Origin of the sequence: Bradyrhizobium sp. SZCCHNGR1005, from assembly GCF_032489995.1 — a bacterium.
Classification (GTDB): Bacteria; Pseudomonadota; Alphaproteobacteria; order Rhizobiales; family Xanthobacteraceae; genus Bradyrhizobium.
On the sequence record NZ_JAUEZC010000009.1, the window covers coordinates 57,672 to 167,689 of the forward strand.

Annotated in this window: 119 protein-coding genes and 3 pseudogenes (1 of these 122 only partly in view); 59 read left to right on the forward strand and 63 right to left on the reverse strand. The window is 63.2% G+C overall.

Features of this window, described 5'->3' with window-relative positions:
• Positions 1-26 precede the first annotated feature (26 nt).
• A complete protein-coding gene (locus tag QXZ85_RS28695; protein WP_315703654.1) occupies positions 27-728 on the reverse strand; it encodes a YafY family protein in 702 nt (233 codons plus the stop codon).
• A gap of 73 nt (positions 729-801) precedes the next feature.
• Here QXZ85_RS28695 and QXZ85_RS28700 point away from each other — a divergent pair, with 73 nt between their 5' ends.
• A complete protein-coding gene (locus QXZ85_RS28700) occupies positions 802-1,170 on the forward strand; it encodes a VOC family protein (protein WP_315704268.1) in 369 nt (122 codons plus the stop codon).
• A gap of 268 nt (positions 1,171-1,438) precedes the next feature.
• On the opposite strand, the gene QXZ85_RS28705 is transcribed toward QXZ85_RS28700, so the two are convergent.
• Positions 1,439-2,371, reverse strand: a complete 933-nt coding sequence (locus QXZ85_RS28705; protein WP_315703653.1) for a hypothetical protein — start codon at positions 2,369-2,371, stop codon at positions 1,439-1,441.
• Between the two features lie 533 nt (positions 2,372-2,904).
• On the opposite strand from QXZ85_RS28705, the gene QXZ85_RS33880 reads away from it, so the two are divergent.
• Both QXZ85_RS33880 and QXZ85_RS28710 read left to right on the forward strand, forming a co-directional pair.
• Positions 2,905-3,072: a type II toxin-antitoxin system RelE/ParE family toxin gene (locus tag QXZ85_RS33880; RefSeq protein WP_409977512.1), complete on the forward strand. Its 168-nt coding sequence runs from the start codon at positions 2,905-2,907 to the stop codon at positions 3,070-3,072.
• A gap of 8 nt (positions 3,073-3,080) precedes the next feature.
• The gene (locus QXZ85_RS28710; RefSeq protein WP_315729189.1) at positions 3,081-3,590 is read left to right on the forward strand and encodes a hypothetical protein; all 510 of its coding nucleotides are present in this window, start codon (positions 3,081-3,083) and stop codon (positions 3,588-3,590) included.
• Between the two features lie 70 nt (positions 3,591-3,660).
• On the opposite strand, the gene QXZ85_RS28715 is transcribed toward QXZ85_RS28710, so the two are convergent.
• The 4 genes from QXZ85_RS28715 to QXZ85_RS28730 form a co-directional block, all read right to left on the reverse strand.
• Positions 3,661-3,822 (reverse strand): hypothetical protein, encoded by a 162-nt coding sequence (locus QXZ85_RS28715; RefSeq protein ID WP_315703651.1) that lies wholly within the window; start codon positions 3,820-3,822, stop codon positions 3,661-3,663.
• 609 nt (positions 3,823-4,431) lie between these two features.
• On the reverse strand, positions 4,432-5,634 hold the full coding sequence (gene tcuB / locus QXZ85_RS28720; RefSeq protein ID WP_315729188.1) for a tricarballylate utilization 4Fe-4S protein TcuB: 1,203 nt from the start codon (positions 5,632-5,634) through the stop codon (positions 4,432-4,434).
• Entirely contained in the window at positions 5,618-7,057 is a 1,440-nt protein-coding gene (gene tcuA / locus QXZ85_RS28725; RefSeq protein WP_315703649.1) for an FAD-dependent tricarballylate dehydrogenase TcuA, read from the reverse strand. The genes tcuB and tcuA overlap by 17 nt, the downstream gene beginning before the upstream one ends.
• Positions 7,057-7,677, reverse strand: a complete 621-nt coding sequence (locus QXZ85_RS28730; protein ID WP_315743417.1) for a hypothetical protein — start codon at positions 7,675-7,677, stop codon at positions 7,057-7,059. The genes tcuA and QXZ85_RS28730 overlap by 1 nt, the downstream gene beginning before the upstream one ends.
• Before the next feature lie 41 nt (positions 7,678-7,718).
• On the opposite strand from QXZ85_RS28730, the gene QXZ85_RS28735 reads away from it, so the two are divergent.
• Genes QXZ85_RS28735 through QXZ85_RS28745 form a run of 3 tightly spaced genes read left to right on the forward strand, consistent with a single transcriptional unit; the run spans position 7,719 to position 9,929 of the window.
• Positions 7,719-9,086, forward strand: coding sequence for a S41 family peptidase (locus QXZ85_RS28735; RefSeq protein WP_316228794.1), 1,368 nt, complete (start codon positions 7,719-7,721; stop codon positions 9,084-9,086).
• Between the two features lie 32 nt (positions 9,087-9,118).
• Positions 9,119-9,334 (forward strand): DUF2945 domain-containing protein, encoded by a 216-nt coding sequence (locus QXZ85_RS28740; RefSeq protein WP_315729185.1) that lies wholly within the window; start codon positions 9,119-9,121, stop codon positions 9,332-9,334.
• A gap of 13 nt (positions 9,335-9,347) precedes the next feature.
• The gene (locus QXZ85_RS28745; protein ID WP_315703645.1) at positions 9,348-9,929 is read left to right on the forward strand and encodes a DUF488 domain-containing protein; all 582 of its coding nucleotides are present in this window, start codon (positions 9,348-9,350) and stop codon (positions 9,927-9,929) included.
• A gap of 199 nt (positions 9,930-10,128) precedes the next feature.
• Here QXZ85_RS28745 and QXZ85_RS28750 read toward each other — a convergent pair whose 3' ends face one another.
• The 5 genes from QXZ85_RS28750 to QXZ85_RS28770 all read right to left on the reverse strand — a co-directional run bounded on the left by QXZ85_RS28750 (position 10,129) and on the right by QXZ85_RS28770 (position 15,620).
• A complete protein-coding gene (locus tag QXZ85_RS28750; protein WP_315743415.1) occupies positions 10,129-10,890 on the reverse strand; it encodes an alpha/beta hydrolase in 762 nt (253 codons plus the stop codon).
• Positions 10,891-10,951: 61 nt separating this feature from the next.
• A complete protein-coding gene (locus QXZ85_RS28755; protein ID WP_315730923.1) occupies positions 10,952-11,914 on the reverse strand; it encodes an ABC transporter permease in 963 nt (320 codons plus the stop codon).
• Positions 11,915-11,925: 11 nt separating this feature from the next.
• Positions 11,926-12,855 carry an ABC transporter permease gene (locus tag QXZ85_RS28760; protein WP_315703642.1) on the reverse strand — a complete coding sequence of 310 codons (930 nt, stop codon included), beginning with the start codon at positions 12,853-12,855 and terminating at the stop codon, positions 11,926-11,928.
• Positions 12,848-14,335 (reverse strand): sugar ABC transporter ATP-binding protein, encoded by a 1,488-nt coding sequence (locus QXZ85_RS28765; RefSeq protein ID WP_315765599.1) that lies wholly within the window; start codon positions 14,333-14,335, stop codon positions 12,848-12,850. The genes QXZ85_RS28760 and QXZ85_RS28765 overlap by 8 nt, the downstream gene beginning before the upstream one ends.
• Positions 14,336-14,462: 127 nt before the next feature.
• Positions 14,463-15,620 (reverse strand): ABC transporter substrate-binding protein, encoded by a 1,158-nt coding sequence (locus QXZ85_RS28770; protein ID WP_315703640.1) that lies wholly within the window; start codon positions 15,618-15,620, stop codon positions 14,463-14,465.
• A gap of 123 nt (positions 15,621-15,743) precedes the next feature.
• Between QXZ85_RS28770 and QXZ85_RS28775 the strand changes: the two genes are divergently transcribed.
• The 5 genes from QXZ85_RS28775 (at position 15,744) to QXZ85_RS28795 (ending at position 19,435) form a co-directional block, all read left to right on the forward strand.
• On the forward strand, positions 15,744-16,058 hold the full coding sequence (locus QXZ85_RS28775) for a hypothetical protein (protein ID WP_315768887.1): 315 nt from the start codon (positions 15,744-15,746) through the stop codon (positions 16,056-16,058).
• A gap of 869 nt (positions 16,059-16,927) precedes the next feature.
• On the forward strand, positions 16,928-17,890 hold the full coding sequence (locus tag QXZ85_RS28780; protein ID WP_315766112.1) for a DMT family transporter: 963 nt from the start codon (positions 16,928-16,930) through the stop codon (positions 17,888-17,890).
• A gap of 8 nt (positions 17,891-17,898) precedes the next feature.
• Positions 17,899-18,708 (forward strand): transglycosylase SLT domain-containing protein, encoded by an 810-nt coding sequence (locus tag QXZ85_RS28785; protein WP_315703637.1) that lies wholly within the window; start codon positions 17,899-17,901, stop codon positions 18,706-18,708.
• Between the two features lie 104 nt (positions 18,709-18,812).
• Positions 18,813-19,082: a DUF2312 domain-containing protein gene (locus QXZ85_RS28790; RefSeq protein ID WP_315703636.1), complete on the forward strand. Its 270-nt coding sequence runs from the start codon at positions 18,813-18,815 to the stop codon at positions 19,080-19,082.
• 155 nt (positions 19,083-19,237) lie between these two features.
• A complete protein-coding gene (locus tag QXZ85_RS28795) occupies positions 19,238-19,435 on the forward strand; it encodes a hypothetical protein (RefSeq protein WP_315703635.1) in 198 nt (65 codons plus the stop codon).
• A 51-nt stretch (positions 19,436-19,486) separates the two neighbouring features.
• Here QXZ85_RS28795 and QXZ85_RS28800 read toward each other — a convergent pair whose 3' ends face one another.
• Positions 19,487-19,807: a hypothetical protein gene (locus QXZ85_RS28800; RefSeq protein WP_315703634.1), complete on the reverse strand. Its 321-nt coding sequence runs from the start codon at positions 19,805-19,807 to the stop codon at positions 19,487-19,489.
• 87 nt (positions 19,808-19,894) lie between these two features.
• A pseudogene (locus QXZ85_RS28805) lies at positions 19,895-20,130 on the reverse strand (DUF2171 domain-containing protein).
• On the opposite strand from QXZ85_RS28805, the gene QXZ85_RS28810 reads away from it, so the two are divergent.
• The 3 genes from QXZ85_RS28810 to QXZ85_RS28820 are packed head-to-tail and all read left to right on the forward strand — an operon-like array spanning position 20,108 to position 21,047.
• Positions 20,108-20,437, forward strand: coding sequence for a hypothetical protein (locus QXZ85_RS28810; protein ID WP_316175364.1), 330 nt, complete (start codon positions 20,108-20,110; stop codon positions 20,435-20,437). The pseudogene QXZ85_RS28805 and the gene QXZ85_RS28810 overlap by 23 nt on opposite strands.
• Positions 20,438-20,490: 53 nt before the next feature.
• Positions 20,491-20,838: a zinc ribbon domain-containing protein YjdM gene (locus QXZ85_RS28815; protein WP_315703631.1), complete on the forward strand. Its 348-nt coding sequence runs from the start codon at positions 20,491-20,493 to the stop codon at positions 20,836-20,838.
• Positions 20,839-20,873: 35 nt separating this feature from the next.
• Positions 20,874-21,047: a hypothetical protein gene (locus QXZ85_RS28820; protein WP_315703630.1), complete on the forward strand. Its 174-nt coding sequence runs from the start codon at positions 20,874-20,876 to the stop codon at positions 21,045-21,047.
• A 96-nt stretch (positions 21,048-21,143) separates the two neighbouring features.
• On the opposite strand, the gene QXZ85_RS28825 is transcribed toward QXZ85_RS28820, so the two are convergent.
• The gene (locus QXZ85_RS28825) at positions 21,144-21,383 is read right to left on the reverse strand and encodes a hypothetical protein (RefSeq protein WP_315703629.1); all 240 of its coding nucleotides are present in this window, start codon (positions 21,381-21,383) and stop codon (positions 21,144-21,146) included.
• Between the two features lie 414 nt (positions 21,384-21,797).
• Between QXZ85_RS28825 and QXZ85_RS28830 the strand changes: the two genes are divergently transcribed.
• Both QXZ85_RS28830 and QXZ85_RS28835 read left to right on the forward strand, forming a co-directional pair.
• A complete protein-coding gene (locus tag QXZ85_RS28830) occupies positions 21,798-22,013 on the forward strand; it encodes a hypothetical protein (RefSeq protein WP_315703628.1) in 216 nt (71 codons plus the stop codon).
• A 171-nt stretch (positions 22,014-22,184) separates the two neighbouring features.
• A complete protein-coding gene (locus QXZ85_RS28835; RefSeq protein ID WP_315703627.1) occupies positions 22,185-22,412 on the forward strand; it encodes a zinc ribbon domain-containing protein in 228 nt (75 codons plus the stop codon).
• A 37-nt stretch (positions 22,413-22,449) separates the two neighbouring features.
• Here QXZ85_RS28835 and QXZ85_RS28840 read toward each other — a convergent pair whose 3' ends face one another.
• The 6 genes from QXZ85_RS28840 to QXZ85_RS28865 form a co-directional block, all read right to left on the reverse strand.
• The gene (locus tag QXZ85_RS28840; RefSeq protein ID WP_315768883.1) at positions 22,450-23,172 is read right to left on the reverse strand and encodes a DUF3750 domain-containing protein; all 723 of its coding nucleotides are present in this window, start codon (positions 23,170-23,172) and stop codon (positions 22,450-22,452) included.
• Between the two features lie 148 nt (positions 23,173-23,320).
• Positions 23,321-24,184, reverse strand: a complete 864-nt coding sequence (locus QXZ85_RS28845; RefSeq protein WP_316175361.1) for an SH3 domain-containing protein — start codon at positions 24,182-24,184, stop codon at positions 23,321-23,323.
• 102 nt (positions 24,185-24,286) lie between these two features.
• Entirely contained in the window at positions 24,287-25,144 is an 858-nt protein-coding gene (locus QXZ85_RS28850) for a DUF2066 domain-containing protein (protein ID WP_315703624.1), read from the reverse strand.
• Between the two features lie 74 nt (positions 25,145-25,218).
• The gene (locus tag QXZ85_RS28855; protein WP_315765594.1) at positions 25,219-25,518 is read right to left on the reverse strand and encodes a copper-binding protein; all 300 of its coding nucleotides are present in this window, start codon (positions 25,516-25,518) and stop codon (positions 25,219-25,221) included.
• Between the two features lie 820 nt (positions 25,519-26,338).
• Positions 26,339-27,190 (reverse strand): 3-hydroxybutyryl-CoA dehydrogenase, encoded by an 852-nt coding sequence (locus QXZ85_RS28860; protein WP_316175359.1) that lies wholly within the window; start codon positions 27,188-27,190, stop codon positions 26,339-26,341.
• 141 nt (positions 27,191-27,331) lie between these two features.
• Positions 27,332-28,231, reverse strand: coding sequence for a LysR family transcriptional regulator (locus tag QXZ85_RS28865; RefSeq protein ID WP_315729180.1), 900 nt, complete (start codon positions 28,229-28,231; stop codon positions 27,332-27,334).
• A gap of 330 nt (positions 28,232-28,561) precedes the next feature.
• On the opposite strand from QXZ85_RS28865, the pseudogene QXZ85_RS28870 reads away from it, so the two are divergent.
• Positions 28,562-29,299: pseudogene (locus tag QXZ85_RS28870) on the forward strand (MFS transporter); the annotation flags it as partial.
• 333 nt (positions 29,300-29,632) lie between these two features.
• Here QXZ85_RS28870 and QXZ85_RS28875 read toward each other — a convergent pair.
• Positions 29,633-29,728, reverse strand: a pseudogene (locus QXZ85_RS28875) (DUF6496 domain-containing protein); the annotation flags it as partial.
• Positions 29,729-29,958: 230 nt separating this feature from the next.
• Here QXZ85_RS28875 and QXZ85_RS28880 point away from each other — a divergent pair.
• The 6 genes from QXZ85_RS28880 to QXZ85_RS28905 all read left to right on the forward strand — a co-directional run bounded on the left by QXZ85_RS28880 (position 29,959) and on the right by QXZ85_RS28905 (position 34,149).
• On the forward strand, positions 29,959-30,174 hold the full coding sequence (locus tag QXZ85_RS28880; RefSeq protein WP_315703614.1) for a hypothetical protein: 216 nt from the start codon (positions 29,959-29,961) through the stop codon (positions 30,172-30,174).
• Positions 30,175-30,260: 86 nt separating this feature from the next.
• Positions 30,261-31,022 carry a DUF72 domain-containing protein gene (locus QXZ85_RS28885; protein WP_315729178.1) on the forward strand — a complete coding sequence of 254 codons (762 nt, stop codon included), beginning with the start codon at positions 30,261-30,263 and terminating at the stop codon, positions 31,020-31,022.
• 451 nt (positions 31,023-31,473) lie between these two features.
• Positions 31,474-32,421: a hypothetical protein gene (locus QXZ85_RS28890; RefSeq protein WP_316175357.1), complete on the forward strand. Its 948-nt coding sequence runs from the start codon at positions 31,474-31,476 to the stop codon at positions 32,419-32,421.
• 208 nt (positions 32,422-32,629) lie between these two features.
• Positions 32,630-32,836, forward strand: a complete 207-nt coding sequence (locus tag QXZ85_RS28895; RefSeq protein WP_315703611.1) for a hypothetical protein — start codon at positions 32,630-32,632, stop codon at positions 32,834-32,836.
• 113 nt (positions 32,837-32,949) lie between these two features.
• Positions 32,950-33,330 (forward strand): hypothetical protein, encoded by a 381-nt coding sequence (locus tag QXZ85_RS28900; protein ID WP_315703610.1) that lies wholly within the window; start codon positions 32,950-32,952, stop codon positions 33,328-33,330.
• Between the two features lie 144 nt (positions 33,331-33,474).
• The gene (locus QXZ85_RS28905) at positions 33,475-34,149 is read left to right on the forward strand and encodes an HAD family hydrolase (RefSeq protein WP_315703609.1); all 675 of its coding nucleotides are present in this window, start codon (positions 33,475-33,477) and stop codon (positions 34,147-34,149) included.
• 39 nt (positions 34,150-34,188) lie between these two features.
• Here QXZ85_RS28905 and QXZ85_RS28910 read toward each other — a convergent pair whose 3' ends face one another.
• The 3 genes from QXZ85_RS28910 to QXZ85_RS28920 all read right to left on the reverse strand — a co-directional run bounded on the left by QXZ85_RS28910 (position 34,189) and on the right by QXZ85_RS28920 (position 36,672).
• Positions 34,189-35,025 carry an HD domain-containing protein gene (locus tag QXZ85_RS28910; RefSeq protein ID WP_315703608.1) on the reverse strand — a complete coding sequence of 279 codons (837 nt, stop codon included), beginning with the start codon at positions 35,023-35,025 and terminating at the stop codon, positions 34,189-34,191.
• Positions 35,026-35,368: 343 nt separating this feature from the next.
• Positions 35,369-36,253, reverse strand: coding sequence for a hypothetical protein (locus QXZ85_RS28915; protein WP_315703607.1), 885 nt, complete (start codon positions 36,251-36,253; stop codon positions 35,369-35,371).
• A 233-nt stretch (positions 36,254-36,486) separates the two neighbouring features.
• A complete protein-coding gene (locus QXZ85_RS28920; protein WP_315703606.1) occupies positions 36,487-36,672 on the reverse strand; it encodes a hypothetical protein in 186 nt (61 codons plus the stop codon).
• Positions 36,673-36,888: 216 nt separating this feature from the next.
• On the opposite strand from QXZ85_RS28920, the gene QXZ85_RS28925 reads away from it, so the two are divergent.
• The 3 genes from QXZ85_RS28925 to QXZ85_RS28935 all read left to right on the forward strand — a co-directional run bounded on the left by QXZ85_RS28925 (position 36,889) and on the right by QXZ85_RS28935 (position 37,784).
• Positions 36,889-37,122 (forward strand): DUF6894 family protein, encoded by a 234-nt coding sequence (locus tag QXZ85_RS28925; RefSeq protein ID WP_315703605.1) that lies wholly within the window; start codon positions 36,889-36,891, stop codon positions 37,120-37,122.
• A gap of 7 nt (positions 37,123-37,129) precedes the next feature.
• The gene (locus QXZ85_RS28930) at positions 37,130-37,297 is read left to right on the forward strand and encodes a hypothetical protein (RefSeq protein ID WP_315703604.1); all 168 of its coding nucleotides are present in this window, start codon (positions 37,130-37,132) and stop codon (positions 37,295-37,297) included.
• Between the two features lie 94 nt (positions 37,298-37,391).
• Entirely contained in the window at positions 37,392-37,784 is a 393-nt protein-coding gene (locus tag QXZ85_RS28935; protein ID WP_409977703.1) for a hypothetical protein, read from the forward strand.
• A 51-nt stretch (positions 37,785-37,835) separates the two neighbouring features.
• Here QXZ85_RS28935 and QXZ85_RS28940 read toward each other — a convergent pair whose 3' ends face one another.
• The 3 genes from QXZ85_RS28940 to QXZ85_RS28950 form a co-directional block, all read right to left on the reverse strand.
• Positions 37,836-38,762, reverse strand: a complete 927-nt coding sequence (locus QXZ85_RS28940) for a glyoxylate/hydroxypyruvate reductase A (RefSeq protein ID WP_315703603.1) — start codon at positions 38,760-38,762, stop codon at positions 37,836-37,838.
• Entirely contained in the window at positions 38,759-40,084 is a 1,326-nt protein-coding gene (locus QXZ85_RS28945; RefSeq protein ID WP_315729174.1) for an ArgE/DapE family deacylase, read from the reverse strand. Before QXZ85_RS28945 ends, QXZ85_RS28940 begins: the two co-directional genes overlap by 4 nt.
• A 300-nt stretch (positions 40,085-40,384) precedes the next feature.
• Positions 40,385-41,272 carry a LysR substrate-binding domain-containing protein gene (locus tag QXZ85_RS28950; protein WP_315703601.1) on the reverse strand — a complete coding sequence of 296 codons (888 nt, stop codon included), beginning with the start codon at positions 41,270-41,272 and terminating at the stop codon, positions 40,385-40,387.
• A 273-nt stretch (positions 41,273-41,545) separates the two neighbouring features.
• Between QXZ85_RS28950 and QXZ85_RS28955 the strand changes: the two genes are divergently transcribed.
• Entirely contained in the window at positions 41,546-41,788 is a 243-nt protein-coding gene (locus QXZ85_RS28955; RefSeq protein ID WP_315703600.1) for a hypothetical protein, read from the forward strand.
• Between the two features lie 10 nt (positions 41,789-41,798).
• On the opposite strand, the gene QXZ85_RS28960 is transcribed toward QXZ85_RS28955, so the two are convergent.
• The 3 genes from QXZ85_RS28960 to QXZ85_RS28970 form a co-directional block, all read right to left on the reverse strand.
• Positions 41,799-42,536 (reverse strand): alpha/beta hydrolase, encoded by a 738-nt coding sequence (locus QXZ85_RS28960; protein WP_315703599.1) that lies wholly within the window; start codon positions 42,534-42,536, stop codon positions 41,799-41,801.
• A gap of 134 nt (positions 42,537-42,670) precedes the next feature.
• Positions 42,671-43,261 carry an NAD(P)H-dependent oxidoreductase gene (locus tag QXZ85_RS28965; RefSeq protein ID WP_315703598.1) on the reverse strand — a complete coding sequence of 197 codons (591 nt, stop codon included), beginning with the start codon at positions 43,259-43,261 and terminating at the stop codon, positions 42,671-42,673.
• A 170-nt stretch (positions 43,262-43,431) separates the two neighbouring features.
• Positions 43,432-43,680, reverse strand: a complete 249-nt coding sequence (locus QXZ85_RS28970; protein WP_315703597.1) for a hypothetical protein — start codon at positions 43,678-43,680, stop codon at positions 43,432-43,434.
• 349 nt (positions 43,681-44,029) lie between these two features.
• Between QXZ85_RS28970 and QXZ85_RS28975 the strand changes: the two genes are divergently transcribed.
• Positions 44,030-44,482: a hypothetical protein gene (locus QXZ85_RS28975; protein ID WP_315729171.1), complete on the forward strand. Its 453-nt coding sequence runs from the start codon at positions 44,030-44,032 to the stop codon at positions 44,480-44,482.
• A 16-nt stretch (positions 44,483-44,498) separates the two neighbouring features.
• Here the strand turns inward: QXZ85_RS28975 and QXZ85_RS28980 are convergent, their stop codons facing one another.
• From QXZ85_RS28980 to QXZ85_RS29015, 8 genes are all read right to left on the reverse strand, one after another.
• Positions 44,499-45,695: an acyl-CoA dehydrogenase family protein gene (locus QXZ85_RS28980; protein WP_315730931.1), complete on the reverse strand. Its 1,197-nt coding sequence runs from the start codon at positions 45,693-45,695 to the stop codon at positions 44,499-44,501.
• Positions 45,696-45,720: 25 nt separating this feature from the next.
• Complete coding sequence (locus tag QXZ85_RS28985; protein WP_316166659.1) at positions 45,721-46,497, reverse strand: ABC transporter ATP-binding protein; 777 nt, start codon at positions 46,495-46,497, stop codon at positions 45,721-45,723.
• 60 nt (positions 46,498-46,557) lie between these two features.
• The gene (locus QXZ85_RS28990; RefSeq protein ID WP_315703593.1) at positions 46,558-47,889 is read right to left on the reverse strand and encodes an ABC transporter substrate-binding protein; all 1,332 of its coding nucleotides are present in this window, start codon (positions 47,887-47,889) and stop codon (positions 46,558-46,560) included.
• Between the two features lie 39 nt (positions 47,890-47,928).
• Entirely contained in the window at positions 47,929-48,984 is a 1,056-nt protein-coding gene (locus QXZ85_RS28995) for a branched-chain amino acid ABC transporter permease (RefSeq protein ID WP_315704266.1), read from the reverse strand.
• Positions 48,985-48,992: 8 nt separating this feature from the next.
• Positions 48,993-49,883: a branched-chain amino acid ABC transporter permease gene (locus QXZ85_RS29000; protein WP_315730935.1), complete on the reverse strand. Its 891-nt coding sequence runs from the start codon at positions 49,881-49,883 to the stop codon at positions 48,993-48,995.
• A complete protein-coding gene (locus QXZ85_RS29005) occupies positions 49,883-50,773 on the reverse strand; it encodes an ABC transporter ATP-binding protein (protein ID WP_315703591.1) in 891 nt (296 codons plus the stop codon). Before QXZ85_RS29005 ends, QXZ85_RS29000 begins: the two co-directional genes overlap by 1 nt.
• Positions 50,774-50,810: 37 nt before the next feature.
• On the reverse strand, positions 50,811-51,923 hold the full coding sequence (gene sfnG / locus QXZ85_RS29010; protein ID WP_315703590.1) for a dimethylsulfone monooxygenase SfnG: 1,113 nt from the start codon (positions 51,921-51,923) through the stop codon (positions 50,811-50,813).
• A 601-nt stretch (positions 51,924-52,524) separates the two neighbouring features.
• A complete protein-coding gene (locus tag QXZ85_RS29015) occupies positions 52,525-53,727 on the reverse strand; it encodes an alpha/beta hydrolase (protein ID WP_315768871.1) in 1,203 nt (400 codons plus the stop codon).
• A gap of 259 nt (positions 53,728-53,986) precedes the next feature.
• Between QXZ85_RS29015 and QXZ85_RS29020 the strand changes: the two genes are divergently transcribed.
• The 3 genes from QXZ85_RS29020 (at position 53,987) to QXZ85_RS29030 (ending at position 55,707) form a co-directional block, all read left to right on the forward strand.
• Positions 53,987-54,565, forward strand: coding sequence for a TetR/AcrR family transcriptional regulator (locus QXZ85_RS29020; protein WP_315703588.1), 579 nt, complete (start codon positions 53,987-53,989; stop codon positions 54,563-54,565).
• Positions 54,566-54,701: 136 nt separating this feature from the next.
• Complete coding sequence (locus QXZ85_RS29025; RefSeq protein ID WP_316175354.1) at positions 54,702-55,043, forward strand: hypothetical protein; 342 nt, start codon at positions 54,702-54,704, stop codon at positions 55,041-55,043.
• A 223-nt stretch (positions 55,044-55,266) separates the two neighbouring features.
• A complete protein-coding gene (locus tag QXZ85_RS29030; protein WP_315703586.1) occupies positions 55,267-55,707 on the forward strand; it encodes an ester cyclase in 441 nt (146 codons plus the stop codon).
• Between the two features lie 1,320 nt (positions 55,708-57,027).
• Here the strand turns inward: QXZ85_RS29030 and QXZ85_RS29035 are convergent.
• Both QXZ85_RS29035 and QXZ85_RS29040 read right to left on the reverse strand, forming a co-directional pair.
• Positions 57,028-57,285 carry a hypothetical protein gene (locus QXZ85_RS29035; RefSeq protein ID WP_315703585.1) on the reverse strand — a complete coding sequence of 86 codons (258 nt, stop codon included), beginning with the start codon at positions 57,283-57,285 and terminating at the stop codon, positions 57,028-57,030.
• A gap of 66 nt (positions 57,286-57,351) precedes the next feature.
• Entirely contained in the window at positions 57,352-58,389 is a 1,038-nt protein-coding gene (locus QXZ85_RS29040) for a DUF2778 domain-containing protein (RefSeq protein WP_315703584.1), read from the reverse strand.
• Positions 58,390-58,608: 219 nt separating this feature from the next.
• On the opposite strand from QXZ85_RS29040, the gene QXZ85_RS29045 reads away from it, so the two are divergent.
• From QXZ85_RS29045 to QXZ85_RS29055, 3 genes are all read left to right on the forward strand, one after another.
• The gene (locus QXZ85_RS29045; protein ID WP_315703583.1) at positions 58,609-59,043 is read left to right on the forward strand and encodes a DUF1810 domain-containing protein; all 435 of its coding nucleotides are present in this window, start codon (positions 58,609-58,611) and stop codon (positions 59,041-59,043) included.
• Between the two features lie 151 nt (positions 59,044-59,194).
• Positions 59,195-61,276 carry a methyl-accepting chemotaxis protein gene (locus QXZ85_RS29050; protein ID WP_315768867.1) on the forward strand — a complete coding sequence of 694 codons (2,082 nt, stop codon included), beginning with the start codon at positions 59,195-59,197 and terminating at the stop codon, positions 61,274-61,276.
• 191 nt (positions 61,277-61,467) lie between these two features.
• Entirely contained in the window at positions 61,468-61,713 is a 246-nt protein-coding gene (locus QXZ85_RS29055; protein WP_315703581.1) for a hypothetical protein, read from the forward strand.
• Positions 61,714-61,809: 96 nt separating this feature from the next.
• Here the strand turns inward: QXZ85_RS29055 and QXZ85_RS29060 are convergent, their stop codons facing one another.
• From QXZ85_RS29060 to QXZ85_RS29075, 4 genes are all read right to left on the reverse strand, one after another.
• A complete protein-coding gene (locus QXZ85_RS29060) occupies positions 61,810-63,432 on the reverse strand; it encodes an ABC-F family ATP-binding cassette domain-containing protein (protein ID WP_315703580.1) in 1,623 nt (540 codons plus the stop codon).
• A 162-nt stretch (positions 63,433-63,594) separates the two neighbouring features.
• On the reverse strand, positions 63,595-64,299 hold the full coding sequence (locus QXZ85_RS29065; RefSeq protein ID WP_315729506.1) for a hypothetical protein: 705 nt from the start codon (positions 64,297-64,299) through the stop codon (positions 63,595-63,597).
• The gene (locus tag QXZ85_RS29070) at positions 64,242-65,072 is read right to left on the reverse strand and encodes a tetratricopeptide repeat protein (RefSeq protein WP_315704265.1); all 831 of its coding nucleotides are present in this window, start codon (positions 65,070-65,072) and stop codon (positions 64,242-64,244) included. The genes QXZ85_RS29065 and QXZ85_RS29070 overlap by 58 nt, the downstream gene beginning before the upstream one ends.
• A gap of 174 nt (positions 65,073-65,246) precedes the next feature.
• The gene (locus tag QXZ85_RS29075; protein ID WP_315703577.1) at positions 65,247-66,281 is read right to left on the reverse strand and encodes a glutamine synthetase beta-grasp domain-containing protein; all 1,035 of its coding nucleotides are present in this window, start codon (positions 66,279-66,281) and stop codon (positions 65,247-65,249) included.
• A gap of 541 nt (positions 66,282-66,822) precedes the next feature.
• On the opposite strand from QXZ85_RS29075, the gene QXZ85_RS29080 reads away from it, so the two are divergent.
• Positions 66,823-67,050 carry a DUF2735 domain-containing protein gene (locus QXZ85_RS29080; RefSeq protein WP_315743391.1) on the forward strand — a complete coding sequence of 76 codons (228 nt, stop codon included), beginning with the start codon at positions 66,823-66,825 and terminating at the stop codon, positions 67,048-67,050.
• Positions 67,051-67,241: 191 nt separating this feature from the next.
• On the opposite strand, the gene QXZ85_RS29085 is transcribed toward QXZ85_RS29080, so the two are convergent.
• Complete coding sequence (locus QXZ85_RS29085) at positions 67,242-67,460, reverse strand: hypothetical protein (RefSeq protein WP_315703575.1); 219 nt, start codon at positions 67,458-67,460, stop codon at positions 67,242-67,244.
• A gap of 91 nt (positions 67,461-67,551) precedes the next feature.
• Positions 67,552-68,250: an SGNH/GDSL hydrolase family protein gene (locus QXZ85_RS29090; RefSeq protein ID WP_315743390.1), complete on the reverse strand. Its 699-nt coding sequence runs from the start codon at positions 68,248-68,250 to the stop codon at positions 67,552-67,554.
• A 147-nt stretch (positions 68,251-68,397) separates the two neighbouring features.
• Between QXZ85_RS29090 and QXZ85_RS29095 the strand changes: the two genes are divergently transcribed.
• The 3 genes from QXZ85_RS29095 (at position 68,398) to QXZ85_RS29105 (ending at position 70,315) form a co-directional block, all read left to right on the forward strand.
• A complete protein-coding gene (locus tag QXZ85_RS29095) occupies positions 68,398-69,078 on the forward strand; it encodes an SDR family oxidoreductase (protein WP_315703573.1) in 681 nt (226 codons plus the stop codon).
• Between the two features lie 155 nt (positions 69,079-69,233).
• The gene (locus QXZ85_RS29100; protein ID WP_315743389.1) at positions 69,234-69,932 is read left to right on the forward strand and encodes a DUF2161 domain-containing phosphodiesterase; all 699 of its coding nucleotides are present in this window, start codon (positions 69,234-69,236) and stop codon (positions 69,930-69,932) included.
• Positions 69,933-70,009: 77 nt separating this feature from the next.
• Positions 70,010-70,315: a hypothetical protein gene (locus QXZ85_RS29105; RefSeq protein WP_315703571.1), complete on the forward strand. Its 306-nt coding sequence runs from the start codon at positions 70,010-70,012 to the stop codon at positions 70,313-70,315.
• Between the two features lie 138 nt (positions 70,316-70,453).
• Here QXZ85_RS29105 and QXZ85_RS29110 read toward each other — a convergent pair whose 3' ends face one another.
• The 3 genes from QXZ85_RS29110 to QXZ85_RS29120 form a co-directional block, all read right to left on the reverse strand.
• The gene (locus QXZ85_RS29110) at positions 70,454-71,098 is read right to left on the reverse strand and encodes an N-acetyltransferase family protein (RefSeq protein WP_410051380.1); all 645 of its coding nucleotides are present in this window, start codon (positions 71,096-71,098) and stop codon (positions 70,454-70,456) included.
• 135 nt (positions 71,099-71,233) lie between these two features.
• Positions 71,234-71,632, reverse strand: coding sequence for a PaaI family thioesterase (locus QXZ85_RS29115; protein WP_315703570.1), 399 nt, complete (start codon positions 71,630-71,632; stop codon positions 71,234-71,236).
• A gap of 120 nt (positions 71,633-71,752) precedes the next feature.
• Entirely contained in the window at positions 71,753-73,036 is a 1,284-nt protein-coding gene (locus QXZ85_RS29120; protein ID WP_315703569.1) for an ArgE/DapE family deacylase, read from the reverse strand.
• A gap of 252 nt (positions 73,037-73,288) precedes the next feature.
• Between QXZ85_RS29120 and QXZ85_RS29125 the strand changes: the two genes are divergently transcribed.
• A complete protein-coding gene (locus QXZ85_RS29125) occupies positions 73,289-73,561 on the forward strand; it encodes a DUF6719 family protein (protein WP_315729504.1) in 273 nt (90 codons plus the stop codon).
• A gap of 42 nt (positions 73,562-73,603) precedes the next feature.
• Here the strand turns inward: QXZ85_RS29125 and QXZ85_RS29130 are convergent, their stop codons facing one another.
• On the reverse strand, positions 73,604-73,963 hold the full coding sequence (locus QXZ85_RS29130; protein ID WP_315703567.1) for a hypothetical protein: 360 nt from the start codon (positions 73,961-73,963) through the stop codon (positions 73,604-73,606).
• Between the two features lie 319 nt (positions 73,964-74,282).
• A complete protein-coding gene (locus QXZ85_RS29135; protein WP_315703566.1) occupies positions 74,283-74,834 on the reverse strand; it encodes a CreA family protein in 552 nt (183 codons plus the stop codon).
• Between the two features lie 235 nt (positions 74,835-75,069).
• Between QXZ85_RS29135 and QXZ85_RS29140 the strand changes: the two genes are divergently transcribed.
• From QXZ85_RS29140 to QXZ85_RS29155, 4 genes are all read left to right on the forward strand, one after another.
• Positions 75,070-76,854, forward strand: coding sequence for a L,D-transpeptidase family protein (locus QXZ85_RS29140; protein WP_315768865.1), 1,785 nt, complete (start codon positions 75,070-75,072; stop codon positions 76,852-76,854).
• A 48-nt stretch (positions 76,855-76,902) separates the two neighbouring features.
• Positions 76,903-78,543 (forward strand): hypothetical protein, encoded by a 1,641-nt coding sequence (locus QXZ85_RS29145; protein ID WP_315765579.1) that lies wholly within the window; start codon positions 76,903-76,905, stop codon positions 78,541-78,543.
• Between the two features lie 207 nt (positions 78,544-78,750).
• Positions 78,751-79,698, forward strand: coding sequence for a polysaccharide deacetylase family protein (locus QXZ85_RS29150; RefSeq protein ID WP_315703563.1), 948 nt, complete (start codon positions 78,751-78,753; stop codon positions 79,696-79,698).
• 21 nt (positions 79,699-79,719) lie between these two features.
• Entirely contained in the window at positions 79,720-80,280 is a 561-nt protein-coding gene (locus QXZ85_RS29155) for a dihydrofolate reductase family protein (protein ID WP_315747810.1), read from the forward strand.
• A 37-nt stretch (positions 80,281-80,317) separates the two neighbouring features.
• Here the strand turns inward: QXZ85_RS29155 and QXZ85_RS29160 are convergent, their stop codons facing one another.
• Both QXZ85_RS29160 and QXZ85_RS29165 read right to left on the reverse strand, forming a co-directional pair.
• Positions 80,318-80,773 carry a DoxX family protein gene (locus tag QXZ85_RS29160; protein WP_315703561.1) on the reverse strand — a complete coding sequence of 152 codons (456 nt, stop codon included), beginning with the start codon at positions 80,771-80,773 and terminating at the stop codon, positions 80,318-80,320.
• Positions 80,774-80,906: 133 nt separating this feature from the next.
• Positions 80,907-83,216, reverse strand: coding sequence for an NADP-dependent malic enzyme (locus QXZ85_RS29165; protein WP_315703560.1), 2,310 nt, complete (start codon positions 83,214-83,216; stop codon positions 80,907-80,909).
• A 248-nt stretch (positions 83,217-83,464) separates the two neighbouring features.
• Here QXZ85_RS29165 and QXZ85_RS29170 point away from each other — a divergent pair, with 248 nt between their 5' ends.
• The gene (locus QXZ85_RS29170; RefSeq protein WP_315703559.1) at positions 83,465-85,450 is read left to right on the forward strand and encodes a hypothetical protein; all 1,986 of its coding nucleotides are present in this window, start codon (positions 83,465-83,467) and stop codon (positions 85,448-85,450) included.
• 688 nt (positions 85,451-86,138) lie between these two features.
• Complete coding sequence (locus tag QXZ85_RS29175) at positions 86,139-86,831, forward strand: sterol desaturase family protein (RefSeq protein WP_315703558.1); 693 nt, start codon at positions 86,139-86,141, stop codon at positions 86,829-86,831.
• A gap of 14 nt (positions 86,832-86,845) precedes the next feature.
• Here the strand turns inward: QXZ85_RS29175 and QXZ85_RS29180 are convergent, their stop codons facing one another.
• Entirely contained in the window at positions 86,846-87,628 is a 783-nt protein-coding gene (locus QXZ85_RS29180) for a flavin reductase family protein (RefSeq protein ID WP_315703557.1), read from the reverse strand.
• Between the two features lie 150 nt (positions 87,629-87,778).
• Here QXZ85_RS29180 and QXZ85_RS29185 point away from each other — a divergent pair, with 150 nt between their 5' ends.
• From QXZ85_RS29185 to QXZ85_RS29205, 5 genes are all read left to right on the forward strand, one after another.
• A complete protein-coding gene (locus tag QXZ85_RS29185; RefSeq protein ID WP_315703556.1) occupies positions 87,779-88,132 on the forward strand; it encodes a cupin domain-containing protein in 354 nt (117 codons plus the stop codon).
• A gap of 223 nt (positions 88,133-88,355) precedes the next feature.
• Positions 88,356-88,958 carry a cytochrome b gene (locus tag QXZ85_RS29190; protein ID WP_315703555.1) on the forward strand — a complete coding sequence of 201 codons (603 nt, stop codon included), beginning with the start codon at positions 88,356-88,358 and terminating at the stop codon, positions 88,956-88,958.
• Positions 88,959-89,202: 244 nt separating this feature from the next.
• Complete coding sequence (locus QXZ85_RS29195) at positions 89,203-90,603, forward strand: pilus assembly protein TadG-related protein (protein WP_315704262.1); 1,401 nt, start codon at positions 89,203-89,205, stop codon at positions 90,601-90,603.
• 9 nt (positions 90,604-90,612) lie between these two features.
• Positions 90,613-91,170: a TadE/TadG family type IV pilus assembly protein gene (locus tag QXZ85_RS29200; protein WP_316175350.1), complete on the forward strand. Its 558-nt coding sequence runs from the start codon at positions 90,613-90,615 to the stop codon at positions 91,168-91,170.
• Between the two features lie 10 nt (positions 91,171-91,180).
• Positions 91,181-91,834 carry a TadE/TadG family type IV pilus assembly protein gene (locus QXZ85_RS29205; protein ID WP_315703553.1) on the forward strand — a complete coding sequence of 218 codons (654 nt, stop codon included), beginning with the start codon at positions 91,181-91,183 and terminating at the stop codon, positions 91,832-91,834.
• Between the two features lie 24 nt (positions 91,835-91,858).
• On the opposite strand, the gene QXZ85_RS29210 is transcribed toward QXZ85_RS29205, so the two are convergent.
• The 3 genes from QXZ85_RS29210 to aspS form a co-directional block, all read right to left on the reverse strand.
• Positions 91,859-93,355 (reverse strand): MBOAT family protein, encoded by a 1,497-nt coding sequence (locus QXZ85_RS29210; protein WP_316175348.1) that lies wholly within the window; start codon positions 93,353-93,355, stop codon positions 91,859-91,861.
• Positions 93,356-93,359: 4 nt separating this feature from the next.
• Positions 93,360-94,259, reverse strand: a complete 900-nt coding sequence (locus QXZ85_RS29215) for a hypothetical protein (RefSeq protein ID WP_316175346.1) — start codon at positions 94,257-94,259, stop codon at positions 93,360-93,362.
• 243 nt (positions 94,260-94,502) lie between these two features.
• Positions 94,503-96,275 (reverse strand): aspartate--tRNA ligase, encoded by a 1,773-nt coding sequence (gene aspS / locus QXZ85_RS29220; protein ID WP_315703550.1) that lies wholly within the window; start codon positions 96,273-96,275, stop codon positions 94,503-94,505.
• A gap of 265 nt (positions 96,276-96,540) precedes the next feature.
• Here aspS and QXZ85_RS29225 point away from each other — a divergent pair, with 265 nt between their 5' ends.
• Both QXZ85_RS29225 and rnd read left to right on the forward strand, forming a co-directional pair.
• Positions 96,541-98,019, forward strand: a complete 1,479-nt coding sequence (locus tag QXZ85_RS29225) for a protein adenylyltransferase SelO (RefSeq protein ID WP_316175345.1) — start codon at positions 96,541-96,543, stop codon at positions 98,017-98,019.
• Positions 98,020-98,426: 407 nt separating this feature from the next.
• Complete coding sequence (rnd, locus tag QXZ85_RS29230; RefSeq protein ID WP_315703548.1) at positions 98,427-99,578, forward strand: ribonuclease D; 1,152 nt, start codon at positions 98,427-98,429, stop codon at positions 99,576-99,578.
• Between the two features lie 332 nt (positions 99,579-99,910).
• Here rnd and QXZ85_RS29235 read toward each other — a convergent pair whose 3' ends face one another.
• Entirely contained in the window at positions 99,911-100,081 is a 171-nt protein-coding gene (locus QXZ85_RS29235; protein ID WP_315703547.1) for a hypothetical protein, read from the reverse strand.
• Between the two features lie 26 nt (positions 100,082-100,107).
• On the opposite strand from QXZ85_RS29235, the gene QXZ85_RS29240 reads away from it, so the two are divergent.
• Entirely contained in the window at positions 100,108-100,281 is a 174-nt protein-coding gene (locus QXZ85_RS29240; RefSeq protein ID WP_315703546.1) for a hypothetical protein, read from the forward strand.
• Positions 100,282-100,301: 20 nt separating this feature from the next.
• Here the strand turns inward: QXZ85_RS29240 and QXZ85_RS29245 are convergent, their stop codons facing one another.
• From QXZ85_RS29245 to QXZ85_RS29255, 3 genes are read right to left on the reverse strand one after another with little or no spacing between them, the layout of a single operon-like run.
• Complete coding sequence (locus QXZ85_RS29245) at positions 100,302-100,883, reverse strand: isochorismatase family protein (protein WP_409977507.1); 582 nt, start codon at positions 100,881-100,883, stop codon at positions 100,302-100,304.
• Positions 100,880-101,503 (reverse strand): GNAT family N-acetyltransferase, encoded by a 624-nt coding sequence (locus tag QXZ85_RS29250; protein WP_315703545.1) that lies wholly within the window; start codon positions 101,501-101,503, stop codon positions 100,880-100,882. Before QXZ85_RS29250 ends, QXZ85_RS29245 begins: the two co-directional genes overlap by 4 nt.
• Positions 101,490-102,131, reverse strand: coding sequence for a hypothetical protein (locus tag QXZ85_RS29255; protein ID WP_315703544.1), 642 nt, complete (start codon positions 102,129-102,131; stop codon positions 101,490-101,492). Before QXZ85_RS29255 ends, QXZ85_RS29250 begins: the two co-directional genes overlap by 14 nt.
• A 53-nt stretch (positions 102,132-102,184) precedes the next feature.
• On the opposite strand from QXZ85_RS29255, the gene QXZ85_RS29260 reads away from it, so the two are divergent.
• The gene (locus QXZ85_RS29260; protein WP_315703543.1) at positions 102,185-103,228 is read left to right on the forward strand and encodes a LysR family transcriptional regulator; all 1,044 of its coding nucleotides are present in this window, start codon (positions 102,185-102,187) and stop codon (positions 103,226-103,228) included.
• A 509-nt stretch (positions 103,229-103,737) separates the two neighbouring features.
• A complete protein-coding gene (locus QXZ85_RS29265; RefSeq protein WP_409977513.1) occupies positions 103,738-103,941 on the forward strand; it encodes a cold-shock protein in 204 nt (67 codons plus the stop codon).
• Positions 103,942-104,139: 198 nt separating this feature from the next.
• On the opposite strand, the gene purN is transcribed toward QXZ85_RS29265, so the two are convergent.
• Both purN and purM read right to left on the reverse strand, forming a co-directional pair.
• Positions 104,140-104,796 (reverse strand): phosphoribosylglycinamide formyltransferase, encoded by a 657-nt coding sequence (gene purN, locus QXZ85_RS29270; protein ID WP_316175343.1) that lies wholly within the window; start codon positions 104,794-104,796, stop codon positions 104,140-104,142.
• 4 nt (positions 104,797-104,800) lie between these two features.
• On the reverse strand, positions 104,801-105,886 hold the full coding sequence (gene purM / locus QXZ85_RS29275) for a phosphoribosylformylglycinamidine cyclo-ligase (RefSeq protein ID WP_315703540.1): 1,086 nt from the start codon (positions 105,884-105,886) through the stop codon (positions 104,801-104,803).
• A gap of 155 nt (positions 105,887-106,041) precedes the next feature.
• Between purM and QXZ85_RS29280 the strand changes: the two genes are divergently transcribed.
• From QXZ85_RS29280 to ppx, 4 genes are all read left to right on the forward strand, one after another.
• Positions 106,042-106,596 (forward strand): CDP-alcohol phosphatidyltransferase family protein, encoded by a 555-nt coding sequence (locus QXZ85_RS29280; RefSeq protein ID WP_315703539.1) that lies wholly within the window; start codon positions 106,042-106,044, stop codon positions 106,594-106,596.
• A 45-nt stretch (positions 106,597-106,641) separates the two neighbouring features.
• The gene (locus QXZ85_RS29285; protein WP_315703538.1) at positions 106,642-107,340 is read left to right on the forward strand and encodes a DnaA ATPase domain-containing protein; all 699 of its coding nucleotides are present in this window, start codon (positions 106,642-106,644) and stop codon (positions 107,338-107,340) included.
• 109 nt (positions 107,341-107,449) lie between these two features.
• The gene (locus QXZ85_RS29290; protein ID WP_315703537.1) at positions 107,450-109,630 is read left to right on the forward strand and encodes an RNA degradosome polyphosphate kinase; all 2,181 of its coding nucleotides are present in this window, start codon (positions 107,450-107,452) and stop codon (positions 109,628-109,630) included.
• Between the two features lie 30 nt (positions 109,631-109,660).
• Positions 109,661-110,018 carry the beginning of an exopolyphosphatase gene (gene ppx / locus QXZ85_RS29295; RefSeq protein WP_315765571.1) on the forward strand. Its footprint extends 1,154 nt past the window's final position, so 358 of the gene's 1,512 nt are visible here — the first part of the coding sequence; it begins with the start codon at positions 109,661-109,663; its stop codon lies beyond the right edge, outside the window.

Consider the following 110,018-nt stretch of genomic DNA (forward strand, 5'->3'; position numbering starts at 1 on the left):
CGGCGCGATCTTCGTGCCCTGCATTCTCAGGGGTCTGGCACGTAGTCCGCATCGATTTGCGTTTCGCGCCATTCTCGAAGCATGATCGCACCGCGCTTTGGATAGCGCTCTGCAAGATTCTTGAGAGCCATTATTCTGTCTGTCCGAAAATGCCGGAAGTCTGCTCGTTTCTCGCACCAGCCGACCAGGATCCGAACCTTTTGGAAATAACCCAAAGCGAAAGGCCATATAGTTCTGTCGGACTGGTTTCCTGCCGCGTCAACATAGGCTATTTGGAGCTTCTGTTCATTGCGGATCGCTGTCCGCACGATCTTGAGCTCGATCGCTTCGACATCTTCGATCGTTCTTGGCCCGACGAGAAGGGCCGAACTCTCCAGTTCATCCTTCAAACTCTCCGGAAGTACCTCCGTGATCTTTGCCAAGGCATTTGATGCGGCTTTTGTTATCGGTTCATCGGCAAACTTGGCCACCCAAGAAAATCCAAGCATCAGGGCTTCCAGTTCCTCCTGCGAAAACATCAGCGGCGGCAACATGAAGCCCGGTCGAAGGATATAGCCGACGCCCGGCTCGCCTTCGATGTTCGCTCCTTGTGCCTGTAGGGATGCGATATCCCGATAAAGCGTACGAATGCTGATGCCGAGGTCTTGGGCTAATCGTGCTCCGCTCACCGGGCGGCTGTGTCGCCGGAGCACTTGTAGGAGAGACAGCAATCGTTCGGATCTGGCCATGACGCATGCTGCCAGTTTTTGGCACCGGCGTCGCATATATTCGTCCTGCAACATCGCAGCAGGACAACTTTCGATGGCAACTCCGAACCTCATCCTTCTCTACGTTGAAGACCCGGCACGCAGCCGTGCGTTCTATGAAAAGCTGCTGGGTAGAGCGCCTGCAGCATCATTTCCGACCTATGTCGCCTTCGAGTTTACCAATGGCCTATATCTTGGCCTCTGGTCCACGAAGGCGGCGAACTTCGTATCGTCCGGAACGGGCCATCGCTCTGAACTTGCATTCATGGTGGACGATGACGCTGCGGTAGACCGTCTATACGCCGCTTGGCGCGACGCTGGCGTATCCATCGAGCAGGAACCGAGCGTGGCGGTTTTCGGACGCACATTCGTTGCGGTCGATCCCGATGGGCATCGTCTGCGCGTCTGCACGCCCGACGACTAGGATCGGGTAGGCAAAGGAATGAGAGTTACGTTGACAGTGCACTTAACTTCGGTGCATGCGGACGCGCGACGACGGCCGCCTATCCCCCGCAACGGCTTCGATTGCCGTTGCTTCACGCTTTCTTCTCGCACGCCAACGCTATGTCTCCGGCATAACGAGAGCTGAAAATATCGAAAAGGCAGTCGAACAGCTTCCTCCGCGTGAGCTCGCGCGGTTACGCCCGTGGCTCCAGCCGGTTCGTCCAATCAACCTGTGGCGGACCCTTCCCTCATTGGATGTTGAATCGCGCGCCCGGGCATTCGTTGGTGACGGTCGTTCCGACGAGCTGCGCGGCGACCGACGTCGGCTTCGGGATCGCGACGATCATCCAACGCCCTTTCTTGTTCAGCCAGAACCGACCCGTCGTCGTGGCGATGCGACGCTCGGTGTATTTTTTCGTCGCGATCAAGGGCACCTTGGACTTCGGCATGGGGACTTCCTTCCAGGGGTCGAACGAATAGAAGTCCAGGAAGAAAAAGTGCCATTCGATTTTTTGGAATTCATGGTGCGAGACGACGACCTTGACCATCGAGCTTCCCGTAAGCCATGCCGCGCCCATCGGGTCGGGTTCGACCTGCAGGCATTTTGTGTGTAGCGGCTCCTGGACATAGAGAAAATTCGTTCTCTGACTTTGCGAAAGCATCGCCGAGGTCACTGGCTGCCCCACATTTGCATCGCCGGCCGGCCCCGAACAGATCGGCACTGTGGGCGGGCCTTGTCCGGTCCATGGGTTGTTGCTGCAATAGATGTAACGCGACCATGACGACCAACCGGTGGACGCCGTTTCCTCCGCCTTGCCCGTCTCGCGGTCCCAAATGCCGGTGAACTTGACCGTCTTGCTCGGCGGGCAAGCCGTCTGAGGAGGCCCGGTCCACCAATGGGTGGTTTCGAACTCATAGATCGATTGCTTCGGGTACGGGTACATGACCACCTTGGCGCTGGTCAGCGCGTGGTGCGCCGAACACCCTTCCCCCTTCGTATCGAGCCAGCAGAAGATCGGAAAGGTTTCGCTCGGCCAGCAGCCCGCGCGCGCCGAGGACGACCCCAGAAGAGCGATCACGACAGCCAACCCAAAGAGACAAGCACGCACTGGCGTTCTCCCGCATGCATCTTCCAGTTGAGATTGCCCCGCTTCCTCGCCGCGACCTTTGATCGAGATCAACCACATTGATCCCATCGACCACGGGCGAGCTGCGGACGTTCGCTCCACCTTGCGAGCCCGTGGCAGTCAGTGTGCTAAGGTCGGCGGTCGGCCGGCCGCCGTCCTCATCCTGCGCCATTTCGCCCAGGTGAAGTACGACCCGCGCCAGACAATCCGGAGCCGGCAAGCAAGCCTGGATTGCTTCGTCGCCTGCGCTCCTCGCAATGACAGACCACCGGCATCGCGCCGGTTGGGAGATGCCGGTCCGCACCGCAGACGCGGCCGTCCAACTGATTTGCGCCGGGGATTGCGGGTGACAGTGCACTTTATCAGTAGGACCGCCGGACCCGGCCCGCATTGCGAGCTCCATCCCACGATCAAACGCAAGCGGCGACACCGCGCTTGCATGCCTTCGCCAAATTCCGTACGCGATGAAGGTCGTCTATACCGACGAAGCCCTCAACGACCTCGCCGCAATCGCCGATTGGCTCATGCTCCACCATCCGACCGTCGCGCTGGCTGTCGAGCGGCGCATCTGACGTGTCGTTGCCCACATTGCACGCTGGCCCACGAGCGCAAGGCGGCTCCCGGCCCGCCCCGATGTTCGCGTTATTCCGCTTGGACGCTCCCCTTACGAAATCTTCTATCGCGCGACCGACGACACGATCGAGATACTTCATATCCATCATGCCGCACGGCAGCCTTGGGACCCGAAGCCATAGAGCGCAGCATGAACTTGGACCATTGGACCAGAGGCTATACGCAGGCCGAACTCGACGATGCGCAGGCGAAATTCGGCCTGGTCTTCCCACCCGATCTCGTCGCGCTATTGAGAGAGCGCCGACCGGTGCGCGGCCATGACTGGGCCGACGAAGCCGCCATTCGCAGCATGCTGGAGTGGCCCCTCGAGGGGCTGCTCTTCGATATCGAGCATAACGCGCTATGGTGGTCCGAATGGGGAGAGAGGCCTGACCACCCGGAGGCACGCGCCGAAGTGCTCCGCTCCGTTCTCTCGCGCGCGCCCAAGCTGATCCCCTTGCTCAGCCACCGCTATCTTCCGGAGCAGCCACACGAGTCCGGCAATCCCGTGTTCTCTGTCTACCAGGCCGACGTGATTCATTACGGCGCGAACCTGGAGGACTATTTCGAGCGGGAGTTCAACGGCTGGGGACATCGGCCGTGGCCGGATCAGATCAGGTACGTTCCGTTCTGGTCCGATCTCGTCGAGCGCAACTGTTAGCGAGCTGCGTAGCCCGGGTGAGCATTAGCAACATCGGGGGTCTCACGCGTTTTCCCGGATATCGCTTCGCTCATCCGAGCTTCTTGCCAATGGCCGTCAACGCAGTTTGCGCCGCCGATTGAAACCGACAAAGCTTGCGCCCAACAGTCATTTTCGGCAGCCTTTTCAAGCTGATTTGGCCTGTCCAGTCCCTCGCGCAAAAATATCCTTCTTTCGCTTTTTCGGAAATCATGATCTTATCCGCTCGTCCCGCCTCGGCACGAGGGGCGTATCGCGATCGTCACGACACGCGGGGTGGGATGCGGTGGGCGGATCGGGTTGCAGCGTGATCATTCATGCCGACGAACAACCTGATGCGCACGGCGAAATCGTGTGGTCCTGGCATCCCGGTGCTGATGCCCAGCGCAACGCGCTTAGTGCGTTGCGCTGACGTGACGAGGCTTCGCCTCGCGCGGACGGGGGCAAGAAAGCCGGTCCCCGGGGAGAGCGCGTATAAGCGTTAAAACCATCGCGCAGGGAAGGCCGGTTGTAGGCCGTACCTGTGGTGACTGCCGCCTGCTTTTCTTCTGCAGGCGGGCCATGGGTGCTGGCCTTGCATCCGGCCTTCCCTGCGCCCTCGATTTCGAGAGCGTGAAGCTACCCGTGCATCTCTCGGGCACCTCGTGCCGCGAGAACGTATCATCATATCTGCTGTCGGGAGATCTGCGGTTTGACAGTGTGGAACGAGTCGAAGCCGCTCCGTCGGCAAAGGACGGGAGGCCCGTGTTGGGCAGCGAAGGCCAGGCGCAGCGAGGCTGCACGCTCCGCGTCGATCGATCCGCGCCGCCGGATGGTCGCGGCCCTACTCTCCGCCGACGCCAATCCGGTTCGGCAGCCGCTTCTCCAGCGCATATTTGAAGAGCGCGACCGTACGGAATACCGCATGCGCAAACTTGCCATAGGGCAAGGTCAGGAACAGCGCCATCACGGTGCCGAGATGGATCGCAAGCCACAGCGCCATGAACCGGGTGTCGCGGAGCACGAGCAGAGCAAGCCCGGTGAGGCTGACGATGAAGAGCAGCGCGATGAAGCCGCGGTCCATCGGCCGCTGCGCGGCATCGCCCCGCTCGGGACTACGGTGCAGGTTGAGCCAGAGCAGGCCCGCAGGGCCGACCAACAGGCCGATGCCTCCGACCGTGCCGAGCATCACGGGAAGGCTGAGCCAGGGATATGGCGCCTCATAGGCCAGGACGTAGTGGTCAAGCGTCGCCACGCTGGTGGCGGCGAAGCACAACAGGAAGCCGTACATCGTCAGTTGGTGAAACCAGCGCCGCGACAGCGTGAAGCGATCGTCGTCCTCGTTGCAGCCCTCGCCATGGCCACCGCCGAGATAGCGCAGCCGGGCAACGTCGCTTGCCGCTTCCACCGCGGCCGGACCGCGCGCCTTGGCCAGCTCGGCCGCCCCCGGCGGGATCGCTTCGCGCGCCGGCGAGATGTCGCGCCAGAACCTGACGACGCCGACCGCGAAAGCCACCATGGCGAACACGAACACGGCGCCGAACAGGCTCGCCAGAAGATTGTGCGGGAAGATCGCATAGAAATTCCCGCCGAGCGGCTTGTCGGTCAGCCCGCCGGCGATGGCGGTCGCGAGCACGAGAAACAACGCAAGCCCGCCGGCCAGCGCGAGCGCAAGCGTCAGGCCTTGACGCTGATAGAGCTGTCCGAAGCTGGAAGGCCACGCATAGTGCCGATATGTCCGCCCCCTCACCTTCGCCATTGCCTTGGGCACGTTGACGACGAATTCGTGCGGCGGCGCATATTGGCAGGCGTAGAGGCACGCCCCGCAATTGTGGCAGAGATTGGCGAGGTAATGCGTGTCGGCCCCCGTGAACTCGAGCCGGCGCGTCATCGCCGGAAACACGGCGCAGAAGCCCTCGCAATAGCGGCAGGCGTTGCAGATCTGCATGACCCGCGCGATCTCCTGCTCGTCCTTGCCGAGTAACGCGCTCAGGTCCGGCATGGTGGAGCCGGCCGCGGCCGCGATCGTCTCAGTGAGCGGCGGCATAGGCCAGCTCCTCCTTGAACTCGGGATGATGGAATCCGGCGCTCGCGGCGGCATTGACGCCGGCGATGCGGCCGAACGCGGTGCCGATGCTCATGCCGACCCCCGCGGTGTAGCCCTTGCCCAGCACATTGCCGGCCATCATCTCGCCGGCCGCAAACAGGTTGGCGCTTGGCACGCCGGCAAAACGCACGGCGGCGCTCTCGTCGGTCTTCATCCCGAGATAGGTGAAGGTGATGCCGGGCTTCAGCGGATAGGCGAAGAACGGCGCCGCATCGATCGGCTGGGCCCAATGGGTCTTCGGCGGGGTCAGCCCCTCGGTGCGGCAGTCATCGAGCACGGTGTGATCGAAGCTGCCGGGGCGGCAGGCGGCATTGTAGGCGTTCAGGGTTGCGGTGAAGCTCGCGACATCGAGACCGATCTTCTGCGCCAGCTCCTCCAGCGTCTCGGCCCGCGTGCCCGGAAACACCGGCGGCATGAAGCGGCCGACGGCCTTGCGATCGATGATCGACCATGCGGTCTGCCCGGGCTGTTGCGCCACGAGCCGTCCCCAGATGGCGTAGCGCTTGGGCCAGAAATCCTCGCCCTCGTCGTAGAAGCGCTGCGCCTCCCGGTTCACCACGACACCGAGCGAGACGCAGTCGATGCGGGTGCAGATGCCGCCGTCGTAGAGCGGCGCGCGGGCGTCGATCGCGACGCAGTGCGCCTGGGTCGGATCGCCGATCGCGTCGGCACCGGCGTCCAGCATGAACTTCAGCAGCACACCCTGGTTGAAGCGCGTGCCGCGGATCAGGAAATTCTCCGCCGGCCATTCGCCGCGCTCGTTGCGGCCCCAGGCTTCGCGCTGCCATGCGAGATTGGATTCGAAGCCGCCGCAGGCGAGCACGCAAGCTTTGGCGGCGATGCGCTCACCCTGCTCGGTGATCGCGGCGACGAAGCGCCCGTCCTTGAGCTCGAGGCTCTTCACCGGCGTGTCGTAGCGCACGGCAATGCCGAGCCCGGCGGCGCTGCGGTAATACGCATTCACCAGCGCCTTGCCGCCGCCCATGAAGAAGGCGTTGGTGCGCGCCACATGCAGCGCGCCGGAGAGCGGCGGCTGGAAGTGCACGCCGTGACGGCGCATCCAGGGCCGGCAGCGCGAGGAATGCCGGATCACGAGCCGGGCCAGCCGCTCATCCGTCAAGCCGCCAGTGACCTTGAGCAGGTCCTGCCAGTATTCCTCTTCCCTGTAGGCATCGACCAGCACGTCCTGCGGCGCATCGTGCATGCAGCGCAGGTTGCGCACATGCATCGAGTTGCCGCCACGCCAGCTTTGCGGCGCGGATTCCAGCAGCAGCACCGAGGCGCCCGCCTCGCGCGCCATCAGCGCCGCGCACAGCGCGGCATTGCCGCCGCCAATGACGAGAACGTCCGGCTCTCCTGCCATCAGATGTTTGCTCCCGCAGCCGTTGGTCCGGCGAACCGGCCGAAGGAAAGTGCCGGCCCCAATGTGATCGTGAGCCCTGGATAGGCGCCTTCCATGACCAAGGCCATATCGTTGCTGCAAGCGAACCAGCCCGGGAGCCGCGAGCCATGCGCACAGAGCGGTGCTTCGATCGGTGCGATGCAAGGGCCGGTGTTTTGACCGGCACCGCCCAGCGAGCGCTGCCAGACGTTGCCGCCGCGCGCGGCTTGGCTGTTGAATTCGGACACGGTCTCGACAAAAGCGGTTTCGGGAATATCGATCATGCGTGCCAGACTGGTCGCACGATCAGCGCGCTTCGGATAGCCGGATGCGATATCCTGCACATCCGAGCGCGAGAACGGCTTAACCTTGCCCCACCCGCATTTCCACAAAAAGCGACGATCGCAGATCAGCCACGCGGGAATCGCAACCTCGGCATGGGCAAGCTGAGCGTGGCCGAATTCATGACTGTATCCCGCCACTGCCCCCCGATGCGACCCCGGCCGGAGCGCTCGCGACGAGCTAACGCAATTTTGCGTGGCTTTAGCTTCCTGACTGAAACAAAGTTCCCGTTCGGTCGTTCCTGTAAACCTTCCCGCCAAACCAACGCCGCGACGAGCGTAGCCTTGAGGGTAGCACCATCATGATCAAATCCCGATTGCTGATCGCCGGTCTCATTGCAGGCGCAAGCGCGATCGCAGTCCCCCTCGTCACCGCCGTCGCTGTCCAGGACACCGGGCTCGCGCCTCAGGATCTCGCCGTGCTCGCCGGCGTGATCCAACTCGTCCGCCAGGATTACGTTCATCCCGTGGGCTCGGACGAACTGGTCAAGGACGCGCTCAAGGGGATGCTCCGTCGCCTCGACCCGCATTCCGATTACATGGACGAACAGGAGTTCAAGGATTCCAAGGCCGACATGGCCGGGAAATTCGGCGGGCTTGGCATGCAGATTTCGCAGCAGGAGGGCGTGGTGAAGATCATCGCGCCGATCGATGGGACCCCGGCCGCGCGCGCCAAGCTCGAACCGGGCGATGCCATCGTCATGGTCGACCACACCAGCACGCAAGGGGTCAGCCTGCAGAAGGTGGTCGACGAATTGCGCGGCGATCCCGGCTCGAAGGTGACGGTCACCATCCTCCGCGGCAAGCAGGAGCCGTTCGACGTCACGCTGACGCGGGAGATCATCAAGGTCGCATCGGTCAAGTCTGAGCTCGAGCCCGGCGGCATCGGCTATATCAGGATCACCCAGTTCGGCGGCGACACGGCCGATGGCTTCAAGAAGGCGATCACGGATTTCAAGCAGGGCCCTGACGGCGGCGTGAAGGGCCTCGTGATCGATCTGCGCAACGACCCCGGCGGACTTTTGTCCGCGGCCGTCGACGTCGCCGGCGATCTGCTCGACGGCGGACCGGTGGTGAGCATTCATGGCCGACAGGCAGACGATCAGCAGAGCTTCGCTGCCCCTGCGCATGGTGACATGTTGCCCGGCGTTCCCGTCGTGGTCCTGATCAATGGCGCCTCGGCGTCGGCCTCGGAGATCGTCGCCGGCGCCCTGCAGGACCGGCACCGCGCCACCATCATGGGAACGCAAAGCTTCGGCAAAGGCTCGGTACAGACCATTGTCCCCCTGAAAGGACACGGCGCGGTACGGCTGACGACCGCGCTCTACTACACGCCCTCGGGCCGCTCCATTCAGGATGACGGCATCGCCCCTAACGTCGTGGTCGAAGCGCCCAAGGACCAGCAGATCGGCGGCGGCCCCCTGCTGCGCGAAGCCGCGCTGCAGGGCGCGTTCAAGAATCCGGGACCGCTCGGGCCGACGCCCGGCGCGAACACGACGCAGGCCGCACTGTCGCATGAAAAAACCACGTCTTCGGCCCCGATCAAGGCCGACCTGATCGGCAAGCCTGGCGATGCGCAGCTGAAGGCGGCCCTCGCCTATCTGGATGCGAATGCGGGCGAGCAGGCGAAATCGACCGGCGCGCCCCAGACGAGTCCCGACGTCAAGTGACCACCCCTCTTCGGTGCGGCGCGAGGTGATCGATGACAAAGTTTGCGAAGGGTGATCACGTCTCCTGGAACTCGGAGGCCGGCCATGTCACCGGCCGCATCATCGCGGTTCACGTGCGCGACTTCGACTACAAGGGGCACCGCCATCACGCCTCCAAGGCGTCGCCACAATACGAGATCAAGAGCGACAAGAGCGACCACATCGCGGCGCACAAGGAGAGCGCATTGACGAAGCTGAGCGGCAAATAAGACCGCGGTTCGGATGGGTGAAGCAGCGCACCGTTCCGAGAACACGCCGCCGCCCAGCGCTCCTCCCGTCTTCACCATCGGCCATTCCACCCGCTCCATTGCCGAGTTCGTCACCTTGCTGCGGGCCGGCCGCGTTCAGCTCGTCGTCGATATCAGGCGCATCCCGCGCTCGCGGACCAACCCGCAGTACAATGCCGATGTGCTGCCTGCCGCGCTTGCGCACTATCAGATCAACCACACGCGCATTGCCGAGCTCGGCGGCCTGCGCAAGGCGAGCGGCATCGCGCCGGAGACCAACGGCTTCTGGACCAACCAAAGCTTCCATCATTATGCGGACTACGCCCTCACGGACGACTTTCGGCGCGGCTTCGATCGTCTTCTGCAAGTGTCAGCCGAGCAGCGCACGGCCATCATGTGCGCGGAGGCCGTGTGGTGGCGCTGTCATCGGCGCATCGTGGCCGACTATCTGATCAATGCCGGTCGCACCGTCTACCATTTGATGGACACCGATCAGGTACAGGCAGCGACCTTGTCGCAAGGCGCCGTGCGCGCCGGAGACGCGTTGATCTATCCGGCGTCGGCGGACCGGGCGTAGAATGGGTTGAGCATCGCAATCCCGCCGACCACGACGTCAGACTTGGTGGGTATGGCTCCGCTCAACTCGGTCCATGGCTGCTGGGATAAATCGGGCTGCCAGCATCCGTCATAGCGAGCCGAGCGAAGCAGTCCCCGCGAATGGCCAAGGCATATTCAAGATTGCGACCAATCGGCCCACCTTCCTGAATAATGCGGCGCTAGACTGCGGCCCCGGCTATCTCCGAGATGAATCGTCCGCAGCGCTCGACGATCAGATCCTTGTCGTTGTCCAGAGTCGCCACATGGTAGGAGTTGTCGAGCCAGAGCAGGCGCACATCGCTTGAACTCACCTCCTGCGCGATTCGCTTGCCATTCGTCGACGGCACGATGTGATCCTCTTTGGAATGAATCGCGAGCGTGGGACAGGTGACCTTGCGCAGCAAGCTTTCGGTTGCCGCAATCAGGACGTGGACCTGCCGGAGGCAGGCGACCGGTACCTCCTGATAAGCGAGCTCTTTGACGCCTGCAGCCTTGATGTCCGAGCCGATGCCCGGGACACGCTTCGGCGCTGCGCCGTCCGATATGAGTTCGGCCATTGCGCCGTCAAAGATTCCGACCGCGCCGTTAATCGGGATGGCGCCGGCCACGATGTTCGGAAATCGCGCGGCAAGATTGAGGGTAATCGTGCCCCCCATGGAGAGGCCGGTAACGAATACTCTTTTGCCCTGACCTGCCAGTTCATGAAGAGCCTGCTCCGCCGACGCCAGCCAATCGAGATAGCCGGTCGTCTCCATATCGTCCGGCGAGGTGCCGTGGCCCTTCAGGCGCGGGCCGCTCACGGTAAAGCCGAAGCGTCGGTGGAGCTCTTCGCCGAGATACCGCATGCTTTGCGTCGATCCAGTGAAACCGTGGAGCACGAGGACCGCGGGTCCCTTGCCCTGCATGAAGAACGGTTCGGCTCCAGCCATCACCTCAGTCATGTCATCTCTCTCCTGTTGTCATCCTGCGGCCGCAGCCGTTCTCGCTTGGTTATCGAATGCCTCAGGACTGACGCCTCGCTGAATAGGCGGCCGCCGCGACGCCGATAATCGTCCCCTGCAGCATCAGCTTGGCAGGCTCGCCGAGCCCGAGGCTCGTCAGCAGGTTGAAGCTGAACGTCAACATCAAGGCGGCGACGGTTGGGCCGAGCACGCCCCCCCTGCCCGAGCCGAAGGTAACGCCGCCGAGAATGACCGCCGCGAGCGAATTCAGCGCCAGGTCGCGGCCGATATCCATGCTGCCGACACCGACAAAGCCAATGAGCAGGAACCCGGAAAACACGGCGAACAGGCTCGACAGGACGTGGACGATCGTCACCACTCGAACGTAGGGAATGCCCGAAACCCAGGCGGCCTGCGGATTGGCGCCGATGGCATCGATATAGCGGCCCAACACCGAAACCCGCAGAAAAATTGCAGCGGGCATCAAGAGGCCGAGCCAGACCAGCAGCGCGACCGGGAAGACGCCCACTCGCAGCTGCCCGATCTGGCGCAACAGCACGGGCGCGTCCCCTGGCGACCTTAACTGGCTGAACGAGACGACTACGCCGCTGATGATCATGGTCATGGCCAGTGTCACGATCACCGAGGACGCACGCAGGCGCGTGATGAAGAACGCGTTGATCAATCCGACCGAAGCACCGAAGGCCAGGCAGATCAGGAGCAAGACCGGTTCGGAAAACGGCAGCAAGCCGCTCGTAAGAATATAGCTCACGCCGACAATAACGCCGCCGATAGAAAGGTCGAGCGACAGGACGCGCATGCAGAGCGACTGGCCTATGACTGCGATTCCGAGCGGAGCCGCCTGACGCGCGATCAGGAACAAGAGCAGCGGGGACAGCAACGCTGGACGGACCAGGTAGGAGGTGCACAGCAAAATCACGAGGGCGGCATAGGCGAATGGAAGCTCCCGAACGGCACTTGCCGCCGAGCGCAGCCTTTGCCCCCACATGAGCGGTCTACCCATCGTCACCTCGGTCATGCGCCGATCACCTTCCGCCTCTGCAGGCCGATCGCCAGCAGCAGCAGGCAGCCCGTGGCCGCGGTTCGGAGGAACGGCGAGATACCGACCAGATTCATTCCGTTGGTCATGAAGCCGAGCGTAAGGACGCCCGCAACGACACCGGTAACGCTGCCGGCACCGCCGGCCAGTTGAACCCCACCCAAGGCGATGGCGGTGACGGAGTCGAGCGAATAGGACGCACCGATCGTTGCGTCACCTCCGGCGACCCGTGCTGTCAGAAAGGTGCCCGCCAACACCGCACTGAGAGAGCAGATCACGTAGCAAGCGATCCTGTGCAAGGTGACGGGAACCCCATTGCGAGCCGCGCTGGTCGGATTGGCGCCGATCGCAAAAATGCGGAGCCCGAAGCGGGTGAGGTGCAGCATCGCGGCAGTCAGACCCACCGCCGCCACGCACCAGAAGAACGCGGCCGGGATACCGTCGACTTCCGAGACTGCAAGCGTCCTCAGATATTCCGGAACCACCCCACCCGGTACGGGATGGATCAGTAAAGCCAAGCCTTGCAAGAAGGTCATGGTCGCAAGCGACATGACGAGCGGATGGACGCTGAACAAGGTCACGCCGATTCCATTGACAAGCCCGGCAGCAATGCCGACCGCTAATACAGCAGGCATTGCCAACTGGGGATCCAGCGCGACTAGCATCGCGCTCGTCAGGCTCATGACCGAGCCGACGGAAAGGTCGATGCCCCCGGAAATGGCCACGATCATCTGTCCCAGCGAAACGATCAGAAGTCCCGCGATCTGGCTGTTGACGTTGGCAAGATTCTGAAAGCTGAGAAAAGTTGAGGATGAAAGACAGAGGATAAGGAAGAGGGCTAACGGCAGCACGAGCGTCATTGCCTTGATGCCGGAGCGGCCCGGTGTGCGCAAAAGCCTAAGCATTGGCGCTCCCGGCCTGGGATCCGTCGGCGGACGATTGTTCGGTCAAGGCAAAGCGCATAACCTCCTCCTCGCTGGTCATAGCGCCGTCGAGTTCTGCGGTGATGGCGCCACCACGTACGACCACAACCCGGTCACAGAGCCCCAATACTTCCTGCAATTCGCTCGAGGTCAGCACGACCGCGCCGCCGCCATCCGCGAAATCTCGCAACAATGCATAGATCTCGGCTTTGGCGCCGATATCGACGCCGCGGGTCGGCTCCTCCAGAAGAAGCACATCGACGCCGGACGCCAGCCAACGTCCGATCATGACCTTCTGCTGATTGCCACCTGACAGCATTCCTACGAGCTGTTTGGGACTCGTCGCGCGAACGCGCATACGCTCCATGAGGCTGGCGACGAGGTCCGTCCTGACCTTTGCGCGCTGCCAGACCGAGAAACGGCGAAGCATGCCGAGCACGATATTTTCCGAGATCGACAGTGAGAGATAGAGCCCTTCAGACTTCCGGTCTTCAGGCACGAAACCGATACCCGCGAGCGCGGTGGCGACCACGGTGAGATCGAGTGGATGCGAGCCGTCCCCAGCGGCGCTCGACTTTGCCACTTGTCCCTGGACCGCCGGCTGCAATCCGGCGAGCGCACGGATGATATCGCGCTGGCCCTGCCCCTCGAGTCCCGCGAGGCCAAGGATTTCTCCGCGCCGCACCGCGAATGAAACCGAAGGACCGCCCTCCGCTGCAACCAAGCCGGACACATCGAGCGCGGAATTCGAAGATCTCTGCAGCGGCTTGCGAGCGGGATAGAATTGCGTAAGCACGCGCCCAACCATGAGCGAGATAAGTTCGTCGTGGGTGAGATCTCGCGCGGCCCGCGTTGCGACATGCTGGCCATCCTTGAGCACCGACACCTGGTCGCAGAACTTGAATATCTCGTCGAGCCGGTGGCTGACGTAGAAGATCAGCTTGCCTTCCGACTTGAGTGAAGCGATCAATTCCCCAAGCTTCTCGACCTCGGGCGCATTCAGCGCGGCCGTCGGTTCATCGAAGATGAAGATGTCTGCGTCGGCCGAGATTCCCTTGGCGATCTCCACGAGCTGCTGATCAGCAACGGAGAGCTCGCGGCAATATTCGTCAACACCGATCCGGCTGCCGAGGCGCTTCAAGGCGACCTCCGCCCTCGCGCGCATGACTCTGCGGTCGACCATGCCGCGGCGCGTAGGCTCTCGACCGAGGAAAAGATTCTCCGCCACGGTAAGGTTTGGCAGCAGCGTCAATTCCTGGAAAATCGTCGAGATGCCGGAACGCTGCGCATCGTGGGGGCTGTCGAGCCAAGCGGCCTCGCCGCGTAGCAAGATCCTTCCTTCGTCCGGCCGATGCACGCCAGCAAGCAGGTTCATCAGCGTGGATTTGCCGGCGCCATTTTCGCCGGTAACCGCATGAACGGAGCCGGCCGCGCAATCGACAGACACCTCACTAAGCGCCACGTTCGATCCGAAGCGCTTGACGACCTTATCGAACGAAACCAAAGGAGCGGAATCGTCCCGCCGCGACGTTCCACCCGCCGGGTGAGCTTCAGCCAGAGGAGGCACCACGTCCGCTCCGCGCTGGTGTCTAGCGCTTGAACATTTTCTGGATCTCCGCTTCCGGCAACGTCGACGTCACCCAGAAGGAGTCATTGAGATCCGGCCGGTAGTAGGATTTCAGATTGGCATTGTCGATTGGCGCCGGCGAAGAATAATAGGATTTGTGCAGCGACTTACCCTCGAGAAGAGCAACCGCCGCCCTCAGCACGGCCGGGCCTAGTCCCGGCGTGAAGATCGGGGAAACGGCCTCGACCTTTGCATCTGTCCACGCGCGCAAGAAGCCGTTATTGGCTTCCCCCGTCATTGGGACCAGGGGCTTGCCGGCCTCCTTGAATACGTCGATGCAGGCTCGCGTCATATCCGCGCCCGAGAACCAAATGCCATCGACAGGCTGACCGGACAGCACGAGGTTCTCGCAAAGCTGCTTGCCCTTGGTATAATTCCAGTCGCCGTAAACCTCGGTGCCGATCTTGAGGTTCGTTCCCTCGATGGCCTTGCGAAATCCATTGTAGCGCAAGATCTCCTCGCCGACGCCGGCAACGCCGCGAAACGCCCAGATCGTCCCCTTGCCGCCCAGCTTCTGGACCAGAAATTTACCTCCGACCTCGCCGAAGCGTTCTCCTCCGCCCATGATCTCGACCGTCGAAGCCAATTCACCATTGCTGCTGCCGAAGTTGATCACTGGAATGCCCGCTGCTACCGCAGCATCAACCTGCTTCTTGACGAGAGGCGGCGCGAGGGGAGCAACGATCAACACGTCAACTTTTTGAGCGATCAAGTCCTCCATGTCGGCGACCTGCTTGGCCGGTTGCCAGTTCGCCTCGGTAAAGATGAATTGCTTGATGTTCGGGTTGTGCGCCGCCTCGTATTTCGTTTCCTCAGCCATCTGGACGATCCAGGTGTTGCCGACGCCTGGAAACGACATGCCGATCTTCCACGGCCCGTCCTTCTTGAATTTCCCGGGCGGAGTCATGTCCGGCGAGGTCGCTTCGAGCAAGTTCGGCGGCAGCAGCTGCACCTCATCCTGTGCAAGTGCTGGGACTGGCGACGCCGCGACCGTTCCGAGAAGCAGCAGAAGTCCTGACATCCGCGCGATGTGCGTCATTCGTCCCCCCTTTTTATTCAGCGACAATTTGATCTTCAGCGACGCGTCAGTGGCGCGAGCTATTTTCGTATCGCCTTTCATTCGAAAGAAACACGCCGCGAATCGAAAATCAAGACGCTTGGCTCATGGCGGAGGTCAGAACCCGCTTGCGCCGTTGTCGCGCCGCATGCGGCTCGAGCCGCGATGCCTTCTTGAGAATCTTGCTTGAAGAATCTTGGTTGCGCCGCAACACCGCATCCTGCACCTTTTCAGGCTCCCGCCGATACGTTTGCAACAGTTGAGGGCAACCTTTTCGTCCGGCGATATCCAGTCCGGCTAAATCGCGAGAAGCCGCAAGGTGAGCAGCCCCTCCAGCCGCAGAGGCGCAGCTCTTACGAGTTCGCTCGCAATCGAATGGTGGACGCTGCGGTTGCGGTCATGTCACACAGCGGCATCGAACGGATTTTCGATGCGCTGATCAGCCAAAGCCATGCTGCGGCCTTGCGCCGAGTCACATTCGGCGGCTTCTCATGCACATGATGTGCGCCACCCGCTTGATCGTCTTGGGCGGCAACGGCTTCACCCGCGGCGGCCGGGCCGCGTCCTTAACAGCCCCTCGCCTCTTGGGCGTGCAGCGCGCCGACCGCGCGGTCATCGTTTGATGGACGCGGATCAGGTTCGGGCAGCGATCTTGTCGCAGGGCTTCGTGCGCGCCGGCGACAGACTGATCTACCCGGCTTCGGACGGCAAATGAGAGAGCAAGATACTGGATTGCGTGATCGCTCTGCTCCTCGCAATGACGAACCACTGAATTCGCATCGCGGTGGATCTTGCGGTTGATGGCGTGGACCGAACTGCGCTAACTGATTTGGCTCGTTTGTCCAGCCTCTCGCATCAAAATATTCTTATTTCGTTTTTTCAGAATTCACGCTCTTATCTTGCCGTCCCGCCTCGACACGAGGGGCGTATCGCGATCGTCACGACACGCGGGGTGGGATGCGGTGGGCGTGTCGGGTTGACCGTGATCTTCACGTGGACGAACGACCTGACACGCACGGCGAAATCGTGTGGTCCTGGCATCCCGGTGCTGGTGTCAAGCTGCGTGGAAGATGATCCGCGAGGCGACGGGGGCAATCAAGCCGGTCCCCGAGGAGAGCGCGTATAAGCCGTAAAGCCTTCCCTGCGCCCTCGATATCGAGAGCGTGTAGCCATTGAACATCACTCGGGCATTCGTGCCGCGAGAACGCGGAATCGTATCTGCTGGCTGGCAACGTTCAACTGGGCGCCCCCTGTGATCGAAGAAGGCGGATTGCGTTGATTGCTGCTGGCGTTGGGTGATCAAGAAACGACCTTGCAGCGCGACGATGCAACCTGCATGAAGCTCATTCGGTCGCTGGTGAATAGAGGGCATGGTCGTGGACAAACTGACCTTGGAGGGATCCGGCGGGGCCGCGTCCGAGGCATTGGACGTGCCGGCGGCGAGGCGAGGCGGCCGTTCCCTTCCCTATCTGGCCGGGCTGATCGCCGTCCTGTTCTGGGGCGCCACGCCGGCCGCCACCGTGCTGGTTGCGCGCGAGATGTCCTCGTCGCTGATCGGACCGTCGCGACTGCTGATGGCGGCGGCCTTTCTCGTACCGATTGTTCTCGTCTGTCGGCCACCGTTCCCGACCGACAAAGGAGCCTGGATTGCCCTCGCCGTCAACGGCGTGATCGGGTTCAGCGGCTCATTCTTCCTGCAGGGCCTCGGCTTTTCACGAACCTCGACGTCGCATGCGGCCCTCATCCTGGCTTGTGCGCCGGTGATCACCGCACTGATCCAACATCTGCTCTTGCGCTCGTTTCCACGGCCGCTTTGGCTGGTCGGAAGCGCGATCGCCTTGTGCGGCGAGGCGCTGCTGATCCTCATGCGTTTCAATGGGGACGTCGGCAGCAGCGGAACCATGCTCGGCGACCTCATCGTTCTCCTGGGAACGGTCACGGTGAGCATCGGCTATCTGGCCGGCGCGAGATTATCGGCTCGCATCGGGCTGTTCGGCGCCACTGCATGGTCGATCATCTTCGGCGCGGTTTTCATGCTGCCCCTGTCGCGATCCCTCGCGCAGCCGCTCGCGGCTTTGACGGCCTTGGCCGGCGGTTCGCTGCTGTTCCTGGCGGTGTTCTGCACGCTGATCGGTTTCGCGGCCTGGTTCTGGGCCCTGCAGCGCGGCGGCGTGTCGGCGATCGCGCCTCTCCAGTTCTCCCAGCCGATCGTATCGCTGGTAATCGCGACGATGTTTCTCGGCGAGCATTTTTCGCTGGCGATGCTGGTGTCGGTCGGGCTTGTGCTCGCGGGTGTCTATATCTGCCGGCGATCGGTGATGGCGAAGGGCTGACCGGATACATGGTCCGCAAGCCCCGATCTCGCAAGAAGCGCTGGACCGCCCTGCTCCGCCGGATCAGACGCGGCGCGCGCTGGACGCGGCGGAGGCTGAGCGCAACGCCGCGGCCGGTCCGGATCGCGGGGCTCGCCGTGATCCTGCTCGCGGCGTTCTTTCTGGTGAACATCATGTATCAGGTGATCCGCAAGCCGAGCGAGCTGTTCGTCTTTGTCGGCCACCGGCTCGACAAGGAGCCGCCCGAGACCTGGCGGCAGTATGGATCGCTGTTTCGCGCCTACGCCACCGCCACGATCACGCCCGAACTGCTGGCTGCACTGGCGCAGACCGAGAGCTCCGGCAATCCTGTGACGCGCACCTATTGGCGCTGGCAGCTCGCGCTCAATCCGTTCAGCGTCTACAAGCCGGCTTCCAGCGCGGTCGGCCTGTTCCAGATGACCGACGCCGCCTTTGCGGAATCCGCGCGCTATTGCATCCGCGACCACGCCGTCACCGACGATGGCTGCGGCTCGCTTCTCCCCTACATCCGTGCGCTGCCGCGCCATGCGGTCGAACTGACGGCGATCTATCTCGACCGTCAGGTCGCCGCCGTGCTCGCCCGCGCATCCGACGCAAAGCCGAACGCGCTCCAGCGGCAGGATCTCGCCGCCTTGATCCATCTGTGCGGCGCCGGCCCTGCCGCCGCCTTCATGCGCCGCGGCTTTCGACCGGCCGACGGCGAGCGTTGCGGCGATCACCTCGCTGCCGGCTATCTCGCCCGGGTCAATGCGATGAAGCGGGAGTTCAAACGCCTTGCGGCCGAGGAGAGAGATTAGCGGTGCTTCAACACGACGCGAGCGGCGCGTCTTAACCATCATCCTTAACGCATTGGCAACATCTTGGCTCGCATTTTCACCGTCTCATTCAGCAAGGAGACACCATGTCAGACATCGGCATTCCCGGCGGCCGGATCAGGTCTTTCGTCGAACGGATCGAAAATCTGGACGCCGAACTGCAGGAGATCAGCGAGCAGAAGAAGGAGGTCTTTGCTGAAGCCAAGGGCGAAGGTTTCGACGTCAAAATCCTCAAAGAGATCATCAAGCTCAGGAAGCAGGACCAGGAGGAGCGCGACGAGCACGAGACGCTGCTCGACATGTATCTGCGTGCGATGGAATCCGCCGAAAGCGAACCCACCGCCAAGGCTGCTTGAGACCCGTATCCACGCGCTTGGTCACGCGACGGGCGCGCACCTCGCGATGGACACATCGGGGGAACAACAACTGAGCCAGGCGGTATCCGCCGCCTTGCTGCCGCCGCTCGTCGAGCCGGGCACTCACATCGGCTCCATCATGGGAATGCTGCGACATGAAGACAACAAGGCTGACCGAAGTCCTGAAACGCATCGAGGCATGGCCGGCGGACGCTCAGGACGACCTGGCCGAGTTCGTGCTCGTGCTCGACGCCGGGGTCAAGAGGGCCAATACCAGCCGCACGCGCAGCGATTGGCCGGCATCGCTCGCGGCCTGTGCGCCGTCACCGAAGGCACCGACCCAGAGGGTGTAGGATCGGTTGAGCGACCGGCAAGTCCATCACATCGAAATCGGCCGCCGCCACTCACCGCGGCCAGTGGCGATAATAGGCGCCGAAGCCCGGGCTGCACCAGAAGCTCGGATAGCCGGCATAGGCGCTTGCCCAGGGCGGATGATCGCCGGAGCAGGCCTCGTCATCGGCGTTGCGCCAGGCATACGGGCCCCAGCGCCAGCCGCTATGCCAGCCTGGCCCGTGGCGCCAGCCGACGAATTGCACCGGCACGGCAGCGATGAGCCGAGCGCCGGCCGAAAGCGCCGCCACCGGCGCAGCCGATGCCGGCGCAATTGCACTTGCCGCCACGACGCCGGCGACACACAGCGCGCCTGCGACATCCAAGATCCGCATGGCCAGCTCCTCTCGCACTTTCCGTTACGCTTGCCGTTGCGCCTTCCGGCGGAGACGCTGGCCTCCGCCGTGATGCTGAACGTGCGCCTATTTCTCGTCTTCCAACGTGACCGCCACGGCGCCAATCGCCGAGAGCCGCACCTTGTCGCCTTCCACGTCGGCGACCAGACCCTTGTCGATGTAGTGATGATGACCCTGGTGGCTGCCCTGGCCGCTGTCCTTCCGGGTCAACTTGATGCGTTTGCCTTCGACGCGCGGTCCACGGTGCCGACGTGCACGCCGTCGGCGCCGATCACATCCATGTGCTCCCTGATCTCCTTCATAGCCAGCCTCCTCTGCGGCAAATCGCGCGGCGCGATGCGGGGCCATCGCAATCGCGCGGTACGCCGCCTCTTGGTGAAAGATGCATCTTTCAACCGGCTGTCGTACCCGACGTTCCCGACGCCCGCCGCACGCACGCATCAATTGATTTTGCTTCAAATGATCTCGCTCAAGTTGATAGCGATTCACCTGAGCCTCGCCACCCGTCTGGCTCGGTACGCAGGCCGGCGCGAGCAGCAACTGCCAATCACTCGCATCAATGGAGACGGCAGCTTCACTCCTTGGGGCGACGCGCGACGCCGCGCTTGACTTCCCCGGCTCCGCTCCTATCGGTTTGCCTCACTGCAACAGATGAGGTCACCATGGACGCGATGACATGCCCGCAATGCCGATCCGAACACGCCTATCAGGACGGCGCGCTGTGGGTCTGCCCGGAATGCGGCCATGAATGGAGCGGCGAAGCCGGCGCGGCGGCCGAGGCCGCGGACGATGCGAGCATTCGCGATGCCAACGGCAACGTACTGGCCGATGGCGACAGCGTCATCGTGATCAAGGATCTGAAGGTCAAGGGTTCGTCCTCGGTGGTCAAAGGCGGCACCAAGGTGCGCAACATCCGGTTGCAGGAAGCAAGCGACGGCCACAACATCGCCTGCAAGATCGACGGCATCGGCCAGATGAATTTGAAATCCGAGTTCGTCCGCAAGGCCTGAGCGCACGCTGCGCCAGGATGAGATGCGAGGAGACCATGAACGGCAATCGCACCTACGGCATCCGCATCGAGGGCGCCAAATACGGCGTCGGATTCGGCTCGGCGCTGGCCATCGCGATCTCCTACACCAACAATCATTCCATCCTGTGGGCGATCATCCACGGCATTCTCGGCTGGCTCTACGTGATCTATGTGGCGCTGTTCCGCTGAGCCGCGCACCCACATGCTCCGCACACCAGCAAAAAATGGCTCCCTTTCGGGGAGCCATTTCAATCGATCCCTGCTCGATCGGTATCCTGCAATTCGTTAGTCGTCCCAATCGTGATAGTGGTGACGCCGGATGATCACGGTCCGATCGGCGTCGCGATCGTACCAGCCGCGGTGGAAGCCGCGATCGTGGTAGTAGACCCGCGGGCCATAGTCGCGGCCGTAATAATGGTCGCGGTCCACGCCGACGCGGACCCCGACCCCCTCGGCGCTGGCGATGGTCGGCGCTGCTACGGCGATGGTCGCAAGCGCTGCGAAAACGTAGGAAAGTTTCTGCATGTCCTCTCTCCTCTCGTTACCCTGGGGAGAAAACGAAGCCACCAGAACGCCGTTCCGGTTTCGGCGGCGAAACTTTCTTGAACAGCCATTCAGTCTGTTCCCAACTTAGCAAGCCGAGCCCCGCGTGCGTGCTGACCGAGCTCAGCTCATTCAATGTGCAAAGCTCGATGCTGCCTCGCCCAGGAGAACGCAGGCGCCTGCTAGGCCAAGCGGCGCCACGCCTGGGGATATTGCGGGCCCATGCTGGTGATTCAGCGCCTCAAGTCGACTGAGGCGAGCAAGCGCGGAACCCTTCGGACTGCCCACGATCGAATGGCAGAAGGCGCCCGTAGAATCACGGCCGGGATTCACCACTTGGCATGAACCCTGCTTTCGTAAATCCAACCGGGTTCACTCTTTGAAGGCAGGAATACCGTGCTGGTCACTCTCGTCGCACTGCTCTGCAATGGCCAAGTCTGCATGGAGAAGGTGGTCACCAACAGCGAGATGTCAGGAATCACGATGACCTCGTGTGCCGTGAACGCGCAGATCGGCATCGCCGACTGGCTCTCCAAAGGGCCGTATCAAGCCTGGCATTTGCAGAGCTACAAATGCATCGCCGGCAAATATACGCCGAAGAGCAGCGCGTAGGACGCTGACGTCAGGGTTGACCGAGCTGTCGGCTCCGCAACGCGGGCCTCGTCATTTCCAGGACAAACTGCGCGCAGATCGGGCCCAAACAGCCGCTCTTCGAGGCAATCGCGATGGAAATTGACTTGGCCCGGTTTCTGCAGAGTGGTCGCGTCCAACAGGAGACGCGGCATGCCGCTCTATAGCTTCCATTGCGCCAAATGCGCCGACGACATCGAGTTGCTGATCGGAGTGGCGGAAACACCGGTTTGCCCGACCTGCGGCGGCAAGAAACTGACCCGGCTGCCGTCGCTGGTGGCAGCTCCTGGGAAGAGTGCGGGCATCATAAAGGCGGCACGCGCCCAGGCGGCACGCGAAGGGCATTTGAGCAATTTCAGCCGCAGCGAGCGCAAACGCTGAGGCGCTTGCGCTCGGTTGAGCCAATCTCGCCGATCGCTCACACCAGTGGCATTCCGATCCGGCCGAGGCCGGGAAACTTCAGCGCCGGCCTGCGGAGATCGACGCCGAGCACGCCGCCGAAAAAGTTCAGTTCGAGGCCTTCGATCCAGCCGACGGTGAGCCCAAGATAACCGCCCAGCGAAGCGAACACGCCCGTGCCGGATGGGGTGAGGCCCCACCAGCCCGCGACCGGAAAATCCTTGCCAATGGTCGTCGGTGGCAACACCGCCTTGAGCTCCGGGACCGCGTTGAGCGAGGCCTGCACGAAGGTGTTGGAGTTCGGCCCGGGCCAGGCATTGTAGTCGCCATAGGCCCGAAATCTGTAGCTCTCGATCACGCTGCGGATCCTGGGAATGACGTCCCGAGCCGCTTCGCCGTCGACCGCGAGCACCACCTCGGGCACCGCGCCGAACCAGCGGCCATCGGGTGCGAAGCCGTCGACCCGGATCGGTTCGCCCCAGGCCGTGTAGTCGTAGCGCGTGTAGCGCGGCGCCCCTTTTTCCTTCACCACGATCCAGGTGTGGACGGCGAAGATGCCGCGCCAGCGTACCGTGCGCGCGGCGAAGACGCGGACCACAGCATCCGGTTGCGCAGACGGAGGCGGCAACAGCCCTGCGCTCGAACGCTCCGCGGCTTGCCAACTGCCACGCCGGTCGTCGCGCAGGTAATTTACGGCCGATACGGAGATCGGCACGACGAGGAGCAGCAGAAAGACCAGCACGAGCTTCTTCAATGGGCAGCGGATCGGGCGAGACGTTGGCGAGGACCTTGGAGGTAGTCATTGAGGCCATGTTGCCAGTCCACCACACGCATGGAAAGACGCCGGGCACGAGGCCGGGCATCCCGCAGTCGCCCTCAATCAATGCGGCTCAATGCGGATGGCCGGGTCCGCCGCCTCGCGGGCCACCTACGCTGCCGATATGGGGTGCAACCCCCAGGGCCGCGCCGCCGCCGATGCGCGGCACGCCACCGATCTGAGGAACTCCACCGATCGGAGCACGCGGAGCATTGATCTGGGCACGAGCCGCAAGCGGAGCCGCACTTGGTCGCACGATGTTGGGCTGCGCAAAATGCGGCGTGACCGTCGGGCGAACGATCGAGCCGGGCGCGAAGCGCGCGCCGAGAGGCGTCCCCGGCTGTACACCGCCGAATTGCTGCGGAGCGACCCGATGCCCGATGCCCACGGTGCCTCCTGCTCCATACCCGCGCTGCGCAAAGCCGCCCGGCGGGAACGGATGCGCTCCGGGACCGGCGACGTTCGGCTGAGGCGTCACGCCTGCCCCCGTCTGTCCGGCGAAATCAGGATGCTGGCGCGGTCCATATGCCACCAATGGCGGATGATGATGCCAGTAGCGGTTCCAATAGGCATGGCGGTGATACCAGGGGCGACCGATATAATAGCTGCCCCAGTAGCTCGCCACGACAAACGGCACGATCGGCACGTCGTCGACGTAGTCGGGCAGATAGACGTATTGCCGTCCGTAGAGGTAGGCGAGTGAAGTCGCGGCGACCCAACCGCGCTCGCCAGCATAGCTCACGTCGCACCAGGCGCCGCCGCGGATACAGCCGTGGATGTTCACGCGAGCGCCGGCGGGGATGCGATCGACAGCAGGGAATTCGGTGCCGGGTCCGGCGCGCAGAGTGACCGTGTTGCGCACGACGCCCGGCGCCGCGATTGCGGAGACCGGCGCGGTCGCCAACAACGCAGCCGCGATCCATGTCCTGAGTGTCATGATGATAGCCTCCTGTTTGAAGAAGGAACCCAGGAACGAACTCGCCGTTCCGTGCACGCAATGTCGCACCGGAAGCAGCCGAAATAGCGGCCGAAATGAAGGCTAATGCGGCTCGCCGTTGCCGGACAGGATCTGCGCGGCGCCGCCGAGACCTCGCCGGAATGCTTCATCGAAAGTGACCCCACCGAAGCGCCACCGGTGCGACTGACCATTGAGGTCCAGACGCCACTCGGTGCTCCAGCCGAGCGCATTGTCGTCCCAACTAAGCTGCCCGATGAGGATCGCCTCTGCGCCGCGCCGGGTCAGCGCTGGCGCAAAATCCGCGGGAGCAGCGGCGGCGAGGCCGGTCGGCTCGCTCCTTGCTTGCGACAAGGCTGCATCGTCCGGCAACACGATCGTAAGGCCGCGCTTGACTGCCGCCGCAGCCAACGCCTCGCGCTGCAGCTCCGACTGACGGCCATCGGACATCACGACATAGCTGCGCCCGCCCGGCACCATGACGACGCCGACGCCGAGCACCGGACGATGCGAGAGCCAGGGCTTGAGCCCGAAGGTTGCAAGCAGATCGTCGATCTTCGCTTTGTCGAAATCGACGATGAGATCAAACGGGCGGTCGCGGGTGCCCTGCTCGTCGCGCTTCGGCGTGCCCGACATCTGATCGTGATAGTCGAAGCCGGTCACGAATTCGGCGGCGTGCGCCTTGTAGGACAAAAGTCGAGGATCTCCGGCGAGCTGCAGCCCGCCGGAGACCTTGATCAGCACGTCCTCGAGGCAGGCGGCAAAGCCGACGCCGCGGTTCGGCTCGCCCTGGCCAGTGACGATGGTTTGGGCGCGATAGAGTTCATCGGCGTGTGCCGATTGCGAAAGCACCAGCAATGCGGTGATCAGCTGGATGGCGAGGATGAACGTCACGCCGCGACGCACCGATTCCGTCGCCTCATTGGCTGATCGCCGCGACATCATCTCCGCTCGACGTCCGTTCGCTCCCCACGTGATCGAACGCATCGCTGCCGCTGCCCCTCGGTTGGATCGAACTATTTCTGCCGATCGAGCTTGGTGATCGTCTTGCTGCCACCGTTGTCGGAGGTCGCAAAGGTCACGCGATCGCCGGCATGGACGTTCTCGACCATCGCATTGTCCTTGATCTTGAATTCCTCCGCGGCACCGGAGCCGTTAGCGCCCACGGTCCCGGTTTGAATGCGTTGAATCGAGATCGTGCCGTTCAGCCGGTTGATCCCGGTCACCAGGCCGGTCGCACCTTGCTCGGCAGCGATTGCCGGCACACCGATCGCGACAGCCGCGATCCCTACCAGAATTATCGTTGCTGCTCTCATCGGCCTTCTCCTGACTGTTGATCCCGGGAACAAGACGCCGCGAATCCATTGGTTCCCGGGAACCTGCATTTCAATACTCTGCAAACGCGGCAGTATGACGAATGCCGATCGGATGAAGACTTCCGTTTCACTCATACGATCGCGCAATCTCTCCTTTGCGCAATTGCTAATGACATTCCGACTCGCAAGTCAGACGTCAGCACCTCCAACTATCTAGTTTATCGTCAGAAGCGAACAAGCATCGTCGCGGCACTTACGCACACACAATCACATCAAGAGCGCCTCGCGATGCGTGGCGCCGCCGGCCGCAAGCCTCCATTCATCATTGCGTCACAAAGCGCCTTGACAGCGCACCGCCAGAGGAGGAGCATTAACTTCGTTAGTGCTTCGATTGCAGTCACATAAGCGACAGCAACCGCAACACTGACAACCGCAACAGCAAAGGGAGGTTTGATGACGCCCCCTCCGTATCAGATCCGCTGAGTGCGTCGGTATTCCTTCGGACCTGCGCATAGCGGCAAAAACCACGAACGGCACGCCGGGTCGAGGATTAGTGGGCCGCATCAGTGAGGCATGGCCCCTACCCGCCCGGCGCTGTGCCGTTTGAAGCGTGACATCCCAGTTCTTGATGCGGCAGCCGTCGAAGACTCCATTGCGGCGATCGAGCGCAGTCCGCACCATCATGCAACGATCCTGACGCAACGGCGATTGCGCCAAATTGATTGTTGATGTCGGAAAACCGGTTTGAAACGATGATTGCCGGTCTCGTCATCGCGCGGCGGGCGCCTTCAATGCCGCCCGCCGCGGCGAGAACCTGCCGCTACTTACTGTAATCGTAGAAGCCCTTGCCGGTCTTACGACCGAGCTGGCCTGCGGCCACCATTTCCTTCAGCAGCGGCGCGGGGCGATATTTCGGGTCGTTGAAGCCATTGTAGAACACTTCCATCACCGACAGCATCGTGTCGAGGCCGATGAGATCTGCAAGAGCAAGCGGGCCGATCGGGTGATTGCAACCGAGCTTCATGCCTTCGTCGATGTCTTCGGCCGTTGCGATGCCTTCCGAGAAGGCGAAGATAGCTTCGTTGATCATCGGGCAGAGAATGCGATTGACCGCAAAGCCCGGGCTGTTCCTGGCGGTGATCGCAACCTTACCGATCCGCTTGGCGAAGGCTTCGGCTATGGCAAGCGTCGCATCCGAGGTCTGCAGGCCGCGGATCAGCTCAAGCAGCGCCATCATCGGCACCGGATTGAAGAAGTGCATGCCGACGAAACGGTCCGGCCGGTCCGTCGCGGTCGCCAGCTTGGTGATCGAGATCGACGAGGTGTTGGTCGCGATCAACGCCTCCGGCTTCAAGATCGCACAAACGTCCTTGAGGATCTTGAGCTTCAGCTCCTCATTCTCGGTCGCAGCTTCGATGACGAGATCGCATGCGGAAAGCTTGCTCCCGTCGGTGGTGGCGGTGATGCGCGAGAGCGCCGCCTCCTTGTCGGCCGCCGTCAGCTTGTCCTTTTTCAAGAGCCGATCGAGGCTTGAGCTGACGGCAGAAAGCCCGCGCTGGACTGCTGCATCTGAAATGTCGATCATGATCACGGGTACGCCGGCGACAGCGCAGACCTGCGCGATGCCGTTGCCCATGGTGCCCGCTCCGATGATGCCAACCGTCCCAATCATGCTCGTACCCTCTTCGTCTTTTTCGTCTTCGTCCTGCGCCAAGGTCTTGCGCTAAAGTCCTGCACCAAGGTCCTGCGCCAAGCGCGATGCAGGCTGCTTAGCAGGCAATCCCCGCAACCGATAGGTCCCGTATCCGGGCTGTCAAGCCGCACCGCTGACGCGTGGCGGGCTGGTCGCGGCGACAGCATGGAAAGCGTCGCGAATCGCCGTCAGCAGGGCTTGCACGCGTGCGAGGCTGGCGCGCGTCGCCGGCACCAGCGCCTTGACCCAGAGATCCGGAATCGGAATCTCAGGCAGCACTTCGACCAGCGCGCCCGTGCGCAACGGCACGGCAACCGCCGCCCGGGACACCACCGCGATCCCGCTGCCGGCGCGTAGCGCATCGATCAGAAGCGCGTTGTTGTTGCTGACAAAGCGTGGGCGCACCGCGACCGTGATCACGCCGGTCTTGCCTTCGAAGGTCCACACCGGTCCCATCGGCGTAAACACAAGGCAATCGTGGTTGACGAGATCACGGACGTGATGCGGAGAGCCTCGCCGGGCCAAGTATGAGGGAGAGGCGCAGAGCACGCGCGGAAACGCAAGCAACGGCTCCTCGAGCACGCCGTGGAAGGACGATGGCATCATCGTCAGCACGATATCGAATCCTTCCTCCACCGGATTCACGGTCCGATCGACCAGAACGGCCTCCAGTGTGACGCGCGGATATTCGATCTGAAACGAGGACAGGATTTCAGCAAGGTCGATGGCCATCGGCGAAGCCGGTGCCTTGATCCGCACCTGTCCCTCAAGCTCCTGTAGCGATCGCATGATGCCTGCGACCATCTCGTCATATTCGCGCACGATGGCGCGGATAACCTCGAGATAGCGCTCGCCGACTTCGGTGAGTTGCAGGCGCCGGGTGCTCCGTCGCAGGAGTGTGCAGCGCAGCGACCATTCGAGCTGCCCGACCCGCTTGGTCAAGACCGATGGTGCAATCCCGAGCTGCCGGCCGGCCTCGGAGAAGCTCCCGGCACGGACCGTCGCCACAAAAGCCTTCATATTCAAAGGCTATCAGTCATTTCATCCAATCAGGAAAAGATATCACGCCAAAATAGCCTATTCTCCCTCGATCTCGAAGCAAATAGCCTTCTCCTGCAAACTGCTTTGGCAGCGGGCGCGACCGTCGGTTGCGCTTCGCGATCGGTCGCTCCGCCCAGAACCGCCGATCAGTTGCCGACGTGGTTTGCAGCAAGCCGTCAAAAACAAAACAACGGCCATGGGGAAGGAACGACAATGAGCGCATCCGCAATCATTGATGTCAGCGCTGTGATCGAGCGCCAGCGCCGCAATGGCCTGGTGCTGACCGTCATGATGCTGTCGACGGCCATGATGTTTCTCGATGGATACGACCTGCATGCAATGGCGTTTGCCGCGCCCGCGATTATCTGCAACTGGGGTATCGACAAGGGATCGCTGGGCATCGTTTTCAGTGCCGGCGTGTTCGGTATCCTCGTCGGCGGTCTCGTCTTCGGCTATCTCGGCGACCGCATTGGCCGCCGCCCGTCGATCGTGGCCGCGACGATCACCTTCGGCGGCTTCAGCCTGCTGACCGTCTGGGCCGGCGATCTGCCTGCGCTGATCGCGCTCCGGTTCCTCGCAGGCCTCGGCATCGGCGGCCTCGCGCCTTTGTGCTATTCCCTCAACCTCGAATATGTTCCGGCCAAATACCGCGGCACGGTCGTTGCGATCATCATGCTGGGCTATGTCGCCGGAGGCAGCGCCGGCGGCGTGATCGCGGCCTGGCTGGTGCCGCATCTCGGCTGGCAGATCGTGTTCTGGATCGGAGGCGTGCTGCCCTTGGCCGCGGCCGCGCTCTGTTTCTTCACCCTTCCCGAGTCGATCAAATTCCTGGTCGTGCACGGCAGGCGGCCAGACGAAGTCGCCCGCATCCTCAACCGGATCGAACGTGATCTTGGGGCCCAACCGCGCGCGCGCTTCATCATCGACGAGGGGCAGCAGTCCGGCCAGTCGGGCCGCGGCCTGAGTTCGAAGCTCGCCGCCTTGTTCGATGGGCAACTCGCGCTGATCACGCCCCTGTTGTGGCTGGCCTACATCGCAAGCTCGATGACGATGTTCTTCCTCGGCAGCGATCCCGCGCTTCTTCGCCTTGGCATAGAGCTCCTGCCGCGTCGCTCCGCCCGAGCTCCGCGTGCGCGATCGCGCGGCTTTCTGTCCCTGTGCGATCGGCTTGCGCGCATTGCGTCCGCGCATCGCCGGCGTGCTTTCGCGACGTCCCCTGGCGCCGACCCAAGACTTGCCTTCGCGCTCCTGCTGTGCGGTGCGCCCTTCTGCTTCCTTGCGCTCGGTGCGCTGCAGATTGCGCTTGTTTCGGCGAGGGCTCTCATAGTTGGATGCCCCCGCCTCCTCCAACGCGATGGCGATCGCCTGCCGCCGGTTCTTGACCTTGCCGCCGCGGCCGCTTCGCAGTTCGCCGTGCTTGAACTCATGCATCACCCGACCGGTGATGCGCCTTTGCCGTGCAGATTCCTTTACCATCGCAACTCTCCCGTCATGGCGCAGAAACACGTCGACGCAGGTCAGTGTTCCCTGCTGCTAGTTGATGTCATGCTGAACAGCACCAACGGTTTCGAACCAGCGAGAGGGCAGCGGACGCAAAACGTTCCACCGCTACAATCATTTTTTGATCCGCATGCCATAACGTGCGTTAGCGACTGCCCAGCGGCATGGTTGGACACTGTCGGTCACAGATGATGGAGACCGTGCAGATGACCACAACGACGATCACGCGCAATCGGCGCAAGCAAGCGATGTCTTTCGACCACCGCCTGCGGCAGGTCGCAATCGACGCGCGCGAGGCGGCACGAGTGCTGCCCGAAGGAGAGGAACGGAACACACTCCTGAAAAAGGCACTTCAGGCGGAAACGGCTGCGCACATCAATGCATGGCTGGGCTTGCCCAATCTGCGCGGACGGTCGGGCTAAGCGTCCGACCTGGTGAGTTCGGCCGGAACCGCAACCAACCTGATCGCTTGAGAGTGAGGAGAGCTCGGTACAATCAAGAGCGGACCATGGCGCGCATTCTCATCGGCACGTCGGGCTGGCACTATGTCTCCTGGCGCGGGGTGTTCTTCCCCAAGGAATTGCTGATCAAGCATCAGCTTGCCTATTATGCGAGCCAGTTTCAGACGGCCGAGCTGAACGGCGTGTTCTACCGCACCCCGACCGAAAATGCGGTGCGCAGTTGGCGCGAGCAGACCGGTCCGGATTTCGTCTTTGCCTGGAAGGCCTCCAAATTCATCACGCATTGGAAGCGCCTGTCGGACCGCTCCGTGAACAGCCTGGAACTGATGGAGAGCCGGCTTGCGCTGCTCGGCGACAAGGCCGGCCCGGTGCTGTTTCAGTTGCCGCCGCAGTTCGAGGCCGATCCCGAACGTCTCGGCGCCTTCTTCAAGCTGCTGTCGAACAAACGCCGCTACAGTTTCGAGTTCCGGCATCCGAGCTGGTACTGCCCGCGCATCATGCGCATGCTCGCGGACGAGAACATCTCGCTCTGCCTGTCCGACCATCACGACGCGCCGGCGCCGTGGAAGCGCACCGCCGATTTCGTCTATGTGCGCGGGCACGGGCCCAGCGGGGATTACAAGGACAACTATCCGCCCGCCGCGCTCGGCGCCTGGGCGAAGCGCATCCGCTCGTGGAAGGCCCAGGGCTGCGATGTCTTCGTCTATTTCGACAACGACCAGAAGAGCGCAGCGCCCGCCGATGCCCTGAAGCTGCGCGGTCTGCTCGAACCGGGAATGCGCGCCCCGCACACACGTCGTGCCGCATAGCTCGCCGATCCGGCGCCCCGTCCGGCCCGAGGGGCCGACATCGCCTGACGGGCGCCTACAGATCGTGCTGCGCCGCGGGTCGGCGGCAAGGAGCAAGCGATTTTCGGTTGGCAAGGTCCATCTGGCATTGCAAAATAACGCTGGACGGTGCCCGGGCGAACGCAAAGCGGTCCCAGATTTACCAAGCAATTGCCTTGGTTTGGACAAATCCGGCTGGACTGTGGGGCGTGGCAGGGATGGTCCAGCAATGCGCCCCGGCAAGGTTGGGACGCCGGCGCGCTGGCTGACGTTGGAATTGAACTTCGAGCTGGAAGTGAACGGCGCCGCCGCAGACCATGCTGGCGCGAGGACAACCGGTACCAGTTTGCGTCGACGCCGCCTGTAAGGCTTTATGATACACGCAAAGGCCGCAACCCTGCTGATGCGGGCGGCCAAAGAGGACGGATCGCCAATGCTTTCCACGCCACCTGTCGCCGACCCCAATCAGCAACCTAAGGGTGTGATCGATCCGGAGATCATTCTGGCCGCTCGGGCCGACCGCGTAGCAGCTCCTCAAGGCGCGGACGCCGCGCGGCGCTCCGAACGCCAGGGGCCGCGGCCGGCCGACATTCCCGTTCCGGCGGTCGATACCAGCCTGCGCGTCGCCGACACCGGCGCGGAGGACGAGCCGGCCGAACGCACCTCGATCGCCACCTGGGCGGTCCGGACCGTGGTGGCCATCCTGTTTGCGGTCGTCAGCGCCGTCGGGGCCGCGGCTTGGCAGACCTACGGTGACCAGGCGCAGGAGATGGCCGCGCGCTGGATCCCGCATATCTCGCTGTCGTCGACCTTTACAGGGAAAACACCTGCCGAGCCCACCCAGGCAAGTACCGACAGCCCAACGAAGGATAGTCAAAGCACGACCGCTGACGCTGCGCCGGCGCAGCCCACCCCGGCCGCGGCGTCCGCGCCCACAGCAACGGCAGCAGCCGCGCCCCCCTCGGATCAGACCCAGCTGCTGCAGTCCATGGCCCATGACCTTGCGGCGATGGGGCAGCAGATCACCGATCTCAAAGCCAACATTGCCCAGCTCAAGACCGGGCAGGACCAGATGGCGCGCGAGATCGCGCGCCTGTCGGAGAAGGCGGAGCGCACCAGCGAGGCGAGATCGTTCGATCCCAGGGCGATCGAGCAGACGCTGCGTCCGCGACCTGCGCCGCGGCCAGCGACCGCTGCGACAGGCGCCGCCCCTGCTGCAGCCCCCGTACATCGGCCGCGACCCGCTGCGCCGCCCGCACAGAGCGTCTCGGCCCCGCCGACCGGGGCTGCGCCGATGCCGCTGCAATCGGCTCCTGCCCCGCAGGCGACAGCCGATTCCGACGGCAACAGCGTGGTGCGGCCGCCGATGCCGGTGCGTTAACGCGGCGAATTTGAAGCTCTGATCGATTTCTTCGTGCGCTCTTTGCCGCAACCGTCGGCTGTCGCCAACAGGCGGCCGCAGCGGACGCTGCGAAATGCTTGAAGGCACGCGGGTGTTCACGTTATGGAACTACACCTGCAAGCGCAGCCCGCGATCGAGGCCCCGTTCGCCGCAAGGCCGTCGATAGCAAAGCATTGGCGAGGAGCCCATGAGCCTGACCGACCCGACCGTCCTGAGTGCGTCTGAGCTCGCCGAGCGCATCGCACTCCTGCGCGACAATATCCGCCAGATCACTGAGCAGGCGGCATCTCAATCGGGAGCCGCCGACGAGGAGCGCAATGCCGACCGCCTCGCGCAGCAGAGTGATGAACTCGATCTGCTGCTCAAGGAGCAGGAACGCCGTCTGAACAAATAGGTGGCAGCATTCCCGGGAGGGGGCACGACGGCGGTTTTGCTGCAGCGCGCTCGGTGTTGATCGCGACTCATTGGCGCGCTAGCCTTGGAAAAAACAGCGGGAGGTTTCCAAGGATGCGTTATGTGTTGTCGATGGCGGCGTTGCTGATGATCGCGGCGCCGGCACAGGCCGAGCCCCGGTCCACCTATGTGACTTTCGTGCTGCAGGCCTTTGCCGCCAAGGTCGAGTGCCCTGGCACCGAGCTGGTCTACCAGGACCTCGTGCAGAAGGCGCAGGAGATGCACATGCCCGATGGCACCACTGAACAGGTGCGCAAGGCCATCGCCTATTTGCATACCGGCGGCAAGATGGGTGAGCGCCAGGACGATACGCTGATGTCCGAGGTGGCGCTGGCGACCCAAACGACCGATCTGGACCAGCGCCGGCTCGGCATGACCGCATGGTGCGCAGACCAGAAGACGCGTCTGGCCGGCTTTATCCGAGCGAAGAACTAGTTGCTGCGGGTAGCCATCCTCGCCCTCACTCACACGTGACGGGGCCGGGGCCGGCAAGCGATCGAACCGTTGGAGATCTCTGCTAGGCAGGAACGCGCCGTCTTGCGCATTGCATCACGGCGCCCCCTGATAAGGAGACCTGCCATGCGCATGGAAACCGCCTTTCTGTTCGATCTCGACGGCACGCTGGTCGACAGCGTCTACCAGCACGTCCTCGCCTGGAAGCGCGCACTCGACGCCGAGAACATCGAGCTCTCGGTGTGGCGCATCCACCGCAAGATCGGCATGAGCGGCGGCCTCTTCACCAACCAGCTGCTCCGCGAGACCGGGGTAGCCATCGAGCCGGATCGGATCGAACGGCTGCGGCGGGCCCATGCCGAGGCCTATCGGCAACTTGGCGACAAGGTGCGGCCCCTGCCCGGTGCGCGCGAACTGCTCACATTCCTCACCGATTCCAACATTCCCTGGGCGATCGCGACCAGCGGTCGCATGGAAACCGCAGCGATCAATCTCGCGGCGCTGGGCGTCGATCCGCACCAATGCCCCGTGGTGACCCGTGACCAGGTGCGCTACGCCAAGCCCGATCCCGACCTGTTCCTGGCCGCGGCGGCACGCCTCGACGTGGCGATCGAACGCTGCATCGTCGTCGGCGACAGCATCTGGGACATGCTCGCAGCCACCCGCTGCCGCGCGCTCGGGGTCGGCCTGCTCAGCGGCGGCTATGGCTCGGAAGAGCTGCGGCAATCCGGGGCCATTCGCGTCTACGAGGACCCGGCCGATCTGCTCGGCCATATCGACGAAGTCGGCGGCAGGCGCTAACGCCCTGACCTGAGGCCGAAGGCGCGGCGGGCTCGCGACTCAGGTCTGCGGCCCCGACAGCGAGATCTCGCGCTCGGCGCGAAACACGTTGGCATAGAGGTTGGCGATCCACTGCCGTCCGGTCGAGGTCATGTTGAGGTAGCGGATCTCGGTCTGGATATGCGGGGCAACGCTGTTCCAGTAGAACTGAGGATAACGATCCACGATATCGGCGGGCGACTCGTAACCGAGCTGCCGGTTGATCCCAACCTCCTCGAACTCGTGATAGAGCGCGTTGGCCTTGCGGATGTAGTTGGGGTCGCCAAGCTGTCCGATCAGGTCTGCGGCGCGCACGATCGACTGCTCCTCGTCGAACTGCTGCCCGGCCAGGGGCGGAAAGCGTGTGCCCTCGATCGCGCGCGCGATGCGCTCCTTGTCGAGCGGCGCCACACCTTCGATCCGCTTCATGACGTACAGCTTGGAACGGTCGACGTGGTACGGCATCAGCCCCGCATCCGAGGAGCCGCGCGGCAGCCGGACCTTGCGGCCGGGCTCGTCCATCACGTAGCCGTCCTCGTCATCGTCCGCGAACAAGCCGCGGACATAGCCTATGTCGTGCAACAGGCAGGCGATGATGACATGCGCATAGTCGTCCGCGGTGAAATGGCTATGCAGCGCACGTCCGCGCAGGATCTCATGTCCGGCGAGCGTCACCAGAAGCGTATGCTCGACGTTGTGATAGAGCGCATCGCTGTTGCCGATGCATTCGAGAGCTATCCGCGCCGCGGCCGGCACGACTTCGGAGAGTTGCGTGTTCGACGAACCGAAACGACGCCGCATATAGGAGCCGAGAAACTGCTCCAATGCCGTGGCCGCGAGCTCCGGTAACGTCATCATTGGGTATTGCCCCGCTTCAGCCAGCCTGACGCGTTCGCTCCCGCCCCTTCGTCCACCGCCTACGGAACATAGCCGAGATTGGTCCCTCCGGCCACAACCTGGATGATGCCGCCGGGAGTCTACGGAGATCTCGTTGCTAAAAGAGCTAACGGCCGGTCACCGGGTTAGCGGATGCAACGGCTGGTCCGGGTAGCCCCGCCGGCTGCGGCTTTGTGCCGCTGGCACTTGGGGGAGAGCCCCGAGACATTCCCGAGCGAATGGCGCTTGCGCCATTGAGACTCCCGGCAAGCGCCGTCATGCCACCAGCAGCAGCACGGACGCGCCGCAGCGCTCAAGCCAGCCTTCAGGCGACGTCGGCCTGCGGCGCGGCCTGCCCGGCGACAGCCAACGCGTCCAGATCAACCAGGGCTGGATCGTCCGCGCCCGGTTCGACCTGCTGCTGCCCGCTGCCATGGACATGCATCAGCGTTTGCACCCGCCGTGCGTTGAGATAATCGACATGCTGATGCTGCAGCGCCGCCGTGAGCAACGTCTTGGGCAATGCCGCCATCGTGAAGGCCGCCACGCGCCGGACCTCCTCGCCTTCCCGCCAGCTGAGCGGGCTCAGCGTATAGATCATCTGCCGGTCGCTCTCGGGCGGCGGAAGCTGCTTGGTCTCAGGTGGCGCCAGCAAGGCGACGTTGGCATTGCCGACGCGCGTGCGCACCGCGGCCGAGCGCAATTCCCAACAGATCAGTTCGGCCGCGGCCAGCACTTCCCGCCTGATCTCGTCCACGTCAGCCGCAAAGCGCGTCGCCTCGCTCAGCGCCGCCTTGCTGCGGGTGACGGCGTCGATCAGCGCGGCGGCCCCGATCTCGAACCGCGGCACGGCCTGCTCGATCGCCCCCGCCACCGCTTCGATCTCGTTCGCGGCCCGGTCGCGATCGCGCTGCGCGATCGCATCGGCCAGCGCGCGCTCGGCGAGCACGATCTGCTCGTCGCAATCGGCCACTGCGGCGCGCAGCGCTTTCGCCTTGTCCTCGACCACCTGCATCTTGGCCTCGGCGCGATCGAGTTGGCCATTGCTCGCGCCTGCCTTGGCCAGCCGTTCGGCCACGAGGCGCTTTTCGTCCAGCGCCTTCTCGGCCAGGAGCAACCGCTCCTTCAGCTTGTGGCGCGCCGCGTGCTTGTCCTTCAACGCTCGCTCGAAAATCTCGACCGGGCTGAGCTCACGCCTGAAAAAGACCATCGAATATCCCTTTGGCGACATCTCGCCGCGATCGCGTCAGGCCGCGGCGAATCCGCTGCCGAATCATTTCGGTGGGATTCTTGCGTTGAAATTGGGTCGGAAACCAGGATGAGATTGTCCGCGGCGTTCGATCATCGCGCTTGACGGTGGAGAACGCGCCACGCCGAATCTCGGCCGAGGCAGAATGTTCCGCCTCGGCTCGCGTCATGCGGTCCTACGTCCAGACCTCGTTGCTAACTTTGGTGCGGCCCCCGCATCATCTTCATGGCATCTGCGATGTGGCGCCATTCCTTGGCCTCGTCGGCCTCGCCTTTGCTCTCACAGGCTTGTGCCTGCTGCGCTGCCTGCGCGATCGCCTGAGGGCCGTGCTGTTCCATCATTCGCCGCGCGATTGTATGGATTTGCGTTTCCGACATCATGGCGCTGCTCCATAGTTCCAACAGCAGCGATTCGGCTGTTGATCGCTTCTAACTGGCAGACGCGAGATCAGGTTCCCTTCCGTCGCGACATCCCGAATCGGTTCCGCTGATGGTATGCGGTCCGTAATTCACCTTACGTGGTGGCACCGAATTTCGCTGATCGCACGGCGCTGCTAATTCTGCACTGATGATTCGCTTGGCGAGCAGGAGACGGATATGGCGCAGGTCTTCTTCCATTGCTCCAATGACGACGAGGTCCTGATTGATCGGCAGGGAGCTGCTGTCCTCGATCTCACCGAGGCGCGCGATCACGCCGCGCGCGTGATGCGCTCTCTGATCACGACCGAAGGCGACGAAGATTGGCGTGAATGGGTGGTTCACGTCTCCGACGATCTCGGCGAGGAAATTTTCGCAGTTCCCTTCGCCTCGGTGCTCGGCCGCATGCAGTGAGGCCGCCATGCTGACCCGCTCGCCATTGGCTCATCGCTTGCGCATTCTGACCGCACGCTGGCAGAAGCTGGTCGCGCTGGCGCGGGACCCTTACCGGCCGGAACGCCACTACATGCGCGGGCCGGGCCCGAAATGGCGCGCGAAGCACGGCACCGAGACGGGCGCCGGCTGCTAGCCCCACACTGGGCGCTTTTCGAACCCTCGATCCTGCACTCTTCTCGCCACATTTCTGCGTATTGCTCGCCGCCGATAAGGACGGGGAGACTTTCATGATCATGAGCGGGATGCGGATGATGGCCGCAGCGACACTGGCGCTTGCACTGACGGCGCCGGTCGCGATGGCGGATGAGCACCGCGGCGGTGACGCCGCGCTCGGCGCTCTGTCCGGAGCCGTGGTGTTCGGTCCCGTCGGCGCGGTCGCGGGTGCCGTGGTCGGTTATACCGCAGGCCCGTCGATTGCCCGCTCCTGGGGTTTCCGCCGCTCGCATGCCAGCAGGCAGCAGCCACGGCGACCAGCGCGCGAGGCGCGCGCCGAGGCCCGCACAGAGGCTCCAGTGTCCGCTCCGGTCGCAGCAGCTCGGCCGCCGGTCGCCGCAGCCCCCTCGGCCGCTCCGGCTCAGGCTCAGGGCCCGAGCGCGCCACCGGTGCAGACCTTCGAATAGACTGCGAACGGACGCCGCCGCTGACACTTGGCCGCGGCGCCCACGTTCGGCTCAGTAGCCGCGAGCGCGATCGACCGCGTTAAGCAGGGGCTCGCCGCGCTTGAGCCGGCGGACATTCTCCGCGATCTGCTGAGCAATCACCGTCCACGAGGCGATCGCGGCCATGTGCGGCGTCACCAGTACGCCTGGTTCGCGCCACAATGGATGATCTGCAGGCAGCGGCTCGCGCTCGAACACGTCGAGCACGGCCCCGCGCAGGTGACCCGTCCGCAGCAGCGCAACCAGGTCGTCGGCAATGAGATGCTCGCCCCGGCTGCACAGGACGAGCGCGGCCCCCTTCGGCAACCGGCTCAGGCGCTCGGCGTTGAGCAGCCCCAGGGTCGACGGCGTCAGCGGCAGCAGCGACACCAGTATGTCGACCTCGCCGAGGAACGCATCGAGCGCCGCAGCACCGCTGAAGGTCCTGATGCCATCGGCTGTCTTGGCCGAGCGCGACCAGGCGCTGACCGAAAAGCCGAGATCGACCAGCCGGCGCGCCGCATCGGTGCCGAGCGTACCGAGCCCGAGAATGCCGACACGCGTATCCTGCGGCGCCCGCTGCGCATAGCGATGCCAGGCACCGGTCCGCGCATTATCAATCACCCGGTCGAAATCTCGGTGGAAATACAGCGTGCTCCACAGCACGAATTCGGTCATCGCAACGCTGATGTCGGGATCGACGATACGACAGACCGGCCGGTCCGGCACACTCGGATCGGCGAGGATGTTGTCGACGCCGGCCGCGATCGAATGGATCAGCTTCAGATTGGGCATCGCGGCGAGCGCGCCGGCTTGCGGCTTCCAGCACACCGCAAGCTCGGCCTCGCGCGAGGCTTCTTCCGGCCAGGATGCGCAGGTAAGGCCGGGCAGTTCGCGCCGAAGCAATGGCTCCAGCGGATCCATCAGACCCGGCGTACTGAGAAAAGCGACGGAAATCATGCGACCGGCGACCAATCGCTCGATGCCGCCGCACGCAGACCGCACCATTGGGCGATGAACAGCGCGATGCTCAAGGTGGTCTTGCGCACGCTGTCGAGTTCGACGCGCTCGTCAAAGGCATGCGGACCTATGCCGTACGGCCCATAGCATAGCGCCGGAATGCCGTAATCGACCGTGTAGTACCGGGTATCGTTGACCGCAGTGGACAGCCGGTCTTCCAGCGGTCGCTCGAACACGCGCTCATGCACGGCGGCGAGCGCGGCTTCCGCCGCGCTGCCGGGCTCGCATACGGCAGGATCGGCCTGAAAGCCGCTCCAGATCAATTCGGCCGGATTGCTCGACAGGAAGCTGTCGCTCGCCTGTGCCTCGGCCAGGCAACGCTCGATGCCGGCCATTGCCTGCTGAGGCGTCTCGCCGGGCAGGATGCCGAGCCGGCAGTCGAGCTCGCACCACGCCGCCGTCGAACTCGCCCAATCGCCGCCCTTGATGATGCCGACGTTGAACTTGATGGGATTCTTGACCGCACCAAACCACTTGTTCGCAGCGGCCCTGGCGTTGATCCCGGCGGTGTAGTCCTGAAACGCGCGCACCAGGTGCATCGCCGAGAGGATCGCGCTGGTGCCGGTTTCGGAATAGGCGACATGCACCGGCGCGCCGCGCACCCGCAGCCGGAACCAGACCGCGCCGACCTGGGCGCGCGTCAGCGTATGACCGGTCGGCTCCGGGATCAGGCAGGCATCGGCGGAGTAACCGCGCATCAGCGTCGCGAGCGCGCCATTGCCGGTGCTCTCCTCCTCCGTGACGGTCTCGAGATGAATGCGCCCGTCCGGCAGGAAGCCGGCCGACCTGATCGCATCAAGCGCGAATATCATCGCGGAGACGCCGCCCTTCATGTCCTGCGCGCCACGGCCGATCATCCAGCCATCGCGAACGATGGCCTCATAGGGCGGATCGGCCCAGAGGTCCGCTGGACCTTCCGGCACCACATCGACGTGCCCTTGCAGGATCAGGCTGCGGCCCTTGCCATCGCTCTCGAGTGTCGCCACGACCTGCTTGGAGCCTTCGAGCGCAATGGCGTCCATCGGTGCGGCTTTCGGATGGCGCGCCAGATCGACATCGGCGAGGCTGAACCGATCGACCTTGTAGCCGCGCGCCTCGAACTGCTTGGCGAGCCAATCCTGCGCCGGTGCCTCCTCGCCGCGCAGGCTCCTGAACTGCACGAGCTTCTGCAGAAATGCGACCTGATCCTGAAAGTTCCGATCGATCGCGGCACGCAGCCGCTCCATCACGTCGTTCGGCACCGCTGCCGTCTTGTCCGTCACAGTCCTCGCCCCTCGCCGCTCGCTTCAACTCTGCCATCAGCATGACACAGCGGGGCACTTATCCAGCATCGTTGGCCCGGCGTCCACCAGTGCCCGGCTTCGTTGGTGATGATCGGGGCGCGCTCGACCGCCGGCCGGCGTCGAGGCGCTCAGCGCTTACGCAAAGGCTGTGCACGCCTTGAGCGGCGTGACCAATATCCGCTCATCGGAGGCGGCTGCGCGAGCTGCGAATTGCGCAGCGCGCATTCACCCATGCGTCGCCAGCGCGGCTGGTGCTTCGCTTCGCCGCACGCGCCAAAGCTATTCCGCGAGAACCGTCTTCAGCCACAGCCGCAGCGCGACGATCGTAGGTTCATCCCAGCGCTCCTTGAGCGCAACGAGCTGATAGGAGCCCATATAGATTGAAGATGGAATAACCTCGACCAATGCTCCGGAGCGCAGATCGTCGTCGACGAGAATGTCGTTGGCGAGCGCCACACCGTGCCCGAACCGAGCCGCTTCGATCGCAAGATGGGTGTGCCACAGCGTCTGCCCCTGCAACGAGCCCGACTCGGAATGACCGGCCAGGGTAAACCAGCGTTCCCATTGCTCGGTGGTTTCCTCGTAGTTCAGTGCGGCCGCCGCAAGGCCTGCCAATGTCGAGATGTCGGGATGGCGCGCGAGGTAAGCAGGGCTTGCCACCGGAAACACGCGCGGGCGCAGCAGCGCTTCCGCCATCAGCGCACCATTGGTGTCGACCTTGTCGGCATACACGATCTCGGCATCGGCCTCGCCGCGCGCCAAGTCGGGGCGCGAAAGCGTCGGCTGCAGATTGATGTCCCAATGGTGCGGTGGTCCCGTCAGTTCCGGCAGTCGCGGCAACAGGCGCCGGGTGACGATGCCTGGAATGCACCAAATCTTCAGGGTCGGTCGCGACGCAGGCCGCACCATCAACGTGGCGCGCGCGATGATGTCGAAGCCCTGTTTCACCTGCGCATGAAACAATTGGCCGACACCGGTGAGCGCGATGCCTCGCCCGACCGGCCGGACGAGCCCCACGCCAAGGCTTCGCTGCAGGTTCTGCAGGTGCCGTGAGATGACGGTATGGCTGACTGCGAGTTCGTCTCCGGCTGAGCGCACGCTGCCGGTACGCCCCACCGCCTCGAAAGCACGCAAAGCAATGAGAGAAGGCAATCGGGATGTGGTCATTGGGTTAATACTCGACACGCGACGACTTGTTCGAACGCTGCTGCCGAGCCGCCGGGACATCCGCTCCACACCCCTTCCCTGCGGGGCAGCGAAACCAGCCCACACCGGCTTTTGAGCGAGTCTAAGCCGGCTTCATGGCCGCGACGGTTCCCTTTTCAGGCCTCGGTAATCCCGGCCCCATTCACCAGACTGCGGCGCCAAGCCGGCATTGCCTAAAATTTTCCATAATCCTCTTCTGAAATCGTGACCGCTTCGAGCAGGAGAACCCGGAAGATGCGGATCACCGACGTGATCTTCGCCGGTTCGCTGGCGGCCCTCGTTGCGGCGGCGCCAGCGCTGGCGAAGAATTCCCCGACACCGAAGACCGACGATCAACAGGCGATGTCATCGCCCTGCCGTGCCTATCAGCAGGCGCCGGACGGGACCTGGACCGAGCTGCCATGCCAGGAGCCCGGTGCCAGCGCGCCAGCGCGGCAGAAATCGGTCAGCAGCGGCGCCGCGGAGCCGTCGCGCTGACACAGATTGCCTAGTCGGATGAGGTCCGGTGCAGGAAGGCGCGCAGGCCTCGTGCGCCTTCAGCGCCGTGCCTGAACAACATGCCGAGATGATCGCCTTCAGTCGACAGGTCGTGCAGGCCGTGTGCTTTGGCAAAGGCCTGCATTGGATCATGCGCCGGGTCATGGCGGCCGTTCCACAACATCACCGGCTGCGTAAGACCGAGCACGGCCTGTTCCGCGCCTTCCAGCTCGTAGAGTGCCTCGAAGCAGGCACGCACGCCCGCCTCGTGCTCGGACGTCACCCATTCCGTCAGCTTAGGTGCCGTCGCTCGGGCGAATTTCATGAAGCCGTCGAAAGTGACCGGCCCGTTCGTGCCCGGCGCCAATCCGCTCATCAGGTTCCAGCCAGCCACCACGAGTGACGACAACCGGCTGGCGTAATCCTTGGCGACGCCGACCGCGAGCCAGCCGCCCATGGAATGGCCAATGACATGCGCGCGTTCACAGCCGAGATCATCGATCACGGCGACAATGTCTCCCGCGCGCTGATCCTGCGCGTAGAGCGCAGGATCAGCCGGCTTATCACTGCGGCCATGGCCGAGAGAATCCACGCAAACAACGCGGAAGTCCTGCGCCAGCACGTCGACGATGCCGCACCGTCGCCAGCTCGCGCCGTCGAGCAACAGGCCATGCTGCAGAACGACGAGCGGTCCAGCACCATCCACGGTGTAGTGAAGGCGCTGTCCGCGATGAGTGGCGAACGGCATACGAATTTCTCCTGCTCCCCTTACGTGGCAAAATGGGGATGAAGACAGGCGGCGCAACAAGTTTGCGTTCCTCGGCGAAACGAAACTGGATTGCCTCGATCACAATGACGGAGCTCGAAACGCCGATCTAATTCTCAATAAGGCGGCGGCTTTCGCTCGCGCTGGGCTGTCGCAGCCTCCGCCCACCACAACAGATCGTCGGCGAAGCGCGGAAACGCGTGCGCCAGCGCCTTGCCCGCCTCGCCGGTCGGCTCACCATCCGCCGACAGCGTCTGCGCAATCGGCCCGACGGCGAGCGTGCTCGACACCACCACCATGCCCATCTCCGAGAGCGTCCCGTGCCAGGCCGTGGCCGCGCGGGCGCCCGACAGACGGCCGGCGGAATAGCTTGCGATTGCCGCCGGACGCCAGAACCACTCCTCCAGGAAATGGTCGGTGAGGTTCTTCAGCCCCGGCTGCAGGCCCCAATTATATTCGCCGGTGACGAAGACGAAGCCGTCGGCCGCGCGGATCTTCCCCGCCAGCTCTTCCATCGGCGCAGGCGCCTCGCCCTTTTTGTATTCCTTGTACATGCGGTCGAGCATGGGAAGGCCGACCGCCTTGGCATCGATCAGTTCGACATCCACGCCCTTGGCGCGCAGGCCTTCGACGACGAAATGGGCAAGGCGGATGCCCATCCGATCGGAGCGATAGGAGCCGTACAGCACCAGGATGCGGAAACTCATGGCAGGTCACCTCCGGATGGCATGTTCGAGCCAGAGTAGCATGCCTGCGTCTGTCCTGCCGAACGGCCCACGCTCCTGCAGCGCGCAGCCTTCACACCCGCGCACAAGGGGCAAGCCCATAAAGCGCGAGATCGGCACGCGACCACCGCGCCGAGGCGTTTAGGGGTTGACTATCGCATCACCGAGACCGAAGCCGAGCGCTCGGTCGGTTTGCCGAACACGCTGCGGCAGCCGGCACTGAGGCTCGCGCGCTGGCGCTGCATGCAGGCCACGATGCGGTCGCGGTCGGGAATTTCCGACGAGCACAGCCGGAAGACGTCGCCGGTGCAGAGCCGGCGCTGATCGTCTTCCGTGAAGGCGCTGCTCGCCGATGGCAGCATTGCGACACAGGCCGCCAAGCCTGCGGCCGCAAGCGTCAAGTTCGGTATCCTGAACAGATCAGTCCGCATCGTCGCCCCCACATTGCCTGCTGTTTGCCTCGATCCACCCCCGCTGCCCGCTCCCCGCGAAGCAGCGCCGCCGCCGCAGAATCAAATCATGACACGTCGATACGCGCCTTCAACACGCGCGTTTCTCCGTGCACCAGAATTTTGCCGGCTGTTGCAGCTGCGACTCTTAGCGCGAGGCATGTGCGGACAAATCCGTCACGGCAGGAACTTGTGCGCGCCGCCAAATCGTCACGACCGGACCGCATTGCGGCCCCGCCCCGCGCACAGTCTGGCGGCGTATTAGCGGCGGTTCCGAGTGTGGGCGTGAGGGAGGCAGGTCATGGCGTACACGATGATCGCGGAGCGCGATAACCAAAAAGTTCGCAAACAGCGCGAGAGTGCCCTGATCGTCCTCGCCAACGCGCGCGTCCTGGAAAACCAGGGCTGGCAGGTCGTCATCGTGAACGATGACGGCAAGGATTTCAATCTCGCCGCATTCGAGGCGGGCCTGGCGCAGAAATTCTCGTCCTGGTTCCAGGCAACGACGCGGGAGGTCTCGTCCCCCGCTGATGGAGACGAGGCCGCGGCGGAGGCCACGGAGGCGCTGGTCGCGGCAGAGCTGGTCGCCGAAGCCATGGAAGCCGAGGAGCACGAACTCCAGGAGGTTGACGAAAGCGATTTCGACGACCTCGAAGGCGAAGATGCCGAGCGCGAGAGCGTCCGGACCGAGCCTGTCGATGCCGAGCAGGCCGTCCTCGACGAGATCGCGCTCGAGATCGCAACGGTCGATTGACCGCGGCGGCGCGCCGTCACTCTCCTCCTTCGTAGAACAGCTCCAGCGGCAGGCCGACCAGCGCCTTGCCGATCCATTCGCGTGCGATGATGTTGGACGGCCCCATCGCGATCGCCGCGCGTGCATCACGGAAAGCGCGCTCGATCGGGCCGCGGTGGTAGCCATAGCCGCCGGTAACGGTCAGCGCTGACGAGGCCACCTTGTTGGCGACCTCGGCGGCATGGACCTTGAACTCGGTCAGCGGGATCAGGATCTCGCTCTGCGGCCGTCCCGCCCGCCACAGCTCGTCGAGCTTTTCGGCCAGCTCGATCCGCCACGGCCGCAGGCTCTCCACCAGCACCTTGGCCGCGCCGAGTTCCTGACGGATCGCCTGATAGTCCGACAGGCTCTTGTTCCTGTCCTTGTGCACGAAACCGGTCGTATGCGCGACCGCGGCATTGAGCACACCGCGCGCCAGGCCTTCCCACACCGCGCCGAGCCCGATCAGGTAGACCGGCGACACGCCGTCATAGATGATCTCCTTGCCCTGCCCTTCGGCGCCGAGCCGGTCGCGCTGCGGTATCAGCACATTGGCGTAGCGGATCGGGCCGGAATGGTTGGCGCGGACGCCGAGCGCCTCCCATGGCCGCGACTCGATGCCATCGGCCTTGCCGTCGACGATGAAGAAGATGATGTCGGCCTGGTCCTTGGCGCCGGGCGTGCGCGTCTGCGCGACGTAGAAGTCGGCCTGCCCCGAGCTCGTCGTGAACGACTTCTCGGCATTGAGCCTGTAATCGTCGCCGTCGCGCGAGGCCTCCGACAGGTTGTACCACCAGTGCCCGCCGGTGGCGCGCTCGCTGGTCGAATAGGTACCGAGCAGCGTGCCGTTGTTCGCCTTCAGCCAGCGCTCCTTCTGGTCGTCGGAGCCGAACAGGTTGATGGTCTGGGCCGCGCCGACGTGCATGACATAGACGAGGCCGGTCGAGGCATCGGCCTGGCCGATCCGATAGGCAGCTTCCGCGAAATCGACATGGCCGAGCCCGAGCCCGCCGAAGCGCGGCGCGTTCAGCACGCCGGTCCAGCCGGCCTCGGCGAGCGCCAGCAGGTTCTCGCGCGGAAAGCGGCCTTCGCGATCGTTGCGGTCGGCATTGGCCCTGACCACCTGCTCGATCACGGTGTCGAGCTGCGGATACGGACCTTCCTCGAGCTTGCGTACGGCGGTGCTGGTCGGCATGCGGGGTCTCCTCTTTTCCCTGAAGTCAGGCCACGGCCTGGGTTGAATGCGCCGGCGCCGCAGCGCCGCCGAGATAGAGATGCTTGATGTCGGCGCGCCGCCGCAGCTCGCGCGCGGGGCCGGACAGCACGCTGCGGCCGCCCTCCAGCACGATCGCGCGGTCCGCGAAGCGCAGCGCCACGGTCGAATTCTGCTCGGCGACCAGGAGCGACAATCCCTGCTCGGCGTTCAGCGTCTTGAGCGCGCGGAAGATGGCTTCGACCACCAGCGGCGCCAGCCCCATCGAGGGCTCGTCGAGCACGAGAAGCCGCGGGCGCGACATCAGCGCGCGGCCGATCGCCGTCATCTGCTGCTCGCCACCGGAGGTCAGGCCCGCCACCGACCGGCGGTGCCGCGCAAGCTGCGGAAACAGCGCATACACACGATCGAGGCCGTCGCGGATGTCTCCCCGCCTGGCGTCGCGGCCGATCGCGCCGGTGATCAGGTTCTCCTCCACGGTCAGCGAGGCGAAGCAATGGCGCCCCTCGAGCACCGGCACGAGGCCGGCGCGCACCAGCTCCGCGGCTGCGACAGAGGTGACGTCACGTCCATCAAAGGCGATGCGGCCGGCGGTGACCTGGCCGCGCCGCGCCGGCAGCAGCGCCGAGACCGCTTGCAGCGTCGTCGACTTGCCGGCGCCGTTGGCGCCGAGCAGCGCGACGATCTCGCCGCGCTCGACCGCGACCGACACGTCGCTGACCGCGCAAATCGCCTGGTCGTAGGTCGCCGCCAGATGTTCGACCGACAACAGCACGTCACTCATGATGGACCGTCCTTGGATGGCGATGCGCGGCAGGCCTGCTCCCGCGCATCGGGCCTGCCGTCATTGTCCGACCGGCTCGTCGCCGGAGCTGCGGATCTTGATGCCGTGCTCCTGCGCATAGGCGGTCGAGGATTTCTCGATGATCGGCCGCAGCGCCGCCCAGTCCGGCGAGATCCAGTCGGACACCACCTTCCACTTGGCGCCGTCCCATTGCTGGAAGGTCACACGGCCATCGCCCTCGTGATTATCCCAGGTGACGTGGATCGAATGAAATAGACCCTTGGCGCCGAGTGCCTCGACCCGCGCTGGGTCGAGCTGCAGATGTTCGAAGCCCCAGCGCACCTCGTCGCCGGTCAAAGTGCGCTTACCGAACTTCTCCTGCGCGATCCTGACCGCCTCCACGTTGAGGATGCCGTTCACGATGCCGAGATTGTGGTAGACGCTGCCGATCCGCTTCTTGTCGTCGAGATTGCCCTTGCCGCCGCCGTACACGGTCTTGATGATCTCCTGCAGGACCGGATATTCCGCGCCGGAGGCCTGCGTCGTGATCGCGACGTAGCCCTTGGCGGCATCGCCGGCCGGGATCACGTCTTCCTCGGAGTTGGACCAGACGTTCCCGATGATGTGGTCGACCGGGAAGCCGACCTTCTGCGCCGTCTTCAGCGCCACCGGGTTCATCACGCCCCAGCCACGCAGCACGACGTAGTCGGCCTTGGCGCGCCGGATCGACAGCCATTGCGACTGCTGCTCATTGCCGGGATGCGGCACCTCAATCTGCTCGAGCGCGAAGCCGTATTTGTCCGCGAGCAGCTTGTAGATCGGGATCGTCTCCTTGCCATAGGGCGAGCCGTGATAGAGCACGATGATCTTCTTGCCCTTCAGTTTCTCCGGCCCGCCCTCGCGCGAGGCGATGTAGTTCACGATGCCCGAGGTCTCGCTGTAGGGATTGAGCAGCAGCGGAAACACGTAAGGGAACACGCGGCCATCGGTGGAATCGGTGCGGCCGTGGTTGATCGTGATCAGCGGCACCTTGTCCTTGGTGATGCGGTCGATCATCGCGTAGGCGATGCCGACCGAGAGCGGATTCCAGGCCGCCACGCCCGGCCGGCTCTTCAGCCGCTCATAGACCTCGACGCCGCGCTCGACCTCGTACTGGGTCTCGCCCTCGTCCCAGGTCAACTTGACGCCGCCAACGCCGCCGTCGCGGATGTTGATCAGGTTGAGATAGTCGATGAAGCCGCCGAAGAAACCGGTGCCACCGGCTGCGTAAGGCCCGACGCGATAGCTCTGCAGCGGGAAGAACTGCTCGTCCGCCTTGACCGATACCGTCGTGGCGAGGCCGAGCGCGAACGCCGCCCCCATCGCCATTTTCACTCGTCTGAACACGGTCATCATAGCTCCTTTTCTCGTGAGGCTGTCTCAGGTCTGTCGTCAGGTTGCGGTGGTCTGCGGCTTGGCGCGACGCAGCGAGGCCCAGGCCCGATCGAGCAACGCGATCAGCCCGCGCGGCTCGGCGATCAGGAAGACGATGATCAGCGCACCGATCACGATGCGCTGGCTCATTTCGAGCACGCCGGAGTCGAACAGGCCGCCAAGCAGCGCAGCTCCGAGCCGCGACAGCAGCAGCGGAAACGCGACGATGAAGGCCGCGCCCACGAAGGCGCCACGCAGCGAGGCGAGCCCGCCGATGATGATGATGAACAGGATCTGAAACGAGCGATCGAGGTTGAAGCCGGCCGGCTCGACCGTGCGCAGATACGCGAAGGCCCACAGCACCCCCGCGACGCCGATCAGGAACGAGGACACCGCAAAGGCCAGCAGCTTGGTGCGCAACAGCGGCACCCCGATCACCTTCGCCGCCACCTCATGGTCACGCACCGCGATGAAGTTGCGGCCGGTCTGCGAGGCCAGGAGCCTGGCGGTCAGTGCGGTCGCGAACGCGACGACGGTCAACGTAAAGACGTAGCGTCCGATCGCGCTTGTGAAGGTGAGACGACCGATGCGGATCACCGGCGCGTCGATCACGCCCGATGGATTGTCGTTTGAGAACCAGCCGAACTTGGTCAGCGCCCACTGCACGAAGAACTGCGCGGCCAAGGTCGAGACGGCCAGGTAGAAGCCGCGCAGCCGCAGGCTGGGCAGGCCGAAGATGATGCCGAACAGGGCGGCGACCACTCCCGCCAGCACGATGTCGGCGAGCAGCGGCAGCTCCGGCACGCGAAGATTGAGATTGTAGGCAGCATAAGCCCCGACAGCGAGGAACGCCGCGGAGCCCAGTGACACCTGCCCGGCATAGCCGGTCAGCACGTTGAGCCCGACCGCCGCGAGCGCCAGCGCCAGGAACGGCGTCAGCACCGCATCCATCAGATAGTCCGAGCCGATCAGCGGCACGAGGCCGTAAGCCAGCACGAGCAGGATCACCACGCCGAGCAAATTGGCCTTGAGCAGCGACGGTTTCGTCGGGGTCACGGTCGCATCGAGGATCATCGTCACGGCTACACCCTTTCGACCAGCTTCTGGCCGAACAGGCCGGACGGGCGCACCAGGAGCAGCGCCAGCGCCACCACATAGGCCGCCCAAGCCTCGATGCCGCCGCCGAAGAACGGCCCGACATAGACCTCCGCGAGCTTCTCGATGGCGCCGATCAGGAGCCCGCCAATAATCGCGCCGGCGATCGAGTCGAAGCCGCCGAGCACCAGCACCGGCAGGGCCTTGAGCACGACCAGCGACAGCGAGAACTGCACGCCGAGCCGCGCCCCCCACAACAAGCCGGCGACCAGCGCGACGATCCCGGCCGCCGTCCACACTGCGGCCCAGACCCGTGGCAGCCGCAGCCCCACTGCGAGCGCAGCAAACTGATCGTCGGCCACGGCGCGAAAGGCGAGCCCGGTGCGCGTGTAGCGGAAGAACAGCGTGAACAGCGCGACGAGACTGCCGGCGACTGCGGCCGCGAACAGGTCGAAGCGGCTGATGAAAACCCCGCCGACATCAAAGGGAGTGTCGCTGACCCCGATATCGAGCCCGTGCACCTGAGTGCCCCACACCAGTTGCGCGGTCCCCTCGATCACATAGGACAGACCAAGCGTCGCCGTGAACAGCGTGATCGGCGGCTGGTTGATCAGCGGCCGCAACACGGCGCGTTCGACCGCAACACCGAGCCCGACCATGATCGCGAGCGTCGCCAAGAGCGCCAACGGGAACGACGTGCCGCGCTCGACCAGGCTGACGAAGGTCAAGGCGGCGAACAGGAGCATCGCGCCTTGCGCAAAATTGAGCACGCCCGAGGTCTTGTAGATCAGCACGAAGCCGATCGCGACCAGCGAATACATCACGCCGGAGAGCAGCCCGCCGATCAGGACTTCGATCAGGAATTGATAGTCGAACATCAGATCGCAAGCTCCGCTTCGTCCTCATGAGCGACGCCGAGATAGGCGTCCACGACGGCCTGATCGGCGCGGATCTCCTCCGGCCGCCCATCTGCGATCTTGCGGCCATAGTCGAGCACCGCGATGTGATCGGAGAGCTCCATCACGATGCCGATGTCGTGCTCGATCAGCACGATCGTGGTGCCGTAGCTGTCGCGCGCATTGCGGACGTGCTGCGCCAGCTCCTGCTTCTCGCTCAGGGTCACTCCGGCAAAGGGTTCATCGAGCAGCAGCAGGCGTGGACGAGCCACCAGCGCGCGCGCCAGCTCGACCCGCTTCTGCAGGCCGTAAGGCAGCGTGCCGGCGATCCGGCGCCGCACATCGGCGAGATGCAGGAAACCGATCACCGCGTCGGCGGCGACGCGATTCTCTGCTTCGATGCGCCGCGCCAGCGGCGAACCGATGATCTGGCGGACAAAGCCGGCGCGGACGCGATGCGCGAGGCCCATCAGCACGTTGTCGAAGACGGACAATCCCTTGAACAGCGCGAGATTCTGGAAGGTGCGGGCAACGCCATGGCTCGCCAGCCTCGCCGTCGGCACCTGACGGAACTCACGATCGCCAAGCCACACGGCGCCGGCATCCGGCCGGTAGAGCCCGCTGACGACATTCAGCAGCGAGCTCTTGCCGGCGCCATTCGGGCCGATTATGGCCCTGATCTCGCCCTCCGCGACGTCGAGATCGATGTCCCGGAGGGCGCTGACGCCGCCGAACGACAGCGAGATATTGGCGAGCCGCAGCACCGGACGCGGGCTGCGGACGTCCGCACGAGCCGGCAGTTCGGCCGCCTCCGCCGCGAGCAGCTGACGCGCTGTCCCCGGGGCATACGTCTCGAGGGCCAGCACATCCATCCATGTCGCCAATCCCGACAAAGCGGCTCTCCCTCGCCTACTCGGCGGCCTGGGCGCGCGCGCCCGCCTTGGAGCTCTCCTTGGCTTCGAGCTCGCGCACCAGCGGGATCACGTGCTTGCCGAAATACTCGACCTCCTCCTGGAAATGCAGGAAGCCGAGCAGGATCAGATCGGCGCCGACCTCCTTGAGCGCGACGATGCGTTCGGCAATCTGCTGTGGCGTGCCGATCAGGTTGGTCTTGAAGCCGTCGTTGTACTGAACGAGATCTTCGAAGGTCGATTTGGCCCAGTTGCCCTCGCGTTCCGGTGAGGCCTTGCCCGCGTTGGCCACCTCATGTGCGAAGGCGTTGACGGCCTCCGGATCGGCATGATCGAGAATCTCCTTCAGCACGGCCTGCGCTTCGGCCTCGGTATCGCGCGCGATCGCGAATGCGTTGACGCCGATCTTGACCGAATGGTTGTTGGCCTTCGCCTTGGCCCTGATGTCGTCGACCTGCGCCTTGATGCCCTCGACCGTATTGCCGTTGGTGAAGTACCAGTCGGACACCCGCGAGGCCATGTCGCGCGCCGCCCGCGAGCTGCCGCCCTGGAAGATTTCCGGCTGCGGATCGATCGGCTTCGGCTTCAGCGAATAATTCGTGAAGCGATAGAAGTCGCCGCGGAAATTGAAATTGTCCTCGGTCCAGATGCCGCGCAGCACGCGGATGAACTCCTCGGAGCGGCGGTAGCGCTCGTCATGGTCGAGCCAGGGCTCGCCGATCGCGGCGAACTCGCCACGGAACCAGCCGCTGACGATGTTCACCGCCACGCGGCCTTCGGTGAGATGGTTGATGGTCGCGATCTGCTTGGCGACCACCGCCGGATGCCAGGGTCCCGGCAGGATCGCCGCGATCACCTTCAGCCGCGTGGTCGCTCCGAGCAGCGCATGGCTGAACGAGACCGATTCATGCTGATACTCCGCGCCGTAGCCGGCGGTGAAGCGGATCTGGCTCAACGCGTAATCGAATCCGCTCTCTTCGGCGATCTGCGCCAAGCGCTTGTTGTAGCCAATGTCCCAGCTCGTCCGCTGCGGAATCTTGGAGATCACCAGGCCGCCCGAAACGTTGGGCACCCAATAGGCAAACTTGATCGCTGACTCTTTGGCCGTCATTGTTTCCTCGCTTTGTCCTCATCAGCACACGCCGGCACCGCCTGGATGCCGGCACCGCCTGGATAAGGACGACAACCGGCATTCGCGCCGCCAGCCGGCAGTGCGCGTGTGTTGGATTGCACCAAATATCGAGATGAGCAGGCATCGCCTGCCGATGCCGCGACGCGCCGGCGTCGCGACCGCCGTATCAAACCGTCAACAGAGCCACGCGCAGACCGTGCGCAACAGGCTGCCATTCATGAGTGGAGCCGCATCGCTATCGTGGCGATCATCATCGACGATCATGCATGTTCCCTCTGTCAACCAACGTCGACCGACGTTCGAAGTGTCTCAGAGAAGACCGCATCGAGCGAGTCCAAGACCGTCTATATTTGATTGCAGAAGCAAAAGCGGGTTTCTTAGATTCCCGCCGGACGGATCATTTGTCCTGTCCCATCTCCGGCGATGCCTCCGCGTTGTTTGACAACGAGGGCGCGGACTCATTAACGCGCAACCATGGCCTGATTGACGCAAGCTGGACGAAGGCGAGGCAACTAAGGGCAGACGCGACGCATGTTGGCCGGTGTGATCAACAAAACAAAAGTGATCGCGTCATCCGAGACTAACGGCCGCCAGATCCAAAACCGCTGATGTGATCCGCCCCACCCACCTCCTTGATGAAGGCGAGCAGGAGCGTGCTGAGCCGAGCCGGCTGCTCCTGTTGGATCCAGTGACCGGCGCCGTCGATCAGCTCGATGCCGCTCATCCTCGTCGCCGCCTTCGTCCTCATGAGATCGACCGCGCCCGGCGCCGAATAGGTGCCCCAATCGCTCTTTCCGCCGATGAAGAGCGACGGGACATCGATCGTCTTGCCCGAAAACAGGCGCAACTCAGCGTTCAGGTCAGGATCGGAATAGACCCGGTAAGCCTGCAGGGCGCCTTGAAACCCGGTGCGGCCATACTCCTCCGTGTACACTCCGAGTTCCGGCTCAGTCAGCCATTTGCAGGCCTGGACCTCAGCTGCGGAAGGGTGGAATGGAGCGACGGTCTGGGGCATCGTCTTGCCAAGATCCATGACGTAATAGGTGGGCATCTTTGCAAGTTCTGTGGCGGTTCGCGCCTTCAACGGATGCGGCTTGTTTCCCGGCCAATCGGCGCTCTTGACGTAGAAAAATGCACGAAGAAACGCATGTAGACCTTGAGGGGGGTGCCACATGTCATCGTTCGCTCCCCGTGTGCTCAAATATTGTTGGTAATACTCTCTCGGCGGATCGAGCGCCGCCAGCGCGGCCGCCAGCTTTTGATTTTCGGTGTTCGGTTGGACCGACGATGCCTCGCTTTCCGCAGTGTTGAAAGGAAACGCCGGCGGACCGGGAAACGGTGCGCTCATCAGCACCACGGAGGGAAAGACGTCAGGGCGCGCCAGCGAACAATAAGCGGCCACGGGTGAGCCGAAGTCGTGCCCGACGAGCATTGCCGTGCGCCGATACCCCAACGCCGAAACCAGTCCGAGGGCGTCGCGCGTCATGTTCAAAAGGCTGTAGGGTTCAAGCGGAGTGTCATAGCTGTTCACCCAACCGGTGGTGCGGCCAAAGCCCCGCTGGTCGGGCGCCACCACATGGTACCCGGCGTCAGCCAATAGCGGGAGCAGGTGTCGCCAGCCATAAGCCAGATCCGGAAAGCCGTGCAGAAGCAGCACGAGCGGCCGGCCGCGGCTTTCGTAACCAGCCTCGAGAATATGGACATCGAGGCCGTTGATCCCATGGATCATGCGCGAGCGAACCCCCTTGGGAAGCGTACCCTCGCCATATGTTGCTGTGGCCAAATCGGTTTCTCCTATGGGATTTGCGCGGCCCGGTCGAAGGGAAGCCGCGACCAGACCGGCCGCGCCCATCGCTAAGAGGGCTCGTCGGGACGCCGATGACTTGAGACCAACTGGATGACTCATCACGGCGCGCACTGTCCGCGTGCAGGCGCTTGGTCCGGGCATTGGTAGAGGAGCATCACGAGATTCTTTCTATGGTGATCACCATAGTATGGCAATCGCCATAGTACCGTCAAGCGGAAGGTGCTACGTTCACGGCATGCCACGTAAGACTGACGCCCGCGCTCGCGCGATTGCCACAGCTGAACGACTGTTTCGCATCCAAGGCTACACAGCGACTGGATTGACCCAGATCATTGAAGAAAGCGGTGCACCGAAAGGGTCGTTCTACTTTCATTTTCCGCGCGGCAAGGCACAGCTCGCAGAAGAAGCAATCGATCATTACGTCGCGAGCAGGATTGCGGTATTGCGGAATATCTCCGCGAATACGACGGGCGACGCTCTGACCTTTGTTCATCAGATTTTCAGCACATTCGCGGCTGAAATGGTCGCCTCCGATTTCCGTTATGGATGCCTGATGCAAAATCTGGCGAATGAGCTGCCCGCGCTCGATGCTGAGCTGACCAAGCGGGTCGCGCGCGGATTTGTCGATTCGACCGAGATAATCGCTGAGCATTTTAGAGGGTGCGGTTTCGCTCCCACGCGCGCGTCCTCTACCGCAACCGCGTTGGTAGCCGCCCTCGAAGGCGCCCGAACAATCGCCCGCTTGGAGCGATCACCGGCTGTATTCGAGGCGCTCGCGGATGTCAGTTGCCAACGGTGCCAGTTACCAAAATGACCGGGAGATTCGCCGCCGGGATATCCTCGTGTCGGCTCTTGGGCCCAGAGCGGACCATTGTCGAAATCCGGATGAACAGCTAGTCCTGTTCGCGTCCCCTTGAGCTTGGCCGCTTCGACGAGTGGAAACATACTGGATGCCGATTGGCGAATACGTCAGCCCAGATGGTCAGCTGAAATCTCTTGTAACCTGTCCCGACGGCGATTGGACGCTGGGCTTCGACGGATGTCCCACTCACACGCATGGGAGCATCCTTGCTGGTTTGTCGGGCATTGACGAAGTCACCGCCGTCGAACGCTATCTCGCTGATCTCATCGGAAATCTCAGCGTCATTAATATCATACGGATTTCGGGTGTTCTAAGCGATGCTTGGATAACCGATGATCCTGCCGAAGAAGTGCTTAGCTGGCAGAAATACGGCGCTCCGGACGAGACGGTTGAATTTCGGCTATGGAATGGGACCGCCGTGCAGCCCTGAGTTACGGACTCCTGCATATATGACGAGTGTGCTTCGTTGCCTTTTGGCCCATTTGCGACTTCCCGGTCGGGCGCGGCGGCAGTCCGCACCCCGGACATGACCGGAAGCAATCGATCACGAGACCGACAGGCGGCTGTTGACCCGAAGCGGACCTCCGCAATGGGCTTGGTCTGTAGTGGGACCAGCGCTAGATTGAGCGTGAACGGTCTAAAGGGAGATGACAGTGAATTTCTCACGCGACGAACTCGTTGCCCGGTTGGTCAAGGCGGGTGAACTTGAAGTCATCGGTGGGGATCAGTCAGAGACTGACAGCTACTTTGACACGGAGCATTTCCGCTTCCACGGACCTGGCGGCTTCGAGACGGACTACGGCGGGCTCACCAACTACTTCAAGTCCGTACGCGCAGCGTTTGATGATCGCTCAATCCGTCGGGGTATCATCGTCGTCGAGGGCAACTACGTAGCCTGCCAGACGTGGATCGAGGGAAGATTTGTCCATGAGTTTACACATTCACCGGCCGGCCCTCTGCCTCCGAACGGCGAACGGGTAATTTGGGATTTGTCAAACATCTTCCGGTTTGACGATAAAGGTCGTCTTCTCGAAGAGTGGGTGCGGACTGATTACCGCAGCTTTCTTCGCCAGCTTGGAGCGGAAGGTCGTTAAGGCGCGGGTTGAAACGAGATTGGAAATACCAGCTGCTACGCGCTGGTCGATAAATAGAGCCACTTCCGCGTTTGGCCTTAAGCGGCGGTCGGAGGATGTCTGGTCTTCTGCCGCTGTCGGTGAACAAGCCGACATCCCGGCGAACGGGTTCGACGGCTGCATGAGGCCCGTGCAGCGGGCATCCGATGGAATGAGCCGTTCCTCTAGATTGAGTTAGGGGCTGTCCTAATTCGATGGTCACCGAGCGTTCCGGTTAGCCTTATCGGCTCAGCTGGCGCGAGCCGCCTTCTCACGAGCCTGACAGCGTCGATGTAGGGATTTGACGCGCGATGCCGCTCTAGATCAGAGCAAAGCGCATCGACTGCTGCCTTGTCAAAATCGATTTCGGGAGGGTCTAGCTGCAAGTCGGTCTCGACCACCAGAACCGTTTTCGTGCCATTCGCGTCAATGACGTATTCGACATTAACGGACAGCACGTTTCGGTCGGTTATCATATGAATCTCATTGACTGGGGCCGTTGGCGTCCTCCCCATATCATGACACGCCTGCGATGTCGTCGCTTGGCCCGTCCCGGACCTTCCGGTCTGCGCCCGCGATGTCGGCTTTCGGACCTCGACCAGAAGTAAGCAGGTCGGGACCGATGGCCGCTTTGATCCGCAGCGGTCATAGTCGTTCGTGAATTTTATGGCTATCCCGGTCAGATCGCATATCAAAACCGCCCGCGCCGAAACACGAAGTTCGCCAGCGATTTCAACGCAAATCGGCCTGTCCAGTCTGGCCGCGAAAAATTTTCCTGTTTCGTATTTTCGGAAATCATGTTTTTCTATCGCCATCCTGCCTCACCACGGAGGGGCGTTGCGCGCGATCGTCACGACACGCGAGGCAGGGAGGCGGTGGCCGCGAGACATCGGCAGCGCTCATTGAGCGCGGACGAACGATGCTTTGCGGACGTCGAAATCGTGTGGTCCTGGCGCCCCGGTGCTGGCGTCCTGCACAACGCGTTCACGCGTTGTCGCAGCGCGATGATGCTCCGCATCACGTGGACAGGGGCAAGAGAGCCGGTCCCTGAGGAGAGCGCGTATAAGACGTAAAGCCATCGCGCAGGGAATGCCGGATGTTCGGCTTAACCTGTGGTGACTGCCGCCTGCTTTCTTTGTTGCAGGCGGGCCATGGGTGAGGCCTTCACCCGGCATTCCCTGCGCCCTCCATCTTGTGAGGGTCCCGGCTTCGATAACTCGGGCGTATCAGCGCCGCGAGACGGTGACGGTCATGAGTAGCGCCGCGAACGGCGGACAGCCCCCGCTCCGGACTTTCCCGCGCTCACAACATCTTCGCGTGGACGAACAGCGTGCGCACGGCATTGGTCGCTTGCACTGTCATGATCGCGTTGTCAGCGGCAGCCTCGAGCGCGGACACCGCCTGACCGTGCAGCGATCTGAACTCCATCCATTCGACCGCATTGAGGCTGGCCAGGAACTGATAGGCCTGTCCCACCGTCGAAATCGCGACCGACTTGCCGTTGACCTTGATGTTGAAGGTGGTGCGCAGCCGTGTCTCAGAGCTTGCAGGATCGCTCATCGGCCAGCTCCGGGACGGGCGACGAGATTGGGCGCTGCGATCGCGCAGGGGCGCAGCAAGGTATCACTACTCCGATTTCAGCGCGGTCCTGGTGAACGCAGCGCTGTCGAGCCTGGTGACGACCACGAGCCGATTGAACTCGCCGTCGTCGTAGGCCTTCAGGAAGCGATCATAGTTCCGGATCGACACGCAGCCGTTGGAATCGCCATCGGGACCGAGCATGTAGCTATGGGTGAGCAGGCCGACGCGCCCAAGCGCCGAGCCTTCTACAGCGGTCATGCGGAGGGCCCGAACGCCGTGAAACAGCTTCTCACGCGGCTTGAGCTCGTAGGTAGCAGGCGGCGTTGCGCCGACCATGCGCTGATTGACGTGCTCGGGGTCGTCCCGCAGCCCCCCCATGCCGGAATGGGCTTCAAGGCCGATGCCGGACGGCAAATAGACCATCTTTGCCGTGATGTCATAGACCGCCGTCTGGCGGTCATAGCCGAGGGCCGCGAGATCCACGCCGGGGCGGATGCCGCTGTCCGGCGTCAGGGAGGCGAGCTTGGCCGGGCTCGGCAAGAGATCCGAGAGCTTTTGCAGGAAGGAGCGGTCATCGCCCGGCATCCCGACGTCGCCCGGCACGGCCGAAGCCAGCAGGCTCGTCGGCTGATTGGCCGCTACAGGTCGCGGTCGTGGCAGAGGCACCCCGGGCGCCGGCATCGTGACGCCGGTGCCTTCCGTCAGGGCGGGCCGCCAATCGCCGGCGGCCGTGTCGCCGGAGCCGCTGTTGCGCGATCCCATGCCGATCACCAACGCGGCGCGCGCATCGAGGAGCTGCCGGTCGAAGCCGCGCGAGGCAAAGCGATCAAGCGCCCGAATGGCGTCTTTCTCGGAATAGGCGGTGGCCGAGGCAGCTGCCGGCGCGAAACGCGTTTCGAAGGAGATCTGAGGGGCCGTCGGAATCGCAGCGGCGGCCAACGGCGCCCGATCGGCATCGGCGCCGATCCAGGCGGCGGCCCCCGCAGAAATGGCAAGCCCGGCCAGCAACAGCGCGACGACCTCGGACCGTCCGAAGCGGTCACGCGTCAGCAGCATGTCTACGCTTGCTTCGGTAGAAGCCATCGCAACCCCAGTATGCCCCCATCGGTTCACCTGGCGAAGGCGACCGACCCCAGGGGGATTCGACTCGTCGTGACATAGGAAGGACAAGAGTGCGGCATAATCTAGACCAAGGTCGCCCGATGACAGCAAAACTTGCCGCCCCTCAAGAGGAGGCGCATGGCCGGGCTTTCAGCCCCGTCCACTTGAAATTCAATTTTGAAACAAGGGGTTAGACCCGTCATGACCACATCCGCCTTCGATCTGGACCGCTTCGTCGCAGCCCAGGACCCACTCTATTCACATGTCGTCGCCGAGCTTGCCGCGGGCCGTAAGCAGAGCCACTGGATGTGGTTCATCTTCCCGCAGGTTGCCGGCCTCGGCTTTTCCGCCATGGCCCAACGCTACGCCATCCGCTCGCGCGCGGAGGCTGAGGCGTATCTCGCCCATCCCATCCTTGGTTCGCGGCTCCTCGAATGCACGCGCCTCGTGCTCGAGGTGAGCGGCAAGACCATTCACGCCATTCTTGGCTCGCCCGACGACATCAAATTCCGCTCGTCGATGACGTTGTTCGACGCGGTGGCGAATCAGCCGATCTTCGCCCAGGCGATCGACAAATATTACGGAGGCGAGAAGGACCAGGCGACGCTCGATCTTCTGGACCGGCTGCGAACCTAGTCCGCTGATTCCGCCGGACGGGAGACGTGGGGAGAAAGGCTCCCTACCACTGCGCGTTATGGTCGCAGAACTCGGCAAGGATAACCGGCGATTAATACCCGCAACTTACGGTTCCGCCTTAACGCGTCTTTTACCGTGGTGGTCCAGTCGCATGAAGCTCGGCACTTTGCTCACGATTTCCGTCGTTTCGCTCTCGGCGGTCGGCGGCGGCCTCGCGCTTTACGTCGCGACCGCGAAATATCAGACCATGCAGCAGGTCTCGGTTGCGCAAGAACGGCTCGCGATCGTCAGGGCGGTCGGAGACATTCCGCGCTATCTCAATTCCGAGCGCGGCTTCACCACCAACATCCTGTTTGGGCCGCCCGCCATCGATCCCAAGATGCGAAGCGATCTGGAGACCTATCGGAAGAACACCGATGGCGCGGTCACCAAGATGCTTGAGCTCCGCAGATCGCTGTCCAGCGCTCTTGACGAAAGCGCCGCGCTCGGCGGCGACATCGATGCGTTGAAGACCCGGTTTTCGTCGCTGCGCGACATGATGGATCGCGCCATGGCTGGCGCCGCCGAAACCCGCCGCGATGCGGCCAAGGCCGTCGTTGCCGAGAATTCCAAGTTCAACGCCGCCGTCACCGCCCTGCTCGACGGCCAGGTTCGCAAGCTCGCGCTGCTCGACGGCGACGCCTACCGGCAGGCCACCTACGCGAATGTCGCCTGGACGTTGCGCGACATCGGCGGCCTCAATGCGAGCACCCACAAGGCGCTGGTCGGGGCCAAGCGCAGTGCCACTGAGGCCGAGATCAAGGACTTGTACCGGACGCAAGGCCGGACCGATCAGATCCTGCTGACGCTCGATCAGTTGCGGACCAGTCCGGGAACCCCTCCCAACGTCGTCGCGGCACTGGAGCGGATGAACGAAGCCTACACGCAGCGCTTCGGCCAGGAATTGAAGATGGTGAAGGATGGCGCCGCGACCGGAAAGTATGAGCACGACGCGGACGCCTTCTTCGTCGAATCGCAACGCGGGTTGAACGCGATCATCGCAGTGCGCGATGCGTTTTACGATCATGCCGAACAGATCCTGTCGGCCGCCTATTCTGCGGCACGGGTGAGTTTCACGCTCGCTCTCATCGTGCTTGTTGCCTTTGTCGCGGCCAGCGCGGCCTTGATCGGCATGATCCGCCGCCGCATCAGCCGCCCCATCGTCGACCTGACCGTCTCGATGTCACGTATCGCCGGAGGCGACATCAGTGCCGAGATTTCCGGTCTGGCGCGCAAAGACGAGATCGGCGCGATGGCTGCGGCCGTCGGCGTCTTCAAGAACAACATGATCACCGCGGATCGGCTTGCGGCCGAGAAGGCATCCGAGAGCGACGTCAAGATGCGGCGCGCACAGATGATGGACGAGCTCGCCCGCAAGTTCGAGGCGAAGGTCAGCGAACTGATCAGCGGCCTCACCCGCGCGTCCGGGGCGATGGAAAATACCGCAAAATCGATGTCCTCGACCGCGGCCTCGACCAATCGGCAGGCCGGCCTCGTCGCGGCGGCGTCGGACCAGACGTCAGGCAACGTCCAGACGGTGGCCAGCGCCACCGAAGAACTGACCTCTTCGATCTCGGAGATCAGCCGCCAAGTCGCTCAGTCCACCCAGATCGCGGCGCGCGCGGTCGACAACGCCCGTCGCACCGGCGACACCGCGCGATCGCTCGCGGAGGGCGCGCAGAAGATCGGCGACGTCGTCACCCTGATTCAGAACATCGCCGAACAGACCAATCTGTTGGCCCTGAATGCGACCATCGAAGCTGCCCGCGCCGGCGAGGCCGGACGCGGCTTTGCCGTCGTCGCCTCGGAGGTCAAATCGCTGGCCGAACAGACCGCCAAGGCAACCACCGAGATTTCGGAGCAGATCGCAGCGATCCAGACCGCGAGCGACGAGACCGTGACCGCGATCCAGGATGTCGTTCACGTCATCACCGAGATCGACCAGATCGGCATGGCCATCGCCTCGGCGATCGAGGAGCAGGGTTCGGCGACCAAGGAAATCTCGCGCAGCGTCCAGGACGCCGCACGCGGCACTCAGGACGTCAATGCCAACATCGCCGGCGTGCAGCAGGCGGCCGACCAGACTGGCAACGCCGCCCAGGAGGTGTTGTCCGCCGCCGGGGAATTGTCCTCGCAATCCCGCGATCTCGCCGACGAGGTCACGCTCTTCCTGTCGGAGGTGCGCGCGGCATAAGCAGCATGAGACGTCGCCGGGGCATACGCAGCTACCGCCCTCGTCGTTTTTTTGCGACACGGCAGCGACCGCAGCGCGACAAGCGCAGGAGGTAACGCGATATTTCAGGTGATAGCAGCGACAGGAAACTTGATCGGGCCAAGATTTAAGGGTCCGATCCGCCGCGTTATTTGTCCCAAGGAGAGATGACGATGAGGAAATTGTTTCTGATTGCCGCGCTCGCCACCTTCGCCGCCGGTTCTGCCTTTGCTCAGGATGCCTGCGAGACCAAGGCGGTCGGCAAGGACGGCAAGCCGCTCGCCGGTGCGGCCAAGACCTCGTTCATGAAGAAGTGCACGGCCGATGCTTGTGCGGCCAAGGCCGTCGGCTCCGACGGCAAGAAGCTCGCGGGCGCCGCCAAGACCTCGTTCATGAAGAAGTGCGAAGCCGGCGGCTGATCCGGACGCAGATCACGGTGACCAATGGTCCCCGCCCTTTGCGGCGGGGTCCGTTGCAACGAAGAGCATACGAAGGAGACTAAGCGTTCTCGCGCATCAGCTCCGCAAGCCCGGCGCCTCTTGGCCGCTCCGCGCGACATATTCGGTGTAGCCACCGCCATATTGGTGGATGCCCTCGGGCGTCAGCTCGAGCACGCGGTTCGACAGCGCGGCGAGAAAATGCCGGTCGTGGGAGACGAACAGCATGGTGCCTTCGAACTCGGCCAGCGCTGTGATCAGCATCTCCTTGGTCGCCATGTCCAGGTGGTTGGTCGGCTCGTCCAGGACCAGGAAGTTCGGCGGGTCGTAGAGCATCTTTGCCATCACCAGCCGCGCCTTCTCGCCGCCCGACAGCACCCGGCATTTCTTCTCGACGTCGTCGCCGGAGAAGCCGAAGCAGCCGGCGAGCGCGCGCAGCGAGCCCTGCCCCGCCTGCGGAAAGGCATCCTCCAGCGACTGGAACACGGTGCGGTCGCCCTCGAGCAGATCCATCGCGTGCTGTGCGAAGTAGCCCATCTTGACGCTGCCGCCGATCGTCACCGCACCGTCATCGGGCTCCGCCGCGCCGGCGATGAGCTTCAGCAGCGTCGACTTGCCGGCGCCGTTGACGCCCATCACGCACCAGCGCTCCTTGCGGCGGATCATGAAGTCGAGCCCCTCATAGATCCGCCGGCTGCCGTAGCGCTTGTGCACGTTCTTGAGCGCGGCCACGTCCTCGCCCGAGCGTGGCGCCGGCTGGAATTCGAATGCCACCGTCTGGCGGCGCTTCGGCGGCTCGACCCGCTCGATCTTGTCGAGCTTCTTGACGCGGCTCTGCACCTGGGCGGCATGCGAGGCCCGCGCCTTGAAGCGCTCGATGAACTTGATCTCCTTGGCGAGCATCGCCTGCTGACGCTCGTACTGCGCCTGCTGCTGCTTCTCGTTCAGCGCGCGCTGCTGCTCGTAGAACTCGTAATTGCCCGAATAGGAGGTGAGCTGGCCGGCATCGATCTCGACCACCTTGTCGATGATACGGTTGATGAACTCGCGATCGTGCGAGGTCATCAGCAGCGCGCCTTCATAACCCTTGAGAAAGTGCTCGAGCCAGATCAGGCTTTCGAGATCGAGATGGTTGCTCGGCTCGTCGAGCAGCATCACATCGGGACGCATCAGGAGAATGCGCGCCAGCGCCACCCGCATCTTCCAGCCGCCGGACAGGACGCCGACGTCCTTGTCCATCATCTCCTCGGAAAAGCCGAGGCCGGCCAGCGCCTCGCGCGCGCGGCTCTCCAGCGCATAGCCATCGAGTTCCTCGAACCGCGCCAGCACCTCGCCATAGCGGGCGATGATCTCGTCCATGTCTGCGGCGCGGTCGGGATCTGCCATCGCCGCTTCGAGCTGCTTCAGCTCGCTCGCCACCGCGGAGACCGGACCCACACCATCCATCACCTCGGCCACCGCGCTGCGGCCGGACATCTCGCCGACGTCCTGGCTGAAATAGCCGATGGAGATGCCGCGATCGACCGCGACCTGCCCCTCGTCGGGATGCTCCTGGCCCGCGATCATGCGGAACAATGTGGTCTTGCCCGCACCGTTCGGTCCGACCAAGCCGATCTTCTCGCCCCTTTGCAGGGCGGCGGAGGCTTCGATGAAGAGGATCTGGTGGCCGACCTGCTTGCTGACGTTGTCGAGGCGGATCATGCGGGCTCGGAGCGTGGACGTGTTGCCGCCGCTCTTAGTTCATGCTGCACCGCGTTGGAAGGCGCAATTTCGAAAAATACAGGCCTCGGGCCGGAGCCTCGGCTCGGTCCGGACGGGCTCTTCTCCGCTCGCCGGCCGATCACCTGCGGTGAACCGAGCGGGCTATTTTTTGCCGCCCGGCAACCGGAATATCTGGTTGCTGAACGGATTTTCAGTCGGAAGGCGGATCAGGATGAAGCTCCGTCCGATGGTACCGTGACAAGCGTTGCAGCCGTCCGTCAGCGTATTCATCGCCTTGACAAAGCTCTTTCCGTCCTTTGCATCGATCGCTCCGGAGATCGACTGGATCGGCCCCATCATGGTGGTGACGTTGTCGACCGGAATGCCCGTGTAGAGCACGGCCGCATCGGCCAGCCCGGTCCGCAGCTGGCCCAGCTCATAGGCGGCGAGCTCCCAGTTCTGCGCCTGGCCAGCAAACCACAATTTGGCGTGCCGGACCTGAATGCGAGTCATGATGTCACCGAGCCGCGGTGTATTGCGGTCGTTACCGGGTGCATCGAGCCCCGATTGCGCAACTGCAAGCGGGATTGCGCCACACGCGACCAGCAGCACTGCAACCAAACCACGCCATTTCATGTCGAACTCCATTTCCCCGCCCACCGGGACACGCCACCCGAAGATCGGTCGTGGGTCCGCGACGCAGGACGTTATTACCGTCCCAGATTGAACCCGTGCTTGCGCTCGATCAAGGTTGCGGGGCCCCCTCTCGACCGTCAGACGATCCACGAAGACCGGACATGCGTCCTTCGTCAGAAACACAGATTGCTGACGAGATTGCCGCGCTTGTCCTTCAAGACGAATGGACATTCCAGGCGCTTCAACGCCTTTTTGGCATCCTGATCGCCAAGGTCGGCCGCACGCTGGTAATAGCTCTTGGCGAGGTCGCGATCCTTTGTGCCGCCACGTCCCTGCTCGGCGAAGGCCCCCATTCGCTCCAGTGCACCCGGATGATTTTGTCCTGCCGCCTTCTCGAACATCGCGCGCGCCGCGACGTCATCCTGCGGACCGCCCTTGCCTTCCGCAAGCATCAGACCAAGCTGGTACTGGGCCTCCGGGTTGGTCTCGGCAGCCTTGGCGAGAAGGTCGCGCGCACGGGCCGGATCGGCGGACGAGGTGCCGCTCCCGCCGAGCGCCGCGAGGTTGCTGACTCCGCGCGGATTGCCGGCCTCGGCCGCACGTTCGAACAGCTTCCGGGCCTGCGCCTCGTCCTTGGTCATGCCGGCGCCGGTTGCATACAGAACGCCGAGCTCCACCATGGCTGAGGTCGAACCTTTATCGGCAGCCCTGCGCCAAGCCGCAATTGCCTCCGCCATCTGCTTGTTGGCGGCGTAGGCGCGACCGAGCTCGAACAGCGCACGACGGGCGGCGCTGGCGGCCTGTTTGCAGAACCTGATCGCGGTCGGAATATCTGCGGGCGCAATTTCGGTCACGCCTTTGATGTCCGACGGCTTGTCCGGGTCGGAAGGATCGGCCGCGATGCGATCGCACAGGACGAGATCGGCGGATTGCGCATGTGCGCCGGACGGTCCGGATGCGAGCGCCAGCAGAGCAAGGCCGAGGACGGGAAGCAGCTTTGGCATGCGACAAGGGTGCGGCGGCGCGCCGGTAAATTCAAGCGCCATCGTAGCATCGAGAGCTGGACGATGCCGGACCAACGCTCTGTCTCAAGTCCCAAAGCGAATGATCCGCCAGAGCGATCAGCTCTGGCGGATCATCGCAGTGAGCCCCCTGCCCCGGGGGTCGTAACGTCGAACTTACGCCGCCGCTTTCGCGCCGGTCGGAACGGAGGAGATCGTCTTCAGCACCTGAGACGCGATCTGGTAGGGGTCGCCTTGCGAGTTCGGACGGCGGTCTTCCAGATAGCCCTTGTAGCCGTTGTTGACGAAGGAATGCGGCACGCGGATCGACGCGCCGCGGTCGGCAACACCCCAGCTGAAGGTATCGATCGAGGCGGTCTCGTGCTTGCCGGTCAGGCGCATGTGGTTGTCCGGACCATACACGGCGATGTGGTCGGCGCGGGCCTCCTTGAAAGCGTCCATCAGCTTCTCGAAGTAGTCCTTGCCGCCGACTTCGCGCATGTGCTTGGTCGAGAAGTTGCAGTGCATGCCCGAGCCGTTCCAGTCGGTGTCGCCGAGCGGCTTGCAGTGGAATTCGATGTCGACGCCGTACTTCTCTGCCAGACGCAGCATCAGGTAGCGGGCAATCCACATCTGGTCAGCCGCGGTGCGCGAGCCCTTGCCGAAGATCTGGAATTCCCACTGGCCCTTCGCCACCTCGGCATTGATGCCTTCGTGATTGATGCCGGCCGCGAGGCAGAGGTCGAGATGCTCTTCGACCATCTTGCGGGCGATGTCGCCGACGAACTTGTAGCCGACGCCGGTGTAATACGGGCCCTGCGGGGCCGGATAACCGTACTCCGGGAAGCCGAGCGGACGGCCGTCCTTATAGAAGAAGTACTCCTGCTCGAAGCCGAACCACGCGTCAGGATCGTCCAAAATCGTCGCACGCGAGTTCGACGGATGCGGGGTCACGCCATCCGGCATCATCACTTCGCACATGACGAGCACGCCATTCGTGCGAGCGGCATCCGGGAACACGGCCACGGGCTTCAGCACGCAGTCGGAGCTATGGCCTTCGGCCTGCATCGTCGACGAGCCGTCAAAGCCCCAAAGAGGCAGCTGTTCCAGGGTCGGAAAGGACGAAAATTCCTTAATCTGAGTCTTGCCGCGCAAATTCGGCACCGGCTTGTATCCGTCGAGCCAGATGTACTCGAGCTTGTACTTTGTCATTGAGCCTCTCTGTCTAATCGAAAGGTGGGGGCGCTGTATCGAGCGCACCCCGCTTACCCGGCCACGATCGGCCAGCGCAGTCTTAAGCATGGAGCATGCCAACCCGCGACGTCCCGCCGCAGTCGGCTGAAGACAGCCCCTTCAGCTCAGCCTTGCGATCACTCCGCGGCTTGGTGCGGCAAACCAGCGCAGGACATGAGACGGCGCACGCGGCGTCGCGAAGGTTTCATGACGGAATCCCGCTTGATTCAGGGGCATTTGCCGCAGCGCCACAAGCCTGACGATCACGGCATTGGCAGCTGATGGAAATTTTCGGAAAGCCGCGGCGTCCGGCCAGCAACCTTCGATCCGGCTCAAGCGTTAGTCAGTTGCCCGCTGCCTTAGGGAAAGCAAAGCCAAAACTGCCTTCAAATTACGCAACGGCTGATTTTGTTTTGATCAGATTGCATTTCTGAAGGCAGGACCGATATCGACCCAGTACCCCCAAGAGAACGAGTCGGGCGCACCATCAGGTTGTGTTCCGATGGAAGGGAGAACGACAATGAACTCAGCCCCCGACACGAAGGGATCCGCCAGGATCTACCAATTCCCGCGTGGAGGCCGCGCCGCTCTTGGCGGCCGATCCTATGGCGAAGGTCAGAGTTCGCCCAACACTTCGCCCAAGTCAATCGCGCAGCCAGCCGCTCAAACCGGACAACCGACAATCTATTCGGGCAGCTGGTATCACGACGAGGCGATCCAAGAAGCCAAGCCGGCGTGGGACCGCTGATGCCGTCGAGAGGTGAAAGGGCCATCGCGGATTGGTGCAGATACTGAAGGGTCGAACGACATCGTTCCGGCCCTTTTCATTTGACGGCTTCAATCGCAAGGCGATCTTCAGCTTACGGATGCAGTCTGAAATGCGGCGCGCCGGCAGACGCTCCCGCTCAGTCATTCTACGAACCGCCCGCCCTGCCGGGATCAGGCAGCCTCGTTCGACTCCGTCTCTGCCGCTTCCATCGCGTCCAGATCGGCGATTACTTCTTCGAACGCCGAAATGGCCTGCTGAACGGCGGCGATCTGCATCAATTCCCAGCCGCTGACCGGACCGGTGCGGTTCTGCAAGGCGACGACGAGATCGCGCCGCTGCTCCTTGAGCTGCACCAGCGGCAAACCATGGTCCGGCAGATGTCTCATCATGGCAATGCTCCAACACCCCTCAATTACAGGCGCTGAAGCTAATCTGCGGTCCGTCGCGATCCGCTTACGAAAGTACGGCAAATTTTAGCAATTATACTTCCGGATTCACGGCGGACATGATCGAGCGCCCGAGCGCCTCGGTGGTGTATGCGGTGGCCCACTCGCTCATATGAAGATGGTCATCACCACCGTCATCCATCGCGGCAAGCGGAATCTGCGCTTCGGTGCACCAACGCTTCATCAGCGCCCAACGCTTGAACAAATTCACCTTGGCCGCGGCACAGACCTTCTCGATCCTTTGCTCAATATCCTCGGCGATTGCGAGCTTCTCTGCGAGATTCACCAATGCCGCCGTGTATTGCAGGTCCATGACCACGACATCCACTGGCTGTTCGGCCAACAAATCAAGCCCGACCGCAATCGCGGCCTCCACGGCAGCCGGATTGTAGCTGATGCTCCGATAGACCGCATTGGTCCCGACCTGCCAGATCACCAGCGCCGGCTGCTCGGCAAGCACGTCGCATTCGAAGCGCGACAACTCTTCCGGAGCCTCCTGCCCGCCAATGCCGCGATTGACGACATCGATCATGCGCCCATAGTTGTTCTGCCGCAGCAGCCATTCGAGCCGGGCGGGAAAAGCCAAGATCCCATTTGCGCCCGCGGTCGACGATGAACCGAGCGCCACAATTCTCGTTTTGCGCCGCCGCTTGAGGCTTTCGGATAGGTGCTTGAGTGGATGCTCAAATCTGACCGGATCAAGATCGGGATTGCGGATTGGTGCGTCCGTCATCTGCGTCTCCGACCGCCATCGCCATCGCGAGTACAAGCTGTGCCGTGAAGCCGCGACCATTGCAAGTCATGGCGCGCTTGCCGATATTAGGACCTTGCCGATATTAGGACTATGGCGCCGATCGGCGTGAGTTGGGATTGATGGGCAATGAACGGAACGGTCGTCGTCATTACGGGAGCACTGGGCGCGCTCGGCAGGAGCGTCGCTGAACTCGCGTTGGCCCGGGGTGCTCGCGTGGCAGGGATCGATCACGCTCAAGCCGAAATTCCGGCGAGCGATGACCGCATCGAACTCGGCGGCGTCGACCTCTCCGACGCTGAGCAAGCCAAAACGGCGCTCGACTCCGTCGCCGCACATTTCGGATCGCTCGACGCACTGATCAACATCGCCGGCGCCTTCGCATTCGAGACGGTCGCCGATGGCGACGACGCCGCCTGGCAGAAAATGCATGCGCTCAACGTGCTGACCGCGCTCCATGCCTCGCGCGCCGCAATTCCGCATCTTGTTCGATCGAAGACAGGCCGCATCGTCAATATCGGTGCGATGGGCGCGCTGCAGGCCGGCGCAGGCATGGGCCCCTATGCCGCGTCAAAGTCCGGCGTCCACCGCCTGACGGAGGCGCTGGCTGCCGAGTGGAAAGGCAAGATCACGGTCAATGCGGTGCTGCCTTCGACAATCGATACGGCCGCCAACCGCGCGGCGATGCCCAAGGCAGAATTCGATAAATGGGTGACGCCGCCGGAGATCGCCGAAGTCATCCTGTTTCTGGCGAGCGAGGCGGCAAGCGGCGTCACCGGTGCGTTGATCCCGGTCGCAGGTCGCGTCTAGCCAGAGCCGACACCTCCCCTGCCCGCTCCGGCCAAGAAATCGCCGGCCGCGCGCTGATTTTGGTCTGGCATTTTTGATCTGCCATTTTTGATCTGCCCTGGGTCGGGACATGAGGCTAGATTTGGCCGTCCTGATTCGCTTGCTCTGGATCGGCCTTGGAAACCGCGCTGTACCTGCCCGTAAAACGCTTCCTCGAGACCCTTGGCCTCTCCGTCAAGGGAGAGATTGGCGGCTGTGACGTGGTTGCGCTGAAGGGCGACGAGCCGCCGATCGTGGTGATCTGCGAACTCAAGCAAGCCTTCAATCTGGAACTGCTGCTGCAGGCCGTCGACCGGGCCGGCGCCTGTGACGAGGTCTGGGTTGCGGCGAGGTTGTCGACCCGCGGCAAGGGCCGCGAGAGCGATGCACGCTATCGCAATCTCTGCCGCAGGCTTGGTTTCGGCATGCTCGGGGTGACGGCCGGAGACGATGTCGAAGTCCTCGTGTCTCCGCCGACCAGCGCACCGCGCCGTACCCCCAAGAAGCGTTCGCGCCTGGTCGCGGAGCATCAGCGCCGCAAGGGCGATCCGGTGCTGGGTGGTTCGACCCGCGCCCCGATCATGACGGCCTATCGTCAGCAGGCGCTGGCCTGTGCGTCGGCGCTGGCGGCCGGACCGCTGCGCGTGCGTGATCTCCGTCCGGAGATTCCGGATGCAGCCAAAATTTTGTTGCGCAATGTCTATGGCTGGTTCGACCGTACCGAGCGCGGCGTCTACGCGTTGACGGAATCCGGCCGCGCCGCCTTGCGCCGCTGGCCGCAGCACACCCACATGCAGGGCACAGAAGTCGGAAATCGCGACGTGGTGAACGCATAACAGGCTTGCCGCGTCGATTTTATATTGCAATGCAACATTCGCCCTTCTAGGTATCCCGGATCATTCACGAGGCCCCAATGAGCGAAGACTGGAATACCAAATATGGCCCCCGGCGCGTCCGGCGTGACCCGCCGACCCTCGAAGAGGCGATTTTCGCTGCATCCGGCATCACCGACGATGTGCAGGCTCAGGCTGAGATCGCGTCGGCGCTGATGGGCCTTCCGCTTGAGCAGGTGCTGCCGGAAGTGAAGAAGGCCAGCCGAGTCGCCGCCCGGACGGCAACCCGCTTCATCACCGCGGACCAAGGCACGCAGCAGCGCGCCGTGGTGGTCGAACGCCGCACTGTCCGGCGCTTCAGCATCGACAAGCGCACGGGCACCTGAGGCCACGCCTTTCCGGTAAGGCTTCGCCGCAAGCGAGCGCATGGCACGCTCCAGCCCAAGCGCCCCTTCCTCGACGAAACAGCGCGTGGCGATCGACCGCCACGCGCTGTTCTTTATAGTCGTCGAATGTTGCCGGGCTCAGGCGGCGTGTTTGGTGCCGTACATGCGCGTCACCAGCTTCCAGCAAGCCCGATTCAAGTTGTAGATGGCACGCGCCGCAGCGATCGGAGTCTCGATCACGAGCTTTGCCAATTCGTCCTGCGGCTGTTGAGCGAGATCGATCGTACCGGTCGATTCGCCGTGGCTGAACACCAGGTGCGCACCGTACTTCGCAGCGAGGGCGCGCATGGCATGGTTCTGCGCACCGGTGGTAACCCGCAGCTTGCCATATCCCTTCCAGCGCGCTTCCGAAATCACCCTTTGAAATAACAGGCTGCCGACGCCGCGCCGACGCACGCAAGCCTCCACGCTGAAAGCGACCTCCGGCAGGCCATCCTCGGACTGCTCCGGCGGATGCAGCTCGGCGGCGCCGCGCACGACCCCATTCTCCATGTACGCAACGATGACCGTCCCGTCCGCAGCACATTTCGCGGCATAGCGCTCAATGAAACTGTCATCCAGGAAGCCGTTGAATCGATCGTGACGGCTTTCCGGATCGAGTCGCAGCAGATGGTCACGCAGCAGCGGCAGCTCTTCGTGCTGGCTGAGCGTCCGCACATAGCCGAAGCCCGGCCGCGGACGGAAAACATCTACCTGTGGCAAAGCAAAATCTCCTCTTGGCAACCCTCGAGGAGGCGTCGATCCCTAGACAGACGCTATATTGTGCATCGCAACATGTATTTCAAGCCCGAAAATCTACTGAAAGATCATGAAACCCATGCGACATCGCTTGGCCGCCCGTGATCTCGGCGGAGTTCCTCAAAGCACGAGCTGAGTCTGCGTCACGACAGCGACCAGCCTACCGTCGTCCGTCTCGATCCGAGTCTGCCACACCTGGGTACGGCGCCCTCGATGAATGGGGCTGGCTGTTGCGATCACGGTCGCGCCTTCCTTGGCGCCGCCGATGAAGTTGGTCTTGCTCTCGATCGTGGTCGTGCCCTTGGCGTCTTCCGGCAAATTGACGACGGTCGCGGCTGCACCGACCGAATCAGCCAGTGCCATCACGGCGCCGCCGTGGATCGTGTGGTTCAGCGTGCAGAGATCGGAACGCACCAACATGCGAGCGACGACCCGATCCGGATGGGCCTCGGTAAACGTGACACCCTTCAGTTCCGCAAAGGGCATTTTGAGCGCGTTGATCTTTTCAAGAGGCGTCATGTTTCAAGAGGCGTCATGCCCTCCCCCCATCCCCCGCTGAGCGGAGGACGCTGCGGAGATTGGCCTACGCCGTGGGCCCAGGCAACGACGTGCGAGGTCATTGCCCGGGACGGCTCGTTCCTAGCCGGCATTTTCCACGCCGCACCATTCGGCGACGAAGAGCGCAGTCGCCTTGGTCGATTTGCGCAGCGATTCGAGGTCGACGAATTCGTTGAAGCCGTGCATGGCGGCACCGCTCGCACCGAAGCAAAGGCTCGGGATGTCGTAGTTCAGTCCATAGAACCGCGTGTCGGTCAGCGCAGTGAAGACGAGATCCTCCACGTCACCGCCGAACACGGCATCGTAGGCGCGGCCGAAGGCAGCCTCCGGCTCCGCCGCGCCAGTGAGTTCGTAGCCCTCCGAGAGGAAGCCCGACCATTCCACGACCGGCGGATTGTTGGAGAGGAAGCGATGATGACGCGCGGCCGCCGCAACGCAGGCCAGAATCTCGTTCTGACATTCAGACACTGACCACCCCGGCAGGATGGCGATGCGACAGTCGACGTCGCACCAGGCGGGCACGCTGGAGGCCCAATCCCCGCCCTTGATGATGCCGGGATTGAAGTTGATCGGGTGCTGGAGCGTCTTGAAGTACTGATCGCTCTGGGCGCGGCCGTTCCATTCGGCCTCGAGTTGCTCGAGTGCCTGGATCAGGTGGTAGGCCGCCGTGATCGCGTTGGCGCCGGATCCGGCCTCGAAGACATGGACCGGGAAGCCGCGAACCTTTAGGCGAAACCAGATCACGCCGACCTGGGAACGCACCATTTTGCAGTCGGTCGGCTCGGGAATGAAGCAGGCGTCGGCCCGATAACCCCGGTGCAAGGTGGAGAGCGCACCGATCCCCGTGCTTTCCTCCTCGATCACCGACTGGAAATGAATTCGTCCCGTCGGCTTCAGCCCCGCGGACTTGATTGCGTCCAACGCATAGAGCGCACCGATGGTGCCGGACTTCATGTCACAGGCACCGCGCCCGTACATCTTGCCGTCCTTGACCACCGGGGAGAACGGCGGGGTCTCCCACATCTCGAGCGGGCCGGCGGGCACCACGTCGCAATGCCCCTGGAGAATGAGCGATTTGCCGGCGCTACTGGACGGACGATAGGTTCCGACCACGGTGCGGGCCTTGGAGAAATCGGTCTCGACCGGACCGTAGCCGCGCAAATCCTTCAACTCGTCGAGGTCGATGTGCCAATCGTCGACCTCGTAGCCGCGCTCGCGCAACAGATCGCCAATCATGTCCTGGCAAGGCCCTTCCGCACCGCGCGTGGAAGGGATCGCGACGAAGTCGCGGGTCGTCGCCAATTGTCGGTCAAAGCTCTCGTCGACCGCATCGACGATGCGGTGCGCAATATCTTTTGTGATCATCGCATTAAACATTCCCGTTACTCAGAGCGATCAAATCACAGTTTTGCATCCGATGGCACGCTTTTTGGGCGCGCTTTCAGAATCGCAGATGTCCCCCTACATTGGCGCATGCGGTCGTCCTTCGGGATGTCCGTCAAACGCAATATTCCGTCGGATGATCGGCGTACTGGGCTATGTCTCGATTTAGCCTCGAAGCGGTCGGCTGTCGTAGATCAGATGGCGGGGCCAATGGCAGAAGATCGAGAGCAAGTAATGGGCGCGGAACTATCAACGATTCGCCACGGTCGGCCGTCGTCCCGGCTGATCGGGGGCCTGATACTTGCGGTGATCCTCATCGCACCCGCCAAAGCCCAATATATCGGCCGCGAGCAGGACATCACCGATCTCCGACTCGGACAACGCGTGATGGTCGATGACGGAACTTGCCCGGCGGGTCAGGTCAAAGAGGTGTCCGGCGCCAAGATGACGTCGGCCGGTGTCGAACGAGCGAGGCAGTGCATCCCGCGTTTCGGACCCAAGAGATAGCCTCGCCAGATTGCCTCGCTCCGCGCGCAGCAGCGATCGCGGCTATTTGGCAGGATCGAACATGCACTGAAGAACGGGCTTGGCGATCTTGGTAAAGGTTGGCCCGATTTCCGATCGCTTCGCCGGGGGGACCCAATCGGTCTCGATAGTCGGAACACCGGTTTCGCTGATGCCGCGCAACAAGGCTTCGCGCAGGTCGTTGTCCTCAACGAGGGCTGCAGCGTGGTCGTGAAGACACGAACACACTTCCTCCGGGTGCGCCCACCGGCCCAGCATGTGCGGCGCACATTGGCGCACGAAATCTCCCGGGGGATCCGGCAGTTTCGCGCTCGGACGCGCGTGGACCGAAGGCTGAAGGCTGAAGCAGACGGCGAGGGCCGCAAGACCAAGACGGAGCAGCATGGTGAGCCGTTGTTCCTCAGGTTCTTTCAGGGGCGACATGCGATGGCAAGTGGGCTGATCTGACCGTCCGACCGCCTCCCTCTGCCCTCAACCGGGTATCACCACTGAGGTGGATAACCGTCGCGGGTTTCGTCAGTTCTGCGCGACAAGCGGAAAATGGTTTCATCCCCGACAGAATTGTTTCATCCCCAAGCTTCCGACGAAACAAACCCAGGTCCTTGAGCTTTCAAATGCTTACGCCCGGATCTTAACCTCGGAACTCAGTCCGCCGAGCCCCGCTCCATTGCGAAGCATCCGCGCCCTCTCATTGAATGCTCTCTTATTGAATATAGTCGCCACACTTCTGAACCACGCCGTTATCGGCATTGCCCCAGGGCATGATCGGTACAGTGGACGTGGAGTTCTTCGGCGATCCCTCGATCAGCTTGTCCGAGTAGACCATATAGACCAGCGTGTTGCGCTTGGCGTCGCAGCCGCGAACGATCTGCATCTTTTTAAAGAAGAGCGAGCGGCGCTGACGGAACATATCATCGGCCTGCTCAAGCTTGCGCTTGAACTTGATTGGGCCAATCTGCCGGCAAGCCAATGAAATGTCTGACACCTGCTCGGCCAGCCCGAGCCAGCCCGTATAACCGCCCTTTTCCGGCACGGTAAAGTGACAGGCCACGCCGTCCACCTCCGGATCGTCGACCCCATAGGTCGCGAGCTTGTCGTTGGGGCTGAGCAGCTTGAAGACGGTGGAGCGACGGAAGATGAGATCGGGCTCGTCGGCTGCCGAGGCGGATAGGATGGGTGAGAATAGTCCCACAAGCAGCAGCAAAGTGAGGCTTTTCAGTCCCCGATTACGCAGATCGACGGAGCCAAACGTCATCTTAATCTCCCATTTTAGGCGACGCCAAGGCGCCACCCGACTTCCGCCCATGTAGGAACACAAAAGGCTGTGAGGAAGGGATCCGACAGCGCCTGATCGCGAGCTCGTTTAACGTGATGTGAGGCTTTTTTGCTACGCTGACGCCGAATCGCAGAGGGTAGAAGCCCCAAGCTGGTGAACGTGGACTCCCGTCCGCGACACTAAGACACCATATGGTTGTTGAGGATCCGTGAGAATGCTCTGCGTTCGTTCGGCCATCAGGCGCAGGTTTTATTGTGCTGCAGTGATTTCAGCATCAGTTGCGATCACTGCCAGCTCACAGGCCGACGCTGCGGGTTTTTCCTACTGGACGGATTCCGATTCCAGTTTCTACCGCCCGGCGCCGCTGATCATTCACCGGTCGCCGGTCAGAGCGCGCCACCATCAGGCCAAGCCCGCGGTCGTAGAGAAGGATGCAGCCAAGCCGCAAGGTCCCCTCATCGTCGCGATCTCGATCAACAAGCAGCAGGTCAAAATCTACGACAGCAACGGGCTGTTCGCCGAGGCACCGGTCTCCACCGGCATGAAAGGTCACCCCACCCCGACTGGGGTATTCAGTATCATCCAGAAGCAGAAATACCATCGGTCCAATATCTATAGCGGCGCGCCGATGCCCTTCATGCAGCGCATCACGTGGTCGGGTGTCGCGCTGCACGCCGGCGTGTTGCCGGGATACCCGGCCTCCCATGGCTGCATCCGCATGCCTCCAGCCTTCGCCGTGAAGATGTACGGCTGGACCAGAATCGGCGCCCGGGTGTTGGTGACCTCCGGTGAGGTCGAGCCGTCGAATTTCACCCATCCGCTGCTCGCAGCGTTGAAAGCGCCGCAGCCAAGCGCGTCGGCTCAGCCGGACACCAATGCTCCGGCCGCTCCGAAAGCCGACAAGGGCGCCGCCCTGAGCCCGCCCGTGACCGTGGGCAGTGACATCGATCTGCGCTCCACGATCGGTCATGATAATGGCGCCAAATCCACGGACGCAGCAGTGCTGCTGCGCGGGCAGACCCGCACGGCTGATGCGGGCAGTTTGAACACGCCAGCCACCGTGACCGACGTCCCCGCCGTGCAAGTCACGCCGCATCCGGCTTCCGTGACGAGCACGACGGCAGGCGAGGCTGCGCTCGACGCCCCGAGCCGGCGGACAAGCGCCGCGCCCGCCGCCGCTCAAACGTCGCCGAGCGGAATCGACGCAGGAACGGGAGACATCCCGACCAAGCCGGGTGTCGCCACGATGGCGCAGACCGGTACGGTGCAGGAGAACAGGCTGGTCAACGAGACGGCCAAACGCGATGATCCCGAGGCCGTCGGCCAGACTGCCGAGAAGCCTGCTGATGCGGCCGCGACGAAAGACCCGACGACAAGTGCTGTACAGCAGGCGGTCTCTGGCGGACAGCCCGAAGCCCAACCAATCGATAAATCCACCGAGCCCGCCGGGACGACCGCGGACAGCCCAGCGAAGCCAGCCGACAAGGATCAGACCCGGGTGTCCGAAGGCGACAAGCCGCTCCCGGTCAAGCCCGAGTTGAAGCGCAACAGCGCGATTGCAATCTTCATCAGCCGGAAAGATTCCAAGCTCTACGTCCGGCAGAATTTTTCGCCGGTATTCAAGGTTGAGGTCACGATCGCGCCAAGTGATCGGCCGCTTGGCACTCACGTGTTCACGGCCTCGACCGACAAGGCTGACGCCGACGTCATGCATTGGTCGGTGGTGTCGCTTCCGGTCTCTCCGCGCAGTATGGCGCGCAATGACGATGGCGGGCAGACGCGCCACGGCAAGAAGCGCGGCGAAATACCGCTCGAAGCCAAAGACGCCTCGCAGCCGGACAGCCCGGCCGAGGCTCTCGACCGCATCGCCATTCCCGCTGACGTCCTGGCCTGGCTCGGCGCAGCGCTGTCGAACGGCAGCTCGCTGATCGTGTCCGACCAGGGCATCAACCAGGGCGAGACAGGAGAGGGCACCGAATTTATCCTCTCGTTGCGCTGACCGCCTTTGTCCTTTCCTGACGTGAGCCAGCTGGGTTAAGTGCGCGGCATGACCGAGCTCGCCGCCCCTGCTCGCCTGGGCACGCCGCAATCTGACGGCGCGCAAAACGCACTCGACCGCCTGACGTCGCTCGGCTGGCGCGGGGGCTTGGCCGCCATTCTGGGCGGCCTCGTACTCTCCTTCCTCCTATTCGGATTTGCCGTCGTCTACTTCCGCAACGCGGATATGGACTTCATGGTGATCTACAACGCGCTGGTCATGAACGATGGCAAGCCGCAGGCGTTTTTCGATCACCCGGCCTACCTCACCATTATCGGCGTGAAGTCCTGGTTTCGACTTCTGCACGCGACTGGCCTGCTCGATGCCTGGACCTTATCCGCCATTCCACCCGCGTCCGATGCGGCAGCATTTGACGCCGCGATGACGCACGCCGTTCGTGCCGGCCGAATGTTTGCACTTCTGATTGCGCTCGGCTGCGTGGTGGTCTTCGCATTCCTCATTCGCCGCATCGTCCGGGATTGGCGGGTGGCGCTGCTCGCCACCATGGCTTTCGCGCTCTCCGGCGGGATCGCGGTGCATTCGCGTATCCTCCGCAGCGAACTGATCGCGGCCATGCCCGTGATATCAGCGTTGATGATCCTCATCGTGGTGAGCCGCCGCGGCTGCACCGCGCGCCCGCTGGCCTTGGCGCTCGCATCGGCTTTGTGCGTGATCGGGCTCGAGAACAAGGTACAGGCCATCCTGTTGATCGGCGCCCTCCCCGTTCTGATCCTGCCGTTCGGCAGTGGCGCCGGCGGCAGCGCCCAATTCTGGAACCGCAACTCCGGATGGATCGCCGTCATCGCGGCAACGATCGCCGCCGCAGTCGCAACCTGGATGGCTTGGCCGCTGCTCGTCGTCGGATTCGATCGCGCCCTGCTCGACGCCACGCAGCTTCGTCCCATCCTGTTCAACGGCTTCGGTTACTATCAAGCTGCGCTTTTGCTTTTCGTTCTGAGTTGCATAATCATCTACGCCCGGATCTGGCGCACCAGCGCCGCTGAGACCACGGCGGCGATCGCAGCCGTGGTCGCCGGGGCGGCGCTGGCACTGCTGTTGCTCGACCGGGACTATGACAGCGGAAATGTCGTTGCCGTCCTCAATCCGCTGGAGAAGATGTTGAGCTTCGCCGACGCCAGCACCTCCGACGCTGCGCACGCCTCGAGCCCAGGCGCCGCATTGTTGTTGCTGCTGCAAGGCCTGGGATCAGTGCTGGCGCGCTATACTTTTGTGCTCCATTCCTCGGCTCGGCCGACCGTGTTCCTGACCTGGCTGATCGTCCCAGGTCTCGTGGCGGCATGGCGCCGCGGCGAGCGCCTCGTGGCGCTGCAAGCGCTCCTGCTCTTGCTCGCTGCCGTCGCGATCGACACGCTCGGCGTCCGCCGCGGCCTGAAAACGGAATATTTTATTTTCACCGACCCCTTGATCGTCCTCGCCGGCGCGCTCCTGCTCGACCGCCTGACGGACCTCGGCCGGTACCGCTTCGCCACAGCGATCGGCTATACGCTGGTCGCACTTCACATCGTGATCGGACAGGCCGAGCCGGTGAAATATGCGACCAGGCGGACCGGTCCTGAATCTGTCTGCGAATGGCGCGGCTACTACCTGCCCCTGCTCCAGCTGCCCTGGTGTTCGCCCTCGAAGAGCTGATCGGTTGGAACCAACGCACATTTATTTTACCGGGGGCCATAAACCACACTTCCGAAGAATGCTGCGGATGACGGCAATTTGGGCGTGTTTCGCTGATCGTTTCCTTTGCCGCCGCTCGAAGGTCTGGGCTAATATCCTCAACCGGATGGGGCCTGGATGAAACCCCGGCACGGGTACCGTGCAGCGCGGACAATTCGAGGGAACAAAATGCGTGTTGCAGCAGGACTGATCGTCGCAGGTTCCTTGGCAGTGTCGATGCTTGCCTCTGGAACGGCATGGGCCCAGGCGCAGAGGACAGCTGCAGCTGCCCCCGCTCCTGCAGCGCCAGCAGCGCAGCCCGCTGCGCAACAACAGCCGCCCCGTCCGCCTTGCATGAATCCGGATGCGCTGGGCGTCGGCCGCACGGTCGAGATCGATACCACCGGGGGGCCCGGCTTCGGCTTCGAGCACTTCAAGGAACTGGATTTCCTCCGCGACCACGAGGTGGTGCTCACCTTCGACGACGGTCCGTGGCCGGAGAACACCCCCGCTGTCCTGAAGGCGCTGGCTGATCAGTGCACGACCGGCATCTTCTTCTCGATCGGCAAGCACGCGACCTATTATCCGGAGATCCTCAAGCAAGTGTACAATGCCGGGCATACGATCGGCACCCACACTTGGTCGCATGCAACGCTCACCAACAAGAAGCTGACGGAGGACCAGCGCAAGGAGGAAATCGAGAAGGGCATCAGCGCGGTGAAATGGGCCCTTGGCGGTGTTTCGCCAGCGCCGTTCTTCCGTTTCCCGGCCCTGCAGCACCCGCCGGAGATCGTGACCTACCTCGGCACCCGCAACATCGGCATTTTCTCCTGCGACCTCGATTCCTTCGACTTCAAGGCGCGCAACGCCCAGCAGGTCATCGACGTCACCTTCAAGAAGCTAGACAAGCTCGGCAAGGGCATCATCCTGATGCACGACTTCCACAAGCACACAGCCGAAGCGCTTCCCGAGTTGCTGCGCCGGCTCAAGGCTGAAGGCTACAAGGTCGTCGCGATGCGCGCCAAGGCACCGGTGCAGTCGCTGCCGCAGTATGACGAGGAACTGCTGAAGGATGCGAAGCTGCCGACGGTGAGCCAGCGTCCGGTGTCGAGCGTCGTGACCACGGTCTCGGAATAACGCGGTCGCGTTGCATCGCTCGTGGCTGCGCTCCGGATCGAGGGCTATGTCATCGTCTCGGCCGAAGGCATGCTTGCGGACGCCCGCAATGTCATGCCCGACGCTTTGAAGTTCGAGGGCGATGCCAAGTTCTTCTCCGCCGCCCTCGACCGTGCCGATCTGATCGTGCACGGCCGCAACTCCTACGAAGACCAGCCGAACTCGCCGAAGCGCAAACGTATCGTCCTGACCCGCGGCGTCAAAGCGCTGGCGACGGATCCCGCCAATCCCAAGGCGACCTTGTGGAACCCCGCCGGCGCTTCGTTCGAAGGCGCTTGTGCGGCCGCCGGCATCGAGAGCGGCACGGTGGCGATCATCGGCGGCCCCGGCGTGTTCGCCATGTTCCTGGACCGCTACGACACCTTTTATCTCTCGCAGGCCCCGCATGTGCGCCTGCCGGGCGGCGAGCCCTGCTTCCCCGAGGTGACTGCCGAGTGGTCGCCGCAGCGGGTGCTGGCGGACCATGGCCTGCAACCCGGCACGACCACGATGCTCGACCCGGCCTTCGATGTCGAAGTCACCGCCTGGGAGCGCCGCCGCTAGGCCATGGCCGTGACGGCCTTGAAGAGGAGCCTACGCGTCAAATGTCTCCATAGGCCGTCTCGGCCGGCTTTGCCGGTCCGCGGCCATAGCCGAAGATCATGAAGAGTGCGCCGATGATCGAAAGATTCTTCAGCGCGTCGATCAGGGTTTTCGCGTTGTCGGGCGGCGTCTGGTTCCAGAAATCGTGGAAGTAATAGATCGTCGCGCCCACGAAGATGATCATCAGCAGCGAGAACAGCCGCGGCAGGAAATTGATCGCGATCATCAGCCCCGCGACGATCTCGAACACGCCGACCCCGATCGCCAGCATCTGCGCCGTCGGCATCTTGGTCATCGCCTCGAGCTGTGCGGTGTAGGGCGCCACGATCTCCGGGAGCGTCACCTTGCTGGCGATGAAATCGGCCGTCGCCTGAATGCCGAACAGCTTGGTCGCGCCCGTGTAGATAAACAGCACGGCGAACAGAACGCGCCCGAACGTAATGAATGCTGGCATGCTTGGCCTCACAGTGAGCTTGTTTGGCGGGGAACCGGCGAAAGTATGGAGCTTCTCCTCGATCCTTTCAAACAATCAAATCGCGGGCGGAATACGGCCGAACTCGGACGAATTCCGCCACACGCCGGTCAAATCACGCAAACAGCGTCGGCTGCGCCCGCCCGGCCCGCTCCTGAGCCTCGACGGCCGCCACCGCCGTCATGTTGAGGATGCCGCGCGCGGTCACCGACGGCGTCAGAATATGCGCCGGCCGCGCCGGGCCGATCAGGATCGGGCCGACTGGAACCGCGTCCGCGAGCACCTTGATCATCTGATAGGCGACGTTGGCGGCATCCAGGTTCGGCATGATCAGCACATTCGCCACGCCGTCGAGATCGGAATGCGGCAGGATCAGCTTGCGCGCCGTCGCCGACAGCGCAGTGTCGCCCTGCATCTCGCCGTCCGCCTCCAGGTCTGGCCGATGCTGTTTCAAGAGCGCGGTCGCCTGCCGCATCTTGCGCGATGATTCGGTGTCGTAGCCGCCGAAATCGGAATGCGACACGAAGGCGATCTTCGGCTTGATGTTGAAGCGCGTGACGTGATTGGCCGCGAGCGAAGCCATTTCCGCCAGTTCCTCGGCGGTCGGGTTCGGCCGCACCTGGGTGTCGGCGATGAAATAGGCGCCCTTGCTGGTGATGGTCAAAGCCAGCGCCGCGAAATCGCTCACCCCCGGCATGAAGCCGATGATCTCGCGCACATGACGCAGATGGCTCATATAGCGGCCCTCGACGCCGCAGATCATCGCGTCCGCCTCGCCCCGGATCACCGCAAGCGCCGCGATCACGGTCGCGTTGGTGCGCACCACCGTGCGCGCCGCGTCCGGCGTCACGCCGCGACGGCCGGCGACGTCGATATAGGTCTGCACATAGGAGCGATAGCGCGGATCATCCTCAGGATTGATGAGATCGAAATCCTTGCCCGCCTTGATCGACAGGCCGAAACGGTTGATGCGCGCCTCGACCACCGAGGGGCGTCCGACCAGGATCGGCCGCGCCAGCTTCTCCTCGAGCACGACCTGCGTCGCCCGCAGCACGCGCTCGTCCTCGCCCTCGGCGTAAATCACCCGCACCGGCTGGGTCTTCGCCTTGGCGAAGACCGGCTTCATGATCAGGCCGGAGCGGAAGGCAAAGCGCTCGAGCAGCGCGGTGTATTCGTCGAAATTCTTGATCGGCCGGGTGGCGACGCCCGAGTCCATCGCGGCTTTCGCGACGGCAGGAGCGATGCGCAGGATGAGGCGCGGATCGAACGGCGACGGGATCAGCGAGCCCGGGCCAAACCCTTGCGTCTCCCCGTTGTCGAAGCCGCGCGAGACGGCATCCGACGGCGGGTCCTGCGCGAGCTGGGCAATCGCGTCCACCGCGGCCTGCTTCATCGCCTCGTTGATCGCGGTGGCGCCAACATCGAGCGCGCCGCGGAAGATGAAGGGAAAGCAGAGGACGTTGTTGACCTGGTTCGGGAAGTCGGAACGCCCGGTGCAGATCATCGCGTCTGGCCGCGCGGCGCGTGCCTCCTCCGGCATGATCTCGGGGTTCGGATTGGCGAGCGCCATCACCAGCGGCTTGTCGGCCATCTGCTTGACCATGTCAGGCTTCAGAACGCCGCCGGCGGAGACGCCGAGGAAGATGTCGGCGCCGCCGATCACTTCGCTGAGCGTGCGCTTGTCGGTCTTCTGCGCGTAGACCGCCTTCCAGGGGTCCATCAGCGTGTTGCGGCCCTCATGCACGACGCCGTCGATGTCGGTGACCCAGATGTTCTTGCGCTGCGCGCCCATCGAGACCAGGAGATTGAGACAGGCGATCGCGGCAGCACCCGCGCCCGAGGTGACGATCTTGACCTCCGAGAGCTTCTTGCCGGCGAGCGAGAGCGCGTTCTTGATCGCCGCGCCCACGATGATCGCGGTGCCGTGCTGGTCGTCATGAAAGACCGGGATCTTCATGCGCTCCTTCAGGCGCGCCTCGATCTCGAAGCATTCCGGGCCCTTGATGTCCTCCAGATTGATGCCGCCGAAGGTCGGCTCCAGCGCCGCCACCGTCTCGACCACGCGATCGATGGTGTCGGCATTGATCTCGATGTCGAACACGTCGATGCCGGCGAATTTCTTGAACAGCACCGCCTTGCCTTCCATCACCGGCTTGGAGGCCAGCGGGCCGATATTGCCGAGGCCGAGCACCGCGGTGCCGTTGGAGACCACCGCGACCAGGTTGGCGCGGGTGGTCAGCGTGGCCGCCTCCGCCGGATTGTTGGCGATCTCGGTGCAGGCCGCGGCCACGCCCGGCGTATAGGCCAGCGCCAGGTCGCGCTGGTTCGCAAGCGGCTTGGAGGCCTGGATCTCCAGCTTGCCCGGGCGAGGCAGCCGATGGTACGCCAGTGCTGCGGAATGGAGATCTTCAGAATAGGACGACATAGGTGCTCCAGCGTTTCCGGCCCGGACTGTTGCTTTCGTGAACCTGGTTCAGGAGGGCGTTTTTCCGGCAAATGGGAAACGCATGTGAAGCACGCGAAACAGCTTTCGTGCAACATCCGAAACCATGCCGATCAACAGGCGGGGGCGGCAAATTCTCAAGGCTACAGAAGGACATCCCTACCCGATCCATTCTGCCAAGACTATGACCATTGCTTTGACCATTGCCTAAACCGTGAGCGGGGCATCGAATGAAACGGATTCTGGCGGGCATTCTCGCTGCGGTTGCAATTGCAGTCGCGGGCTTTTTCGGCTTTGGCTGGTACGCTCAGCATCGCGCCACCGCGGAGGTCGACGCGGCGTTCGACCAGATTCGCGCCGGCGGCGGCAAGGCCAGTCACGGCAAGGTCGCGTTCGACTGGCGGGCGCGGACGCTGGCGATCGCAGACATCACCACGGAGACGGCGAGCGATCCGCCCGTGCGGGTGAAGATCGGAAGCCTGACGGCGGCAGATGTGAGCCAGCCTGACGCCGCCAGTGTCGCCGCGGCCAGCATCGAGCTGAAAGACCTCGAGCTCGGCGCTCAGCTCCCGGCCCCCTCGGCGGCACAAATCACCTACAAGGTACCCGAGCTGCTCTTGAAGGATTACTCCGGCCCGACGCACCTGCAGCGGCCGCCGGCGGGCACGTCGATCCTCGATGTCTATCGCGCCGTGCTCGAACAGTTCGTCGCCCTCAGCGCCTCCTCCGCCTCCATCCCTCGCGTCGACGCCACCATCGTGTCGGGCCCCGGGACGACCGACGTCAGCTATACCGGGCTGACGATCGAGGGCATCAAGAACGGCCGGATCGCGCGCCAGAAGATCGAGAAGGTGACGTTCACGGCCAGCCTGCCCCAGCCGGACGGCAAGACCGACACGACGCCAGGCAAGATGCGCGGCCACATTGCCGATATCGCCCAGATCGACTTCGATGCGAATGTGGCCCTCGCGGCGCTGGACCCTGACAAGGCCAATGACGACCACATCTACCCCGTCTCGGGTCGGGTCTCGACCGGCGCCTATGAGATCGCCACCGACCAGGGCATCCGGATGCGGATCGAGGGGATCAGCGCGGAAGCCATGAGCTTGCGGCCTGCGAAACTGCAATTGCCCGCGCTCCTCACGGCGCTTCCGCCGGCTGGGGCGCAGCCGACTCCCGAACAGGCCCGCGAGTTGCTGACGAAAGTTGCGGGCATCTATGACGGTCTTCAGATCGATCGGGTCGAACTGCGCGGCCTCTCGGCCGAGACCCCGGAAGGTCCGGTCAAGCTCGCCACCGTCAGCCTCGACCTGCGGGACGGCAAGGCCGATATCGCCGCCGAGGGGCTGGATGCCCGATCGCCGCAGGGACCCGTCAAGCTCGGACGCTTCGCGCTGAAAGCGTTCGACGTCGCGGGGATGATGCGGCTCAGCGCGCAATTCGCCGATAAATCCGTGCCGCAACAGCGCGGCGCGGCCTTGGCGATGCTGAAACTCGTCGAAGGCATCGAGCTGAAGGGGCTCGAAGCCCCGTTCAAGTCCAGCAAGAAGCAGGTCCGGATCGATAATGTCGCGCTGAACTGGGGCCAGTTCATAGGGCCGTTCCCGACCCAGGCCCACCTGACGGCCAAGCTGGCGGGGCCGATCGATCCGTCCAATCCGGCCCTGCTGCCGCTGCTCGCAGCCGGCATCGACCAACTGGCGCTGGATGCCGATCTCGGCGCCGCCTGGACCGAGACTTCCAGCAGCTTTGCGCTCTCGCCGGTGAAGCTCGATCTCGCCAACCTGCTCGGCGCCTCCGCGAACCTGTCGCTCGCGCATGTGCCGCGCGGGCTGTTCACGCCAGATCCGCAGGCCGCGGCTGCGATGGCCGCGCAGATCGAGGCCAATGGGCTCGAGCTGTCGTTGCGCGATCTCGGTGCGATCGATCTTCTGGTCGCGCAATATGCGCGCACGCACACGATGACGCGAGAGGATGCCAGACAAGCCCTGGTTGCCAGCTTCAAGGACAGCAGCCAGCAATTTGCCGTCGACAACCCTGACGTCGCGGCCGCCGTGGAGGCCATCAGCCGCTTCATCGAGACGCCGCGGCAGACGCTGACGCTCAAGCTGACGCCGCGCGCCAAGGTGCCGGCGCTGCAGCTGGTCCAGTTGCTGAAAACTGATCCGTCGATGGCGCTCACGCAGTTCAAGATCGAGGCCTCGACGGGGCTGTGAGACCAATGAAACACATCTCTCGTACCGAGGTGAAATGACGGATTGAGAGCGAGCGAACTCGGTCATCGCTTGAATGCCTTCGTGACGCGGCGCTCGATCGAGCGTCGCCAAGAGAAGTGAGCTGACGCGCTGACGCCGTCCCGCGGCGCAATCACACCCGGGTTGTGCGTGTCAGGTCGCCCCTTCGAAAGCGAAGAGAGCGCAGGGAATGCCGGGTGAAGGCCTCACCCATGGCCCGCCTGCAACAAGAAAAGCAGGCGGCAGTTACCACAGGTGCAGCCGATCAACCGGCATTCCCTGCGCGATGGTTTTAACGGCTGCTTCGCGATCTCCCTGGTGCGCCGGGCTTGTTGGCCACCATGTGCGACGACGCGTGAAACGCGTTGCGCAGGGCATCAGCGTCGGGATGCCAGGACCACGCGACTTGACCGTCCGTCTCGGCGCTCATCGTCTGTTGGCGCCTCCACGTCCACCGCTCCCCGCCTCACCGTTCGTGACGATCGGCCGAAACGTCCCTCTTCATCGAGGCGGGATGCGCGGAAAGATCGTCCTGATTTGCCCGACACGGCAAGCGCGCAAGCCTGCGACAGAGTGGCACGACAGGCAGTTGGTGCAGAAGGGGCATGCGAAGATCGCCCGTCGGGCGACTGTGCTGTGATCGGCAGCGGCGCCGTGTCCATTCACGCTGGTGCCGTACACCTCTGCTATTCGGCAGACCGACCGGGCCTCGAATCGACGCTGCCTCCGCCAAATGCCAATCCTTACGGCTGCTGTCCTTGGGGCCGCGACGGTCACTTTTCGTCATGTTGCGTGTGGGGACGACGTGAACCAATCGAGGACCACTTACTACGCCGAGCTGTACATCTATCCGATCGTTGTCGCCGGACTGCTGCTCTATGAACTTGCGGACAGCGGCTTGGCATTGCACCCGCGCTGGTTCGTCGCAGCCGCCTGCGGAGCGATACTCTGGACGCTCGCCGAATATCTGGTGCACCGGTTCCTGTACCATGAAGCGCCTGTTCTCAAGGATCTCCACGGGATGCATCACGCCCGTCCATCCGACCTCGTCGGAGCGCCGATCGGGGTCAGCGCCGTCATTTTTTGTTCATGGTTCTTCCTGGTCGCACGCGTCTCGGACGTCGAGATCGCAAGCGGAAGCGCGAGCGGCCTGATCCTCGGTTACGTTCTGTATCTGACGGTCCACGACGCGGTACATCGTTGGCCGCTGAGCGAAGACTCATGGCTGCGCAAGCATCGACTCCGGCATCTGCGCCATCATCGCGATCCCAAGCCGGGTAATTTCGGCGTCACGACGAGCTTCTGGGATCATGTGTTTGGCACTGCCATCGTGCCAAAACGCGCGCGCCCGCAAGACGCCTGACGGCGGCAAACGCTTCAATATGCCCGCGAGCCGTCCAAGCGAATGCCATGCGCGCCTTCCGAACGCTCGCTCAGTGTGCGCGATCGATCGATATCCGGTCCCCGATAGAGATGCTCGGGGACCGTTCCAAGCGTCGATTCATGCACCTGTTCCGGCGCAAGGCCGTAGAACCTTTGAAAACTCATGATCAGCGGCCGCCACCGGTCGGGATCGACCTTGTTCGGATCCGCCGGGTTGAGGATACGTTGCTCACAATAGACCCGTTGGACCCGAACCTCGAAGATCTGGACACGGCCACGCAACGCTGCATCGTTGCCGGCAAGATCGTGATGGGCCTCAACCACACACTCCATCTGCACGGGGCATTGCTTCACCCGCGGCGGGGCCACCGTCTCGGACGGCACCGGCGTGAACTCCGAGATGCCGAACTTGTCCTTCTCGCAACGATAGCCGCGCGCTCTCTTGCTATCCGGCACCGGATCGGAGCCGGTGGTGAGGGCGAGCTTGTCCACCAACGAAGCGCAGCCGACATCCGGCAGGTTGAGCACGCACTCCCGCGTGCGCAGCATGTTTTGCGGCGTCTTCGAGTGGGCCGCCAGTCCCAGAATGCAACGCCACCCCAGCCAGAATGCCGACGACATCGGCGCCAGATTGTAACTGCCATCCGCATTGGCCGTACTGATGAGGACCACCGGGGTTCCAAAGTAAAGGATCGATGGTTCCGTTCGTATATGCATGATGCTCGGCTCCGGGGTGAACTGCTCGGTGCAGCAGATATCGGCAAATGGAGCGCGCATTCCCACCCGAAAGCTGACAGCGAATGTCCGCCTTCTCTGCTGCTGACGTCTTACAGCACAGTGGCTAGAACGTGAGCCGGCAGATATGCCACGATCGGGTCATCGTCGCCCGATGATCGACGACTTTCGGATTCCAGCCAGGCCAGCACAATGAACACCCCCGCAAATCTCGCCGAGAAGCTCGCAACGTTCACCGACCGCTTCTCGCCGCGCACGGTCGCGACCTACAACGACAATGACATCATGGTGGCCAAGCTCGAAGGGCCATTCCACTGGCACAAGCATGACGACACCGACGATTTCTTCCTGGTGCTGAAGGGCACGCTCGACATCGAGCTGCGGGATCGCACCGTCACCCTCAATCCCGGCGAGGTCTTCGTGGTGCCAAGAGGGATCGAACACCGGCCGGTAGCCCGCGGCGAAGTGCACATCCTGCTGATCGAGCCGACCGGCACACCCAATAGCGGGGATAAGGCAACTGCCGCACCGCGCATCCTCGCCTGATCGAACACGGGGATCTGATAACGACGAATTGAGATCGGTTTGATGGGAAAAGCCGCGTTGCGGCCTCCCTCTTCAACAAAGCGTCAGTCGCGTCGGCTATAGCTGCACGCCAGACACGCGCCCATGGTCCTCCCCTGTATCGGGCTCGCTGCGCAGCGGTCCAGAGTTCGTCGTCCAATGACGACAGCGGAGAATGGCCGTGCAATCTTGAAAGACACACGTCATGCGATGGAAGAATACGAAATTCGAGTTCGGTGCCTTGGCCAAGCTGTTTCATTGGACCAGCGCCGCCGCTTTCATCGCCGCCTATATCGTCGTCTACTACGTCATCTGGTTCATGGACGATAGTTCGGATGAATCCCTGCCGGTTCTCAACATCCATTGGGTGCTTGGACTCTTCGTGGGCTTCTCGGTTCTGCCGCGCCTGTTCTGGCGGCTGATCAATGTGCAGCCGGAGCCGCCGCACGGCTCTGCGGTCGAACACCGGCTCGCTCAGCTGGCGCATGCGGGACTGTATGGCTTGCTGATCCTGCTGCCGCTGACCGGCTATATCGGCACCGACGCCAGCACCGATTTCGGCCTGTTCAAGGTGGCAAGCTTCCGCGAAACCATGTTGTTCGGCTGGATCGAAGACGGGCTGGGGATCAGTTGGGAGACCTTCGAGCCGCCGGTCGATGCCATCCACCATTTCGTCGGCAAATGGATCGCGTGGCCTGTCGTCGGGCTGCATGTCGCCGCCGCGCTGTTTCATCACGTAGTCCGCCGCGACGACGTTTTGACTCGCATGCTGCCGCATCGCCGGCCGGCCGCGGGCAGCCCAGCCTAGGCCCCTAAAATCCTACCAATCCGTTTTAGACTCCCTTAACAACGGTCGTCCGCCTGGCCCAACGACATCTCAGCGGACCGATATTCCCAAAACGCAAGTAAGCATTGCTTAATGGCGCATCCTCATAGTTCCGCTTTGCCGCGAGGTGAGCGGCGGCGGAAGCTTGTTTGCTTTCTCCGATCCGCAATCGGGACCGTGCCACAGACGAGTGTCTCCCGCGGGAACGGCAATGAGGGTGACAGCAATGCTACGCGGCTTGGTGCTGCGCTTCGCAAGACATCGTGAGGCCAACGTCGCCATCACATTCGCGCTGATGATGGTGCCGACGATCTATTTGTTGGGCATGGCGCTCGATTACACCCAGGCTGTGCGCAAGCAGGGCCAATTGGACGCGGCCGCCGATGCTGCGGCGATCGCCGCCGTCAGGCCGGCAATGTTGAATCAGACAAACGCCACCGTCGTCCAGCAGACAGCAGCGGCCGTCTTTGCGGCGAAGGCGAATCTTCCCGGTCTGGTCTCCGTGCCGGCGCCCACGATCACGGTCACCGATTCCGGCCTGCAGCGCACCATCACCGTTGCCTATACCGCGCAATCCATCAACAATTTCCCGTCCCTCCTCGGGACTCCGGCGTGGCAGCTCAAGGGCTCCGCTGTGGCTAAAGCCTCGAGCGCGCCCAACATGAATTTCTACCTGCTGCTGGATGACTCGCCGTCGATGGGGATCGGCGCGACTGCGACCGACATCAGCAACCTTATCGCCTACACCGCACCCAAATACCAGAAAGCGACATCGTCGCAGAATTGCGGCTTCGCCTGTCATGAAACCAATATCGCTCACGACGGCGGGACCAAGGATAACCTCGCGATCGCACGAGCTAACAATATCACCTTGCGGATCGATCTCGTGACGAGCGCCGTCAACCAGTTGCTCAATTCGTGGTCGAACTGTCCGCAGCCAGGCGTATCGGGGGGCGTCATGCAGTGCATGTCAGCCCTGAACAACACCACCTATAAAGCGGCCCTCTATACGTTCGACTTGGGTTTGAACACACTGGCCTCGTTGACCACCCCGACGGCGGCAGGAACCTCAGTTTCAAACATTGCGCTGATGCCGGTCGTCTACCAGAACTGCGTCGTCACGACGAGCAACTGTAAGACCGACAACGGGACCAACATCGCCGGCGCGCTCACCAGCCTCAACAACAGCATGCCTACTCCCGGTCTTGGCAGCAACACGTCTGGAGATACGCCCCAGGAGGTGATCTTCCTGGTCACCGACGGCTTCGAAGACAAAATCTCCGCAACTTGCCCCAACGGCACCTTCGCCTCCAACAGTCGATGCCAGCAGCCGCTCGACACCTCGATCTGCACGACCATCAAGAACCGAGGCATCAAGATCGCGATCCTCTACACCGAGTACCTGCAACTCAAGACCCCCAATATCCCGGTGACCGACAACTGGTATATGACTTGGGTAGACCCGTACGACGAGCCTTCGTCCTCAACCGGCACCATCGCGAAAAACCTGCAATCATGCGCCTCGCCCGGTTTCTTCGCCGACGTTCAGACCGGCGGCGACATCTCGACCGCGCTGACGAACCTCTTCCTCAAGGTCGCATCAAGCACGGCCAGCCTCGTGCAGTAGGATCAGCCCATGACTGCACCGGACCTCACATCGGCGAAGGCGCGCAGCAAGAGCTGCACCGCCTTCGTCAAGGACAGCAAGGGTGCGACGGCCGTCGAATTCGCCCTGGTTGCCGCACCGTTCCTTGCCCTCATCATCGCACTCTTTCAAACCTTCCTGGTTTTCTTCGCTCAGCAGCTGCTGGAGACGGTCGCGAGTCAATCCGCGCGCCTTGTCATGACCGGACAGGTGCAGACGCAGAACATGGATCAGGCAACCTTCAAGCAGCAGGTCTGCGGCAATATCCGCATCTTCTTCGACTGCAACAGCTTGATGGTCGACTTGCAAGTCGCCAATTCGTGGACGTCAACCAACACGGGCATGCCCACGCTGACCTATGACAGCAACGGAAACGTCAGCAACAGCTGGCAATTCAACGCCGGCCACGCCGGCGATATCGTCGTTCTCCGGGTGATGTACGTCTGGCCGGTCATGCTGGGGCCACTTGGTTTCAATCTCTCGAATCTGTCGACCGGCAACAGGCTGCTCATGGCCTCCGCTGCGTTCCAGAATGAGCCGTCCTCTTAAGGAGTCAGATATGCTCGCCGGCCTGTCATTCCGAGTGCGGGGGCTATGGACCGACGCCAAGGCCGTGGCGGCGACGGAGTTCGCCATCGTGCTGCCGCTCATGCTGCTGCTGTATCTCGGCGGCATCGAACTCGGGAACGGGCTGGCCATCAATGTCAAGGTCAGCGAGACCTCGCACAGCGTCGCCGACATGATTTCGCAGAACACGCAGGTCACTGCGACTCAGATGCAAGCCATTCTTCAGGCTTCGTCCTCGATCATGGCGCCATATCCCGTGACGGACAGCAACGGCCCGCTCATCACGGTCACGGTGTCCGAGGTCTCCACCGACGGCAACGGCAATGCGACCGTGCAATGGAGCCAGTCGACCAATTCGACGGCGGCGAGGCCCGTCGGCCAACCGATGACACTGTCCGCCTTCACCTCGAACACCACGCCAACCAACGCCAACATCTCCCTGATCCTGGGCGAGGTTTCCTATACCTATAAACCCAATCTCGGCTCCGGGGTCGTGGGCAACGTGACGCTGTCCGACAGCTACTATCTGTTTCCACGCTGCTCGACCAACGGTCCCACCACGTCGAACTATCCCTATTACGACGTCAAATACCCCGCGACCGCGACGTGTACCTGCATCCAGCATGTGCAGCAGAAGAGCTGCTGACAGGGGCCGCCCGCCCTGCTCCGTTTAGAACTGGAAGTACAAGAACTCCAGTCGCTGCCACATGCCGAACAAAGACACCGTCAGCGCCGCCGCAACCAGCGCCGCCCAACCGGCTGAGGGGCGCCAGCGGAGCGTGCCGACATGCACGGGCGGACGGCGATATTCCCGGTAACCCAGAATCTGCAGCGCGTTCGGCAGCCCAATCGCGATGACGAACGCAGACGTCATCATGGTAGCGCCGAGCCAGAAGAAGCCGTCCGAGCCGACCCAGATGGGCAGGCCAAAGGTGGTGAACACGCCGGACGGAACGTAGGCAGGCCCCTCCAGCGGATACCCGAACATCCCGCTAAACATCCGAAGTGCGCCGCCCAGCGTTGCCGCCCGAAAGAATACCCAGGCAAGCACGACGCTTCCGAAAGTGACGGACCAGCTCAGCACGCGCGTGGCTGCTGCTTTGGGCTTGCCATCCGTTCCGCGCAGCTTCCGCCAAAGATGGTTGGTGACGAGGTAGGCACCATGCAGCCCGCCCCAGATCACAAAATTCCACCCCGCCCCATGCCAGAGGCCGCCGAGCAGCATTGTCATCATCAAATTGAGATACCGGCGCCCGCTGCCTTGCCGATTCCCGCCGAGCGGGATGTAAAGGTAGTCGCGCAAGAAGCGCGACAACGTAATGTGCCAGCACCGCCAGAACTCGATGATCGACAGGCAACGGTAGGGAGAGCGGAAATTCACCGGCAGGCGGACGCCGAACAGCAACGCGAGCCCGATGGCCATATCGGAATAGCCGGAGAAATCGAAATAGATCTGCAAGGTGTAGGCGAGTGTCGCAAGCCAGGCGAAATGTGGCGGCACCGTACCGCCCGCATCCAGATGAGTGAAGATCGGACTCACGAATTGTGACAGCTCATCTGCAATCATCACCTTCTTGAACAATCCGGCGGAGAAGATCGCCACGGCCCGAGCAGCCAGCACCGCCGCACGGTGGCTCGACGTTCGCTTGAACTGCGGGATCATCTCCGCGTGGTGAACCAGCGGACCCGCGATCAGATGCGGAAAGAAGCTGACGAACAACGCGTAGCTCACCACGTCGCGCTCCACCTTCGCGCCGCGCATGACGTCCACCAGATACGCGATCTGCTGGAAGGTGAAGAAGGAAATGCCGAGCGGCAGGACGACGTTTGCCGGCGCGAATTGCGCGCCTGTCACTGCACCCAGGCTGTCGAGCAGGAAATTGGAATATTTGAAATATGCGAGCAGTGCGAGATCGATGGTGACACCGAAGATGCCGACGACCCGGCGTCGCTTGCGGTCCTCCATGAGCAGGCCGAGCGTAAAATTCATGGCCATCGAACCCGAGAGCAGCAGCAGATATGCCGGATTCCAGGCGCCATAGAATATCAGCGATGCGGTCAGCAGAACGAGGATGCCCGCGCGTTGCGAGTGGCGGCGCGCCGCGGCAAAGGCCAGCAACGTGGCCGGCAGGAACTGAAAAAGGAATGTGAACGAGGAGAACAGCATTGCGCTAGTGAGCGAGCCGGGCGATCAGGCCGCGGGTATAGATCGGCATCCCGTCTTTATTCACGTGCATCTCGTCACTGAACTTGGCCGCGGTCAGTCCGTCTATGGCAGGGATATGGATGAGCGCAAAGCCGCAGCGATCGGCAGCATGCCGGAGTAGCTGCAGAGTCTCTGCTTCGTAACGGAGCCATTCGACATCGGCGCTGCGATCGCCCGGAATCCAAGGCGGCTCCACGACGGTGAGCTTGCGCGACAGGCGGGCAATCTCACACATGGCCTCGACGGCGGCGCGGGACTTCGGCCCCGAAATGTCCCAGTGCTCGTAGTGTGGATGCCGCCCGAGATTTGGATAATCCGGGGCTCTCCCGCTCAGCATCAGGACGCCGCCGCCCGGCGGTACCGTCCCATGCCTCGCCACTCCCTGGACCTCGGCGAGGCGTGCCGAAAAGGAGGCACGAATGTAGCGGACCAAGGTCCCGACCCGCAGCGGCAGAAATGTCGCCAGTTGCTGGAAGACATTCATCCGCGCGGCGACGTCGAGCGGATAGACTGATGCCGAACGCACGCCCTCGTTAAAGATGAAAGGCGCGACGCTGAGCACAACATGCGCGTCACCAAATACGTCAGGGAAGGCTCGCGCCGCACCGAGCACAGCGAGAGGCTCACCAGCCTCATAGGCGATGTTGACCGCAAATCCCGGCTGCTGCCCCAGGAGCTTCGCCGCAACGAGCGGGTCGACCCCGAACTCGGTCCGGCTTTCGCCCGCAAAGATCAGATGTGGGCGCGATTGCAACAGCGGCAATTTTCGGGCGAGCTCTTGCGGAATGTCGACATGGACCAGATCGGCCAGTGCGAGCAGGCCCGTAAACGCGGCCAGCCACAGGCAACACGTGCCGACGAGCACGCCCGCAATCCAAGTCAGGCAGGTGCCAGAGGCGCCCGCGGGAGCGAACGGAACTTGAAGCGACCCGACCTCGACCATCGTATCCTAGGAGCCGACCAACGCAGGGGGCAACTTGCGTCATCGGGGACCGTCATTGCAAGCCCAACGAATACGGACCCGCGGGCATGAGGCGGTAGGCTCGCTTCGCCGCTGCGGCCTGCTGCTGAGACCTCAGCAGCAGGCCGCAGCGGAAAAAGATCGTCCCTACTTGTTCGGCAGGTTGGTCCTGATGTGCAGCTCGCGCAGCTGCTTCACCGTCGCTTCCGACGGCGCGCCCATCAGCAGATCCATGGCCTGCTGGTTCATCGGGAACAGCGAGATCTCGCGCAGGTTCGTGGTGCCACAGAGCAGCATCACGATGCGATCGACGCCGGCCGCCATGCCGCCATGCGGCGGGGCGCCGTATTGGAACGCGCGGTACATGCCGCCGAAGCGCTCGACCACGTCCTGCTCGCCATAGCCCGCGATCTCGAACGCCTTCACCATCGCTTCCGGCTTGTGATTGCGGATGCCGCCGGAGGCGATCTCATAGCCGTTGCAGGTGATGTCATACTGGAACGCCTTGATGGTCAGCGGATCCTGCGTCTGCAGCGCTTCGAGGCCGCCCTGCGGCATCGAGAACGGGTTATGCGAGAAGTCGACCTTCTTGTCGTCCTCGTTGTACTCGTACATCGGGAAATCGACGATCCAGGCCAGCTTGAACTGATCCTTGTCGGCGAGGTTCAGCTCATCTGAGACCTTGTTGCGCGCAAGGCCTGCGAACTTCCAGAATTTGTCCGGATCGCCAGCGACGAAGAAGGCGGCGTCGCCGTCCTTGGTGCCGAGCTGTTCGCGGATCGCCGCGGTGCGCTCCGGCCCGATATTGTTGGCAAGCGGGCCGGCGCCTTCATTGCCCTCGCGCCACATGATGTAGCCGAGGCCCGGCTGGCCTTCACCCTGCGCCCACGAGTTCATGCGGTCGCAGAAGGCACGGCTGCCGCCACCCGGCGCCGGGATCGCCCAGACCTGGTTCTTCGGGTCCTCCAGCATGCGCGCGAACACCTTGAAGCCGGAGCCGCGGAAGTGCTCGGAGACATCCTGCATCTCGATCGGATTGCGCAGGTCGGGCTTGTCGCTGCCGTATTTGCGGATCGCCTCCGCGAACGGAATGCGCGGAAACACCTCGGTGACCGGCTTGCCCTCGGCGAATTCGGCGAACACCCCGCGGACCACGGGCTCCATGGCCGCGAACACGTCCTCCTGGGTGACGAAGCTCATCTCGATGTCGAGCTGATAGAACTCGCCCGGCAGGCGGTCGGCGCGCGGGTCCTCGTCGCGGAAGCACGGCGCGATCTGGAAGTAGCGGTCGAAGCCGCTCATCATCAGCAGCTGCTTGTATTGCTGCGGCGCCTGCGGCAGCGCGTAGAATTTGCCGGGATGAATGCGCGACGGCACCAGGAAGTCGCGCGCCCCCTCGGGCGAAGACGCGGTCAGGATCGGGGTCTGGAATTCGAAGAAGCCCTGCTCCTTCATCCGGCGGCGCATGGAATCGATGATCGCCATGCGGCGCATGATGTTATTGTGCAGCTTCTCGCGGCGCAGGTCGAGGAAGCGGTATTTCAGGCGAATATCCTCGGGATATTCCTGCTCGCCGAACACCGGCAGCGGCAGCTCGCCGGCCGGCCCCAGCACCTCGATGTCGGCAACGTAAAGCTCGACCTGGCCCGTGGGTAGCTCCGGATTGTCGGTGCCCTCCGGACGGTGGCGCACCCTGCCCTCCATCCGCACCACCCATTCCGAGCGCAGCTTCTCGGCCGCGGAGAACGCCGGCGAATCCGGGTCCACCACGCATTGCGTGATGCCGTAATGGTCGCGCAGGTCGACGAATAGCACGCCGCCATGGTCGCGGATGCGATGGCACCAGCCGGACAGGCGGACGGTCTCTCCGATGTTGCTCTCGCGGAGCGCGCCGCAGGTATGGGTCCGGTAGCGATGCATGGTCGTCCTGAATTCGATCGTCTGAGGAGAGGGAATCGGCCGCGCCTTCAGGCGCCAGCCGATGCGCGGCCGGTTTAGCCGAGCGAACCCCGCGCGGCAACCGAATGCGCTCATCCTTTTTCGGCCGAGCCGCGGGAGACAGGCGCGGTTCGCCGGGCCGGGATGCCGCCGCCGGGCCTGCCGCCGAATTGAGCTGCCGCAGGATAGCTCAACTGACGGCCGTTTGGGCTCGAAAAGCCGGCGCGCCACGCCTATCTTTACCGCTATGACCGTGCATTTCCCCTTCCAGAACTCCTATGCCGCGCTGCCGGACAATTTCTTCGCCCGCGTCGCGCCAACGCCCGTCGCCGCCCCGCGGCTGATCAAGCTGAACCGGCCGCTGGCCGAGGAGCTGGGGCTCGACCCAAAAGAGCTGGAGACGGCCGAGGGCGCCGATATCCTGGCCGGCAAGACCGTGCCCGCAGGCGCCGAGCCGATCGCGATGGCCTATGCCGGCCACCAGTTCGGGCATTTTGTTCCCCAGCTCGGCGACGGCCGCGCCATCCTGCTCGGCGAGGTCGTGGACCGGAACGGTATCCGCCGCGACATCCAGCTCAAGGGCTCCGGTCCGACGCCATTTTCACGCCGTGGCGACGGCCGCGCCGCACTCGGGCCGGTCTTACGCGAATACATCGTCAGCGAGGCGATGCATGCGATGGGCATCCCGACCACCCGTTCGCTGGCCGCGGTCGTGACCGGCGAGCCGGTCTACCGCGAAGGCGCCCTGCCCGGCGCGGTGCTGACGCGTATCGCATCCAGCCACATCCGGGTCGGCACGTTCCAATATTTTGCCGCTCGGGGCAACGTTGAGGCCGTCCGCCAGCTCGCCGATCATGTCATCGCCCGGCACTACCCTGAGATCATCGGCTCGGAACGGCCCTATCACGCCCTGCTCGATGCCGTGATCGCCCGGCAGGCTCGACTGATCGCGCAATGGCTCCTGATCGGCTTCATCCACGGCGTGATGAACACCGACAACACCTCGGTCGCCGGCGAAACCATCGACTATGGCCCCTGTGCTTTCATGGACGCCTACGATCCCAAGCAGGTGTTCTCCTCGATCGACGAGTTCGGCCGTTACGCGTTTGCCAATCAGCCGCGGATCGGGCTCTGGAACCTGACCCGGCTGGCCGAGTGCCTGCTGCCGCTGCTCGACGAGGACAAGGAGACCGCGATCAAGCAGGCGGAAGCCGCACTCGACAGCTTTGCCGAGCAGTTCACGTCGGCCCATCAGGCCGGCCTGCGGCGCAAGCTCGGGCTGGCCACCGAGCGCGAGGGCGATCGCGAGCTGGCCCAGGCGCTGTTCGACGTCATGACCGCCGGCCAGGCCGATTTCACCCGCACCTTCCGCCGCCTGAGTGACGCCGCGGGCAGCGGTGACACCTCCGAGGTCCGGGCCATGTTCGCGGAGCCGGCCGGGTTCGACGAATGGGCCCCGCGCTGGCGCCAGCGCCTCGCGGAGGAACGCGAGACGTCCCCCGCGGCACGGCAGGCCGCGATGTGCGCGGTCAATCCGGCCTTCATCCCGCGCAACCACCGTATCGAGGCGGTGATCGCGGCCGCAGTCCGAGACGACGATTTCGCGCCGTTCGAAGAGCTGATCACCGTGTTGGCCAAGCCTTATGAGGACCAGCCGGCATTCGCCGCCTATGCCGAACCGCCGCAGCCCGAGGAGCGGGTGCTGCAGACATTCTGCGGCACGTAGCGACCGGTCCGGGCGTCAATCCGCTCCACGGAGCTATTAACCGCGCGTCCACCATCGCGACGCGCGGGATCGTGCGTTTAAGAAATGGTCAACGCAGCCCCGACAATTCTCGCGATCTGTCGGGAGATCGGCTGGTGGACGCTCTGGTTTTCGAATTCATGGGATTGGCGATGATCGCGCTGTGCGTCATCGCACTCGCCGTGCCCTGCGGCCGCCGGCGATCAGGCCGCGTGCGCAATCAGTAACGATCAAGCGGGAGCCGGTTCAACCTGCGGGCGCTTCCCACGAGCACTTCCCGGCCGCTTGGCCCTGATCCAGCCGAAATGCAAGCCCCGAATTCGTCCCAAGACCCTTGACATATCAGCGCTTTCGGACGACGGCGTAAGTCAGCGCGTCATGGATCATTCATGGACTTGATCACCACTACCGCGGACCTTGCGGCCGCCTGTACCCGCCTCGCCCGGCATCCCGTCATCACCGTGGATACCGAGTTCCTGCGCGAGACCACCTATTATCCCCTGCTCTGCGTGGTGCAGATGGCGAGCCCGGAAGAGGCGCTCGTCATCGACGCACTCGCCGATGGCATTGATCTGAAGCCATTCTTCGCGCTGATGGCCAATGAGAACGTGCTGAAGGTCTTCCACGCCGCGCGCCAGGATATCGAGATCATCTGGCACCGCGCCGGCATCGTGCCGCACCCGATCTTCGACACCCAGGTCGCCGCCATGGTGCTCGGCTACGGCGACAGCATCGCCTATGACCAGCTGGTCGAGCGCATCACCGGCCATCGCCCGGACAAGACCCACCGCTTCACCGACTGGTCACGCCGGCCGCTGACCAAGGAGCAGATCCACTACGCCGAGGCCGACGTCACGCATCTGCGCGATGTCTTTGCCGCGCTCGATGCCGACCTGAAGCGACGGCAACGGAGCGACTGGGTCAGCGAGGAGATGGAGGTGCTGACCTCGCCGCGCACCTACGACTTCCACCCCGAGCGGGCCTGGGAGCGACTGAAGACCCGGGTGCGCAAGCCGAAGGAATTGGCGGTCCTGATGGAGATCGCCGCCTGGCGCGAGCAGGAAGCACAGAGCCGCGACGTGCCGCGCAGCCGCGTGCTGAAGGACGATGCGATCGGCGACATCGCTACGCACGCGCCGACCTCGATCGAGAAGCTCGGCAATCTGCGTTCGCTGCCGAAGGGCTTCGAGCGCTCGAAATGGGGCGCGGACATCGTCGCCGCCGTGCAGCGCGGAGTGGCGCGCGATCCGGCCAGCCTGCCCAAGATCGAGAAGCCGCGCAACAACTCCAATGGAGCTGCGATCGTCGAATTGCTGAAGGTGTTGCTGCGGATGACTTCGGAGCGGCACGCCGTCGCCAGCAAGGTCATCGCGACCGTCGACGATCTCGAGCAGATCGCCCTCGACGACAACGCCGATGTCGCCGCATTGCACGGCTGGCGTCGCGACTTGTTCGGCGAGGCCGCATTGGCGTTGAAGCATGGCCGCCTGGCGCTCGCGATCGAAAAAGGTCGCGTTGTGCGGGTCGATCGCGGCAGTTAACACCAAAGGATGTAAATTCGCTGGTTTATTGCAGAATGCAAAGGGTCAATACAGATCCATTACAAATCATGTCTACTGGTTCAGATCGGATGACGGCCCACTCCCGCCGGTAAGGCCTCCCGCTCAGATATTGATGCTCATATTTCGGAACTAACGCTCGCATTTCGGAGCCAAACCACACTGGAATCAAAGACTTTTTTGTCCAATTCCGGACTTCGCGTTGCGAAGCCGCTAAGTCCGGAATTTGGACATTGCGTTCTCATATATTCTAGCGTTTCTCAAAATACGACGTACGCAAATGAGTTCGCTGTGATCCCAATATCGGCTGCCCACTAATCTGTCCCATTTTCCGGGCCCTGTTTGGCGGCCAATGCCTGCGAAACTTCGATAACAGCCATTGACAGAATATAGGCGCTAGTAGGTAAGTTGAGCTCACGCGCTTTTTCAACGGCCGCCTGGAGAGTGCGGGCCAATTCCTTGAGCTCTTCCTCTCGGGTCGCCATGACCTTCTCGTTTCTGGAGCTTATGCGTGAGCACGGACGATTGCGAATCGCGGGGAGAGAGGCTGCTGCGCCTGCTGCACGAACATCAATTGGATCTGAACGTCGTCGAGGGTCTGCGGCTCATCATTGCGTTCAACAAAATTAAAGAATCCTCCGATCGGCGCGTTCTGATCGAACTCGCCGAACGCCTGTCGAAGTAACTGCGCCATCGGCTGTCCGCTTACACCGCGACCTGACCGCTTGCGTCGGTCAGGTCGGCACATTTCACGACGCCTGCGAAATTGCCGATGACCTTGGTGACGACGAGCTTGTAGGACGCGACGTCGTCGATGCCCGGCCGGCGGCAGGCCACGGCATCCCCCACCACCTGATAACGATGGCTGCGATGAAAGCCGTCGACCACGGTCGACAGGATGGTTTCGTCGAGCGAGAAGCCGAGCACGACGCAGCGGATGCTGCGCATATTGGCCATGTACTCGGCAAAGCGCGAGGAGCTGTAGGCCGATGGGAGCGGATGCTCAAAGGCGAGTTCGCCGGGATTCGGCTTCAACTCCGTAATCCAATTGGTCAGGTTCGAGGCGGGATTGAACCAGGCCGCCTGCGCGATCCGCTTCAGATGGATCACCGGCCAGAGATTGTCGCGCCACAACGTCATGAGTTCGAGGCAGCGCGGCATGACCCGGTCACCATCGGCGATCAGATGCTTGCGCCCTTCCGCGAGATATTCGCATTGCAGGTCGGCGCAGATGAGCACCGGCGGATCATGCTCGATGGTGTCGACCATATCGCGGGGCTGGCTCATTGTCGTGCTGCCGCAACGCCGCGCAAGGGGGAAGATGGCGGCCGGCCCGCCGACAGGTCGAGCACGCCAGGCCGATCCCAATCGCCTTCAGGGCGGATGATCACATAGGGATCGCTGTCGAGCGTGATCGCGTCATCGCTCGGCTCGAGCTCCAGCACCATCTCGGTGTAGGAAAAGTCCGAGAAGGTCAGCTTGCGATTTTGCCCGATCGGCTTGGCGCCGAAATGCGCCCAGAAGTCGACCAGCCGGTCCTGCGCCTGACCGTAGATCTTGCGAAAACCCTTGCGTCTCACATAGTCGACGCTGGCCTGCACCAGCTTGAAGGACAGCCGCGAGCGGCGATATTGGTGACGCACGGCAAGCCGTTCGACCTTGGCAAATTCGCCGAAGAAGCGCACCCGCAGGCAGCCCGCCGGCTCTTTGCCGATGAAGCCGATGAAATGCGCGGCAACCAGGTCGTTGCCGTCGAACTCCTCTTCCATCGGGCAGTCCTGCTCGGCGAGGTAGACTGCAGAACGGATGGCCGTCACGAGCATGAGGTCGTTCGCATCGCGCGCGATGCGAACCGATATCGCCCGTGGGTTCGCCTTGTTGGTTGCAACGGAGCTAATGGCGTGCATCCGCGACACTCCTCGTCAACGATCGCTGTACTGAAACATGGGTGGACTGCATTGCCGACGGCACTCGATTCCAGGGCCGCTGATAGCACCACAGATCCGGCTGGAAGCTGGCGATGGGTTTGAAGCCCAGCGTCACCAGGAGCGCGCGCCCGTCTCGGCTTGATGGTTGCGCATAGTAATCCGCGCTGACAAATCGCGGCCCGCGAAGGAACCGAGCAACATTGGCGATTGCAACCGCCCCGCGACCGCGGGCGGCAAGCGCCCATACATAGATCGCCTCAACTTCTTCGCCGGCGCCCGCGAGATATTCGCGCGAAGGCTGCGTCAGATCGATCTCATCCAATAGTAGCGCATCCATCCCGCTACTATTCAAATAGAGAAAGGCTATGCCCCCGAGCAGATTTGCGCCACTACGAAAGGCGAATATGGAGTGCTGATCATGCTTCCAGAACTGCTCGAGAGCCGTTTCCGAAATACGAACTCCCGGAATCTCTTTCTTGGCTATGGCCGCCAGCTCACCCAACTCGCCCAACTGCGCTGGGGCTGCGACAGCTGCTCGTGTCGGCGCAAGCGCGTCCAGCTCATGGCGACGCGCAAATTCCCTACTTCCTTGGAATATGTTCTGCATCTATGGTTCCCGCTGGTCTTGATCACTCATCATACCTGACGGGGCTCGAGGGTATGCGGCAACGTTTGCATCGGGGTGCTGCATCCACGCAGCACAAAAAATTTGACGAAACACTTAAGGCTTCGTGGGAAGACTTGAGAGCTTTTCTTCTATGCACCCGCCACCAGAGCTTCAGGAATGCCGCCGAAGTTCTCGGCCTGACCGGCACGACGTTGATGCGGAAGATCGATCGGCTCGAGCATGAGCTCGGCTGCAAGCTGTTTATCCGCGATCAGTCAGGTCTGTCGCTCAGCGATGAGGGACATGCTCTTCTATTTGACGTGGAGCAGATGGAGCGACTTAGTTTCAACATCTTCCGCAGGGCCTCGATGTCAACTGACACTCACGGCTCAGTCCGCGTCGCAGTGACGGAAGGTCCTGGCAATTTCTGGATTTTGCCCCGATTGATCGACTTTCAGAAAACCTATCGCAAGATTATGGTCGACCTGAACTGCGCAATGGAGCAGGCGGACGTATCACGTCTCGAGGCCGACATTTCCATTCAATTGGAACGACCAACAGATCCAGACCTCATCGTCACTAAATTGGGAAGGCTTCACATCTATACGTTCGTCTCGGAAGCCTATCGAGATGCGTATGGCGTGCCCACGTCGCTTGCAGACCTTCGAAATCACCGCATCGTCAAGCAGCATGGCGTTCAGCTCGACGAGACCGGTTATGCGCGAGTACTCGGTCTTGAGTCCTTGGAGGGAATTGTCGGCATTTCGACCAATTCAAGCGTTGCTGTACTTTATGCGATTGAGCGCGGCGCAGGCGTCGGCTTTCTGCCGACATCGGCGATTGCCTTGGGCGCGCCACTCGTACCGGTTGATCTTGGGATCAATTACCACATGGATCTGTGGCTCACCTACCACAAGGAGTTCCGTCACTCCGACCGACATAAGCTGGTCATCGACTGGCTCAAAAGCATCTTCGATCCGAAGGTCTACGCCTGCTTCCGAGACGAGTTCATCCACCCGACAGCCCTGATCCCGCTCATGACAGCATCACGGGAGAATTTCGGGCTACAGGGTTATATCGCCCCCAAGCCTGTGTAGGCCTGCCACTCGCAGCCTCCTTCGCCGCAACACCAGCGGTATGTCGATACTCCTCCGGCTCCGAACGGCCGCCACATCCCCTCCAGCCGCGACCGCGGGCCGATCCCCGTCCGGTAGGTCGCAAGAGTGGTACGGGCGCTTGGAACCAGAACGGGCCCACGGAGACGGAGCCTCCAAATTGGAGCCGCCGACTGCGGCGATCCGTCCGCAGTTCCACCCAAAGTCACTCGTTCGGCCGGACGCCGACCGGCACATCGGCAACCCATGTGGTTCCGCAGCCACAACTCTCGGAATTGAGACGCAGGCGCAGCCCTCGTCCTACGCCCGCCCCAATCTTGCTATCCGGCGCAAATCGTGTTGCAATCTCAGGTGCAATCGGATCCGGCCGTTCGACTGTGCGTTTCGCGACTTCGGAAATTGAACAGACTTCGGGAAGCCCGTTTGTGGCGTGGCACGCAATTCGCGTGGCCGCGTCTTTTTTTCGTCTAGACGAGGAGACAACGATGCCGATGCACAAAGGCACCGTCAAATGGTTCAACCCGACCAAGGGTTATGGGTTCATCAAACCGGCAGGGGGCGACAAGGACGTCTTCGTCCACATCTCCGCTGTGGAGCGCGCAGGCTTGTCCACGCTCAACGAAAACCAGGCGGTCGAATATGACCTTGTGGAGAGTCGCGGCAAGACGTCGGCCGAGAATCTGAAAGTGTCCTGAACCAAGCTCAGCACACTATTCTCTTACCGCCATTCACCTGGACGGATCGCGACACCCGTCGCGTTCCGAAATACACCTCAACACCGGATCTGCCGATCTTCGCATCTGGCCGATCGGTCAAACTTCGTCATGGCTGGCACAGGCGGCCATGACCCCCACCCCCGGCCCTCGCCGGGGGAATTTGCCCGATCAGCGCCCTCAGGCGGCCGGTGCTGGCCAAACCAGCGCTTGACCTTGCGGACCGGCTGTCGTGGTCTTGCACAGATCGCCTTCCAAACGCACCTGTCCTGCGGCAAGCAGCCGCAAAGCGGCAGGATAGATGCGATGCTCGATCTCGAGAATCCGCGTCGAGAGCGTCTCCGCCGTGTCGTCATCGCCGACCGGGACCGCCCCCTGCATCACGATCGGCCCGGCATCGGTTTCGGGGATGACGAAATGCACGGTCGCCCCCGAGATCTTCACCCCAGCGCGCAAGGCCTGGCCGTGCGGGTCGAGCCCCGGAAATGACGGCAGCAGCGAGGGATGGATATTCAGCATCCTGCCGTGCCAGCGCAGCACGAACTCGGCCGTGAACAGGCGCATGAAACCGGCGAGGCAAATCAGCTCGATGCCGTGCCGATCGAGCGCCTGCTGCAACACCGCCTCGAAACCGGCGCGGTCCTTGCCGAACGGCTTGCTCTCGATCACCAGGGTCGGGACGTTCTGGTCGGTCGCCCATTGCAGACCGGCGGCATCGGCGCGGTTCGAGATCACGACCGCGATCTCGGCCGGAAAATCGCTTGCTGCCGCTGCGCGGACCAAGGCCGCCATGTTCGACCCGCGGCCGGAAATCAGAATGGCGACACGTCGCTTCATGTTGTCACCGCGCCAAGTCGAGATGACCGTTATAGACGACGCGCTGTTCGCCGTGCTGACCGTCCTGGACCGGGATCACCTCACCCAAGAGCGTGACGCTCTCGCCGTTCGCAGTGAGAACCTCGCTGACCTTGTCCACGGCATCGGCCTGCACGATCGCGATCATGCCGATGCCGCAGTTGAAGGTGCGCAGCAACTCCAGCTCGGCGATGCCGCCCTGCTCCGCCAGCCATTTGAACACCGGCAGCACCGGCAGGCGGGCGAGGTCGATGGAGACGCCAAGCTGCTTCGGCAGCACGCGCGGGATGTTGTCGGTGAAGCCGCCGCCGGTGATGTGGGCGAGGCCCTTCACGGCGCCGGTCTCGCGGATCGCCCGCAGGCATGATTTGACGTAGAGCCGCGTCGGCGCCAGCAGCGCGCCGCCCAGCGTCATGACAGGCGCGAACGGCGCCTGGGCATCGAAACCGAGGCCGGATTGCGCGACGATCTTGCGGACCAGCGAGAAGCCGTTGGAGTGCACGCCCGACGAGGCGAGCCCGATCACCGCATCGCCGGCCGCGATGTCGCCCCGCGGCAGCAGCGTGCCGCGCTCGGCCGCCCCGACCGCAAAGCCGGCCAGATCGTAGTCGCCGTCCTTGTACAGGCCGGGCATTTCGGCGGTCTCGCCGCCGATCAGCGCGCAGCCTGACTCGCGGCACCCTTCCGCGATGCTGGCCACGATGGAGGCCGTCGTCTCCGGATCGAGCTTGCCGCAGGCGAAGTAATCCAGGAAGAACAAGGGCTCGGCCCCCTGCACCACGAGGTCGTTGACCGACATCGCCACGAGATCGATGCCGATCCCGGCATGCAGCCCGGTCTCGATCGCGATCTTCACCTTGGTGCCGACGCCATCGGTCGCCGCGACCAGCACAGGGTCCTTGAAGCCGGCCGCCTTCAAGTCGAACAGGCCACCGAAGCCGCCGATCTCGGCGTCGGCGCCGGCGCGCGCGGTGGCGCGAACCATCGGCTTGATCAGATCGACCAGGCGGTTCCCGGCATCGATATCGACCCCCGAATCCGCGTAAGTGAGCCCGTTTTTGCGCTCGGCCATGGTAAAACCCTTAATTTCGTCCGCTGGTTACGTCGAATTCTCGCTGCGCGCAATGGCTCGCAAGGGATCGATCCCCATACTATGTTGGAGCTGGCTGGTTCTCCCCGCCTGATGAATCGGGCATTGCGATCTTTTCGGCAGCCGGGACGTGTTGCGTGACCATTCCCCACTCTATTCCAAATCTGATTACCCTGGGACGCATCCTGCTGGTCCCGATCGTGGTGTGGGCCATCGCCTCCAACCAGATGGAGATCGCCTTCGCGGTGTTCGTGGTGGCCGGGATCAGCGATGCGGTCGACGGCTTTCTGGCCAAGCGCTTCAATCTGCGATCCGAACTCGGCGCGCTGCTCGACCCGCTTGCCGACAAGGCGCTCCTGGTCTCGATCTTCATCACGCTCGGCGTCTGGGGCGCGATCCCGCGCTGGATCGTGATCCTGGTGGTCTCGCGCGACATCATGATCGTGTCGGCGGTGATCGTGTCGTGGCTGTTCGATCGGCCGGTCGCGATGCGGCCATTGATGGTATCGAAGCTGAACACGGCGGCCCAGGTTGCGTTCGCTGCGCTGGTGCTCGCCTCGCTCGGTTTCCGCTTCGACCCTAGCCCGTACGATGGCGTCCTGATGGCCCTGGTGACCGTCTTTACGCTCGTCTCTGTCGCGCTTTATCTGGTGGAGTGGGTGCGTCACATGAACACCATCGAACCCAGATGAGCCACCGGCTCCACAACGACCGATCCAAGATGGAGCAGACCTGACGTGGCCAGCCACACGCCTCCTCGCCAACTGGCGCTTGCGCTGCCGCATGCCGAAAGCCTCTCGCGCGACAATTTTTTCGAAGGCCCGTGCAACGCCGCAGGCCTCGCGCTGATCGAGGCCTGGCCGGAATGGCCCGCGAAGACCATGTTCCTGGCGGGACCGGAGGGATCGGGCAAAAGCCATCTCGCCGCAATCTGGGCCCAGCAGGCCGGCGCGCGCTCGCTCTCGGCCCATGCGCTCGAAGCAGCCGCCGTGCCCAGCGCGCTCGTCACCGGCGCCCTGGTGCTGGAGGATCTCAAGGCCGGCGACATCGACGAACGCGCCCTGTTCCATCTGCTCAATCTGGCGCGCCAGGACGGCGCCTACGTCCTGATCACCACCTGCCAGACACCGGCGTCGCTGCCGATCGCGCTGAACGATTTGCGCTCGCGGCTGCGCGCCATTCCGGTGGTCGAGTTGCTGCCGCCGGACGACCAGTTGTTTCGGGCCCTGATCGTGAAATTGTGCGCCGACCGCCAGTTGACGATCGACGAGGCCGTCGTGAGCTATCTGGCCACTCGGATCGAACGCTCCTACGCGGCCGCCCGGGAGGTGGTCGCCCTGCTGGATGCCGAATCCTTGCGGCTCGGCCGGCCGGTGACGCGAGCGCTCGCCGTAGAACTGTTGCGAAAACATGATCAATCACCTCCCGCGTCTTGACGTTCTCCCTGGCGGGAACATCAATGGGCGCGGATGCGTCAACCGATGATCGGCCCGCATCGCAACGCGCGGCCAGCCCCGGCTTTCACTCACGATGGACCGACTTCTCATGGACTCTGCGCAAGCTACTGAAATCAATGAGAAACAGGCGGCAACGCCCGCGCCGCCGTCGATCGCCACGAGCCCCGAGCGCTTCATCAATCGCGAGCTCTCCTGGCTGCATTTCAACCGCCGCGTCCTGGAGGAATCGGTCAATCCGCGCCATCCGGCATTGGAACGGGTGCGGTTCCTGTCGATTTCCGCCAACAACCTTGATGAATTCTTCATGGTCCGGGTCGCCGGCATCCGCGCCCAGGTGCGCGAGGGCATCGCCGAGCGCAGCCCGGACGGCCTGACCCCGCTCGAACAGCTCAAGGTCATCAACGAAAGCGTATCGCAGCTTGCGATCGACCAGCAGGCGATCTGGCGCGACCTGCGCCGCGTGCTCGCCGAAGTCGGGGTGGTTTTGGTGGATGGCCAGGATCTCACCAAGGCCGAGCGCAACTGGATCGAGGATCACTTCCTCGCCAACATCTTCCCGCTGCTGACGCCGCTCGCGATCGATCCCGCGCATCCCTTCCCGTTCATTCCGAGCCTCGGCTTCACGGTGGCGCTGCAGCTGACGCGTGTCTCCGACGGCCGGCCGATGAATGCGCTGATCCGCATGCCCGGCAAGCTCGACCGCTTCATTCGCTTCCCCGGTGCCAAGGACGGCGTGGTGCGCCTGATCACCCTGGAACAGGCCACCGGCTTGTTCATCGGCCGTCTGTTCCCCGGCTACACGGTCAAGGGACAGGGCGCCTTCCGTATCATCCGGGACTCCGAAATCGAAATCGAGGAAGAAGCGGAAGACCTGGTTCGGCTGTTCGAGACGGCGCTGAAGCGGCGTCGCCGCGGTTCGGTGATCCGGCTCGAGATCGAGGCCAACATGCCGGCGGAGCTGCGTCTCTTCGTGCAGGAGGCGCTGTCGACGACGGGCGACGAAGTGTTCCTGGTCGACGGCGTGCTCGCCATGAACGAGCTGTCGCAGCTGACGCGGGTCGATCGTCCCGATCTCGAATTTCAGCCCTATGTGCCGCGTCATCCCGAGCGGGTGCGCGAGCATGGCGGCGACATTTTCGCCGCGATCCGCCAGAAGGACCTGATCGTCCATCATCCTTACGAATCCTTCGACGTCGTCGTGCAGTTCCTGCAGCAGGCCGCGCGCGACCCCGACGTGGTCGCGATCAAGCAGACGCTGTACCGCACCTCGAACAACTCGCCGATCGTGCGCACGCTGGCGGAAGCCGCCGAGGCCGGCAAATCGGTGACCGCGCTGATCGAGCTGAAGGCCCGGTTCGACGAGGAAGCCAATATCCGCTGGGCGCGCGACCTCGAACGCGCGGGCGTGCAGGTGGTCTACGGCTTCCTGCAGCTCAAGACCCACGCCAAGCTGTCGATGGTCGTGCGCCGCGAGGGCGGCAGCCTCACCACCTATGTCCACACCGGGACCGGCAACTATCATCCGGTGACCGCGCGCATCTACACCGACCTCTCCTATTTCACCTCCGATCCCGTGATCGGCCGCGACGTCACGCGTGTGTTCAACTACATCACCGGCTATGCCGAGCCGATCGACATCGAGAAGATGGCGGTGTCGCCCCTGACCTTGCGCAAGCGAATGATCGAGCACATCCACGGCGAGATCAATTTCGCTCGACAGGGCAAGCCGGCCGCGATCTGGATGAAGATGAACTCGCTGGTCGACCCCGACATCATCGATGCGCTCTACGAGGCCTCCCAGGCCGGTGTCGTGATCGAGCTGGTGGTGCGCGGCATCTGCTGCCTGCGCCCGGGCATTCCCGGGCTGTCGGAGAACATCCGCGTCAAGTCCATCATCGGCCGCTTCCTGGAGCATGGCCGCATCTACTGCTTCGGCATGGGCCACGGCCTGCCGAGCGCCAAAGCGGCCGTGTACATCTCCTCGGCCGACATGATGCCGCGCAATCTCGACCGCCGCGTCGAAGTGCTCTGCCCCATGCAAAATCCGACGGTGCATCAGCAGGTCATGGAGCAGATCATGGTCGCAAACCTCATCGATACCGAGCAGAGCTGGCAGTTGTTGCCGGACGGATCGTCGAAGCGTATGAAGGCCGCGCCCGGCGAGGAGCCGTTCAATTTGCACAACTACTTCATGACCAATCCGAGTCTGTCCGGCCGTGGAAAGTCGCTCAAGGAATCATCGCCGCGCCGCCTCACACGCCGCAAGTGACGTGACTGTCTTGTATTGCGGAATCCTGCCGTGAAGCGGCCGCGCAAGCGGGGGCCGACGCGACCTCAAAGCGTCGGCGTCGTCGACATCGGCTCGAACTCGGTCCGTCTCGTCGTGTATCAGGCGCTGGAGCGCAGCCTCCTCACCGTCTTCAACGAGAAGGCGCTGTGCGGGCTCGGGCGCGAGGTCCAGACCACCGGCCTCCTGGCTACTGACGCGGTCGACAAGGCGCTCACGGCGCTGACGCGCTTTCGCGCCCTGTGCAAGGTGCAGCAGGTCGGGCGCGTGCATGCGATCGCCACCGCCGCCTGCCGCGACGCATCCAACGGTCCCGACTTCATCGCACGCGCCGAGAAGATCTGCGGCGCCAAGATCCAGATCCTGTCGG

Coding starts and splice junctions, on each gene's coding strand:
- QXZ85_RS28695 (WP_315703654.1), bottom strand. CDS start 728: ATGGCCAGATCCGAACGATTGCTGTCTCTCCTACAAGTGCTCCGGCGA.
- QXZ85_RS28700 (WP_315704268.1), top strand. CDS start 802: ATGGCAACTCCGAACCTCATCCTTCTCTACGTTGAAGACCCGGCACGC.
- QXZ85_RS28710 (WP_315729189.1), top strand. CDS start 3,081: ATGAACTTGGACCATTGGACCAGAGGCTATACGCAGGCCGAACTCGAC.
- QXZ85_RS28715 (WP_315703651.1), bottom strand. CDS start 3,822: ATGATTTCCGAAAAAGCGAAAGAAGGATATTTTTGCGCGAGGGACTGG.
- tcuB (WP_315729188.1), bottom strand. CDS start 5,634: ATGCCGCCGCTCACTGAGACGATCGCGGCCGCGGCCGGCTCCACCATG.
- tcuA (WP_315703649.1), bottom strand. CDS start 7,057: ATGGCAGGAGAGCCGGACGTTCTCGTCATTGGCGGCGGCAATGCCGCG.
- QXZ85_RS28735 (WP_316228794.1), top strand. CDS start 7,719: ATGATCAAATCCCGATTGCTGATCGCCGGTCTCATTGCAGGCGCAAGC.
- QXZ85_RS28740 (WP_315729185.1), top strand. CDS start 9,119: ATGACAAAGTTTGCGAAGGGTGATCACGTCTCCTGGAACTCGGAGGCC.
- QXZ85_RS28745 (WP_315703645.1), top strand. CDS start 9,348: ATGGGTGAAGCAGCGCACCGTTCCGAGAACACGCCGCCGCCCAGCGCT.
- QXZ85_RS28750 (WP_315743415.1), bottom strand. CDS start 10,890: ATGACTGAGGTGATGGCTGGAGCCGAACCGTTCTTCATGCAGGGCAAG.
- QXZ85_RS28755 (WP_315730923.1), bottom strand. CDS start 11,914: ATGGGTAGACCGCTCATGTGGGGGCAAAGGCTGCGCTCGGCGGCAAGT.
- QXZ85_RS28760 (WP_315703642.1), bottom strand. CDS start 12,855: ATGCTTAGGCTTTTGCGCACACCGGGCCGCTCCGGCATCAAGGCAATG.
- QXZ85_RS28770 (WP_315703640.1), bottom strand. CDS start 15,620: ATGAAAGGCGATACGAAAATAGCTCGCGCCACTGACGCGTCGCTGAAG.
- QXZ85_RS28780 (WP_315766112.1), top strand. CDS start 16,928: ATGGTCGTGGACAAACTGACCTTGGAGGGATCCGGCGGGGCCGCGTCC.
- QXZ85_RS28785 (WP_315703637.1), top strand. CDS start 17,899: ATGGTCCGCAAGCCCCGATCTCGCAAGAAGCGCTGGACCGCCCTGCTC.
- QXZ85_RS28790 (WP_315703636.1), top strand. CDS start 18,813: ATGTCAGACATCGGCATTCCCGGCGGCCGGATCAGGTCTTTCGTCGAA.
- QXZ85_RS28795 (WP_315703635.1), top strand. CDS start 19,238: ATGAAGACAACAAGGCTGACCGAAGTCCTGAAACGCATCGAGGCATGG.
- QXZ85_RS28800 (WP_315703634.1), bottom strand. CDS start 19,807: ATGCGGATCTTGGATGTCGCAGGCGCGCTGTGTGTCGCCGGCGTCGTG.
- QXZ85_RS28810 (WP_316175364.1), top strand. CDS start 20,108: ATGTGCTCCCTGATCTCCTTCATAGCCAGCCTCCTCTGCGGCAAATCG.
- QXZ85_RS28815 (WP_315703631.1), top strand. CDS start 20,491: ATGGACGCGATGACATGCCCGCAATGCCGATCCGAACACGCCTATCAG.
- QXZ85_RS28820 (WP_315703630.1), top strand. CDS start 20,874: ATGAACGGCAATCGCACCTACGGCATCCGCATCGAGGGCGCCAAATAC.
- QXZ85_RS28825 (WP_315703629.1), bottom strand. CDS start 21,383: ATGCAGAAACTTTCCTACGTTTTCGCAGCGCTTGCGACCATCGCCGTA.
- QXZ85_RS28835 (WP_315703627.1), top strand. CDS start 22,185: ATGCCGCTCTATAGCTTCCATTGCGCCAAATGCGCCGACGACATCGAG.
- QXZ85_RS28845 (WP_316175361.1), bottom strand. CDS start 24,184: ATGACACTCAGGACATGGATCGCGGCTGCGTTGTTGGCGACCGCGCCG.
- QXZ85_RS28850 (WP_315703624.1), bottom strand. CDS start 25,144: ATGTCGCGGCGATCAGCCAATGAGGCGACGGAATCGGTGCGTCGCGGC.
- QXZ85_RS28855 (WP_315765594.1), bottom strand. CDS start 25,518: ATGAGAGCAGCAACGATAATTCTGGTAGGGATCGCGGCTGTCGCGATC.
- QXZ85_RS28860 (WP_316175359.1), bottom strand. CDS start 27,190: ATGATTGGGACGGTTGGCATCATCGGAGCGGGCACCATGGGCAACGGC.
- QXZ85_RS28865 (WP_315729180.1), bottom strand. CDS start 28,231: ATGAAGGCTTTTGTGGCGACGGTCCGTGCCGGGAGCTTCTCCGAGGCC.
- QXZ85_RS28880 (WP_315703614.1), top strand. CDS start 29,959: ATGACCACAACGACGATCACGCGCAATCGGCGCAAGCAAGCGATGTCT.
- QXZ85_RS28885 (WP_315729178.1), top strand. CDS start 30,261: ATGGCGCGCATTCTCATCGGCACGTCGGGCTGGCACTATGTCTCCTGG.
- QXZ85_RS28890 (WP_316175357.1), top strand. CDS start 31,474: ATGCTTTCCACGCCACCTGTCGCCGACCCCAATCAGCAACCTAAGGGT.
- QXZ85_RS28895 (WP_315703611.1), top strand. CDS start 32,630: ATGAGCCTGACCGACCCGACCGTCCTGAGTGCGTCTGAGCTCGCCGAG.
- QXZ85_RS28900 (WP_315703610.1), top strand. CDS start 32,950: ATGCGTTATGTGTTGTCGATGGCGGCGTTGCTGATGATCGCGGCGCCG.
- QXZ85_RS28905 (WP_315703609.1), top strand. CDS start 33,475: ATGCGCATGGAAACCGCCTTTCTGTTCGATCTCGACGGCACGCTGGTC.
- QXZ85_RS28910 (WP_315703608.1), bottom strand. CDS start 35,025: ATGATGACGTTACCGGAGCTCGCGGCCACGGCATTGGAGCAGTTTCTC.
- QXZ85_RS28915 (WP_315703607.1), bottom strand. CDS start 36,253: ATGGTCTTTTTCAGGCGTGAGCTCAGCCCGGTCGAGATTTTCGAGCGA.
- QXZ85_RS28920 (WP_315703606.1), bottom strand. CDS start 36,672: ATGATGTCGGAAACGCAAATCCATACAATCGCGCGGCGAATGATGGAA.
- QXZ85_RS28925 (WP_315703605.1), top strand. CDS start 36,889: ATGGCGCAGGTCTTCTTCCATTGCTCCAATGACGACGAGGTCCTGATT.
- QXZ85_RS28930 (WP_315703604.1), top strand. CDS start 37,130: ATGCTGACCCGCTCGCCATTGGCTCATCGCTTGCGCATTCTGACCGCA.
- QXZ85_RS28935 (WP_409977703.1), top strand. CDS start 37,392: ATGATCATGAGCGGGATGCGGATGATGGCCGCAGCGACACTGGCGCTT.
- QXZ85_RS28940 (WP_315703603.1), bottom strand. CDS start 38,762: ATGATTTCCGTCGCTTTTCTCAGTACGCCGGGTCTGATGGATCCGCTG.
- QXZ85_RS28950 (WP_315703601.1), bottom strand. CDS start 41,272: ATGACCACATCCCGATTGCCTTCTCTCATTGCTTTGCGTGCTTTCGAG.
- QXZ85_RS28955 (WP_315703600.1), top strand. CDS start 41,546: ATGCGGATCACCGACGTGATCTTCGCCGGTTCGCTGGCGGCCCTCGTT.
- QXZ85_RS28960 (WP_315703599.1), bottom strand. CDS start 42,536: ATGCCGTTCGCCACTCATCGCGGACAGCGCCTTCACTACACCGTGGAT.
- QXZ85_RS28965 (WP_315703598.1), bottom strand. CDS start 43,261: ATGAGTTTCCGCATCCTGGTGCTGTACGGCTCCTATCGCTCCGATCGG.
- QXZ85_RS28975 (WP_315729171.1), top strand. CDS start 44,030: ATGGCGTACACGATGATCGCGGAGCGCGATAACCAAAAAGTTCGCAAA.
- QXZ85_RS28980 (WP_315730931.1), bottom strand. CDS start 45,695: ATGCCGACCAGCACCGCCGTACGCAAGCTCGAGGAAGGTCCGTATCCG.
- QXZ85_RS28985 (WP_316166659.1), bottom strand. CDS start 46,497: ATGAGTGACGTGCTGTTGTCGGTCGAACATCTGGCGGCGACCTACGAC.
- QXZ85_RS28990 (WP_315703593.1), bottom strand. CDS start 47,889: ATGACCGTGTTCAGACGAGTGAAAATGGCGATGGGGGCGGCGTTCGCG.
- QXZ85_RS28995 (WP_315704266.1), bottom strand. CDS start 48,984: ATGATCCTCGATGCGACCGTGACCCCGACGAAACCGTCGCTGCTCAAG.
- QXZ85_RS29000 (WP_315730935.1), bottom strand. CDS start 49,883: ATGTTCGACTATCAATTCCTGATCGAAGTCCTGATCGGCGGGCTGCTC.
- QXZ85_RS29005 (WP_315703591.1), bottom strand. CDS start 50,773: ATGGATGTGCTGGCCCTCGAGACGTATGCCCCGGGGACAGCGCGTCAG.
- sfnG (WP_315703590.1), bottom strand. CDS start 51,923: ATGACGGCCAAAGAGTCAGCGATCAAGTTTGCCTATTGGGTGCCCAAC.
- QXZ85_RS29020 (WP_315703588.1), top strand. CDS start 53,987: ATGCCACGTAAGACTGACGCCCGCGCTCGCGCGATTGCCACAGCTGAA.
- QXZ85_RS29025 (WP_316175354.1), top strand. CDS start 54,702: ATGCCGATTGGCGAATACGTCAGCCCAGATGGTCAGCTGAAATCTCTT.
- QXZ85_RS29035 (WP_315703585.1), bottom strand. CDS start 57,285: ATGAGCGATCCTGCAAGCTCTGAGACACGGCTGCGCACCACCTTCAAC.
- QXZ85_RS29040 (WP_315703584.1), bottom strand. CDS start 58,389: ATGGCTTCTACCGAAGCAAGCGTAGACATGCTGCTGACGCGTGACCGC.
- QXZ85_RS29045 (WP_315703583.1), top strand. CDS start 58,609: ATGACCACATCCGCCTTCGATCTGGACCGCTTCGTCGCAGCCCAGGAC.
- QXZ85_RS29050 (WP_315768867.1), top strand. CDS start 59,195: ATGAAGCTCGGCACTTTGCTCACGATTTCCGTCGTTTCGCTCTCGGCG.
- QXZ85_RS29055 (WP_315703581.1), top strand. CDS start 61,468: ATGAGGAAATTGTTTCTGATTGCCGCGCTCGCCACCTTCGCCGCCGGT.
- QXZ85_RS29060 (WP_315703580.1), bottom strand. CDS start 63,432: ATGATCCGCCTCGACAACGTCAGCAAGCAGGTCGGCCACCAGATCCTC.
- QXZ85_RS29065 (WP_315729506.1), bottom strand. CDS start 64,299: ATGTCCATTCGTCTTGAAGGACAAGCGCGGCAATCTCGTCAGCAATCT.
- QXZ85_RS29070 (WP_315704265.1), bottom strand. CDS start 65,072: ATGCCAAAGCTGCTTCCCGTCCTCGGCCTTGCTCTGCTGGCGCTCGCA.
- QXZ85_RS29075 (WP_315703577.1), bottom strand. CDS start 66,281: ATGACAAAGTACAAGCTCGAGTACATCTGGCTCGACGGATACAAGCCG.
- QXZ85_RS29080 (WP_315743391.1), top strand. CDS start 66,823: ATGAACTCAGCCCCCGACACGAAGGGATCCGCCAGGATCTACCAATTC.
- QXZ85_RS29085 (WP_315703575.1), bottom strand. CDS start 67,460: ATGATGAGACATCTGCCGGACCATGGTTTGCCGCTGGTGCAGCTCAAG.
- QXZ85_RS29090 (WP_315743390.1), bottom strand. CDS start 68,250: ATGACGGACGCACCAATCCGCAATCCCGATCTTGATCCGGTCAGATTT.
- QXZ85_RS29095 (WP_315703573.1), top strand. CDS start 68,398: ATGAACGGAACGGTCGTCGTCATTACGGGAGCACTGGGCGCGCTCGGC.
- QXZ85_RS29105 (WP_315703571.1), top strand. CDS start 70,010: ATGAGCGAAGACTGGAATACCAAATATGGCCCCCGGCGCGTCCGGCGT.
- QXZ85_RS29115 (WP_315703570.1), bottom strand. CDS start 71,632: ATGACGCCTCTTGAAAAGATCAACGCGCTCAAAATGCCCTTTGCGGAA.
- QXZ85_RS29120 (WP_315703569.1), bottom strand. CDS start 73,036: ATGATCACAAAAGATATTGCGCACCGCATCGTCGATGCGGTCGACGAG.
- QXZ85_RS29125 (WP_315729504.1), top strand. CDS start 73,289: ATGGGCGCGGAACTATCAACGATTCGCCACGGTCGGCCGTCGTCCCGG.
- QXZ85_RS29130 (WP_315703567.1), bottom strand. CDS start 73,963: ATGCTGCTCCGTCTTGGTCTTGCGGCCCTCGCCGTCTGCTTCAGCCTT.
- QXZ85_RS29135 (WP_315703566.1), bottom strand. CDS start 74,834: ATGACGTTTGGCTCCGTCGATCTGCGTAATCGGGGACTGAAAAGCCTC.
- QXZ85_RS29140 (WP_315768865.1), top strand. CDS start 75,070: ATGCTCTGCGTTCGTTCGGCCATCAGGCGCAGGTTTTATTGTGCTGCA.
- QXZ85_RS29145 (WP_315765579.1), top strand. CDS start 76,903: ATGACCGAGCTCGCCGCCCCTGCTCGCCTGGGCACGCCGCAATCTGAC.
- QXZ85_RS29150 (WP_315703563.1), top strand. CDS start 78,751: ATGCGTGTTGCAGCAGGACTGATCGTCGCAGGTTCCTTGGCAGTGTCG.
- QXZ85_RS29160 (WP_315703561.1), bottom strand. CDS start 80,773: ATGCCAGCATTCATTACGTTCGGGCGCGTTCTGTTCGCCGTGCTGTTT.
- QXZ85_RS29165 (WP_315703560.1), bottom strand. CDS start 83,216: ATGTCGTCCTATTCTGAAGATCTCCATTCCGCAGCACTGGCGTACCAT.
- QXZ85_RS29170 (WP_315703559.1), top strand. CDS start 83,465: ATGAAACGGATTCTGGCGGGCATTCTCGCTGCGGTTGCAATTGCAGTC.
- QXZ85_RS29180 (WP_315703557.1), bottom strand. CDS start 87,628: ATGCGCGCTCCATTTGCCGATATCTGCTGCACCGAGCAGTTCACCCCG.
- QXZ85_RS29185 (WP_315703556.1), top strand. CDS start 87,779: ATGAACACCCCCGCAAATCTCGCCGAGAAGCTCGCAACGTTCACCGAC.
- QXZ85_RS29190 (WP_315703555.1), top strand. CDS start 88,356: ATGCGATGGAAGAATACGAAATTCGAGTTCGGTGCCTTGGCCAAGCTG.
- QXZ85_RS29195 (WP_315704262.1), top strand. CDS start 89,203: ATGCTACGCGGCTTGGTGCTGCGCTTCGCAAGACATCGTGAGGCCAAC.
- QXZ85_RS29200 (WP_316175350.1), top strand. CDS start 90,613: ATGACTGCACCGGACCTCACATCGGCGAAGGCGCGCAGCAAGAGCTGC.
- QXZ85_RS29205 (WP_315703553.1), top strand. CDS start 91,181: ATGCTCGCCGGCCTGTCATTCCGAGTGCGGGGGCTATGGACCGACGCC.
- QXZ85_RS29210 (WP_316175348.1), bottom strand. CDS start 93,355: ATGCTGTTCTCCTCGTTCACATTCCTTTTTCAGTTCCTGCCGGCCACG.
- aspS (WP_315703550.1), bottom strand. CDS start 96,275: ATGCATCGCTACCGGACCCATACCTGCGGCGCGCTCCGCGAGAGCAAC.
- QXZ85_RS29225 (WP_316175345.1), top strand. CDS start 96,541: ATGACCGTGCATTTCCCCTTCCAGAACTCCTATGCCGCGCTGCCGGAC.
- rnd (WP_315703548.1), top strand. CDS start 98,427: ATGGACTTGATCACCACTACCGCGGACCTTGCGGCCGCCTGTACCCGC.
- QXZ85_RS29235 (WP_315703547.1), bottom strand. CDS start 100,081: ATGGCGACCCGAGAGGAAGAGCTCAAGGAATTGGCCCGCACTCTCCAG.
- QXZ85_RS29245 (WP_409977507.1), bottom strand. CDS start 100,883: ATGAGCCAGCCCCGCGATATGGTCGACACCATCGAGCATGATCCGCCG.
- QXZ85_RS29250 (WP_315703545.1), bottom strand. CDS start 101,503: ATGCACGCCATTAGCTCCGTTGCAACCAACAAGGCGAACCCACGGGCG.
- QXZ85_RS29255 (WP_315703544.1), bottom strand. CDS start 102,131: ATGCAGAACATATTCCAAGGAAGTAGGGAATTTGCGCGTCGCCATGAG.
- QXZ85_RS29260 (WP_315703543.1), top strand. CDS start 102,185: ATGCGGCAACGTTTGCATCGGGGTGCTGCATCCACGCAGCACAAAAAA.
- QXZ85_RS29265 (WP_409977513.1), top strand. CDS start 103,738: ATGCACAAAGGCACCGTCAAATGGTTCAACCCGACCAAGGGTTATGGG.
- purN (WP_316175343.1), bottom strand. CDS start 104,796: ATGAAGCGACGTGTCGCCATTCTGATTTCCGGCCGCGGGTCGAACATG.
- purM (WP_315703540.1), bottom strand. CDS start 105,886: ATGGCCGAGCGCAAAAACGGGCTCACTTACGCGGATTCGGGGGTCGAT.
- QXZ85_RS29290 (WP_315703537.1), top strand. CDS start 107,450: ATGGACTCTGCGCAAGCTACTGAAATCAATGAGAAACAGGCGGCAACG.